Consider the following 114,698-nt stretch of genomic DNA (forward strand, 5'->3'; position numbering starts at 1 on the left):
GCTGTCGAAGGGGCCTTCGAAGAAGGGAGGGGTGTCGTCCACGTCACAGGTCCTTTCCCGAGATTCGGTGATCAAGTAGGTGCTGATCATCTTCTAGCCGCGGTCTGACATTTCTGGGCGAATCGCCTGGGGTAGGAGGACGCGCTTGCTGTCATGATTACGTCGCCGTGTGCTTCACCTCGCTCACCCTGAGGTTCTGAGCCTTTGCGAATGGCTCGGTCGTCAAAACCAGAAGATGGAGTTGACTTGTCGATTCAGATCGTCCCGCTGGCCGATCCTCACCCGGGCGCGTCCAGCCGCCGCCTGGTGTGGCTGGCCTCCGGCGGTGACGGAGCCCCGGTGGGGTCGGCGTTCCTGCGCCTGTTCGAGCGGGAGGGCCAGGACCACCTGGCCGAGCTGGAGCTGAACGTGCACCCGGCCGAGCGGCGCGCGGGCGTCGGCTCCGAGCTGCTGGCGCGGGCGGTGGCGGGTGCCGAGTCGGAAGGGCGGCGCTGCGTGCTGGCCCAGGCCGACGCCGGTACGCCGGGCGACCTGTTCCTGGCGGCCAGGGGGTTCAGGAAGGTGCTCACCCTGACGTACGCGAGGCTCGCGCTGGCCGATGTCGCCGTGGACACCGTGGACACCGTGGACACCGTGGACGCCGCCGTGGTCGGCCCGCCCGCCGGATACCGGCTGCGTTCCTGGGACGGGACGGTGCCGGACGAGCTGGCCGGCACCTTCACCGCCTCCCGCCGGGCGATGGACGACATGCCGATGGACGACACCGACTACGGGGTCGTGGTCTGGGACGTCGAACGGGTCAGGGCGGCCGCCAAGGCCATCGCGGACCGTGGCGAGTCGCTCCACACGGTCGTCGCCGTCGACGAGTCCGACGGCTCGATCGCCGGGTTCACCGAGCTGGTCGTCCCCGGTGACGGCAAGGGCGACGGCCAGCACTACGGCACGGGGGTCCTGCCGGAACACCGCGGCCACGGCCTGGCCAGGTGGATGAAGGCCGAGGCCATCCGGCAGGCCCGCGAACGCTACCCGGACCTGGGTGGCCTGCTCGCGGACACGGCCGACAGCAACACCCACATGCGGGCCGTCAACGACTCGCTCGGCTACCGGCCCACCCACAGGACGTTCCAGTACCAGCTGGACCTGTGAAAGCCCCGGGGGCGCCGGTGGCAGCGGCCGCCGAGCGTCTCACCGCCGCCACCGGCGACGGCTCCGTCCGAGGCGGCAGGACGCCGGCCGGCTGACCGGCCGGGCGTCCCGCCGCCCGGGGGCGGCTCATCGGACGACGCGGAACCGGATGCTCGTCGCGTGCGGCACGTGGGTCAGGGCGATGCGTTCCAGCCTGACGTTGGTCCCGCCCGGGTGGTCGAACAGCCGGACGCCGTCGCCGAGCATGACGGGCGCGATGAACACGAGGATCTCGTCGAGCACACCCGCCTCTAGGCACTGCCGGGCGACGTGGGCGCCGAGGATGTTGACGTACTTGTCACCCGCGGCGGCCTTGGCCGCGGCGACGCCGCTGTCGAGGTCGCCGACGAAGGTGATGCCCGGCATCGGCGTGTCCGGGATCTGGTGGATGAGCACGAACTGCGGCCCGGTCCACCCGCCGCCGAACGGCTTGCCCTCCTTGTCGGTGTCCCGGTGGGGGTCGTCGCCGCGGAAGGTTCGGTTGCCGACGAGAAGCGCGCCGATCTCGTCGACGAGCTCGTCCACCGCCGGATCGGGGCCGAGGAGCCCGGTCAGCCAGGACATGTCCCCGCCCGGACCCGCGATGAAGCCGTCCAGCGACATGGTGACCGAATACAGCATCTTGCCCATGAGGTGCCTCCGTCAGGATCAGTTCTGGTTGACCCGTTCTGAGACGGCGGATCGCGCGAAAACTCATCGGCCTTCAGGAGAGTCTTCAGGAGAACCTTCGGGGGACAACGTCATGGGCAGGGCGAACACCGGGAACAGGCTCAGATCGTGGAAGGCGGTCATCTCCGCGATCCGGTCGTCCTCGATCCGCAGCACGCCGATCCCGAAGGCGCGGTAGGCGGGCTCGCCGGGGCGCCGTACGTAGGTCGCCACGGCCGGCTGCCGGTTGGCGCGGGTGGGCAGCATCCGGAACCGCCCGACATGGTCGGGCGAGCCGGTGTCCCAGCTCTCCGCCAGCGCCGCCACGACCGCGTCGCGGCCCCGGAACCACATGGGCCACGGAGGCATCTCCGCCCGTACGTCCTCGGCCAGCAGGTCGGCGACCGCGGCGAGATCGGCGCGTTCCATCGCGTCCATGTAGCGCCGCAGCACCGCACGCTCCCGCTCGGTGGGCTCCGTCGGCGGCGCCCAGTCGAGGCGGTGTTCGGGCAGGTGCTCCCTCAGCGTCGTCCGGGCCCGCTGCAACGCGCTGTTCACCGACGCCACGCTGCCCTCCAGCAGCGCCGCGACCTGCTTGGCGGGCCAGCCGAGCACGTCGCGCAGGATCAGCGCCGCCCGCTGCCGGGCGGGCAGGTGCTGGAGCGCGGCCAGGAACGCCAGCTCGATCGTCTCCCTGGTGACGGCCACGGAGTCCGGCTCGGTCTCGCTCGGCGCGACCGGCTCCCACAGCCCGTCGGGGAACGGCTGCAGCCAGGCGATGTCACTGGGAGGTGGCAGCGCGGCACTCGGATCCCACGGTCCCGACAGGTGGCGGGGGAGCACCCGGCGCGCCCGGCCGTCGAGGACGTCGAGGCAGGCGTTCGTCGCGATCCGGTACAGCCAGGCCCGGAACGTCGAGCGCCCCTCGAAACCGCCGAGGTTCCGCCACGCGCGCAGGAACGTCTCCTGCGTCAGGTCCTCCGCCTCGTCGAACGAGCCCAGCATCCGGTAGCAGTGCACCCGCAGCTCACCGCGGTGACGCTCGACGAGCGCGGCGAACGCGGACTCGTCGCCCGCCCGCGCGGCGGCCACCGTCACGTCGCCGTCATCCGCGCCCACTCACAGCCCCCGCCCGTACCGCGGCCACCGGCCGCTCTTTGCCGGGAACCCTACGGCAGACAGGAAGGAGTCGCGGCCCGGCGGGTCGGCCGATCCGGCGTCCGGCCTTCGCGAGCACACGCGCGGGGCACGATCCGGTACGCGGGCGGTGGCCCCGACCCGTCCCCGGTGCTTCTCACGCGCCCTACGAACAGCGAAAGCCCTACGAACGGCGAAAGCCGTACGAACGGCGAGACGGGTGTGCCCCGGCGACCAGGGCACACCCGTCACTCGCGAGGAGGACTCACGAGGAGGCGAGGAAGGCTAGAACCAGCCGCGCTTCTGGGCCATCGACTGCAGGCCGCCGCGCAGCGACTGCTCCACCTGGCCCGGGTGGTCGTTGTAGTGGACGGTGAAGCGGCTGAAGGTGTCGTGGCTGGAGCCGAAGCTGCCACGCTTGTCGGCCTCCAGGATGATGTCCATGGACTGGGGGCCGGCGATGAAGGTGAGCTCCAGCTCGTTGAAGTGGCGACGGTAGTCGTGGCCCGCGTAGTACTCGATCTCCTGGAAGAACGGCATGCGCGAGCCGTGCAGGGTGCCCCGCTCCAGGTCGGCCTTCTTGAAGCGGAAGCCGAGGTTGTCCAGCGCGCCGAGGACGTGGTCCTGGGCGGGCAGCGGGTTGACGAACAGCGGGTCGAGGTCGCCCTTGTCGAGCGCGCCCGCCAGGGCGAGCTCGGTGGAGACGCCGAGCTGCATGCCGCGCAGCGGGTGGCCGCCGATGGCACTGATCGGGGTCTCCCAGGGGACCTGGATCTCGAAGGGGGCCGACTGCGGGGCGCCCGCGGCGAGGTGGAAGGAGCCGGTGATCTGCTGGCGCAGGAAGCTGTACGTCGACTTGTACTCGTTGTCGCCGCTCTCGACCTCGACGACGGCGGTGAAGTCGATGAAGATGCCCTCGACCTTGTAGTCGGAGCCGCCGCCGCGGAAGTTGACCTGCCCGCGCAGGACCTCGCCGGGCCGCACCTGCGAGTTCTGCAGCACGGTGTCGACCTCGACACCGGCGCCGAACGCGGCCATCAACTTACGGAACACCATCTAGGACTCCCAGGGGTTGGAGATTGTTCTCATCAGGGGTTCTGGTTCTGCGGCCTGACCTGGCCGTTGCCGCCGTCGCCGCCGCCGTCGTTCAGCCGGGGCAGGATCTGGGCCAGGAGCAGGGTGGACAGGGCGGAGGGGTCGCCGGAGGCGCCGGAGGTGCGGACGACGACGGGGCGCGGGGCGCTCTCGGCGAGCCTGGCGCCCACGTCGAGCCTGCGGCGGGCCAGCTCGTACTGGAGCACCGCGCGGTTGTCGCGGTAGGAGTCGGCCAGCCTGCGCAGCCCCTTCGCCTCGTTCTCGGCGGAGGTGAGCTCGGCCCGGCCCTTCGCCTCGATCTCCCAGCGCACCCGCTGCGCCTCGGTCTCGTGCTCCTCCAGCATGCGGGCGACGTCCTTACGGGCGGTGTTGGCGGCGGCTCTCACCTCGACGATACGCGCGTCCCGCGTCTTTTTGGAACGTTCGATCTCCATCAGCAGGGTGTCGATCCTGCGCTTGCGGGTGAGCTCCCACTCGCGCTCGAAGGCCGACAGCTCCTTGGCGACCTTCTCGCGGGTGGCCAGATGCTGCTGGTACTGGTCGGGCAGCTGCACGTCGGGGATGTTGGCGCCGGTGATGCGCACGCCGTACCGGCCGAGCTGGCGGGTGAGGAGCTCCTGCATGTCGCCGACGTCGGACCCGCGCAGGTCGTAGGCGCGCTCGGTGTTCACCAGGCGGCTGCGCTGGCGGATGGCGTCCTGTACGGCGCTGCTGAGCACCAGGTCGAAGTTACCGGCGCCGATCGTACGGACGAAGGCCACCGGGTCGACGATGCGGAACTTCAGGAAGAACTCGATGGACTTGAGCGGGACGTTCTCCGCCGTCGGGCAGGCCACGATCGGCGCGGAGTAGGGGATCTCGGTGGAGGTGTCGACCACCGCGTCGACCCGGTCCCAGGGCAGCCACAGGTAGTGGCGTCCGGGGGACAGCGTGCCGACGATGGCGCCCCACCGGCTGCGCACGCCCGTGGTGCCCTCCTCGATCTCGATGATCGCCCGGCGCCAGAGCCACACCAGCGCCGCGACCAGGGAGAACAGTGCTCCGACGGCGGCGAGGAAGGAGATCGCCCCGTCGGCGAACACCGCCGTGCCGGCCAGGTAGAGGGCGAGGAAGAGCAACGCCACCCAGGCGAAGCCGCGGCGGTCCTTGGGGATCACCACGGGGACGAGCTGGCCCGACTCGCCGCCGCGCAGCAGCTGGCGGATCTCCGACCAGGTGGCCAGGGATTCCTTGATCTTGGAGAACTCTCTGCCGCTCATCGGACCTCTTCCTGGGCGACCTGTCCCACGACGGGGGCGGGGGTGTCTGCGGGCGGGTTGAGCAGGGAGCCGATCTCCGCCCCGCGCTCCTCGACGCGGCCGCCGATCTCGTTCATCCGGGCCCTGATCGCGGCCATGTCCGCCTGGGAGAACAGCTGGGCCTCGGGGTTGCCGACCAGCTGCCTGGCCAGCGCGAGCAGGTCGATGTCGACGGCGTCGCCGACCTGCACCAGGCGCGGCAGGTGCGAGGCGACGGACTCCAGCTTGTCGAGCAGGTCCTGCTGGAAGCGGTAGTCGAGGATCTCCGGCGCCTCGGCGGCGCTCAGCGAGCGGATGTCGAGCGCCTGGGCCTCCAGCAGCGCCGCGTTGGCCTTGGCGACGGCCTCGGCCTCCACCAGCCGCTGGCCGCCCTGGGCCTTGGCCTGGTGGGAGGCGCGCTCCAGCGCGGTGTCGATCCTGGCCTGGTGCCCGGCGATCTCGGCGTGGATGGCCGACAGCTGCTCCTGCAGCCCGGCCAGCTCCTTGATCAGGTCGCCCTCGTTCTGCTCCTTGCGCAGCTGGAGCTCGTACTCGTAGGTGTACGCCTCCTTGGCGACCCTGATCATCTCGGGGGCGGCCAGGTCCATCCGGTACTCCTGGCTGGAGGGCTCGGCGTGCGTGATGTTGACGTCGGTGAGCCGCACGGCGGGCAGGAACTGCTGGTTGAGGTTGTCCAGCATGCCCATGGTGCTCTCGCCGACCAGGTCGTAGATCTCCTCGGCGCGCTGGGCGTAGATGAGGGAGCGGGTGACCTCGCTGATGGCGTTCTGCAGCTTGGCCTGGAAGCCGCCCACCGAGCCGAGCACGAAGATGAACTCGGCCGGGTCCTCGATCCGGAACTGCAGGAACAGGTCCACGCTGGCCTTGACGCCCTGCTGGGTGGGGGCCTCACGGATGGGGGCGTTGAAGGGGTACTCGCGGGTGGTGTTGACGATGTAGCTGACCCGCTTCCACGGGTTGAACAGCGTCACCCGGCCCGGCTCGGCGATCTGCACGAGCTTGCCGAACTTCGTGATCAGGGCCTTGCAGCCCTCGGGCACCATGACCACGCTCCTGCGCCACCACAGGAACGCCGCGGCCAGCACCAGCACGGCCCAGTAGTGCGGGCCGAACAGCACCCGGGCCCCCTCGGGCAGCCCGGTGGCGACGAGCCCGACCAGGCCGAGCCCGGCCAGCACGACCAGCGGGACGACCACCCTGGCGGTGGTGCCCTTGGGGATGACCACGGGGGAGATGACGTGGACCGGCTCGCCGTTCGGGCCCTTGCCGCTGAAGCTCCGGTTGACGATCTCCCCGGCCTCGTTGAGCGCGGCGCTGCGGGCCTCGATGACCGTGCCCAGGGACGAGCCCTGGTCGCGGGCGGCCACGAAGTCGGAGGGGTTGAGCGCGAAGCCCTTCTCACCGGCGGAGCCGCCGGTGTTCCCGGTGCTCCCCTGGCCCACGAACTGCTCGGCCACCTGGCCCGCGTACTGTCCCGCTGCCTGGCCGGCGTACTGGCCCACGGCCTGGCCGACCATCTGGCGCACGTCGCCGCCCTGTCCTATGGCCTGGGCTGCGGCCCTCGCGTACTGCGCGGCTTCTCTTGGCCGGGACATCACACCTCCGGGTCAGTGATAGATCGGAAGCCCGATATATCACGCTTTGTGATCATTGGCACGCGAGACAGTCAAGGGGATCCCGCTTGCGGATCGCTTGCCACGCGGTTGACGGCGGTCCGCCTGTACGCGGACCTGTGTGGTTGACGGCGGTCCGCCCGTACACGGACCGTGTGGTTGACGGCGGCCCGCGGGTGCGCGGACCTATGAAGAAGGATTGTCGGTCACGCCACCTACAGTGGGACAGGTGAGGCCGGTAACAGATTTGCAGCGCAAGGTGGCACCCTTCGAGGTCGTCACCGACATGACCCCATCGGGCGACCAGCCCGCCGCGATCGCCGAGCTCGAACGGCGCGTCAAGGCCGGTGACCGGGACAACGTCCTGCTGGGCGCCACGGGCACGGGCAAGACCGCCACGGTCGCCTGGCTGATCGAGCGACTCCAGCGGCCGACCCTGGTCATCCAGCCCAACAAGACGCTCGCCGCGCAGTTCGCCAACGAGCTGCGCGAGATGCTGCCCAACAACGCGGTCGAATACTTCGTCTCCTACTACGACTACTACCAGCCCGAGGCGTACGTCCCGCAGAGCGACACCTACATCGAGAAGGACTCCTCGATCAACGAGGAGGTCGAGCGGCTGCGCCACTCGGCGACCAACTCGCTGCTGACCCGCCGCGACACGATCGTGGTGGCCTCCGTGTCGTGCATCTACGGCCTGGGCACCCCGCAGGAGTACGTCGACCGCATGGTCAGGCTCAAGGTCGGCCAGGAGATCGACCGCGACACCCTGCTGCGCCGCCTGGTCGACATGCAGTACACCCGCAACGACATGGCCTTCACCCGGGGCACCTTCCGGGTGCGCGGCGACACCGTCGAGATCATCCCCAAGTACGAAGAGCTCGCGGTCCGGATCGAGATGTTCGGCGACGAGATCGAGAAGCTCGCGACCATGCACCCGCTCACCGGCGAGGTGATCACCGAGGACGAGGAGCTCTACATCTTCCCCGCCTCCCACTACGTCGCGGGCGCCGAGCGGATGGAGAGCGCCATCCGGGGCATCGAGGCCGAGCTGGCCGAGACCCTGGAGACCATGGAGCGCCAGGGCAAGCTCCTGGAGGCCCAGCGGCTGCGCATGCGCACCACCTACGACCTGGAGATGATGCGCCAGATCGGCACCTGCTCCGGCATCGAGAACTACTCGCGCCACATGGACGGCCGCACCCCGGGCAGCGCGCCCAACACCCTGCTCGACTACTTCCCCGAAGATTTCATGCTGGTCCTGGACGAGTCCCACCAGACCGTCCCGCAGATCGGCGCGATGTACGAGGGAGACGCCTCCCGCAAGCGCACACTCGTCGACCACGGCTTCCGCCTGCCGTCCGCGATGGACAACCGCCCGCTGAAGTGGGAGGAGTTCCTGGAGCGGATCGGCCAGACGGTTTACCTGTCGGCCACCCCCGGCTCCTACGAGCTGGGCCGCTCCAAGGGCGACGTGGTCGAGCAGGTCATCCGGCCGACCGGCCTGATCGACCCCGAGGTGATCGTCAAGCCGACCAAGTCGCAGATCGACGACCTGGTCCACGAGATCCGCACCCGCACCGAGAAGGACGAGCGGGTCCTGGTCACCACGCTGACCAAGAAGATGTCCGAGGACCTCACCGACTACCTGCTGGAGCTCGGCATCCGGGTCCGCTACCTGCACAGCGAGGTCGACACCCTGCGCCGCATCGAGCTGCTGCGCGAGCTGCGGATGGGCGAGTTCGACGTGCTGGTCGGCATCAACCTGCTCCGCGAGGGCCTCGACCTGCCCGAGGTGTCGCTGGTGGCCATCCTCGACGCCGACAAGGAGGGCTTCCTGCGTTCGGAGACCTCCCTGATCCAGACCATCGGCCGCGCGGCCAGAAACGTCTCCGGCCAGGTGCACATGTACGCCGACCGGGTCACCCCCTCCATGGAGCGGGCGATCGACGAGACCAACCGCCGCCGGGCCAAGCAGATCGCCTACAACGAGGCCAACGGCATCGACCCGCAGCCGCTCCGCAAGAAGATCGCCGACATCCTCGACTCGCTCAACCGCGAGGACGCCGACACCGCCCAGCTCCTCGGCGGCAGCGGCCGCCAGCAGTCGCGCGGCAAGGCACCGGTCCCCGGCTTCGCGATCAAGCAGGCGGGCCAGCACGCCAAGACGATCGCCGGAGAGATGCCCAGGGCCCAGCTGGAGGCGCTGATGGAGTCGCTCACCGAGCAGATGCACCAGGCCGCCGCCGACCTCCAGTTCGAGGTCGCCGCCCGGCTCCGCGACGAGATCAAGGAGCTCAAGCGGGAGGTGCGCGACATGCGCGAGGCCGGGGTCTCCTGACCCGGTCGCCCTCCGGGTGATCCGGCGCGCCGAGGAGACGGCCGGTCGCCGAAGACCACGGGAGGGCCGGGGCCATGCGGGGAGGTGAGGCATCGGGGAGGCGCGGCCGGGCTGGAGGAAAACGGCTCGTCCATCACGTGGGCGGCCGGATACGGTCGCCGTATGCGACGGTGTGCCGACTGCGGCTGCTGGGAGTACGGCGGGGCACCCGGCTGTGCCCGGTGCGCGGCACTGGTCGACCGGATCGTCGAGGACGGCTGGCGAAGGTTCCTGCGAGAGCGGTTCGGCACGGCCGGGCCGCCCGTCGAGCGTGGCGGGGCCGGGGTGTCCGCCGGGCTTGGCGAGGCCGGGCCGCCCGCCGGGTCCGGTGAGGTGAAGCCGTTCGCGGGGTCCGGTGCGGCTGGACCGGCCGCCGGGTCCGGCGAGGGCGGGCTGTCCGCCGAGGAGGAGTCGGCGATCGCCGAGATGGTCGCCGACGAGCCCGACCGGCACGACTGGCGGGTCGTCGACGGCGCCCTCGACCGGCTGGCCTGCCCCGGCTGCGGCGCCCGGCTGGGCAGGGGCTCTCGGGGCTGCCCGCCCTGCGACCTCGCCGACGGCTTCCGTTACTCGGCCGTCGAGACCGACCGCCCGGACGTCCCGCCCGGCAACGAGCACGCGATCAGGGTCGGCGTCTCGGTGATCCGCGCCGGGCACCGGCAGTCGCCACGGGCCCTGCTCGGCTGGCGCCTCGGCCTTCCCGCCCTGCTCGACGGCTTCCTGCCCACCACCGCCCAGGCCCAGGCCATGCGCGCCCGCATCAACGCCGGAGCCACCTACGACGACCTCGCGGGAATGTGGAACTCACCGGACGTCTCCGGGGCGGGAACCCGTGGGCTCGACCGCGCGGGAGATGTCAAGGACCGATGAACGTGCCGAGGTCGAGATCGATGTCGACCTCGAAGCCGACGTCCGCCTTCAACCGTCCCCGATGGATTCCCGTCGGGACGTACGCCTTGACGGCGGGTTCCAGCTCGAAGGTGTAGACGACGGGCCTGTCGTCCTCCTGCTCCACGCGCCAGAGGTGCCTGATTCCGGCGTCGGAGTATTTGATGGGCTTGGTGGTGCGGTCTCGCTCCAGTGACTCGGGGGAGACCACCTCGACCACCAGGTGCACGTCCTCGGGCTTGAACGAGGTCGTCTTCAGGCTCGTCAGCGCGGAGGCCGCCACCACCATGATGTCGGGCTCGGGCCGCTGTCTCATGCCCAGGGTCACGGTCATCTCCCGGACGACAGCAAGATTGTCGGGAGGTGTGAGCCTGCTTTCGAGAAGCCTGAGCATGAGCATGTGGAAAGCGGTCTGCGGAGACATCATGATGAGCGACCCGTCGATCAGTTCGACATGCCGGGGCGCGCCGGGGGGAAGATGATCGAGCATGTCGGCGGTCCACCCGCCGGTCGGCCCCGGGTAGAACCACTCGGGGAAAACGGCTGTCATCAGAGAACCTCCTTCGGCGACACCCGGAACATTACCTGACGGAGTCATCCTGACACTCACCGTGCACGGCTCGCGGGCCGTTCGGGATGCGGTGACCACAGCGGTGACCACAAAGGGCCGTCTGCGGGCTCCACCGGTAACCGGTCACGGCGGTGGCCGCCGTGAGCGGCCGGTCAGCGGGAGTCGTCGGGGTGGGTGCGGTTGATCATCGTGCGGTTGTAGAGCTCGTCGATCTGGTCCAGGGGGTCGGGGGCGCGGCGGCGGGCCTCGATCTCCAGGTCGGTGCGGCCCTGGATCTCGTCGATACTTCCCGCCGAGTGCGCCATCTGGTCGTTGCGCAGGTCGGCCCTGATCCTGGCGCAGGACGTGGTCAGCTTGGCGTGGTGCTCGCGCAGGCGGCCCAGCGCCGTGTGGTCGATGTAGGGCGAGACCCGGCGTTCCTGGGCGTAGTGGGCGAGCTGGGCGTCGAGCTGCTCGGCATGCACCGAGATCTCCGCCACGAGGTGGGGCAGGTCGCCCAGGCCCCAGCCGTCGCGCAGCGCGTGGTCGACGGCCTGGCGGGTCAGGGAGACCTCGCGCCGCAGGTCGAGGCGCATCCGCTCGGTCTCCGCGGCGTCGCCGGTGCCCATCGCCGCCACGTGGGTCGCGACCCTGGTGGAGACGGCCCTGGCCTTCTTCGTGGCCTTCTTGCCGACCTTGACCAGAAGGTAGATCCCGACTCCTCCCACGAGAAGGAAGAACAGCAGGATCACCAGCAGGACGATGAGGAAATCGCCGATCGGAGCCACCTCCCGGCAGGGGCTGGACAGGGTGTTTCGAGCATAGCCCGCGCCGCGCCCCCCGCGCGGGGGGCGAACCCCGCGGAGCCGGCCGGAGCGGGCGGGGGTGCCACCCGCCCGGCTGGGGGAGTGGCACCGGTCGTGGCGGGCGCCGCGGCGCGGACCACCGCACCGTGGCCCGGGAAACAGGGCGCGGCGTGCTTCGTGGCGCGGGTGCGCGGGGGCGGTCTCATCGCAGGCTCGGGACGGCCGGCCGGCGCCGTCGCCGTATCCTGCGGGTCGCCCACCAGGCGAACAGCGCCAGCCCCGCCACCACCACGACGACCAGGACCGGCATGAAGATCGCCACCAGGCTGATGCCCAGGGCCCCGGCGTCCTCGACCGTGCTGACCACGGGCGCTCCCACCCCGGCCGTGGTGGCGTTGACCACGGGCCTGGTGGTCGCCTTCATGGTGTGCACGGCCAGGGCGATCGCGATTCCCAGCACCCAGCTGAGCCAGGGGTTGTGGGTCATCCAGGTCGAGCCGTCCAGCCGGGCGGCGGCCTCGGTGGCGCTGAAGACCACGCCGCCGGAGGCCGGGCGGACGACGGTCTGGATCATGTCGTTGACGCTGTCGACCACCGGGACCTTGTCGAGCACGAACTCCGCCAGGAGCAGCACGCCGATGATCCCGAGCACCCAGCCGTTGGACAGCCAGGCGAACTCCTGCGGCAGCCGTACATGATCGGTGAAGTTGGCGAGCAGGCCGACCACCAGCAGCGGGATGTAGGCGTTGAGCCCGGCCGCGGTGGAGAGTCCAAGGCCCGTCAGTGCCGCGAGCATCGCACCTCCGTAGTGTCTCTCTCCTCCTTCAACGGTTCCCGGCCGTCGATCGATCCCGATCGGTGCCCTCTCGCGATATCACTCCGGTCTCGGTGCTCACGGCGTCCGCGGCCTCCCCGGTCCCCACGACCTCCATGTGGGGCGGCAGCCACCCCTGGCCCGGTACGTAGTGGCGCACCACCTTGGCGGGGATGCCCGCGATCACGCTGTGGTCGGGGAACTCCCCGCGTACCACCGCCCCGCCCGCCACCACGCACTGCCTGCCGATCCGGGTGCCCGGCAGGATGATCGCGCCGGTGCCCAGCCACGAGCCCGACCCGATGGACACCGGGTTGTTGCGCGGCCACTGGCGGCCGATCGGCGCCTCGGGGTCGTCGTAGACGTGGTTCTGGTCGGTGACGTAGACGTACGGGCCGGTGAAGACGTCGTCGCCGATGTCGATCGACTGGTGGCCCACGATGTGGCTGCCCCTGCCGATGGAGCAGCCCCTGCCGATCCGCACGATCGAGTCCGGGCCCAGGTCCACCCCGGGGCCCATGCCCGTGGAGATGGAGACCCGCTCGCCGATCAGGGTGTGGTCGCCGATCTCGATCCAGGCCTCGCCGAAGACGGCTCCGAGCGGGAACGACAGGCAGGCGCCCTCGCCGAGGCGCCGGAAGCGGTACCCGGCGGGGTTGGCGGGGGTGACGGCGCCGGCCTTGCGGACCGCTTCCCAGAGCCGGTGGACGAGGCTGCCCAGGGCACGCCGTACCACACCATGAAGTGACATAACGGATCAAATTACCGCTTGGTTGGGTTTGGGGAGAATGCGGGTGGGGGGTTGTTCGGGCACTTCGCCTGCACCGTTTGTTATTCTGAGAGCCCGTGGACCTGTAGGCCATTCATCAGGGTGCGCCGACGATCTGTAACGACCACGGGAGCCTTCTTGCGCAGCGCCGCACACACCAAGCATCTGTTCGTCACCGGCGGCGTCGCCTCCAGTCTTGGGAAGGGACTGACGGCCTCCAGCCTCGGGCGCCTTCTCAAGCTGCGCGGCCTGCGGGTCACCATGCAGAAACTCGACCCCTACCTCAACGTCGACCCCGGCACGATGAACCCGTTCCAGCACGGTGAGGTGTTCGTCACCGACGACGGCGCCGAGACCGACCTCGACGTCGGCCACTACGAGCGCTTCCTCGACACCGAGCTGCACGGCTCGGCGAACGTGACCACCGGCCAGGTCTACTCCAACGTCATCGCCAAGGAGCGCCGCGGCGAGTATCTCGGTGACACCGTGCAGGTCATCCCGCACATCACCAACGAGATCAAGGACCGCATCCGGTCGATGGCCGGCCCCGACGTGGACGTGGTCATCACCGAGGTCGGCGGCACCGTGGGCGACATCGAGTCGCTGCCCTTCCTGGAGGCCGTCCGCCAGGTCCGCCACGAGGTCGGCCGCGACAACGTGTTCTTCCTGCACGTCTCGCTGCTGCCGTACATCGGGCCGAGCGGCGAGCTGAAGACCAAGCCGACCCAGCACTCGGTCGCCGCGCTGCGCAGCATCGGCATCCAGCCCGACGCGATCGTGTGCCGCTCCGACCGGCCGATCACCAACTCGCTCAAGCGCAAGATCAGCCTGATGTGCGACGTGGACGAGGACGCGGTCGTCTCCGCCATCGACGCCGCCAGCATCTACGACATCCCCAAGGTCCTGCACTCCGAGGGCCTGGACGCCTACGTGGTGCGCCGCCTGGGCCTGCCGTTCAGGGACGTCGACTGGAAGGAGTGGGAGCAGCTCCTGCGCCGGGTGCACCGCCCGGCCAACGAGGTCACGATCGCGCTCGTCGGCAAGTACATCGACCTGCCCGACGCCTACCTGTCGGTCACCGAGGCGCTGCGCGCGGGCGGCTTCGCCAACGACGCCCGCGTCAACATCCGCTGGGTCAAGAGCGACGACTGCGAGACCCCCGAGGGCGCGGCCCGCGAGCTCGACGGCGTCGACGGGGTCCTGGTGCCCGGCGGCTTCGGCGTACGCGGCATCGAGGGCAAGGTCGGCGCGATCCGGCACGTCAGGGAGAACAAGATCCCGCTGCTCGGCATCTGCCTGGGCATGCAGTGCATGGTCATCGACGCCGCCCGCAACCTCGCCGACATCGAGGACGCCGGAAGCACCGAGTTCGACGCCGAGACCACCCACCCGGTCATCTCCACCATGGCCGACCAGGAGGACGTCGTCTCCGGCGAGCGCGACATGGGCGGCACCATGAGGCTGGGCCTCTACCCGGCCAGGCTCGGCGAGGGCACGCTCGCCCGCCAGCTGTACGGCATGGCGAAGGTGGACGAGCGCCACCGCCACCGCTACGAGGTCAACAACGCCTACCGCGAGCAGCTGGAGAAGGTCGGCATGGTCTTCTCCGGCCTCTCGCCCGACGGCCGCCTGGTGGAGTACGCCGAGCTGCCCGCCGACGTCCACCCCTTCTTCATCGGCACCCAGGCGCACCCGGAGTTCCGTTCTCGGCCGACCCGGGCGCACCCGCTGTTCAAGGGCCTGATCGGCGCCGCCCTGACGTACGCCGACATCCGCGGCACCGCCGCCAAGGCGGGGCGGGGAAAGTGAGCGGCGCGGGAGAAGGCCAGGACCCTGTGGAGGCCGTGGAGGTCACTGAGGTCACGGAGGTCGTGGACGTTCCGGAGGAGTGGAAGGTCGTCTCCTCCACCGAGCACTTCCGCGCCCGCGTCATCACCGGGGTCACCGACGCGGTCGTCATGCCGGACGCCGAGGTCGTCAACCGCGACTACGTGACCCATCCGGGCTCCGTGGCCGTCGTCGCCCTCGACGACAGCGAGCGGGTCCTGCTGATCCGCCAGTACCGCCACCCGGTACGGCGGCTGCTGTGGGAGCTGCCCGCCGGACTGCGCGACGTCGAGGGCGAGCCCCTGCAGGCCGGCGCGGCCCGCGAGCTCGCCGAGGAGGCGGGCTACCGGGCGGGCACCTGGCACACCCTGGTCGACGCCTTCACCTCGCCCGGGATGAGCGACGAGCGCACCCGCATCTTCCTCGCCAGGGACGTCAGTCCCATCCCCGAGGGGGAGCTGGACTTCGTCCACCGGCACGAGGAGGCCGACATGCCGGTGGTCTGGATTCCCCTGTCCGACGCGGTTCGGCGTGCCATGGCGGGAATGATCCACAATTCCCAAGCCGTGGCCGGTATTCTCGCCGCATACGCCGCTTCGGCGGACGGATTCGCCTCACTGCGGCCCGCCGACGCACCGGAGGCATGACAGGAGGACACCCTGAGCGAGACGGAGGCCGTCCTCTCCAGCTACCTCGCCCATCTGGCCGTGGAGCGGGGCCTGGCCGCCAACACCCTGGCCTCCTACCGCCGTGACCTCCTGCGGTACGTGGAGCATCTCAAGCAGCGCGGGCGCGTCACCTTCGGCGAGGTCGCCGAGGGTGACGTCACCGCCTTCGTGGCGGCGCTCAGGGAGGGCGGCGGGGGACACCAGGCCCTCGTCGCCGCCTCGGCGGCGCGGGCCGTCTCCGCGGTGCGCGGCCTGCACCGCTTCGCGCTGAGCCAGGGCGTCTGCCGTCACGACCCGGCCCACGAGGTACGCGCGCCGCGCCAGCTCAGGCGGCTTCCCAAGGCGATCAGCGTCCGCGACGTGGAGCGCCTGATCGCCGCCTCGGGCCCCGACGGGGCCCCGCTCACGCTGCGTAACCGGGCCCTGCTCGAACTGCTCTACGGCACCGGGGCGCGCATCTCCGAGGCGGTGGGGCTCACCGTCGACGACGTCGACCTGGGGGCCGACGCCCAGCGGGTGTGCCTGCGGGGCAAGGGCGGACGCACCCGGCTGGTGCCCCTGGGCGGCTTCGCGGGGGAGGCGCTGCGCGCCTACCTCACCTGCGCGCGCCCCCGCATCGCCTCGCACGGCCGGGGCACCTCGGGGCTCTTCCTCAACGCCAGGGGCGGGCGGCTCACCCGCCAGGGCGCCTGGGAGGTCCTTCAGGCCGCCGCCGAGCGCGGCGGGCTCGAAGGAGTGTCGCCACACATGTTGCGACATTCGTTCGCAACACACCTCCTTGACGGGGGTGTGGACGTTAGGGTGGTTCAGGAACTACTCGGCCACGCCTCGGTGACCACCACCCAGGTGTACACACAGGTCACGGTCGACAAGCTCCGCGAGGTCTATGCCGCCGCGCATCCGCGCACGCGGGATTGACCTTGCTTATGTCCGGGCGTGCCGCCTTGCCGCATACGTGTTGACGCCATAGTGTCCGTCCGGACGGTCCGGTTAGAGGCCGTCAGGGAGGTTCGACTGGTGACTGTGACCACCGACGGTTCTATCCGGGGAACGACCCCGGCAAACCCCGAGAATCCCTGGGGCGACACCAAGACCGCCGGGACCCCTCGCAGCGGGGGAGTCCTCGGCCCGACCGGGCGTCCCCGGCCGGTCTTCCCCGACCCGCCCCCCCGTACGGTGCACGGGCCGGCGAGGGTCGTCGCCATGGTCAACCAGAAGGGCGGCGTCGGCAAGACGACGACCACGATCAACCTGGGCGCCGCGCTCGCGGAGGCCGGGCTCAAGGTGCTGCTGGTCGACTTCGACCCGCAGGGCGCCCTCTCGGTCGGCCTCGGGATCAACCCCCTCCAGCTCGACCTGACGGTCTACAACCTCCTCATGGAGCGGCAGATCACCGCCAGGGACGTGCTGCTGGAGACCGGCGTCGAGGGCATGGACCTGCTGCCCAGCAACATCGACCTGTCGGCCGCGGAGGTCCAGCTCGTCACGGAGGTCGCCCGCGAGCAGGTGCTCGGCCGGGTCATCAAGCCCCTCCTGCCCGAGTACGACGTGTGCCTGATCGACTGCCAGCCCTCCCTGGGACTGCTCACGATCAACGCGCTGGCCTGCGCGCACGGCGTCATGGTGCCGCTGGAGTGCGAGTTCTTCGCGCTGCGCGGTGTCGCGCTGCTCATGGACACCATCATCAAGGTCCAGGAGCGCATCAACGACGAGCTGGTCATCGAGGGCCTGCTCGCCACCATGTACGACGCGCGCACCCTGCACGGCCGCGAGGTGCTGGCCCGGGTCGTCGAGGCGTTCGACGAGAAGGTCTACCACACGGTGATCAACCGGACGGTCCGCTTCCCCGACGCCACCGTGGCCGGTGAGCCCATCACCAGCTTCGACTCGTCGTCGCTCGGCGCCAGCGCGTACCGCGAGCTCGCCAGGGAAGTCCTGGCCAGGTGGGCCGCGCTGGAGCGGTGATCCCGCCCCCGGGTGCGGGACAATGGCGGGATGACCGAGCAGCCGAAGACCGACGATGACACCTTCAAGGTGCATCTGGAGGTCTTCGAGGGCCCTTTCGACCTCCTGCTCGGTCTGATCTCCAAGCACAAGCTGGACATCACCGAGGTCTCGCTCAGCCAGGTGACCGACGAGTTCATCTCCTACATCCGGGCCAGGGGCCCGGAGTGGGACCTGGACCAGACGAGCCACTTCCTGCTCGTCGCGGCGACCCTGCTCGACCTCAAGGCCGCCAGGCTGCTGCCCTCGGGCGAGGTCGACGACGAGGAGGACCTGGCCCTCCTGGAGGCCCGTGACCTGCTGTTCGCCCGCCTCCTGCAGTACCGGGCCTACAAGGAGGTCGTCAAGGTCTTCTCCGGCCGGATGGCCGAGGAGGCGCTGCGCTTCCCCCGTACGGTGCCGATGGAGGCCGAGTTCGCGAGCCTGCTGCCCGAGCTGATCCTCGGCATCGGCCCCGACCGCCTCGCGGAGATCGCCCAGCGGGCCTTCGCCCCCAAGACGCCCCCGTCGGTCTCGACGGCCCACATCTACCAACCGCTCGCCAATGTCCGCGAGCAGGCGGTTATCCTTGTCGAGCGGTTGCGGCGGATGCGCCGGGCGACTTTCCGGGCCCTCACCTCCGACTGCGCCGGCACCTTCGAGGTCGTGGCGCGTTTCCTGGCCGTCCTGGAGCTCTACCGGGAGGCGGCCGTGTCCTTCGAGCAGGTGGAGCCTCTCGGAGAGCTGCACGTGACCTGGACCGGCAGCGACGACGGCGACGTCGCCGTGGCCGACGACTACGACGAGACCCCGGACAGCCCGGAGAGAGAGCCCGCCGATGACTGACCTGGCACCCGAGCCCGGTCCGCGTACCGAGATCGGTCCGCGTACCTGGGCCGGACCGAGTGCCGAGCCGGACTCGCGTACCGCTCCCGGCCCGCATGCCGAGCCGGAGGCGCGTACCGAGCCCGGTCCGAGTGCCGAGCCTGGTCCGAGTGCCGAGCCGGAGGCGCCTGGCGAGACCGGAGCGCGTGCCGAGCCGGACCTGCGCGCCGGGCTGGAGGCCGTCCTGCTGGTGGTCGACGAGCCCGTCGCCGAGGTGACGCTCGCCCAGGTTCTGGACCGGCCCGTGCACGAGATCGGGCGGGCGATCCGCGAGCTTTCTGCGGAATACACCGCCGACGGACGGGGTTTTGACCTGAGAGAGGTCGCGGGCGGCTGGCGTTTCTACACGCGGGCCGAGTGCGCGCCACTCGTGGAGCGGTTCGTCCGCGACGGCCAGCAGACGCGCCTGACCCAGGCCGCGCTGGAAACCCTGGCCGTGGTCGCCTACCGGCAGCCGGTGAGCCGGGCCCGTGTGGCGGCCATCCGCGGTGTCAACAGCGACGGCGTCATGCGCACGCTGATGACGAGGGGGCTGGTCGAGGAGGCCGGCACCGAACCGGAGAGCCAAGCCGTGCTCTACCGGACGAGTTCGTATTTTCTCGAGCGGATGGGCCTGCGGGAGCTCGACGAGCTGCCCGAGCTGGCGCCCTTCCTGCCCGACGACATGGAATCCCTAGAGGAGCAGAAGTAGTGAACAACAGGCGCAGTACCCCGTCCGGTGATGGACGCGGTCAAGGCCGTGGCGGAGCCCCGCGCGGTGGCAATCCCCGTGGGGGCTCGCAGTCCGGCGGATTCCGCGGCGGCTCCTCCCGGGGCGGGTCCTCCTCCGGCGGGTCTCGCGGTGGCTCCCAGGGCGGCTACCGCTCCGACGGCCCGCGTCGCGACGACCGCGGTGGTTTCCGGGCGGAGCGGGACGGTTCGCGGAGTCAGTACGGGGGCGGCAGGCCTTCGGGCGGCTCGCAGGGCGGCTATCGTTCCGACGGTCCGCGTCGTGATGACCGTGACGGTTTCCGTTCCGACGGTCCGCGTCGCGACGATCGTGGCGGCTCGTCCTCCGGTGGTTCGCGGGGTGGTTTCCGTTCTGACGGTCCGCGTCGTGATGATCGCGGTGGTTTCCGGGCGGAGCGGGATGGTTCGCGGAGTCAGTACGGGGGCGGCAGGCCTTCGGGCGGCTCGCAGGGCGGTTTCCGTTCCGACGGTCCGCGTCGTGATGACCGTGACGGTTTCCGTTCCGACGGTCCGCGTCGCGACGATCGTGGCGGCTCGTCCTCCGGTGGTTCGCGGGGTGGTTTCCGTTCTGACGGTCCGCGTCGTGATGATCGCGGTGGTTTCCGGGCGGAGCGGGATGGTTCGCGGAGTCAGTACGGGGGCGGCAGGCCTTCGGGCGGCTCGCAGGGCGGTTTCCGTTCCGACGGTCCGCGTCGTGATGACCGTGACGGTTTCCGTTCCGACGGCCCGCGTCGCGATGACCGTGGCGGCTTCCGCTCTGACGGCCCGCGTCGCGACGATCGCGGCGGCTTCCGCGCCGACCGTGACGGCTCGCGTGGCAGGCCCGGCTCCGACCGTGGCAGGCCCGGCTCCGACCGCGGTCGCGGCGACGCGCCCGCCGGTGGTTCCCGTGGCCGCTTCGGCAGGACCGGGCGCCGGGACGACGTCCAGACCATCGGCGGCGGCCGCGCCGACGCGTACGGCGAGCGCCGGACCCCCGCTGACCGATCCGGCAACCGGGCCCCCGCGGCGAAGGCGCCGCTCAGGCCGGGCACGATCGCGAACGACCGGTTCAAGACCGCTCGCCAGCCCAAGCGCGACTCCGACTTCTACGACCGCGACTACGTCGACGAGCGCGACACCACCGAGGTTCCCGACGGCATCCGGCTGCAGAAGGTCCTCGCCCAGGCGGGCGTCGCCAGCCGCCGGGCCTGCGAGGACATGATCGGCGAGGGCCGGGTGACGGTCGACGGCCAGGTGGTCCGCCGCTTCGGCGCCCGGGTCGACCCCGCCAGGCAGGTCATCCACGTCGACGGCAAGCGCCTGCCGACCATGCCCGACCTGGTCTACCTCGCGATCAACAAGCCGATCGGCGTCGTCAGCACCATGTCCGACCCGGACGGCCGCCCCTCGCTGGCCGACTTCGTGGCCGACCGCACCGAGCGGCTGTTCCACGTGGGCCGCCTCGACACCGAGACCGAGGGCCTGATCCTGCTCACCAACGACGGCGAGCTGGCCAACAGGCTCACCCACCCGAGCTACGGCGTCCAGAAGAAGTACTGGGCGAAGGTTCCCGGCCGGATCGAGCGCGACCTCGGCCGCCGCCTGAAGAAGGGCGTCGAGCTGGAGGACGGTCTCGCCAAGGCCGACTCCTTCGCCCTGGTCCAGGAGCACGGCCAGCAGGCCCTGATCGAGATCGTGCTGCACGAGGGGCGCAAGCACATCGTGCGCCGCATGCTGGAGGAGGTCGGGCACCCGGTCATCGACCTGGCCCGCATCGAGTTCGGTCCGGTCAAGCTCGGCCGCCTCAAGCCGGGCACCGTACGCGCGCTGACCCTTACGGAAGTCGGGGAGCTCTACGCCGCCGTCGGGTTGTAGCCTTCCCTGAAACACGTGTTAGGACGCGCCGGATCGTCCTCGGACGATCCGGCGCGGAGGGACTGGAGGAACGACGATGGTGCGGGCGATCCGCGGTGCGACCCAGGTCGAGTCCAACGACCGGGACGCCATCCTGTCCGGGGTCACCGAACTGGTCACGGAGGTGATGGGGCGCAACAGGCTCACCACCGACGACGTGATCAGCGTGATCTTCACGGCCACGCCCGATCTCACCGCGGAGTTCCCCGCCCTGGCCGCCCGGAAGCTCGGCTTCCACGACGTTCCGCTGATCTGCGCCTCCGAGATCGACGTCCCCGGCGCGCTGCCCCGCGTGGTGCGGCTGATGGCCCACGTCGAGGTCGACCGGCCCCGCCAGGACATCCAGCACGTCTACCTGCGTGGCGCGGTCGCCCTTCGCGTGGACATCGCCCAGTGAGCCCCGAAGGCCCCACGGGCCCCGTGAGCCACTTATGCGGCACCACCTCGGAGGGGCGCGCGTGAGCGGCCTCGAGAGCGTCCTGGTCGTCGGCACGGGACTGATCGGCACCTCGATCGCGCTGGCCCTGCGCGAGCAGGGCGTGGCCGTCCACCTGGCCGACCGCGACGCGGGATCCCTGCGGCTGGCTCGGGAGCTGGGCGCCGGCGTCGAGTGGGCCGAGGGCGTGGTCGTGGACGTCGCGGTCATCGCGGTTCCGCCGCAGGTGGTCGCCGGGCGGCTCGCCGCCCTCCAGAAGGCCGGTGCGGCCCGTTTCTACACCGACGTGGCCAGTGTCAAGGCGCTCCCGCTCCGGGAGGCCGCGAGCCTCGGCTGCGACCTGACGACCTACGTCGCGGGGCACCCGCTCGCCGGACGCGAGCGCTCCGGGCCCGCCGCGGCGCGGGCCGACCTGTTCCTCGGGCGCCCGTGGGCGTTGTGCCCGACCCCGGAGACCTCACCGGACGCCCTGGAGGCCCTGTACGGGCTCGTCAAGCTCTGCGGCGGCGAGGCGGTCAGGATCGGTGCCGAGGAGCACGACAGGGCCGTGGCGGTCGTCTCGCACGCCCCCCACGTGACCGCCTCCGCGGTGGCCGCCCGCCTCGCGGAGGCCCCGGCCACCGCGCTGGGCCTGGCCGGGCCGGGGGTGCGCGACGTCACCCGCATCGCGGCGAGCGACCCGAGGCTCTGGACCGGGATCCTGTCGGGCAACGCGCTTCCGGTGGCCGAGGTGCTGGAGGCGGTGGCGGCCGACCTGGCCGCCGCGGCGGCCTCGCTTCGCACCTCGGCGGCCTCCGCCGATTCCGGCGAGGCCATGGACCGCGTCACCGAGCTGCTGCACCGGGGCGTCGCCGGTACGGGCAGGATCCCCGGCAAGCACGGTGGTCCCGCGCGCACCTACGCGGCCGTCCAGGTCATCGTCGGCGACCGGCCCGGCGAGCTGGCCCGGCTGTTCCAGGCGGCCAAGGAGGCGGGCGTCAACATCGAGGACGTCCGGCTGGAGCACGCCCCCGGCCTGCCACTGGGCGCCGCCGAGCTCTGGGTGCGCCCGGAGGCGGTGGCGGCGCTGTCCGAGGCCCTGCGGGAGAACGGCTGGCACCTGCCCTGACCCCTTCCGCCTGATCTCCGGTCGTCTCCTCGCGGGGCCCGGTGCCGCGACGCCGGGTTCGTGGGGCCGCCAGGCCTCGTACGCCCGGCGGGGTCGTGGCAGGGCGCCCGCCTTCTCGCTCGATGCGTGGTTCCTTCCCGGCTCCCGGTAGCCTCGTACGGACAACTGAAGCGGGCTGCAAGGGAGAGGCGTCGTGACCGGACTGGTCGTCGCCATGGACGGTCCTTCGGGATCGGGTAAGTCGAGCGCGTCACGAGGGGTGGCGCGAGCCTTGGGGCTGCGTTACCTCGATACCGGCGCGATGTACCGGGCGATCACCTGGTGGATGCTCCAGAAGGGCGTCGATCTCGCCGATCCCGAGGCGATCGCCGCCAGGGCGCTCGACCCGGTCCTCACGCTGGGCACCGACCCGGACCTCGCGGTGGTGGCGGTCGACGGCGTCGACGCCGTCGCGCCGATCCGCACCGCCGAGGTCACCGCGGCCGTCTCGGCGGTCAGCGCGGTGCCCGAGGTACGCCATCGCCTGGTGGCCGAGCAGCGAGAGATCATCGGTTCGGGCGGCATCGTCGTCGAGGGCCGTGACATCGGCACGGTGGTGGCGCCCGGCGCCGCGGTCAAGATCTACCTGACCGCGAGCGCGGACGCCAGGGCGCTGCGCCGCACGGCGGAGCTCACCGGCACCACGGTGGCGGCGCAGCGGGCCGCGATGGCCCGCCGCGACACCCTCGACTCGACCAGGAAGGCGGACCCGCTGGCCAAGGCGGCCGACGCCGTCGAGCTCGACACCACGGAGCTGAACCTCGAAGAGGTCATCGGCGAAATACTGCGTGTGATTAAGGAAAAGGCGTGACCGGGGTATACGAAGACGACAACGGCTGGATCGACGCGGAGCTCGCCGATTCAGGGACCGACGACAGCTCGCAGCGGGATGTGGGGCCCGACACCGCCCCGCAGCCGGTAGTGGCCGTGGTGGGCCGCCCCAACGTGGGCAAGTCCACCCTGGTCAACCGGATCATCGGCCGCCGGGAGGCGGTCGTGGAGGACGTGCCGGGGGTGACCCGCGACCGGGTCACCTACGACGCCACCTGGCGGGGGCGCCGGTTCACGGTGGTCGACACCGGAGGCTGGGACCCCGACGCGACCGGCATGGCGCTGAAGATCGCCGAGCAGGCCCAGGTCGCGGCCGAGCTGGCCGACGTGATCCTGTTCGTGGTCGACGCCGTCGTGGGCGTGACCGACGCGGACGAGATCGTCGGCCACGTGCTGCGCGGGTCCGGCAAGCCGGTCATCCTCGCCGCCAACAAGGTCGACAACCAGCAGATGGAGCTGGAGGCCGCCGGGCTGTGGGCCCTCGGCCTGGGCGAGCCGCAGCCGGTCTCGGCCCTGCACGGCCGCTCCAGCGGCGACCTGCTGGACGTGATCCTCGAGAAGCTGCCGGAGACGCCCGAGCAGCGCTTCGGCCCCGAGCGCGGCCCGCGCAGGGTCGCCCTGGTCGGCAAGCCCAACGTGGGCAAGTCCTCGCTGCTGAACAAGCTGGCCGGCTCCGAGCGCGTGCTGGTCGACCCGATGGCGGGCACCACCCGCGACCCGGTGGACGAGCTGGTCGAGCTCGGCGGCAAGACCTGGCGCTTCGTCGACACCGCGGGGATCAGGCGGCGTGACCGCGAGCTCAAGGGCGCCGACTTCTACGCGAGCATGCGCACCCGGGGGGCGCTGGAGCGCTCGGAGATCGCGGTGGTCCTCATCGACGCCAGCGACGTGCTGACCGAGCAGGACCTGCGGATCATCTCCCTGGTGATCGAGTCCGGCCGGTGCATGGTCGTGGCGTTCAACAAGTGGGACCTGCTCGACGAGGACCGCCGTTACTACCTGGAGAAGGAGATCGACCGCCAGCTCGTCCGCGTGCCGTGGGCGCTGCGGATCAACATCTCCGCGAAGAACGGCTGGCACGTCGACCGGATCGTCCCGGCGATCGAGAAGGCGCTCGACTCCTGGTCGACCCGGGTGCCCACCGCCCGGCTCAACGCCTTCCTGACCGACCTGGTCGCGGCCACCCCGCCGCCGGTCCGCAGCGGCAAGCAGCCCAAGATCCTCTTCGCCACGCAGGCGTCGACGGAGCCGCCGAAGTTCGTGCTGTTCACCTCGGGCTTCCTGGAGGAGACCTACCGCCGCTTCATCGAGCGCCGGATCCGCGAGGAGTTCGGTTTCGCCGGGTCGCCCATCGAGGTCACCATGAAGATCCGCGAGAAGCGCCAGGGACAGAAGAAGAAGTAGGAGCCCGCCCGGCGGAGGCCTCGTCCCGGGCGGGGGTTCCTTCCCGGACGGGAGTCGTGTTCGGGCGAGGGTTCCGAACGGCCCGGCCCGTGCCGGGCCGTTCGCGTGTCGCCGCGGGGACCGGCTCTGTCAGGGTTCGATCAGGCCCGCCCGGATGGCGTACCGGGTGAGGTCGAGCCGGTCGCGCATGCCGAGTTTCTGCAGGATGTTGGCGCGATGCCGGTCGACGGTCTTCGCGCTGATGAACAGGATCTCGGCGATCCGCTTGGCGGAGTTGCCCTCGGCGATCAGCTTGACGATCTCCTCCTCGCGCGGGGTCAGGATGCTCTCCGGCATGCTCTGTCCCAGCTTGTCGCGCTGCAGGTAGTGCCGGATCAGGGCGGTGACGGCACCCGGATACAGGAACGGCTCGCCGCGCATCGCCGCTCTGCACGCCTCCAGCAGGTCGCGGTCGGCCACGGACTTCAGCACGTAGCCGGAGGCTCCGGCCTTGAGCGCCTCGAAGAAGTACTGCTCGTTGTCGTACATCGACAGGATCAGCAGCCGGATGCCGGGTGCGCGCCGGGAGATCTCGCGGGCCGCCTGCAGGCCGGTCATGCGGGGCATCGCGATGTCCAGGATCGCCAGGTCGACCGCCTCGGGAGTGGCCGCCTCCACCGCCTCGGCACCGTTGGCGGCCTCGGCCACCACCGTGAGATCGGGTTCGGCGTCCAGGATCAGCCGTAACCCGCGACGGACCAGGGCGTGGTCGTCGGCCAGCAGGATCCTGGTGGGACTCACGGGGTTCACGGGGCTCACAGGGCTCACAGGGTTCACGGGGCCGTCGGGATTCACAGGGCTCTCCGCTCTGTGTCGGGCGGTACGGTGAGGCGGACGTCGGTGCCGCCGCCGGGCGGAGAGGTCACGGTCAGGCGGGCGCCGATCAGCAGGGCGCGCTCCCGCATCCCGCGGATCCCGGCACCCTCCTGGCGTACGCCACCGCGGCCGTCGTCGGTGATGCGCAACTCCAGGCCGCCGGGCCCGGAGGTCAGCGAGAGCTCGACGCGAGAGGCCCCGGCGTGCCTGGCCGCGTTGGTCAGGCCCTCCTGGGCGATGCGGTAGAGGACCAGCTCGACCTCCTCGCTCAGCGAGGGCAGGTCGGCCTCGACCCTGCGGGTCACGGGAACGCCGCTGCCCTGGGAGAAGTCACTGCTCAGCGCGCTGAGGGCGCTGTGCAGGCCTAGGTCCTCCAGCACGCCGGGCCGCAGGCGGCGGGCGACCTGCCCCACCTCGTCCAGGCTCGCGCGGACGCTCTCCTGCACCCCGTGCAGTTCCTCGCGCAGGTCGTGGGGCGCGCGGTCGGCGGCGTGCTTGAGGCTCAGCAGGACCACGGTGAGGCTCTGGCCGATCTCGTCGTGCAGCTCGCGGGCGATGCGGCGCCGCTCGCCCTCCTGGGCCGCGAGGGCGTGGGCGCTGCTGGCGCTGCGTTCGGCCTCCAGCCGGTCCAGCATCGCGTTGAAGGTGTCGATGAGATGGGCCAGGTCGCGGTTGCCGCCGCTGGGCAGCCGGTCGTGGGGGTGCAGCAGGTCCACGCGCTGCATCAGGGTGGTGAGCGCGTCGAGCGGGGCCAGGCTGGTGCGCAGGAGGATGGCGTTGGCCGCCAGCATCAGCGCCAGGCCGATCGTCAGCACCGGGATCTCGGCCAGCAGCACCGGCGAGGACACGGTGGCGGGGGAGAGGGCGAGCAGCAGCGTACCGACCGCGAAGACCAGCCCGTTGATCGCGAACAGCCGCCTGAACAGGATCCGCCCCGGACTGCGCGTTCCTGCTCCCCGATCGGTGCGTTCGCTCATCTGACCAGCTTCCCCGCTGCGGGAGGGGCCTGTCCATGCGGGGTGTCTCCCATTCCCGCGCGCCGCTCCTACATGTTCCACCCCTGCTCAGATGGGTGTCGGCCCCGATGGCGGCGGAGCGGCGACACCGGTGGGATGGAGGAGCGACGAACACCGGCGGAGGGGAGAGGGCGATGGGTACGAGCGATGTCGGCATTCTCTGGCTGGACGCCGTCACTCGTGACGGCGTCACGATCACGGTCAACGCGGCCGCCAGGGCCTTCGTCGTCGACCCCGTGGCCTGTGCCGCCTACGCCGCCTGTCCGGGCTCGCCGGGCGACGCCAAACTGGCCGCCACCGAGGCGGAGATCCGGCGCTACGTCGGGGAACGCGACCTGTCCCGGCTGGCCGAACGGGTCCACCTCCCCCGCCGGGCGGGCGGCGGGAACCGCCACTGGGGCGTCGAGGTGGCGCTGGTGGCGATCACTCGTGTCGAGGTGCGGCGCCGGGAGGACCTCATCCGCTGGGCGGAACGGCTCGCGTCGTGACGGCGACCCCCAGCGTCGTGACGGCGGCTCCGGGGTGTTGGCGGAGGTCAAGTGGCCGAGGCTGTGTTCTTCACGCCAGGGTCAGGCCCCGTCCACCCTCCCGGAACCGCGTGGCAGCAGCAGGGCGACCAGCGCGCCCACCCCGCACAGGACGGCGGTGATCAGGAAGATCTCGCTGTACTCGGTGTGCAGCGCCTCCTTCACCCGGTTCTGGTACTCGGCGAGCCGCCCGGCGTACACGACGGGGTCCACGCCGAAGGGCAGCGGCGTGTCCAGGTCGGCGGTGAGCGACTGGAAGCGGTGGAAGCCCCACGCCGACAGCCCGGCGACGCCGAGCAGCATGCCCATCATCCGGGCCACGACCACCGCCGCCGAGGCCACGCCGTGCTGGGCGGCGGGCACGGCCCGCAGCACCGCCGAGGAGACCGGGGCGATCACCAGGCCGAGCCCGAGGCCGGCGACGATCAGGTCGGCGTCCATGCGGTACCCGGCCGAGGCCAGGTCCAGGGGCCACTGGCCGATGCGGACGTATCCGGCCGCGGCCACCGCGAGCCCGATCACCGTCACCGCGCGCTCGCCGTAGCGGCGGGCCATGAGACCGCCCAGCAGCGCGGCCACGGAGAGCGCGACGAGGAAGCGCGACAGCACCAGGGCGCCGTCCAGGCTGTCGAGGCCCAGCAGCGTCTGCGCCGCCAGCTGCACGTCGACCAGGGTCACCAGCAGCGCGGCGCCGGCCAGGAAGCTCACCCCGAGCGTGGCGAGGAACGGGCCGCGCGACACCCCCCTCATGTCGATCAGCCGGGTCTCCGAGCGCCACTCCCACGCGACGAACGCGACACCGGACACGACACCGGCGACGATCATGGGCACGCCCCACGAGGGCAGGACCGACTCGCCGGGGTCGGGGTTGTAGAGACCGGCCACGAGCAGGCCGAGCGCGAGCGCCAGCAGCAGCCCGCCGACCACGTCGACGCGCCCGCCCGCCCCCGCCCCGAGGGCCCGGTCGCGGCCGGGCGGCGGCACCGACCGCTGCACGGCGATCGCCGCCAGGGCCACCAGCGGGACGTTCAGCCAGAAGATCGACCGCCAGCCGCCGAGCTGCACGCCGCCGATCTGCAGGGTGGCCGGGACCAGGGCGGCGAGGGCCGCGCCGTACAGGGGGCCGAGCACGCTGCCGAGCTCCTGGGCCGACCCCACCGCGCCGAGCGCCACCGGGCGCTCGTCCTCGTCCCACAGGTCCCCGATCAGGGCCATGGTGATGGGCAGCAGCGCGCCGCCCGCCACCCCCTGCAGGGCCCGCCCCGCGACCAGCCAGGGCACCGTCTCGCCCAGCGCGGTGACGACCGAGCCCACGGCGAAGCCCGCCAGGCACAGGTGGATGAGCGGGCGCCTGCCGTACCGGTCGGAGAGCTGGCCGAGCAGCGGCATGGCCGCGATGTAGCCGAGCAGGAAACCGGTGACGATCGGGGTGGCCCGCTCCAGGTGGTTGAGGGGAACGGAGACGTCCCTGGCGATGTCGACGAGGACGGTGACCACGACGTACGCGTCCAGGGCCGCCAGCAGCACCGCGGTGCCGCCGACGCCGAGGGCGGTCCTTCGCCGGGCCGCGCGGGTGCCCTCCGGGGCGGTGCGGTTCGTCGTCACCTCGTCACTCCGCCGGAGCGGTGACCTGGACCGGCACGTCGTAGTCGCTGAAGGCCACGATCACCTTGCCGCCGGTCAGGGGCAGGTCCGCCTTGAGCAGCCGGTCGGTGGCCTTGTCGATCCAGAGCACGGCGTCGACGCTCTGCGTGAGACCGGGCACCATCGTGGCGAGCACCTGCTGGGAGAGCGTCGCCGAGACCCGGTAGGTGTCGACGCCGTCGAGCTTCTCCGCTGCCTGGGTCTTGGCGTCCAGCGCGTTGGCCAGCAGCTGTACGACGCCCTTGTCCGGGTCGAGGATGGCGGACGGGTCGTAGATCGCCGCCAGCTGGCTGCGCGACATCCGCTGGAAGCCGCCGGTCACGCCCTTGAAGTGGACGGTCTCTCCGATCAGCACGAAATTGATCTCCTGGAGGCTGCCCATCACGTCGATCTGGAGGGTGCCGTCCGCGTCGCCGGTCCCGCTGAGACGGCCGGAGGCCTTCTTGACCGGTACGGGCGGGGTGCCCTCGGTTTCCATCGAGAAGGCGGCCGACTTCACGGCGCGCATCGCCTCCGCGGACTTCTTGACCAGGTCGGCTCCGTTGGGGAGGGCCGGGGTGCCGTCGGGGGCACCACCGCCGCTGCACGCGGTGACCAGGGAGAACGCGGCGATCACCGCGATGATGAGGATCCGGCGAGCAGACATGGGCGGATCGTAACGACACTCCGGTCTACTAAGGAGTAACGACCGGTATCGGTTTCGCGTCGGCGGGGCCCCGCGGGTTCGACCGGCCGGTCTCGGGCCGGCGGACGCCTCCGCGGATTCGGCCGGCCGGTCTCGCGTCGGCGGGCACCTCCGCGGGCCTCGCCGGCGACCCGCGTGCCGGCGGACGTCCCCGTGAGCCGCCTCCGCGAGCCGCCCCCGGCCGGTCTCGCGTCAGCGGATGCCTTTGAGGTGGTCCACCACCGGCGCGTACGCCGCCTCCAGCTCGATCAGCTGGTCGTCGGTGAGCAGGTCGATGAAATGTCGGCGCACCCCGGCCACGTGGTGGGGCGCGACCTTCTGGATGGTCGCCCAGCCGTGTTCGGTGAGGACGGCGAAGGTGCCGCGCCGGTCGTCGGAGCAGGTCTCCCTGGCGACCAGGCCGGCGGCCTCCATGCGGGAGATCTGGTGGGACAGGCGGCTGCGGGACTGGATCGTGGCGTCCGCCAGATCGCTCATCCGCATGCGGTGACCGGGGGTCTCCGACAGGTTCACCAGGATCTCGTAGTCGTTGACCGAGAGCCCGAAGGGTTGGAGCTCGCGGTCGAGACGGTGGTCGAGGAGCTTGTGCACGGCAAGGTGGGCGCGCCACGCTCGTTGCTCGATCGAGGACAGCCAGCGAGGCTCCTGGTCGTTCACCGGTCGCTCACCACTCTCGTTCACCGCGTGTGTGGCCGCGATCCCGGCGGATCCGTCCCCCGGCCGACCGCTTCGCTCGCCGGGTGGGGCTTGCTTCAGGGTCATAGATCAGAACTTACATCAGAAGGTGCCGATTGCTCGTGGCGGGCGATGTGACGAATTGACAGAGCCAGGATCACGATCCGTCTCGATGATCATGCGGGGCGGGACGCGCTACCGGTGGGAAGCAAGGGATGGAACGCCCGTAAAGTAACTCCATGCCGGATAACGAGACGGATGTCGACAAGGCCGGATCGGAGAGCCTCGCCACGGTGGTCGTGGCGGGTCTGGCCAACCTCGCGATCGCCGTGGCCAAGCTGGTCGCCGGACTGATCAGCGGCTCGTCGGCGATGCTGTCCGAGGCCGCCCACTCCGCCGCGGACACCGTCACCGAGGCCCTGCTGTTCGTCGCGGTGCGCAGGGGCGGGCACCCCGCCGACGCGCGGCACCCGTTCGGCTACGGCAAGGCGGGGTTCTTCTGGGCGCTGCTCGCGGCCTTCGCCACCCTCGTCGGCGGCGCCGGGTTCTCCGTCACCCACGGCGTGCACGAGATCCTCACCGGTGAGAGGCTCACCGACCTGACGATCTCGTACGTGGTCCTCGCGGTCTCGTTCGTGATCGAGGGGATCTCGTTCCTCAAGGCGCTCTCGCAGGTGCGGGGGGAGGCCCGCCGCTTCGAGGTGAGCCCGCGGCGCTACGTCGCGAAGACCTCCGACACGGCGCTGAAGGCCGTATTGTTCGAGGACGCGGCCGCCCTGGCCGGGCTGCTGATCGCCGCGGCCGGGCTGCTGGCCTCCCAGCTGACCGGCTCGTCCCTGTGGGACGGGGCCGCCTCCGTGGTGATCGGCCTGCTGCTCCTGTGGGTCGCGATCCACCTCATCCGCGCCAACGCCTCCCTGCTGATCGGCCAGGCCGCGCCCGAGGGGCTGACGGAGCGCATCCGCGAGGAGATCGCCGCCCTGCCCGAGGTCGAGAGCGTGGTGGAGCTCCTGACCATGGTGCTGGGCCCCGGCGAGACGCTGGTCGCCGCCCGCGTCGACTTCGTGGACGACACCACGGGGGCGGGGCTGGAACAGGCCTCCGACCGGGTGGAACGCGTGCTCAAGGAACGCTTCCCCTCGGTGACGCAGGTCTTCCTCGACCCCACCCCCGGACGCTCGTCCCGCCAGGCCTGAGCCGCGGGCGCGCACGCCCCGCGGTCAGGCACGCCGGCCGGTGACCCGGCCGAGCCCGAGCCGTCCCGTGGTCAGGACCGACGGCCGGTCACCCCGCCAGGTCTGAACCCTCCATGCCCTCCATCCACCTCTCCACCTCGTCGGGCCGGCGGGGCAGCCCGGCCGACATGAGGCGGGCGCCGTCGGCGGTGACGACGAGGTCGTCCTCGATGCGCACGCCGATGCCGCGCAGCTCCGGCGGCAGCGTCAGGTCGTCCGGCTGCAGGTAGAGGCCGGGCTCGACGGTCAGCACCTGTCCTTCCTCCAGCACGCCGTCCAGGTAGGCCTCCGAGCGGGCCCTGGCGCAGTCGTGCACGTCCATGCCGAGCATGTGGCCGCTGCTGCACAGCGTGTAGCGGCGGTACAGGCCGCTGCCGGGCTCCATCGCCTCGTCGGCGCCGATCTTCAGCACGCCCCAGTCGTGCAGTCCCTCCGCGATGACGCGCATGGCCGCGCGGTGGAAGTCGCGGAAGCGCGCGCCGGGGCGCAGGGTGGCGATCGCCGCCTCCTGGGCCTCGTACACCAGCTCGTAGACCTGGCGCTGGACCGGGCTGAAGCGCCCGGACACCGGCAGGGTCCTGGTGATGTCGGCGGTGTAGAGATGGTCGGTCTCCACGCCCGCGTCCAGGAGCAGCAGCTCGTCGCCGTTCAGCCGCCCGTCGTTGCGGATCCAGTGCAGCACGCACGCGTTCGCGCCGGAGGCCACGATGCTGTCGTAGCCGACCGCGTTGCCCTCCAGGCGGGCGCGGAGGCCGAAGACCCCCTCCAGGTAGCGCTCGCCGCGCCGGTGCCCCAGGGCGGCGGGCAGGGCCCGCGCCACGTCCTCGAACCCGCGCGTGGTCGCGTCGACCGAGAACTGCAGCTCGGCGACCTCCCACTCGTCCTTGATCAGCCGCATCTCGGAGAGGAACGTCTCCAGCTCCTCGTCACCGTCGCCGGGCGAGACCCGCCCGTCCACGGACGCGTCCACCCCGCGCAGCACCCGGGCGGGCCCGGTGAGCGCGTCGCCCAGCCTGTCGATCGGCGCGCAGGCGATCTGGTGGATCGCCTCCGCCTCGGCCAGGTCGGGGCGGCGGCCCACCCAGAACTCGCCGTAGCGGCGGTCGCGGTAGAACTCCTGCCCGGCCTGGCCCGGTGCCGACCTCGGCGAGCGGGGGCGCAGGAACAGCGTGGCCTCCCCCGAGGGCTCGACGACCAGCACGTCGCCGGGCTCCTGGTCGCCGGTGAGGTAGGCGAACGCGGTGTGCGCCCGGAACCGGTAGTCGCTGTCGTTGCTGCGCGCCTTGAGCGTGCCGGACGGGATCACCAGCCGCTCGCCGGGGAAGCGGGCGGCGAGCGCGGCGCGGCGCTTGGCGGTGTAGGCGGCCTGCGGCAGCGGCGCGAGGTCGTCGCGGTGCGTGTCGGCCCAGCCGGTGGTCATGAACGCGACGAGGGCGTCGGAGACCGGCAGGTCGTGGCTGCCGGTGTTGAGCTTTTGGGTCATTTTGTCCCCGGGCGCGAAGGTTTCTGGTCACCCCCACGCTAGTCCGGAGCGGTGCGGCCCGCACCCCCGGCAGGTACGGAGCCGCACCGCGCACACGGGTCAGCCCACCGGGACCTGGTACTCCTTGGCCAGGTCGGACGTGGCGGCCTCCTTGAAGACGACGGCGCCGCCCAGGGCGGCCTTGTCGGGCTTGGCCACGTACGACAGCAGCGAGGCGGGCTTGTCGAAGGTGGTGAAGTCCATGACCGTGCCGAACTCCGCGCCCCAGGACGACTGGCCGCGGTGCGCGGCGACCACGGCGCCCCGGGTCAGGTCCTTGCCCTCGCAGGCCTTCTTGAGCGCGTCGACGACGATCGCCGCCGCCGAGTAGCCCGAGGGGACGCCGCTGTCGATGGCGGTGTCCGGGTACTTCGCCGCGTAGTCGGCGGCGAGCTTCTTCATGGCGGGCATGTCGGCGCTGATCGGCGTGCCCGCGGTCATGTAGTAGAAGTCCTTCAGCAGCGCGGGCCCGGCCGGGGTGGGCAGCAGCTGCGGGGAGTAGGCGGAGTTGCTGCCGACGAACGGCACGTCCATGCCCTTGGCGAGCGAGACGCCGACGAGCGAGGCGGTCTGCCTGGGGCCGACGGAGACCAGGATGGCCTTGACGCCCTCCGCCTTGAACGCGGCGACCTGGGCGCTCATGTCCTGGTCGGTGGCCTTGATCTTCTGCTCCACGAGCGTGAGGCCGAGCTTCTCGGACGCGTACTTGGAGCCGTTCAGCGCGCTCTCGCCGTAGTCGCCCTCGAAGTACAGGTGACCGATCTTGTCCCCGGACTTGATGCCCTTCTCCTTGGCCAGGAAGTCCACCCCGTTGATCATGTCGATGTCGTAGGTCGTCCCGGTGACCTGGATGGACTTGCTGCCGAGCAGCCCGGTCGCCCAGGCCTGCGGGATGGTGAGCATCTGGTCGGTCTCGATGCGCTGCTTGAGCGCGTTGACCATGGGCGAGCCGACGAAGTGGGCGATCGCCACCGTCTTCGGGGCGATCTCGGTATAGGCCGCGATCGCCTTCTGCGCGTCGTAGCCGTGGTCGCGCACCAGCGCCTCCAGCTGCCGCCCGCACACGCCCCCGGCCGCGTTGGTCTGCTCGAAGTACAGCTGCTGCGCCTGGGTCAGGCTCTTGCCGAACGAGGCGTACGGGCCGGTGAGGTCGGTCATCAGACCGATCGTGATCTTGTCGGCGGTGACGCCGGGGCCCGTCTTCACGCCGTCCCCCCCGACGGCGGAGGGGGCGGCCGCGCCGCTGCCCCCGGTGGCCTTCTCGCTGGCGCACGCGGTGACGGCCAGGGCGAGGGCGGCGAGTACCGCGATGCGTCGGACCGGGGTTCTTGGGATTCCCATGTCATCAGTTCCTTGTGTCGGGGGAGGGGGACAGCGGGGTCTTTGTCACTGCGGAAGCCGCGGAGGCCTGGCGAGCGGAGGCGGGGGTGAGGCGGCGGTCGACGGCCAGGCGCAGGCGCCCGGCGAGGCCGAGCAGCCCGCCGGGCAGGAAGAGGACGACCACGACGACGGCGGCGCCGTACAGGATGCGGGCCGCCTCGGCGGGCGACACCCCGCCCGAGCCCGGCTCGGCCACCAGCGGCAGGGCGTCGCTGTAGCGGCTGAGCAGCTGGGGGAGCATCGAGATGAAGATCGCGCCGATCACCGCGCCCGCGACGGAGCCGAGCCCGCCGATGATGATCATCGCGAGGTAGTCGAGGGAGAGCAGCAGGCCGAAGTAGTCGGGCACGGTGCGCTGGAAGACCAGCGCGATCAGGACCCCGGCCAGGCCGCCGTACATCGACGACAGCACGAACACCCCGGCGCGGTAGCGGGCCACCGGCACCCCGAGCACCCCGGCCGCGATCTCGTGGTCGCGGATGGTGTTCATGGCCCGCCCGGGACGGCCGCGCAGCACCCCGCGGGCGAACAGCGCCGCGCCGGTCAGCAGGATCAGCCCGAGGAACCAGAGCCGTTCCAGCGCCCCGAACGGCACCTGCGCCACCACCAGCTCGGGGGTGTCGGCGAAGGTGAACCCGAACAGCTCCATCGGCGGCACCACGCGCCCGTTGTAGCCGCCCGTCACGGGTTCGGCGTTGAACAGCACGTGCTGGCCGACGAAGATCAGCGCGAGGGTGGCGATGCCGAGGTAGGCGCCCTTCAGGCGTCCCGCGATGGGGCTGAACAACCCGCCCGCGACGCCCGCCGTGAGCACCGCGAGCAGCGCCGCGACGGGCGTGGGCAGGCCCAGGCCGCCGAGGGCGTGCGCGCCGCCCTCCGGCTCGGAGCCGAAGTAGACGTAGGCGTACGCGCCGACCGCGAGGAAGAACGCGTGGCCCATGGACAGCTGGCCGGTGGCGCCGGTCAGCAGGTTGATGCCGATCGCGCCGATCGCCGCCGACATCGCGAAGAGCCCGGCCTGCAGCCAGAAGCCCTCCAGGTAGAACGGCACGGCGATCGCCGCCGCGACCAGCGCGACGCAGGAGAGGATGACCTTCTTAGACACGTGCCAGCTCCCTCGTCCCGAACAGCCCCGCGGGGCGGATGAGCAGGACAATGATCATCACGAGGAACGGCGCGACGTCGCCGATGCCCCGGCCGAGGAAGGCCAGGTCGTTCTGGTAGCCGCTCATCATGGCCTCGGTGATGCCGATGATCAGCCCCCCGGCCAGCGCCCCCGTGGTGGAGTCGAGGCCGCCGAGGATCGCCGCGGGGAACGCCTTCATCGCCGCGAACGTGGTGCTGCGGTCCAGCCCCGGGGTGGGGAAGACGCACAGGAAGAGCGCGGCGACGGCGGCGAGCGCCCCGGCGACCGCCCAGGCCCCCATCGACACCCGCCCGCGCCGCACGCCCATCAGCGCCGCGGTCTCCGCGTCCTCCGCGGTGGCGCGCATGGCGATGCCCCAGTTCGTGTACTTGAACGCCAGCAGGAACGCGGTGATCAGGGCCGCCGCGACGGCGAACGCGACCACCCGGGTCTGGGCGACGCTGACGGCTCCCAGGTGCAGCACCCGGTCGTGCCACGGATCGCCCAGGGCGAGCACGTCGGTGCCGATCTGCCTGGTCAGCTCGGTCGTCAGCACGATGTCGACGCCGATCGTCACGATCGCCAGCACGCTGTGCGAGGCGACGTTCGCCCTGCGGATGATCAGGAACTCGATGAGGGCGCCCACCACGGCCGCCCCGGCGACGCCCATCAGCAGGGCGGTCCAGAAGCCGACCGAGGGATGCATCTTGGCCACGATGAAGCCGCCGACCAGCAGCAGCGAGGCGTGCGCGAAGTTCACCACCTCGGTCGCCTTGAAGATGATGACGAACCCCAGGGCGATCAGCGCGTACACGGCCCCGACGGAGATCCCGTTCACCAGGAGTTCGAGAAAAGTGATCACGAAGCGACCTCCTCGTCCTTGCCCACGGCCTTCCCGGCCTTCCCGGCCTTCCCGGCGTTTCCGTCTTTCGCGCTGTCGGCGAGCGCGTCCTCGACCAGGGTGTCCGTGGCCGGGGTGCTCTCCGCCGCCGCGCCCAGGTAGGCGCGGACCACCTCGGGGTCGTTCTGCACCTCGCCGGGGGGCCCGTCCGCGATGCGCCTGCCGAAGTCGAGGACCGTCACCGCGTCGGCGAGCCGCATGACGATCCCCATGTCGTGCTCGACCAGCAGGATCGAGATGCCGAGGCTCTCCCGCACCGCGACGATCAGCTCGGCCATGTCGCGGCGCTCGCCGCCGTTCATGCCGGCGACCGGCTCGTCCAGCAGCAGCAGCCGGGGCTCCATGCACAGGGCCCGCGCCAGCTCCACGCGCTTCTGCACGCCGTACGGCAGCAGCCCGACGGGCGTGGCCAGCCGTTCGGAGAGCCCGACGAACGCCGCGATCTCGGTCACCCGCTCGTCGTGCGCGGCCGCCTCGCGCCGGGCCGACGGCAGCCGCAGCCCGGCCGAGACGAACCCGGCGCGGGTCAGCCGGTGGCGGCCGAGCATCAGGTTGTCCCGCACCGACAGGCGCGGCGACAGGGCGATGTTCTGGAAGGTGCGCGCCACGCCCAGGGCGGCGATGCGGTGCGGGGCCAGGGAGGTCAGCTCCGCGTCGCCGAACCGCACGCTGCCCGAGGTGGCCCGGTAGACGCCCGACAGGACGTTGAAGCAGGTCGACTTGCCCGCCCCGTTGGGCCCGATCACCGCGTGGACGCTGCCGGGCTCGACGCTGAAGCCGACGGCGTCCAGCGCGGTGAGCCCGGCGAAGCGCACGGTGACGTCACGCACATCGAGCCGGGGAACGGAAGTACTCGTACCGTCCGGTTGGTATGTATCACTCACGCGGACCACCTCGCCAGCGCCGGACGGGCGGTCCCCGCGCTCTCCGAAGAGCCCGGGACGGCCGGGACCGGGTCCTCGATGCCCAGGTAGCGGCGGCGCACCTCGTCGCTCGCGGCGAGCTCGGCGGCCGGTCCCGACAGCACCACCTCGCCGACCTCCAGCACGTAGGCGTGCGAGGCCAGGGACAGGGCCATGGCGGCGTTCTGCTCCACCAGGAGCACCGTGGTCCCCCCGGCGTTGATCTCGCGGATGGTGTCGGCGATTTTCGCGGCCATCATCGGCGCGAGACCCAGGGTGGGCTCGTCCAGCAGCAGCATCCTCGGCCTGGCCATCAGCGCGCGGCCGATGGCGAGCATCTGCTGCTCGCCCCCGGACAGCAGGCCCGCGCGCTGCCCGGCGCGTTCGGCGAGCACGGGGAAGAGCGCGAGCACGCCCTCCCTCGCCTCGGCCGCCGTCCGGCGGTCGGGCGCGCCGAGGGCTCCGGCCCTCAGGTTCTCCTCCACCGTCATCCGCGCGAAGACCCTGCGCCCCTCGGGCACCTGGACGACGCCCCTGGCCACCACGGCCGAGGTGGCGACGCCGGACAGCCGCGTACCGCCGAAACCGACCTCGCCGGCGGTGATCCCGCCCCGGTGGAACCTGAGGGTGCCCGACACGGCGCGCAGCAGGGTCGACTTTCCCGCGCCGTTGCCGCCGAGCACCGCGACGACCGAACCGCGCGGGACGTCCAGCGAGACACCCCGCAGGGCCAGGACCGGGCCGTAACTCACCGCCAGATCCCTGACGACCAGCCCGGAATCTCCGGGCGGGCGAGGGTCGTGCACGTCCATGTGTGCCTCCTGACAGCCGATGAACGCACCCAACCGAGGCGCTTCACCGGCGTCCAGAGGGCCGGGTGAAGTCGGGGCGGGCGCCCATGCGGGACGGGTGCCGGTTGTGCGCGCGCACAACCCCGGATCACGAAACAGAACAGAACCTTGTTCGGCTAGGTTCCTTGCTGTCACGATCCCCAGATGGGGACCCGGCCGGTTACGGACGACGAAGTACGCAGGATCATGCGCCTGGCCGCCCGCAGGCTGCTGCGGAGGCTTCCGGAGCTCACCGACGAGCTCGTCGCGAAGATCCGTGACACCGACGAGGCGTACCGGCGAATGGTCCCCACCGACGACCACTGGCAGAGCGTCTACGAGGCGATGCGGGACGGTATCGGCGCCATCCTGCTGCCCCGCTCCGAACGGTGTGACCTGCCGCAGGCGGAGAAGACCGCCCGGCGCAGGGCCGAGCAGGGGCTGCCCATGGACTCCCTGCTGCGCAGCTACCGGCTCTCCGCCCAGGTGATGTGGGACGGTCTCATCGACGTGGTCGCGGAAGAGGAATCAGACAGCCTGCCGGTCCTGCTCCGCAGTGCCACGAAGGTGTGGCACGCCATCGACAGGCAGGCGATCGCCGCCGCCGAGGCCTACCGAAGACGGGAGGCCGAGATGTTCGGCCGCACAGCCGAGAGGGTCCAGGCCCTGCTCGACGCGCTCCTGGAGGACCGGGTCGACGCCGCCCTCGTCCGCAGCGCCGCCGCCGGGCTCGACCTGCCCGAACTGGGCCGGTACGCCGTCGTCATCACCCGGCTGCCCGGCCGCCACGACCACGGCGACGACGCCCCCCGGCCGACCGCCCTGGGCGTGATGCGCCTGCTGTGGCGGATGCGCCCCGACTACGAGGTGTCGGTCGTGCTGCTGCACGACGCGAACATGGACGACCTGGCCGAGGAGCTCCGCCCGCACGTCACCGGATGCGCGGGGATCAGCCCGGTCGTCGAGGGACTGGCGGAACTGGGCCGTGCCAGGCGGCTCGCCGAGCTGGCCCTGCGGACCTGCGTGGGCGAGGGCCCGGAGATCGCCAGGCTGGAGGACAGGCTGCCCGCCGCGCTGGTGGTCAGCCAGCCCGAGCTCGCCGGTCACCTCAGCGGCGCTGTGCTGCGGCCCATCCTCGCCCTCGACCAGGCCGACCGGGAGGTGCTCCTGGGCACCCTGGAGGCGTGGCTGCGGTGCGAGGGCTCGGCCATGCGCGCCGCGGGGCAGCTGTACTGCCACCGCAACACGGTCTTCAACCGCATCCGCCGCATCGAGCAGCTCACCGGCCGCTCGCTCGCGCGCCCGCTCGACATCGTGGAACTGACCCTGGCCCTTGACGCGGTACGGCTGCTGCCCGTTACCTGACAGTCACACCCTTTGCCTTTTCCGGTGCTTAGCGTGTGGCACAAAGGGGCAGAGGAGTGGGATACCCGCGCCAGGCTGAACCGAGGTGGTGTCAATGCTGATCGGTACGATTCTGCAAGGCAAGGGAGCGGAGGTGGCGACCGTCCGCCCGGACGCGACGGTCACCGAGCTTCTGGCCGTTCTGGCCGAGAAGAACATCGGTGCCGTGGTGGTGTCCGAGGACGGCACGTCCATCTCGGGCATCGTCTCCGAGCGTGACGTCGTGCGGCGGCTGCACGACCGCGGGGCCGGCGTGCTGGACGCCCCGGTGTCGTCGATCATGACGACCGAGGTCCGCACCTGCCCGCCGGACGCCGACGTCGACGACCTCCGCCAGACCATGACCACGCACCGCATCCGGCACGTGCCGGTCGTGAGCTCCGGCCGGCTGGTCGGGATCGTGAGCATCGGCGACGTGGTCAAGAGTTCCATCGAGGCGCTGGAGACCGAGAAGGCCCACCTGGTCGACTATCTCCACCGCTGAGCCCGGACGGGTTCGAGATCGTGAGCCCGGACGGGGCCGAGGTCACGCACAGGGCCCGAGGTCGTGAGCACGGATGGGCCCGGCGCGGCGCGCCGGGCCCATCGCGTCGTCACTACTGCACGGTTATCCGGTCCACCTCGATCGTCAGGCCCTTGACCTGCGGTGTCGACGTGCCCGTGGTCACCGTGCCGACCCCGGGGCTGACGCCCTTGATCTTCATCGTGTAGCTCAGGCTGCCTCCCGGGGCGCCGGGCGTGCTGGACACGCGCAGGTCCTCGGTCGGCGGGCCGGTGATCTGACCGCCCGCGGTGCCGTCGGCGTTCTCGGCGCCCACGGTGAGGCCGTAGCCCGCCGGGGGATCGCCGGGCAGGTTGTCAGGGTCGTAGGTGTAGGTGATGTCCTCGGTCCCGTTCAGGCCGATCCACTGCTGGAAGACCTTCGTGGAGTTCGTGCCGTAGACGTTGACCCGCCACTCGACGACGAGCCAGTCACTCACGCCGTCGGTCAGCGTGCCGACGTAGACGCCCGGCGCGCCGGTGCCGTCCAGGTCGGTCCAGTAGGGGGCGAGCACGTTGTTCGGGGTCGCGGGGTCGGGCAGGGTCTGCGGCTGGTAGGAGACGTCGGCCGAGCCCGAGCTTCCCCCGGCGATCGTGTAGCCGTTGGAGACGATGCCGATCCTGTTGTAGGTGTTTCCCGCGTACTGGAACGGGGGCACGGTGAAGTTGAGCGCCTGCTCGTCGCCGATCGGCGTCGGCGCGATGCCGAAGGCGTCGAGCGGCAGGTACGGCGCGGGGCCGGTGCCCGGGGCGATGCCCGGCCTGTCCGGCTGCCTGGCCGCGAGCGTGGTCTTCGTCGTCGCGATCTGGGAGCCGACCTTGGTGGCGCCGGTCACCGAGTTCAGGCGCAGCCTGCCGTCGAGCGTGCTGACCGCCGTGACCTCGGCGTTCTCCAGGGTGTCGTTCTGCACGGTGACCGTGCAGGTGGACTCGCCGGTGTTGCGCGGGATGGTGGCCGGTGCGCAGGTCTGGTCCACCGGGATGGCGCCCTCCTTGCGGACGAACGCGACCGGCAGGTGCAGGTTGCGCGAGCCGCCCACCTGCTTGAGGTTCACCTGGCCGAAGTACTGGCCCTCGGGCAGGTCGGGCGCGGTGATGACCACGCTGAGCTTGACGCTCTTGCCCGCCTTCACGCTGAACAGCGGCGGCAGCACCGTGATGTTCGCGCCGCTCACGGTCGTGCCCGTGGCGGTGAAGGTGAGCGTCTTGTTCGTGACGTTGGTGAACGTCCGCTTGGCGGTGATGAGTCCCGGCATGATCGGGGCGTTCACCGACGGCAGGTTCAGGTCGATGCGGTTGAGCGGGTCGTCGGCCGAGGCGGTGAAGTTCTCGCCGGTCTCGTCCAGGGTCAGGCCGGGGTCGCCGGCCTTGGTCAGGTCGACGCGCCCGCCGCCGGTGTCGAACGGGTCGGCCGGGGTGACGCGGTCCTGCTTGGTGACCGAGGTCTTGGCCGTCGTCTCCAGCGCGGACTTCACCTGGCCCGGGGTCCAGGTCGGGTTCAGCGCGAACAGCAGGGCCGCGGAGCCCGCGACGTGCGGCGACGACATCGAGGTGCCCGAGATGACCTGGTACAGGTTGCCCTGGGGACCACCGGCCGGACCCTCCAGCAACGGCGTCTGACCGGCCAGGATGTGCAGGCCGGGGGCGGTGACGTCCGGCTTGAGGAAGTCGCCGCCGGGGCCGCGCGAGGAGAACGTGGTGATCGCGTCGCCCTGCCAGGTGGCCTTGGTGCCCTGGGTGAACGAGGCCGTCGCGCCCGGGTTGGCCGTCAGGAACGCCAGCAGGGCGTCCCCTTCGGGCTTGTCGATGTGGACGGAGGGGAGCCAGTGGTTGTCCGTCATCACGTCGAGCGGGGTGGCGTTGTACAGGATCATCCCGGCCGCGCCGCCCTGCCGGACGTTGAAGCCCTTCAGGACCCGGTCGGGACCGCGCTGACAGACGACGATCTTCCCGGTGAACAGGCCGGCGGGAGCCGGCGTGGTGCAGAGCGGGTTGGAGTACGGCGGCGCCGAGGCCTGCACCACCGGCAGCGCGGAGGCGACGCCCGGGGTGATGGAGGCGCCCTTCAGCGTGGCCGTCGCGCCGCCGGAACCGGACAGCGTGATCGTCGACTGGAAGGTCCTGGTCTGCGTGGAGGCCGCCACCGTGGTCACCCACGGGCTGACGTGGTTGACGGTCGCCGCGCCGGGGCCGGCGTTGCCCGCCGAGGCCGAGACGAGCACGCCCGCCGAGTACGCGTCGAGGAAGGCCAGCTCAACCGGGTCGCTGTAGGGGGAGGTGCCGCCGGAGATCGAGAAGTTGATCACCCGGACGCCGTCGAGGATGGCCCGGCCCACCGCCTGGGCGGAGTCGGAGGGGTAGCAGCCGGCCTGGCCGCAGACCTTGTAGACCGACACGTGCGCCGCCGGGGCGATGCCGTGGATCGGTCCCCGGCTGATGCCGAGCGGGTTCGTGTCGGCCACCGGGCCGCCCGCCGAGGTCGTGGCTGTGTGGGTGCCGTGGCCGTTGGAGTCGCGGGCGCTGTCGGGGAAGGTCTCGCCGCCGACGTTCGCGTTGTAGGTGTCCAGGAACGGGGCGCCGCCGATGATCTTCCGGTTGCAGACGAACGGGTCGGCGGCCGGGGTCAGCGGGTTGTCGCCGAAGTCGCAGACGCGCGGCGTGCCGTCCTTGGTCGCGGGCGCGGCGGGCAGCGTGCCGGGGTCGGCGAACTGGGGGTGCTCGGGCCAGGCGCCGGAGTCCAGGATGCCGACGATGACGCCCTTGCCCGACGAGGAGCTGCCGCCCAGCTTGTTGTAGATCGCAGGCGCCCCGATGAACGCGGGGCTGGAGTCGGTCAGCAGCTGCTCGGGCTTGTCCTCCTGGACGGCGGCCACACCGGGGAGCTTCAGCAGCGCGGCGGCCTTGTTGGCGGGAACGCGCAGCGCGATGCCGCCGTAGACGGTCCGCAGCTTCTGTCCCGCCCTGGCGCCTGGCACGTTCCTGGCCAGCTCGGCGAGGAAGGTGTTCTCGACGTCCTCGATGTGCTGCTGGTACTTCTTCGCGTCGCCGCTCTTGAGGTCGAGGGCCTTTCCTGTCTTCGCCGGGCTCGTCGCGGGAAGCCCGTCGAGGCCGCCCTGGTAGGCGGCGAAGGAGTCGTAGTCGAGCTTGACCATCACGTTGACCGTGGCGCCCGAGGTCGACTTCAACAGCCCCTCGTCACTCCGGGCGAGCTTGCCGGTGGGGGACTTCGCGCCCTGGACCGGCTCACCCCCGGTCAGGGGAGTCGCCGTCCACTTGGTGGACGGCGTGGGGGTGGGGGTGGGATCCGCGCTCGCCGGCGGCGCCATCGCCGCGACGAGCCCGACGCCGGCGGCGAGTACCGCCACGCGCCTGATCCTCGGTAAGTAGGGCTTCCTGGCCAACGAGACCTCCTGTAGGCACACATGAACCGCTACGCCGCGGGGAGGGAGGTCGCTCGCGCGCCCGGGGCAGGGCATGCCGCGAGGCCGTGACCCTCCCCGGTGGGTGACGCGCGATCGGCCACCCGGTAAAGGCGGCCGATCATGACAGGGAGCCTAACTAGAGACCATTTGTTTGCATAGATCATTAAATTGACACAATCATCGTCGGAATTAGTCATATTTGATGGCAGACTCGGCCGACCTTCCGGTCTCCCCGAGGTCGGCGGCTCCGGGCCTTCTCCGTACCGGAGTGATGTGAGATCGCGGCGGCTGTGACCGTGGGACGTGATCGCTGAGGCCTGCCTCGAAGGCCGGGGCGGCAGGGAGAAGGTGAGGCGGCCCAGAAGGTGAGGCGGCCCAGAAGGTGAGGCCGCCCGTCCCGCGTAAACTGTCCTCACCTGACACGCGGGAGGCCCGGTTGAAGCTCAAGCTGGATCTGCACCCCCTCTACAACAAGGGCGGGGAGATCGACAAGGCGCTGCGGGGCATCATCGACGAGGCGATCAGGAAGAAGGCCACCGAGGTCGAGATCATTCCCGGCAAGGGCTCGGGCCAGCTGAAGAAGAAGGTCCTGCGCTTCCTGGAGCAGAAGGAGATCAAGGCCCTCTACCACCGCATCGACAAGGACGCCAAGAACCACGGCCGCCTCTTCGTCTACTTCCGATACAAGTAGGAAAGAGGACTCCCCGACCCGCGGAGACCTGCCCTGAACCGCCTGTGAACCCGGCTTTCTCGTCTCAGCCGGTCTCGTTGAACCGCGGGCGATCCCGAGGCGCTTGGCCGGATGGCACGAGAGTGTCCCCGCTGCTGAGCGACGACCAGGCCACAGCCCCCGGCCCCGCACCTCGGCCGTGATATGGGAAATCCAGGCGAGGAGGTCATGTCGCGGTACTCGATCAGGTGCGCGAGGTTAAGCTGTTTCTCAAGCACCTTGCTGGCGCGTGTCTATCCCCGAGAAGCCCGCGGAGCTCGTCGCCGCGGTGAGGAGTGAACATGATCTCCCCTGACCTGTCCGCGGCCGAGTTCCGCAAGTCCAGCTTCAGCGGTGGCGGCAACAGCAGCTGCGTCGAGGTCGCCACCAACCTCCCCGGCCTCGTCGCCGTTCGCGACAGCAAGGACCGTTCAGGCCCGGTGCTGTCCTTCACCCCGGCCGCCTGGAGAAGCTTCCTCGACGACATCCAGGCCGGAAACATCTGACCGGTTCCTGTCGCCGGAGCCGCACGACCGGTGACCCCTGAAGGAGCCAGACCGGCGACGGCACACGCTTCGCGTCCAGGCTTCCGCACGGACTCGGGCCGCGCTATTGGTCGATTCATTTGGAGCAATCAGGGCGGCCGTTAATCGATGGTAAGTGCGTTGAGGCTATTTTGTCGGCAGTCTCAAAACTGTGACAATCCCCTCCTCCTCGCCGTCTCGCCGCCACGCTCCTCCGCATGGTCGTTTCCGCGGTCGCCGAGGAGTGGTGACGGCGGTGGCCGTCTCGACCACGTTGCTGGTCGTCGGACTGGTCGGGTTCTTCGCCGACCTGCCGTGGGTGTCCACCGACGTGCTGGACGTGCTGGACAAACGGGCCAGCGTGATCAGCATGTTCGTCGGCATCGCCGGCTTCCTCGTCGCCGGAGCGGCCCTCCTGGCCCAGCTACGTGCTCCAACTCTCCCCTCGCCGCCTCCGTCGCCGATCCCCCCGGAAGAGACGGCCGGGGCACAACCCGCCGCTACCCGGACGACCGGCCTGGTACAGGTGCCGGTGGTCACGGTGCCCTCAGCCCGGCAGGCCATTCCGCCGGTGGCCGAGGTGCCCGCCGACGGGGTGGTCGGGTTGCCGCGTCGGCCGTCGACGGTGTTCGTCGGTCGCGAGGACATGCTGGAGACGCTGGGCCAGGCGTTGAAAGACGGTCCCGGGGTGATCACTCAGGTGGTGATGGGACTGGGCGGTGTCGGCAAGAGCGAGCTGGCCCTGCAGTACGCCACTCGCCACCGCGATGCCTACCGGCTGGTGTGGTGGGTCGACGCCGAAGGGCCTGACAACATTCAGGCGGGTCTGGCAGGGTTGTGCAGGGCACTGTGCGCGGCGACTTCGGCGACCGCCGCTGCTCAAGTTCCCACCGAGGAGGCCGTCGCCTGGGTGCTGGCCTGGCTGGGCGCGCACTCCGAGTGGCTGGTGGTGTTCGATAACGTCGAGGACATCGAGGACGTGCAGCCCTATCTGGGGCGGCTGCACACCGGACACGTAGTGATCACGAGTCGGCGCGACATCGGCTGGCAGGAGATGGCGACCGTGCTACATCTGGGTGTTCTACCGCGCCCCGAGGCGGTGCGGCTGCTGGCACAGACCATCGGCGACGCGACCGTATGGGATGAGAGGCTCGCTGCGGAACTGGCCGAGGAGGTGGGGGATCTGCCGCTGGCGCTCAAGCAGGCCGGCTCCTACATCGCCGCCACCCCCGGCATGGACTTGCCTCGCTACCTGCACCTGCTGCGCACCACCCCGCAGCGCGTCCTGGCAGCTACCCCTCACCGGCGGCGAGACGCCCAGCAGATCGTCGCCCACACCTGGGCGGTGACCAGCGCCCGCATCGAGCAGACCAACCCGCTGGCCATCCGGTTGCTACGGCTGCTGGCCTGCTACGCGCCCGACCGCCTGCCGTGCCAGGTGCTGTACGGGCTGGACGACACCGACGAGGTGGCGGTCGCCGAGGCACTGGGGCTGCTGACCTCCTACAGCATGGTCAGCCGCTCGGTGGACGGCCAGGAGGTGAGCGTCCACCGCCTGGTCCAGGCTGTCACCTGGGCCGAACTGTCCGACGACGAGCGTTCCGGCACCCGTGCCGTCGCGGCCGACCTGCTGGAGGCCGCGCTACCGGCCGATCCGAAGGCCATCTCCTCCCGGACGCTCTACGCCTGCCTACTGCCCCACGCCCGTGCCGTCCTGGCCCCCGAGTCGCCCGGCATGGCGGCCGTCCTCGCCTATCTGGACAGTAGCGGCGACTGGCAGACCGCCCGCGCCGTGCAGCAACAGCGGGTGACCGCCATGCAGGACACGCTGGGCTCCGAACACCCGGACACCCTGACCGCCCGAGTCAGACTTGCTTTCTTCACGGCGTGGGCCGGCGAAGTAGTTGCGGCGCGAGACCAGTTCGCGGTACTGGTGCCGGTGATGGAGCAGGTGCTGGGCCCCGAGCAGCCGGACACGTTGAGGGCCCGCAGCAACCTTGCTCGCTGGACCGGGTTCGCGGGGGACGCGGCTGCGGCGCGAGACCAGCTGTCGGCGCTGGTGCCGGTGATGGAGCAGGTGCTGGGCCCGCAGCACCCGGACACGTTGAGGGCCCGCGATGACCTCAATCGCTGGACCGGATTCGTGGGGGACGCGGCTGCGGCGCGAGACCAGCTGTCGGCGCTGGTGCCGGTGATGGAGCAGGTGCTGGGCCCCGAGCACCCGGACACATTGCTCTATCAAGGTTTCCTTGCTCAATTCACAGGGGAGGCGGGAGACGCGGCTGCGGCACGAGACCAGTTCGCGGCGCTGGTATCGGTGCACGAGCGACTCTCAGGCCCGGAGCACGCCGCCACCTTGACCACCCGGAGCGAACTCGCCCTTTGGACGGGGCTGGCGGGAGACACGATCGCGGCGCGAGACCAGCTCGCGACACTGCTTCCCGTGCTGGAGGACACGCTGGGTCCCGAACATTCGGACACCGAGAAGGCTCGCGCCAGGCTCGCCTCCTGGGCCGGCGATCCCGAGGAGCGTTCCTGATCTCCCGTACTCGGTCGCAACGGCTCCGGGGACTCGTCCGGGACCGTTTGCCGCCGAGGAGCGGGCCGGTGACCGCGACGGCGCCCTCGCGCTCCGGGCGAGTGGCGGGCGGCGGGCGGCGGGCGGCGGCGAGAGCCTGCCGCCGGCCGGTTCGTTCACCCCTTCAGGCCCGAGCGGGAGATGCCCTCGATGACCCAGCGCTGGGCGACGAGGTAGAGCACGATCACCGGCAGGCTGGCGATCACCGCACCGGCCATCAGCAGGTCGTAGCGGATGCTGTTGGCGCTCTGGAAGTTGCCGAGGCCCGACGGGAGGGTGAGGGACTCGGGGCTGAGCAGTACGAAGATCGGCCACAGGAAGTCGTTCCAGTTGGTCAGGAAGGACAGCAGGAACAGCGTGACCAGCGCCGGGCGGGCCAGCGGGAGTGCGATGGTGGTGAAGATCTGCCACCGGTTGCAGCCGTCCAGCTCGGCGGCCTCCTCCAGCTCGCCGGGCAGGGTGACGAAGAACTGCCGCAGGAAGAACACGCCGAACGCTCCGGCCGCCGCAGGGACGATCACCGCCGGCAGGCTGTCCACCCAGGCGAGCTCGTTGACGATGAGGAAGTTGGGGATCAGCAGTACCACCGGCGGCACGAACAGCGTCGCCACGACCGTCGCGAAGATCGTGTTCCGGCCGCGGAAGCGGAGCCGGGCGAGCGCGTACGCGGCAGGCGCGGCGGTGACCAGGACCAGGGCCGCGTGGCCGGTGGCGGCGGCGAGGCTGTTGACGAACCAGGTCATGATCGGGCTGTCGGCGCTGCCGAGCAGTTCCCGGTAGGCGTCCAGGGAGGGCGGGTCCGGGATCCACTGCGGCTCGGTGGCCCCCGCCGCCTCGCGGGTCTTGAACGAGGTGGAGAACATGTAGACCAGCGGGCTCAGGTAGAGCGCCGCGATCACCGCCAGGACGAGGTGCAGCAGGGAGCGCCGCAGCCGCCGGGTGTCGAGGGTCATCGCCCGCTCCTGTCTCTGAAGGCGCCGAAGACCAGGGCGCTGGCCGCCATCAGGAACGCGGCGAGGATGAAGCTCATCGCGGACGCGGTGCCCATGTCGAACTGGCGCAGGCCGGTCTCGGCGATGAGGTAGATCGCGGTCTTCGTCTGGTCGGCGGGGGCGCCGCGGGTGATCAGGTAGGACTGGCCGAACATGTTGGCCGAGGCCAGGATCGTGGCGTTGACCACGAACACCGTGACGGGCCGCAGCCCCGGCAGGGTCACCGCCCGGAACCGCTGCCAGGCGGAGGCGCCGTCGACCATCGCGGCCTCGTGCAGCTCGCGCGGGATGTCCTGGAGCCCGGCGAGGAAGATGACCGAGTTCAGGCCGAGTGTCCACCAGACCGTCACGCCCACGAGGGCGACCCAGGCGGGCGGCACGTCGGTGGTCCACTGCACGTCCAGGCCGAGGTAGTGGTTGACCAGGCCGATGTTGCCGTCCAGCAGGAACTGCCAGACGAACCCGACGACCGCCACGCCCAGCACGTACGGCGCGAAGTAGACGGCGCGGTAGACGTTGCGCCCCGCGAAGCGGCCGTTCATCAGCAGTGCGACCAGCAGGGGAAGCACGATGAGCAGCGGCACCGACGCGACGGTGAAGACGCCGGTGGCCCGCATGGCCGTCCAGAACCGCGAGCCGTCCACGCTGGCCGGGTCGAACAGCTCGGCGTAGTTCTCCAGCCCGACGAACGGCTTGTCCGGGAGGTTGATGTCCCACTCGTGCAGGCTGGTCCAGAACCCGAAGCCGATCGGCAGCAGCATGAAGACGGCGAACAGCGCGAGGTAGGGGGCGAGGAAGGCGTACGGCGTCCAGGGCCGCATCCTGGGCGTGACCCCGTTGGCTGGAGGCCGGTCCCCGGCGGCGGGGGACCGGCCCTTCCGCTCGGCGAGCAGGCTCACTTCTCGTACTTCCGCTTGTTGGCGGCGAGCAGCTTGTCGGCGGACGCCACGCCCTCCTTCAGCGCGTCGGCCGGGGACGCCTGCTTCAGCACGGCCTTGGCGACGGCGAGCTCCAACGCCTTGGACTGCACGTCGCCGACGCCGGGCAGCGGCGGCAGGAAGCGGAAGATGTTGACGTCGGAGGCCATCTTGATCTGCGGCAGGTCGGCGATCGCGGGGTCCTGGCGGGCGGAGTTGCGCGCGGGGATCATCCCGGCCTTGGCCCACTCGGTGGACTGGCGGCTGATGTGGTCGATGAAGAACTTGGCCGCCTGGACCTTGTTCGGGTCCTTGCCCGCCTGGGAGGTCATCACGAAGTTGTGCGAGGAGGCCCAGGCCGCGGCCGTGCCGCCGATGTTCGGGATCGGGGACATGCCCCACTTCAGCGACCTGGCGTTGGTCTTCAGGTCGTTGATCTGCCAGATGCCGTCCCAGGTGAAGCTGACCTTGTCGTTCTTGAAGGCGGCGTACTGGCTGTCCTGGGCGACCTTGGCCGGGCTGAGGCCCTTGTCGATCTGCTCGACCATCCAGCCCAGGGCCTTGGCGCCCGCCTCGGAGCCCCAGAGCGCGTTCGCGCCGTCCTCGCTGTAGAGCTCGCCGCCGAACTGCCAGAGCAGGCTCATGAACATCAGGTGGGCCGGCCACTTGCTGGGCATCCAGAACGGGTTCTCGATCCCGGCCTGCTTGAGCCTGCCCAGGGCGTCCTCGTAGGAGGCCCTGTCGGCGGGGGCGTCGTCGAGGTCGATCCTCTCCAGGTGGGAGGCGTTCCAGTAGTCGGCCAGGCTGTGCACGTCCAGCGGGACGCTGTAGCGCTTGCCGTCGTAGATCCCGGCGTTCCACACGGCGGGGATGAAGTCGGACTCGCTGAGCTTCAGCGCGCCGACCACGTCGTCCAGCGGGATCAGCGTCTTGCGGGTGGCGAAGGTGCCGATCCAGTCGTTGTGGATGACCGCCACGTCCGGGCCCTTGCCCGCGGTGATGGCCGTAGGCATGGCCGGGTAGAGGTCCTCCCAGCGCCGGGTGACGTTGCGGACCTCGATGCGGCCGGCGTACTCCTTGTTGAACGCCTCCAGCATGGTCCGCATGTGCGGGCCGTCGCCGCCGGTGAAACCGTTCCAGTAGTCCAGGGTCACCTTGGGGCCGGAGTACTCCCCGCCGGAGAAGGTCGGCGCGGCCGAGGCCGGGGAGGAGGCGCCGGATCCGAGCTTGGTGCCGCCGCCGCAGGCGGCCAGCGCGGCGGTGAGACCGGCGGCGCCGGTCAGGCCCATGAACGAGCGGCGGGACAGGGGACTGGTCATGTTCCTACTCCTGGGGGGAATCCTGCGGGGAAAGGGGAGCGAAGCGGACGATGTTCCATGAGACGGGTGAGAGGTTCAGGAAGGCGCGGCGGCCCTCCAGGCGCGGGCCGGCGCCCGGCCGGGGGACGACACGGTCGGGCGCGTCGGCGGAGTTGACCGCCGACAGGTCGTCGTCGGTGAGCTCCAGGTGCTCCACCGGCCGCAGCCCCTCCGGCAGCGTGAGCTCCAGCGCGCACGGGCCGTGCCGGTCGCGGTTGACCACGAACAGCGTCAGCTCGCCGGTCGCCTCGTCGTGCGTGGCGGTCGCCCAGATCGCGGGCGCCTCCCCGTATTTGGCGGTCGGGATCACCTCGCACTCCGGCTCCACCCGCAGCACCTGGCCGCGGGCGTGCCGCGCGGTCAGCGCGAACGGGTGGAAGATGCTCTGCCGCCACGCCGGGCCGCCCGGCTCGGTCCTGATCGGGGCGATCACGTTGGCCAGCTGAGCCTGGCAGGCGACGCCGACCCGGTCGGTGTTGCGCAGCAGCGTGATGAGCAGGCTGCCGACCACCACCGCGTCGGTCACGTCGTAGGTGTCCTCGATCAGCCGCGGGCGCTCCTCCCAGTCCAGCGACGACTCGCCGGGAAAGCGGCTCTGGTACCAGACGTTCCACTCGTCGAAGGAGAGCCTGATCCGCTTCCCGCTGCGTAGCTTCGCGCCCACGTGGTCGGCGGTGGCCGTGATCGAGCGGATCATGTGCTCCATGTCGGCGCCGCTGGCGAGGAAGGAGTCGGCGTCGCCGTCGGAGGGGTCGTAGTAGGCGTGCAGCGAGATGTAGTCGACCATCTCGTACGTCGCCTCCAGCACCTCGGCCTCCCAGGCGCCGAACGTCGGCATGCCGCTGTTGGAGCTGCCGCAGGCCACCAGCGACAGGCCGCCGTCGAAGCGCTTGAGGGCCCGCGCGGTCTCGGCGGCGAGCCGGCCGTACTCGGCGGCGGTCTTGTGTCCCATCTGCCACGGGCCGTCCAGCTCGTTGCCCAGGCACCACAGCCGCACGTCGTGCGGCTTGTCGACGCCGTGCGAGCGGCGCAGGTCCGACAGGCGCGTGCCGCCGGGGTAGTTGGTGTACTCGACCAGCTCCAGCGCCTCGGCCACCCCCCTGGTGCCGAGGTTGAGCGCCATCATCGGCTCGACCCCGGCCTTGGCGGCCCAGGCCATGAACTCGTTGAGTCCGAAGCCGTTGCCCTCCAGGCTCCGCCAGGCGAGGTCCAGCCGGGCCGGCCGTTCCTCGACGGGGCCGACGCCGTCCTCCCAGCGGTAGTTGGAGACGAAGTTGCCCCCCGGGTAGCGCACCAGCGTCACCCCGAGCTCGCGGGTCAGCTCCAGCACGTCGGCGCGCAGGCCGTCGGCGTCGGCCAGCGGGTGGCCTGGCTCGAAGACGCCGGTGTAGACGCAGCGGCCCATGTGCTCGACGAAGGAACCGAAGAGCCGGGGCTCCACCGGGCCGATCCGGAAGGCGGGGTCCAGGGTGAGACGGGCGGTGGTCGCCAAGACACGACCTCTCTGTTAATGCGACATTTCGTGGTACGGGGTTTCTACAACGTTGTTTCAACGTTGTAAACAGTCGCTTCGGAAGTCGATACCGGGGCGTTACGATCGTCGGAATCGGATCTCGTACGGTCTGTGGAGCGTCGGCCGGGCTGGGTCGGCCGGCGGAGAGCGCGGCGCCGGACGGCGTCGTGCGGCGGAGAGCGCGGCGGGAATGGGGGAGCGGGTGGGAGCGAGCCTGCGTGACATCGCGCGCCTGGCGGGGGTGTCGGTGAAGACCGTCTCCAACGTCGTCAACGGGTACGCCCACGTGTCGCCCGTGACACGGGCCAAGGTCGAGGAGGCGCTCTCCCAGCTGGAGTACCGGCCCAACCTGTCGGCCAGGAGCCTGCGCCAGGGGCGCACCGGCGTGATCGCCCTGGCGCTGCCCGAGCTCGACGCCCCCTACTTCGCCGAGCTGTCCAGGTTCGTCATCGACGCCGCGGCCGAGCTGAGGTGGCTGGTGGTCATCGAGCAGACCGACGGCAGCCTGGAGCGGGAGCGGCGCATCCTCGACGGGGTCCGCGACCACCGGGTGGACGGGGTGATCCTCAGCCCCATCGCCATCGGCGCCGACGAGCTGGCGGCGCGCACCGACGCCACCGCGCTCGTGCTGCTGGGCGAGCGGATCCACGACGGCCCCGCCGACCACGTGGCGATCGACAACGTACGGGCGGCGCGCGACGTCACCGAGCACCTGATCGGGCTCGGCCGCACCCGCGTCGCCGCGCTGGGCGCCGAGGACAACGCGGCCAGCGGCACCGCCCCGCTCCGCCTCGCCGGGTACCGCGAGGCCATGGCCGCCCACGGGCTGCCCGAGACGGTCGCCACGGTCGAGCGCTACCGCAGGGACCAGGGGGCGGCGGCGATGGCCGCGCTGCTGGCGCGCGCCGAACCGCCCGACGCGGTCTTCTGCTTCAACGACCTGCTGGCGCTGGGCGCCATGCGGACCATTCTCTCCGCCGGCCTGCGGGTGCCCGAGGACGTCGCGCTGGCCGGCCTCGACGACATCGAGGACGGCCGTTTCAGCACCCCGACCCTGACCACGGTCGCCCCCGACAAGGCCCAGCTGGCCCGGACCGCGGTGGGCCTGCTCAAGGAGCGGATCGACGGCCCCGCCGACCGTGCCCCGAAGGAGGTGGGCGCGGGATACCGGCTCATGGTCAGGGAGAGCACCGTCGGGCGGTGACCGGCGTTCGGTCGTCCTCGTGGCGACGGCCCGGTTGTGAATCTACGTTGTAAAGGACCCGGGCCGGGTTCCGAGGACGGTGTGGACGTAGCGCAGGGTTCCCAGATCCGCGAGCCCAGGAGGAGACGGCCCGTCCTCCTCCTGGGCGCGACGGGCCCGTGTCACCGGGCCTGCCCGTCGAGGGCTTCGGTGTAGCGGCGGGCGAGGGTGCGGATGTGGGCGACCAGTTCGGGTGGGCCGTCGACGCGGAAGTCCATCATCAGCATGCTGAGGTAGACGGCGACGGTCTCCAGGGCGTCGGCGCCGGTGACGAGGACGCTGGTGTGGGAGTCGACGGCCTCAACGACGCCGACGGCGGGGTTGATGCGGGCGATCACGGTCTCGGCGGGGGCGAGGACGGTGACGCGGGCGTGCACCTTCCAGCCGGTCCGCGCGACCTCGCGCAGGACGAAGGCGACCAGGTCGTCGTCGGGCAGGGAGCGGGGCGCGAAGCGGCGGGACGCGGCCCGGACGCCGGTCAGGTCGGCGACGGGCAGCGCCCGCCAGGCGTGCGCGCCGAGGTCGTAGGCGACCAGGAACCAGCGGCGGCGCCAGCTGATCAGGCGGTAGGGCTCCACCTCCACCTCCACCTCGATGCCGGTCTCTGTGCCGGTCTCTGTGCCGGTCTCTGCGTCGGTCTCGGTGCCGGCGCGGGTCGCGAGCAGGGTCGCGCCGTCGCGGATCGCGCCCGCGACGACGGTGAGGGTCTCGGCGGGCACCGGGGCGTCCGGCTCGCGGGAGCCGGTCGTGGCGGGCCCGACCGCGGTGGCCGACCGAAGGGCGGTCACCTTGCGCTGCAGGCGTTTGGGGAGGATCCGCTGGAGCTTGGCGAGCGCCCGGCTGAGGCTGGCGTCGATGTCGGCGATCCCGGTGGAGCCGTCCTCGGCCAGGCCGACGGCGAGCGCCACGGCCACCGCCTCGTCGTCGTCGAGCAGCAGCGGGGGCATCTTCGCGCCCTGCCCGAGCCGGTATCCGCCCACCGCGCCGCGCGCGGCGTGCACTGGATAGCCGAGTTCGCGGAGGCGCTGGACGTCCTGCCGCAGGGTGCGCCCGGTGACGCCGAGGCGTTCGGCGAGCTCGCGGCCGGTGTGGGACCGGTCCTGCAGCAGGGACAGCAGGCGCAGCACCCGAGTCGTCGTCGGAGCCATCGATTTCTTCTCATCCCGAGTGATTATTAGGAACGAAAGCAGCCTAATAGACTCATAGATTGGTCTCACAGGCAAGGAAGAGATCGAAAGGCGAAATCATGAACACCACCACCCCCGCCACCGTCACCTCCCTGCGGCCGGTCTGGCGCGAGGTGCTTGCCGTCTCCTACCTGGCGCTGGAGAACAGCGTCGCGGGTGTGCGGGACGACCAGTGGGACAACGCCACCCCGTGCGCGGAGTGGACGGTCACCCAGGTGGTTCAGCACGCCGCGGGCGACCAGCTCGCCTACGCGAAGATGCTCGGCATCGGGACCGGCCCGGCCTACGACCCCTTCTCGCCTTCCGGAGCCGTCGACGGCACCGCGGCGGAGCTGGTGAAGGACGCCGTCGAGCGGACCGCCGCGGCGTGGGCGACGGTCGCCGACGACACCGAGACCGTCCCGACGCCGCTGCCGCACGGTGACCTGCCCACTCCGGTCGCCGCGGTGATGTGCGCGCTCGACGCCGCCGTGCACGCGTGGGACATCGCGATCGCCACGGGCCGGCCGTCCCCGCTCGACGACGAGCTCGCCGGCCACCTTCTCGCCGCGGCGCGGGGGATCGTCGAACCGCTGCGCCAGTGGGGTGCCTACGCGCCGGTGGTCGAGACCGCCGGCGCTCCCTCCTCCACCCCGGTCGTCGACGACCTGCTCCGCTATCTCGGCCGCACCCCGCGCTGACGATCCGGCGACCGGTCCCCGGACGAGTCACGGTCCTGCCTCTTCCTCCCCGCTTCCAGGCCGCCGGGCCCGCGCCGAACCGCTGTCGTCTCATGTCGCGGGCCCGGGCCGGTTCTCCTCAGGTTGTCTCCTCGCGACGAGAATCGGTGGTGAAAGGCCCGGATATGTTGACCGGGAGGATTTGAAGGCGCGGAACACCGGGGACAATAGCGGTCGTTTCCGGTCGTGATCCACCTGAAATGTATATGCGGCCATAATGGGGCGTCCGCGCCGTCCACCTGCGCTTTCCTCGTCCGGTGAGACCGCTGCTTTACGGGGGTGCCGAAGATGATTCACAATTCCTGCGGGGGGTCACACGCCGACGCGGTTCGATAGGGGCATCATGCAACTCGGCAGGCGATCCCTGATGGCTGTTCTTCTCACCTTGGGGCTTCTCACCCTGGCATTACTCGTCGCCGTACCGGTGATCGGCCCGGCCGGAGAGACGGCCCTGGCCGCCGTCCCGGCCAGGGGTGCCCCGTACGCGGTCGCCCCGGTGGGGAACGCCCCGTACGCGGCCGTTCCGGCGGGGGCGGCCGACGACACCACCCCGCCGACACGTCCCGCCGGACCGCGGTCCTGCCCGGTGCCGGCCGCCTCCACCCCGACCGGTTACGCCTCCATCTGCTGGAGTCCCTCGACGGACGACACGGGGGTCGTCGGCTATGACCTGTACCGCCTGGACGTCGGCGGTTTCGTCCTCGCCTCCACCACGACCGGCACGATCGGCGGCTTCTCGGGCGAGCTGAACCGCTCGTACACGATGTACGTCGTGGCCAGGGACGCTGCGGGGAACGTCAGCCCGCCCTCCACCCTGATCACGGTGTCCGCGACGGTCGGCATGACCCCGACCGCCTCGCCGACCCCCCTGCCGGGCGACCGCGTGCCCCCGTCCAGGCCGACCGGCCTGAGCGAGCCCTGCCTGTGGGACTACCGGGGCGTCTCGTTCTGCTGGCAGCCGTCGAGCGACAACGTGGCGGTGACGGCGTACGACGTCTACCGGGAGACCGCGACGACCTACGCCAAGGTCGGCACGGTCTCTCCCGGCTTCCTGCACTTCACCGAGACCGGCCTGGTCACCGGGCAGCGCTACACCTACGTGGTGGTGGCCAGGGACGCGGCCGGCAACCTCAGCGCGCCGTCCGACCCGCTGTCCGCCCTGGCCAGGGAAGGTCTCCCGACACCGACCCCGACCCCGACGCCGACGCCCGGCCCGTCGTGCTCGGTGTCGTACCGCGCGACGACGGGGGGTCCGGTGCTGACCGCTGAGATCACCGTGCGCAACACCGGCACGACCGCGATCGACGGCTGGACGCTGACGGTCGACTACCCGGCGTCGGCCGTGCGCCTCGTCTCGGGCTGGTCGGCTGACTGGACCCAGGCCGGTTCACGTCTCACCGCCGTGAGCAAGCACTGGAACAAGGTCATCCCCTCCGGCTCGACGGTGCAGGTCGGGTTCGTCGCCTCCCGCGGCGGGCCCCCGCCCGTCCCGGTGGGCTTCGGCCTCAACGGAAGGGCCTGCGCCACCGGCTGACCGTGTCCGGGCGGTGCCACGCGGCACCGCCCGGACCAAAGGCATCGGCGTGATGACGCTCGTCGACCGCCTGGTCAGCGAGGTGGGATCGGCATAGGTTCGCATCACCTCGCGCGCGGGCCCGGGCAGGGCCTCCAGGGCCGTGCGCCGCCGCCGCCCTCAGACACTCGTGGCGTGCGGCGGAAGGACGGCCTCCGCCCGCGCCTCGTCCCGGCAGGCCGTCGCGCCACCGCGCGATCTCCTGTGCGAGCCGGTGCCCCGCGCTTCGCACGGCCGATGGGACCGGAGACGATGCCATGTCGAGTTGCGTGTCATATCGAGTTGTGTGCTTCGGCAGGCGCGCCTCCGCGCGGTTGGATACAAACAGCCGATGATCTCGATGCCGACCTTCGTGAATCTCCGGCACGCGCCGGCCCTGTTGTGCGCCGTCGCCTTCGCCGTCGCCGGCTGCTCCGCGAGCGCGGCGACCGACATACCCACACCTCGTACGGCCTCGGACCTCACTCTCCCCCTGGACGCCTACGAACTCGGCCCGACGGATCGCGCCCAGGTCCTGCGCGCCCGGTTCGCGCTGGTGAAGGAATGCATGCGGCGGTTCGGGCTCGATTTCCAGGCACCCTCCACCGAACCGATCTTCTACCCGAAGAACGGCAACTACCTGAAACCGCTCTCGCCGGCGACGCGTCGGGCCTCGCCTGGAAGGACAGGAGATACGAGGCGTCCGAGCGGGCCTGGAGCGACTGCATGAAGGGGGAGGGCTTCGACTACCGGACCACCTTTGACGCGGTGGGCGACCCGCGGTGGGGGTCGACCGCGAAGGACGACCACATCGAGAAGCCGCGCCGCACGCGGGCGGAGATCGACACGGCGGTCGCGGACGCCGGGTGCCGCCTGGACACGAACTACTACGGTGTCCGGCAGGCGACCCTCACGGAATACCAGAACGACACCATCGCTCGCCATCGTGACCGGTTGAACACCGTCAAACTGCTCAACCAGGCGCGCCTCGCCAATTCCGCGAAGGTCCTCGGCGGCGATATCGAGGTCTCCTGGTAGGCATTCGACCCGCGGCCTTCCGGGACAGGCGCCGCCCGTCGCTCCTTTTTCTGGAACTTTATGGCCGCTTTATCCGTCATTCGAGAAAGCTGGGGCACTGCTACGGGGGAAGGCGGGGGTGGCGATAGGCGTGACACGATCGCTCGCGGGGGGCGGGTGTGAGATGCGTGTGGAAGACAAATGTCTCGTCGTCGACGTGCCGGGGCGCCATCCGATCCTGTTGCCGCTCACCGGCGAGGAACGCGCGGACCGCCTGGTCATGTACCGCCTTCCCCGCGTGAACGGGGTCGTCTACGGGGTCGCGGTCCTGAACGCCAGGGGAAGGGGCATGCTCGACTCCCCGGGTGCCAGGCCCCGCCATCTGGTGGAGGCGTTCGCCGTGCAAGCCGGGCTGCTCTTCGAGTACCGGCACCGTGCCGGGGAGCAGGGGTACGCCGGCATCGAGCCCCGGGCACGGGGGTGGCGCAACACGGCGGACGTGGGGCTGCCGGCGCGTGGCGCCCACTCTCCCCGCGAGGTGGCGCTCCGGCTCCGGCCGTACGACGAGGTGTCCGGCGAGCTCCGGCCGTGCGAGGGGGCGCTGGAGGGCACGCGCCGCCCGGCGACCGCGCTCAGCTGGGACGGCCGGACGCTGGTCGCGACGGATCCGGAGGCGGGGCGTTCGCTGCGGCTCATGCCCGCCTCCCTGTACCACTACCGGTACGAACGCACGGTGCTCGTCTCCGACAAGGAGGAGTCGCGCTCCCTCACCGGCCTCGCCCTGCTCGACGCCGACGGGCTGGTGCTCGCCGATCTTCCCGGCGAGTGGCCGGTACACGAGGTGGCCGCCTTCGCGGCCGGGCGGAGCCTTCCCGTGCACGACGCCCTGGTGGAGCCGTCGAGGGTGGTGCGCACCGTGCTGAGCAGGCGGGCTCCCGGCTGGGCGCGCCTCACCGGGCTGAAGGTCCACCGGATGTCCAGGGCCAAGAAGGTCGTCGCGGTCTGTGCCGGGGCGGTGGGGCTGGTCGCGATGGCCTACGTCGTCGCGACGGGAGGCTGGTTCGTCTGGCGGGGGCTGTCCGCGCTGGGCGGGGTGCTGCTGGACCTGCTGGACGCCAAGTGGCTGGCGGTCCTCTTCGCCCCCCTGCTCGTCGTCCTGAAGCCCGCGCGCGAGGCGTGGCACACCTGGCGCGTCCGGCGCGGCGCCGCGCTCGGGCCGCCAGGGGGGCCGTACCTCTCCGTCCCCCGGGGGAAGACGGTGCGCGTCCCGTACGGGAGGACGCTGCGCGTCCGGCTCGGCTCGCGGATGGTTCCCGACGACCTGCGGATCGGGCCTGATCTGGGCTGCGCGGCCGGCCTGATGGCCTACCGCCACGAGAGGCTGTCCGGGCTCTTCGTCGTGGACGGCGAGGGCAGGCCCGTCCGCCACCTGCCCGGCCCCTGGCCGCTGGAGGACGCGCACCGCTTCGCCACGCGGCACGGGCTCGGCTTCGAGGCCCGCACGCTGGGACGCGAGGAGTATCTCGACCTCACCGCCCGCGCCCACGACGCCGTACCCTGACCCGCACGACGGCGGCACGGAGGGACGTCTCGATGCCCGATGCCTCTGAGCGGTGATGATTCCACCAGACGGATCGACGCAGGGTGGGCTCGTACGGCACCATTATGTGACGCATGACGGCAATGTCCTGTCCGGCGATCGGCGAAGCCTCCGGCAGCTCGCGGATCGCGGCGGGGTTCTGCCCGGGTGGAGGCCCGATCCTCTCGTTAACGATCTTCAACAGAACGCGCCGCTTCCACCCGCATACCTCTCACCTCCCCTGAAAGGCTCCCCTATGAGCGACCTCAACGCCCTCCTCGCCCAGCGCGCCGAGCTGGACCGCCTGATCGAGGAACTCCAGTCCGGAGACCTGAAGGAGCGCGAGAACACGCTCAGCGACATCCTCGCGGCCGTCGCCGAGTGGGCCACCGTACGCGGCCACGAGGCACTCAGGAGGGAACTCAAGAACTGGGAGTACGTCACCTTCGCCGGTATCGAGGTCGGCGTGGGGCACGACGGCGGTGAGCGCTGGGGACTGCCGCAGAGCTCGGTCAGCGTGATGGACTCCGTCAGCGGGACCGACGTGGAGTTCGGCACCACGCCGCCCCCGGTCCAGGCCGTCCTCGGCCTGCTGGAGGGCCTGCTGGCCACGCGCTAGCCCCGCCCACACCACGCGCGGGCGCCGGGACGGTCCGCACACCACCGGCCCGGCCACACGCGCACGCCGGTCGATCCGTGGTCGCGACCGGAGCGGGGGCGCGGAAGGTCCGGCCACGCGCACCGGTCGATTCGTGGTCGCGATCGGGGCGGGGACGCGGAAGTCCGGTCACGCGCACGCCGTCGGCCCCCGCTCTCCCCGGAGGGCGGGGGCGCGTGTCAGAGCTTGCGGAAGGTCCTCGCCTCCTCGGCCGCCGCGAGTACGGCCCGCAGTGAAGCGCCGGTGCCCGCCGTCACGACGGCCGAGATCGTCCCCTCCACGAACGGCACGTCGGCGATCACCACGCGCTCGTCCTCGAAGAGCCGGGCGGTGAGCACCGAGCTTCCCAGGTCGGGGACGAGGATCACGCCGTCTCCCCGGTCCACCTCCTCGATCGCCGCCGCCACCAGGTCGGGACTGGTCCCGAGACCGCCGTCGTCGGTGCCGCCCGCGGCGGCCAGCGGGACGTTCGTGCCGCCGATCTGCGATGCCAGCAGCGCCACCTCGGCCGCCAGCGGGCCGCTGTGCGAGATGAGGACGATGCCTACCATGGGCTCACCGTACCGTCACCGTTCCGTCATCGTGCTGTCACCGTGCGCAGCGCGGAGAGGATGAGCGCGGTGGAGGCGGCACCGGGGTCCTCGTGGCCCACGCTGCGGGGACCGAGATAGCTGGCCCGCCCCTTGCGGGCCTGCATCGGGATCGTCGCCTCGGCTCCGGTGCGAGCCGCCTCCGCCGCGGCGCCGACCGCCTGTGCCGCGTCCTTCCCCTCCCGTACGGCCTGCTCCAGCGCTCGTACGGCCGGGGCGAGGGCGTCCACCATGGTCTTGTCGCCCTCGGCCGCGGACCCCAGCTTCCGCACCCCGGCGAGCCCGGCCTCCAGGGCGGCGTGAAGCTGCGCGACGGACACCTCGGGGGTGTCGCCCAGCGCCTTGCCCGCCTCGCGGAACGCCGTGCCGTACAGGGGGCCGGAGGCTCCGCCGACCTTGCGGATCAGGGTGTTGCCCACCAGCACCAGCAGCGAGCCCGGGGTGCCGGGCTCCTTGGCGGCCAGGGCCGCGGTGACCGCGGTGAGGCCCCGGTCGAGGTTGGCGCCGTGGTCGGCGTCGCCGATCGCGGCGTCCAGGCCGGTCAGGCGGTCCCTCTCCGCGGTGACGGTCCTGGCAGTCTCCTCGATCCAGGCGGCGAAAAGGGCGGTGTCCATCGCGGTGTTCATCTCGGTGTCGGTGTCGGTGTCGATGTTCGGGCCGGTGTCCGTACCGGTGTCAGTACCCGTATTCGTGTCGGTGTCAGCGTCCGTGCCGGCGTTCGTGCCGGTGTCCGTATCGGGGGTCATCAGCGACCCCAGCGCAGGGCCGGGGTCTCGACCGGGGCGTCCCACAGCCGGGTGAGCTCCTCGTTCAACCGGCAGACCGTGATCGAGAATCCCTGCATGTCGAGGCTCGTCACGTAGTTGCCGACGAGGTTGCGCGCCGCCCGCGCGCCTTTCTCGGCCAGGTGGTCCACGACGGTCGCGTAGGCGACGTACAGCTCGATCAGCGGCGTGCCGCCCATGCCGTTCAGCATGACGAGGGTGTCGCCGGAGAGCGGCAGATCCTCGTGGATCGCGTCCATCGCCAGGTGGACCAGCTCGCGGGCCGGGCGCATGGCCGAGCGCGTCCGGCCGGGCTCGCCGTGGATGCCGATGCCCAGCTCGATCTCGGTGTCGGCGAGGTCGAAGGTGGGCATGCCCGCCGCGGGCGTGGTGCACGGGCTCAGCGCGACCCCGAAGGAGCGGCTGCGGGCGTTGACCTCCCTGGCCACCCGCGCGACCTCGGCCAGCGGCGCGCCGGTCTCGGCCATCGCTCCGGCGATCTTCTCGACGAACAGCGTGGCGCCGGTGCCCCTGCGTCCGGCCGTGTAGAGGGAGTCGCGCACGGCCACGTCGTCGTCGACCAGCACGCTCTCCACCCGGACCCCCTCCTCGCCGCTCAGCTCGGCGGCCATCTGGAAGTTCAGCACGTCGCCCGTGTAGTTCTTCACGATGTGCAGGACGCCCGCCCCGCCGTCCACCGCCGAGGTGGCCTCGATCATCTGGTCGGGGACCGGGGAGGTGAAGATCTCACCGGCGCAGGCCGCGTCGAGCATGCCGTACCCCACGAATCCGGCGTGCAGCGGCTCGTGCCCCGAACCGCCGCCGGACACCAGGCCCACCTTGCCGGGGCGCGGCCCCGAGGCCCGGAACACGATCTGGTTGTCCACGTCCACCCGCAGCCCCGGATGGGCCGCCGCGACGCCGCGCAGCGCATCGGGAACGACGGACTCGACATCGTTGATGAGCTTTTTCACAGTTCCCAAACTCGCCCCGATCGCGGGCGATGGCAAGCATCGGCCGCGCGGGCCCGCCGAGGGCCCGCCTCCTCCGCGTCGGTTTCACTCCGAACAGCGGGCGGGGCGGGGTGATCCGCCGGGTACGCGGAGGTGGCGGGCGAAGGCGGCGCTGTAGGAGGATCTGCCCAGGTCTTTTCCCCGTTGGAGGCGTCATGTCGGTGTTGCGGAACCTGGTGGAGAGCATCCGGAACGGCGGGATCGAGGTGATCGACCTGACGGCGCCGCTGTCGTCGGAGACGCCGATCCTGCGGCTGCCGGAGCCGTTCGGCAACACCGTCCCGTTCGAGCTCAAGGAGATCAGCCGCTACGACGACCGCGGCCCCGCCTGGTACTGGAACGACATCGTGACCGGCGAGCACACCGGCACCCACTTCGACGCGCCCGTCCACTGGGTCACCGGCAAGGACGGCGACGACGTCTCGCAGGTGCCGGTCGAGCGGCTGATCGCCCCGGCCGTGGTCCTCGACTTCGCCGCCGAGGCGGCCGCGAACGCCGACTTCCTGCTGGAGATCGCGCACGTCAAGGCATGGGAGGAGGCCAACGGGCCGCTGCCGGAGGGCGGGTGGCTGCTCTACCGCACCGGCTGGGACGCCCGCTCCCACGACCAGGAGCGCTTCCTGAACGCGAACGAGACGGGCCCGCACACCCCCGGCGTCTCGGTCGAGTGCGCCCGCTGGCTGGCCGAGGAGACCTCGATCGCCGGGCTGGGCGTGGAGACCGTCGGCACCGACGCGGGCGCCGCGCACGGCTTCGACCCCGCCTTCCCGTGCCACTCGTTCCTGCTGGGCGCGGGGAAGTACGGCCTGACCCAGCTGCGCAACCTCGACCGGCTCCCGGCGACCGGCGCCGTGGTCGTCGCCCCGCCGCTGCCCATTGTCGGAGGCTCGGGCAGCCCGCTGCGCGTGCTGGCCCTGGTCGAGAGGTGAACGTCGCCGAGGTCGTGGGGCGGACCCTCGCCTCGCTCGGCGTGAGCACCGCCTTCGGGGTGGTGGGCAGCGGCAACTTCCACGTCACCAACGCCCTCGTCGCGTACGGCGCGCGCTACGTCGCCGCGCGTCACGAGGGCGGCGCGGCGACCATGGCCGACGCCTACGCCCGCCTCAGCGGCGAGGTCGCCGTGCTCAGCGTCCACCAGGGCCCCGGGCTCACCAACGCGATGACCGGCATCGCCGAGGCCGCCAAGAGCCGTACCCCGCTCGTCGTGCTGGCCGGGGAGGTGACCGAGCCCCGCTCGAACTTCTTCGTCGACCAGGCCGCGCTGGCGGAGGCGGTGGGTGCCGTCCCGCTGCGGATCGGGTCGGCGGAGACCGCCGCCGCCGACACGGCCGAGGCGTTCCGCACCGCCCGCGACGGACGTCGTACGGTCCTGCTCAACCTTCCGCTGGAGGTGCAGGGGCTGACCGTCCCGGACGCGGGCCGGGACGCTCCGGCGACCGTCGCGGGCGGGGGCGGGGCGGTGGCGGTCGCGTCGGGAGCCGGGCAGGCCGCCGGGTCGTCGGCGTTCGGGTCATCGGGGTTCGGGGCCGAGCGGGTCACCCGGCCGCCGGAGCCCGGGGCCGGGCAGGTCGCCCGGCTGGCGGAGATCCTCGCGGCGGCCCGCCGTCCCGTCTTCGTGGCCGGACGGGGCGCGCGCGGGGCCCGGCGCGAGATCGAGGAACTCGCCGGACGGACCGGGGCGCTGCTGGCGACCTCCGCCGTGGCCAGGGGACTCTTCCGGGGCAGTCCGTGGGACCTGGACGTCAGCGGCGGCTTCGCCTCGCCGCTCACGGCCGAGCTCGTCCGCGACGCCGACGTGCTCGTGGGCTGGGGCTGCGCCCTCAACATGTGGACCATGCGCCACGGCACGCTGATCGGCCGCGACACCACCGTCGTCCAGGTCGACCTGGACGAGGCCGCGCTCGGTGCCCACCGGCCGGTCCACCTCGGCGTGGTCGGCGACGTCGCCCGTACCGCACGGGCCGTCACCCGCCTGCTGGGCGACGGCGACGGCGAGGGTGGCGACGGCGGCTTCGAGGGTGGAGGCGTCAGCGGGGGTGACGGCGTACCGCGTGGCGAGGTGGGAGTCCCGGGCGGTGCGAGCGACGGCGGTGAAGGCGGCGACGGCGGCGACGGCGGCGACGGCGGCGACGGGGCCGGGTACCGCTCGGCGAAGCTGGCCGCGCGGATCGCCGGGGAGAACCGCTGGCGGGACGTTCCCTACACCGACGAGAGCGGCGAGGGCAGGATCGACCCCCGGACGCTGACGATCGCGCTGGACGACCTGCTCCCCGCGGAACGCGTGGTCTCCATCGACTCCGGAAATTTCATGGGATATCCGTCGATGTTCCTCGATGTCCCCGACGAGCAGGGCTTCTGCTTCACCCAGGCGTTCCAGTCGATCGGCCTCGGCCTGGCCACCGCGATCGGGGCGGCCCTGGCCCGGCCGGACCGGCTCCCGGTGGCCGCGCTGGGCGACGGCGGCGCGCTGATGGGCGTCGCCGAGCTGGAGACGGTCGTACGGCTCGGCCTCCCGATGGTGGTCGTCGTGTACGACGACGACGGTTACGGCGCCGAGGTGCACCACTTCGGCCCGGACGGGCACCCCCTGGACGCCGTGACCTTCCCGCCCGCCGACATCGCCGCGATCGCCCGCGGCTTCGGCTGCGAGGCGGTCACCGTACAGGACCGGGAGGATCTCACCGGGGTGGCCCGGTGGCTTGAGGGAGCGCGCGAGCGGCCCCTGCTGGTGCACGCCAGGGTCTGCCGGGCACGCGGATCGTGGTGGCTGGAGGAGGCGTTCCGGGGGCACTGAGGTCCGTTCGCGCGAGGGCCTCCGCGAGCGGGTCGAGGGAGGATCGGGGGAGGTCGGGCCGAGGGGAGAGCTGAGGTACGGTTCAGCCATGGCTGAGATCGTGTACCCCCCGGTCATCGGGGCGGCGTTGACCTTGTTCCGCGCGCTGGACCTCAAGATCCGCATCGAGGGCGCCGACCGCATCCCGCGGACCGGCGGGGCCGTGCTGGTCAGCAATCACATCAGTTACCTCGACTTCATCTTCGCCGGTCTGGCCGCGCGTCCCTCCAAGCGCCTGGTGCGTTTCATGGCGAAGAAGGATGTGTTCGACCACCGGATCTCCGGGCCGCTGATGCGCGGCATGCACCACATCCCGGTCGACCGCGCGGCCGGTGCCGCCGCGTTCGGCGCGGCGCTGAAGTCGCTCAAGGGCGGTGAGGTCGTCGGAGTGTTCGCCGAGGCCACGATCAGCCGGTCCTTCACGATCAAGGAGATCAAGAACGGCGCGGTCCGGATGGCCGTCAGCGCCAAGGTGCCGATGATCCCGGTCTCCCTGTGGGGCACCCAGCGGCTGTGGACCAAGGGCCACCCCAAGAAGCTGTTCCAGCGGCACGTGCCGATCACGATCGAGGTCGGCGAGCCCATGTATCCCCAGCGCGGCGACGACTACGACGCCGTCACCGTCGACCTGCGCGAGCGCATGGCCGAGATGCTCGACAAGGCGCAGCGGAGCTACCCGGAGATCCCGCCGGGCGTCTGGTGGCAGCCCCGCCACCTCGGCGGCACCGCGCCCACTCCCGAGGAGGCCGCCAAGCTGGACGCCGCCGAGGCGGAGTCCAGGACGATCCGGGACAAGTCATAAACAGGTAGTTCGCAAGTCGCGTGTCTCATCGTTGCCTCATGAGCAGCGCATTCGAGAACGTGATGGACGCCTTCCAGCCGGCGCCGGCCCCCGGCCCGGGACGCACCCCGGGGAAGGTCGGCATGGCCGTCCTGCTGATCCTCTGGGCGGGGCTGGGCGTGCTGCCCTTCGTGGTCGCGGTGCCCAGCCTCAAGCTCGCGACGGGCTCCGTCGGCACCCCGGGGACGCTCACGGTCGTCTCGTGCGAGGATCTGGGCCGGGGCCGCTACGACTGCAAGGGCAGCTTCGCGCCCGACAGTGGTGGCGACGCGATCCCGGTCGACGCCTCACCCGACTCCAGCGCCGGTGACGTCAAACCGGCCCGGCTCACCCCCGAGGGCGACCGTGCCGTGCCGACCGGCACCTCCGGTGTGCTGGCCGCGCTGACCATGCCGTTCCTCGGCGTCGGCGTGCTGGGCTTCCTGCCGTACGTCCTCCTCCACGTCTCCGGGGCACGGCGGGGCCGCCGGTTCGCCGTGGCCCTCGGTTGCCTTCTCACGGTCGTCTCGCTCGCCGGTGTGGTCGTCGGGATGGTCGCCTCGTACGCCTGAGCACGCCTGAGCACGCCTGGGCGCGCGGGGGCGCGCGGGGACGTCCGGCGGCGCGTCCCGAGCGCGTTCGGGAGACGGGCCGACGACAATCGTCGGATGGAGAAGATGACCGACGCCGAATGGCGTGAGTTCGTGATGACGGGGACGCGCACCGGCAAGCTCGGGGTGGTCAGGGCCGACGGCAGGCCGCACGTGACGCCGATCTGGTTCGTGCTCGACGGGGACGACGTGGTGTTCACCACCCACGAGAACGGCGTCAAGGGCAAGAGCCTGCGACGCGACCCCAGGGTGGTGCTGTGCGTGGACGACGAGAACCCGCCGTTCTCCTACGTCATGATCGAGGGCATCGTCACCCTCTCCGCGGACCAGGACGAGCTGCTGAGGTGGGCCACCGAGATCGGCGGCCGGTACATGGGCCGCGACCGCGCCGACGAGTTCGGCCGCCGCAACGGCGTACCGGGGGAGTGGCTGGTCAGGCTCCGCGTCGGCAAGGTCGTCGCCGACCGCGGCGTGACGGACTGAGGACCCCGCAGGACATCCCGTACGGGACGCGGGCGACGATCGACGGCTCGCGGATGTCGGCAGGGAGTCGGCAGGGAGGCAGTCGGCGGTGGCGGGGCGGCGCGTTCGCGGGCACCCGAGGCACCCCTCTCCGTCCGGAACCTCCCCGGCCGGAACCTCTCTGTCCAGGATTTCTCCGTCCGGAACCGGGATGACGGGCCCGGCAGGGACGAATCTGGTCGAAGTTCAATTTTTTAAACACGGTGATGAGCTGGTGAAAGGCCCGATTTAGGGCCCTGTGTACTTATTTTTCTTGCATGGGTCCGCTGGAAGCGGGCAGTCTTCCCCGCGCCCTCGATGGAGGACCACGACCGGGCAGTGGTCCTCGGTCTCGGCGGCGGGCGTAGGCACCCCCTCGACGCCCCCGCTGGTTTCGGATCAAACCAGATGGAGGACAAGGTGACGCGAACAACCCCCGGCAGGTCCAACGAGGTGTCGTCGAGCGGATCGGGCGGAGCACTCAGGCGCGTTCCACGCCCGATGGTCCTCGCCACCGCCTTCGTGCTGGCGGCCTCGGGCGGCGTCGGGGTGTCCTCGGCGTCGGCGGCCTCGCCGCCGCCCGCTCCCACACCGCCGGAGACGCCGACTCCCAGCGTGACGGTGACGGTGAGCGAGACACCCACCCCGGATCCCACGCTGACCCCGCCCCCGACCTTGACGCCGACCCCGCCGCCACCGCCGCGCGTACCCCGGGTGGCGTTCCCCGGCGTGCTGCACGGCGAGTTCGTCCTACCGGCGAAGGACGGCTGCGGCTTCACGGTGTTCGCCCAGACCGGCGAGGCGATCGCCGTGGCGGAGGACTCGATCACGGTGCGAAGCCAGGACGGCTTCGAGAAGGTGTACGCGATCACCGATTCCACCAAGTCCCTCTCGGGACGGCGGGGCAACACGGTCAGGCAGGGCGACTGGGTCTCGGTGACCGCCACGACCACGACCACGGGCGGGCCGGCGACGGGCGAGACGCCCACGAGCACGCCGACCGTCACCGAGACGCCCACCGAGACGCCCACCGAGACGCCCACTGAGACGCCTACCGAGACGCCGCCCGTGAGCGAGACGCCCACGAGTACGCCGACCGTCACCGAGACGCCCACCGAGACGCCCACGGACACGCCGCCCGTGAGCGAGACGCCCACGCCCACGACCCCGCCGGCCACGGGCGAGACGGCGACGGCCGCCTACGTCTTCGACCTGACGCGGCCCAACAGGAAGTTCTGGCGCGGCGGCGACTGGTGGTCGGTCAACCACCAGTGGCGCTCCGGCAAGTGGCGCGCGCCCAGCATCTGCCCCACGCCGCCCGTCGTGACCCCCACCCCGCCTCCCTCGGAGACCCCGGCGCCCCCTTCGGAGACGCCGACCGTTCCCACCCCCGAACCGACCCCCACCGTGACGGAAACCCCCGTCCCGACTCCCACTCCGACCCCGACCCCGACTCCCTGAGCGTCCGGGGACCGGACGCGGCCGTCACGCGGCCCTGACCCGCATACCGCGCCGTGGATCCGGGCCGTGGATCCGGGCCGTGGATCCGAGGCCGTCCGGCACGAGACGACGGTCCGGTTCCGGCCCCGCGCGGTGTGGCACGGTGATGGCCGGGTCTCCGATCGGAGACCCGGCCATCACCGTGCCCCGCGCACCGGACGGCGGGACACGGGACGGCGAACCGTCGGGTGGCCCGCCGTCCGGTGGCCGTCCGGTGGCCGTCCGCCCACGGTCGTGAACAGGGCAACGGGCCGGAACGCCGCACAAGGGCGTACGGGACCGCGCCCGGCCGTGTTTGACCGATCCTCGCGCGGGTAGCGATGGTCGGCCGGGGGCCGGTCGCCCCCTCTACGCGAAGAACGAACAAAACAGCGCGATGGGGTGGTGGTCGGTTGGGCAGGCAGGGCCTCCGATAATTCCGGTCACCGACGGCGTGTTCTCCCCGTCGTCGTCGGCCGTGTCCAGGACCCGGTCGCTTACGCGTTTGTTCACCGACACCATTCTCGTGGCCGGACATTCTTTGATTCGGCTGCATCCGGCAGGCCCGGGAATTCCCGCACCGTATGAGGGTACGGTAATCAGGGAACGACGATTTCCCTGAAGGGGCGGTGCTCGCTCCCGGGATTTGAAACGTTTCATGGCACGGTCCTTCGTCGTCGGTCCGCGATTTGGCGACCGGGTGTGGTGAACGGCACACATGGGGCCCGACGACGCCGACCGAAATCCGGGTTCGTCGCGCCCGGTCACGCCGGGCCGTCGGCGCCCGGTGCCGGAACCGGCCGGCCGCCGAGCGGAAAACAGGGAATCCTCCCTGGTGAAGCGCCTTTTCCGCCCTTCCGGCCCCCGCTCGCGGGTCTCCTTCTCCAGGGCTTTCCCGGAACGACGCGTACGGAATGGGCCGACGCGGTGTGACGCGTTATGTCACGGTAGAAATCAGCATTACGTCGGGAGACTTATGATTCTCGACCGCTTATTGGTGGTGGCCATGCCATTCATCGCTGGCTTGCCACATACGCGGTGATTTGCTATACGTAAAGAGAGGGAGGGTCTTGTTAAATCAAGATCACGCGTGTTCTCGTGTCGAATAGTGATCACCCGGAATTGGCGGTATGGGTGCGTCGCATTCGCCCCGCGTCGCCGCTCCGCCGGCGAAACGGCGATCCATCGTGAAAGGAAAGGCAAGGTGACGAACGACCGTGACGGTCCTCTTCCGTGGTCAACAGGGTTGTCGCGGAGGGCGCCGTGAATACCCGACCGGGAATGGGGATTGATGATGGGACGAGGCGAGATGATCCGATTAGATTGCCGTTAACGGGAGTGTCGAGGCGCACATGCTGTTTCGTATACTGGGTCCACTTGAAGTGCTGATCGGTGACACACCGGTCGTCGTCGGCAAGAACCGGCAGCGCATCGTTCTCACGATGCTCCTGGCCGACGCCGGCCGCATCGTGACGGTCGGGGAGATCGTGGAGGCCCTCTGGGCGGGCAGGCCGCCGCGGACCGCCGCCGAGCAGGTGCAGACGTGCATATGGCAGTTGCGCCGCTCCTTCGCGCTCGCCGGAGCCGTCGCCGATCTCATCGAGACGACGTCACCGGGCTATGCCCTGCGCGTCGACCCGCAGACCGTCGACGCGCACCGGTTCAACGAGCAGGTCGCCGACGCCCGCTCGCTGGCCGCGCAGGGTGACCGGACGCTGGCGGCGTCCCGTTTCCGCTGCGCGCTGTCGCTGTTCCGAGGCCCGGTGCTCGCCGAGGTCGACAGCCCCGCCGTGCAGGCCATCGCCGCCAAGTGGGAGGAGCGGCGGCTGTCGGTCATCGAGGAGTGCATCGACCTGGAGCTCCAGTGCGGTCGAGGCCGGGAGCTGATCGACGAGCTGATGGCCCTGGTGGAGCGGTACCCCCTGCGGGAGGGCCTGCGAGCTCAGCTGATGTACGCGCTGTACTGCGCCGACCGGCGGGCGGAGGCGCTGGAGGCCTACGCCGCGGGGCGGGTGCTCCTCGTCGACGAGCTCGGCCTCGAACCCGGCCCGACCCTGCGGGAGATGCACCAGCGCGTCCTGGCGGGCGAACCGGTTCACACCCTTGAGGACACGCCCGTCAACGTGCCCGCCCAGCTCGTCGCGGACCTGCCCGACTACGTCGGCCGGCCGGAGCACGAGCGCCGCATCCGCGCCGCGCTGACGGCAGACAGCCAGGGCGCCCGCATCTGCGGCGTCTACGGCAAGTGGAGCTCCGGCAAGTCGGCCATGGCCCTGCACGTGGCCCACCAGCTGCGCGACGAGTTTCCCGACGGGCAGCTCTACGCCGATCTGCGCGGCTCCCGGCCCGACCCGGTCGACGTCGGCGACGTGCTGTCCTGCTTCCTGCGCTCCTTCGGCGTCGCCGACACCGCGATCCCGAAGGAGCTCGCCGAGCGGGCCGCGATCTACCGCAGCCTGCTCGCCCGCAGGCGCGTGCTCATCATGCTCGACGACGTGCTCGGGGCCGGTCACGTCTGGCCGCTGATCCCGGCCACGCCCGAGGCCGCGCTGCTGATGACCAGCCGCTCCAACCTGTCCGACGTCCCGGGCAACTTCCCCGTCGAGGTTGGCATGCTCACCGTCGACCAGTCGGTCGAGCTTCTCCGCAAGGTCGTGGGCGTCCACCGCATAGCGGCGGAGCCCGAGGCGGTGGACCAGGTGGTCGGCGCGACCGGCAGGCTGGCGCTCTCGGTGCGTGCCGCCGCGGCGCGCCTGGCCTCCCGCACCCACCTCAAGATCGGCCGTCTCGCGCAGCGGCTGAGCGACCCGGACCGCCGGCTGGACGAGCTATCCCATGGCGCGTTCGACATGCGCTCCTACCTGGCCCCCAGCGTCGAGGCCCTCGACCCGGACACGCGGCGGGTCTGGTACGCGGCGGGCATGCTGCAGGTGCCCGACTTCGGCGCCTGGGTGATCGCCGCCGCCGTCGACACCCCGATCGCGGAGGTGGAGCCGATCCTGGAACACCTCGTCGACCGGGGGCTGCTGGACGTGGCGGGCACCGACCACATGGGGGTGTTGCGCTGCCGGATGCACCAGCTGATGGGGCTGTATGCCAGGGAACGCTCCCTCAGCGAGCTGACCGCCGCGCAGCGGACCGGCATGCTCGATCGCGCCACCGACTGCTGGCTCGGGCTCGCCCAGGGCGCCGAGCGACTGCTCAAGGGCGAGGCGGGGGCGTCCGGCCTGATCGAGTGCCCGACGTCGGTGTGCGAGCAGATGATCGAGATGGTGACGTCCGATCCGGGTGCCTGGCTCGAACTGGAGACCGAGGGGCTGCGCTTCGCCGCCCGCCATCGCGACCGGATGTCCCGCGTGCCGTCACCGGCCCGCCCCCGGATCGGCCGCCCGGAACTCGGCATCGTCGGCGCGGACGCGGACGACCAGGACGGTGTCGCGGCCGTGCCGTCAGCGAGCTGACGGCCGCGTGCGAAGGCGCGGGAGGTGGACGGGACCGGGCCGGGCGGCATCCGTACGCGCGGAACGCGTGCGTGCGGGACGCGTGCGTGCGGGACGCGTGCGTGCGGGACGCGTGAGCGCGAGACCCGGGCGGGCTTACCGGCCGCCCGGGGCCGCCTCCGGGTGTCCGTCGTCCGGAAACACGTCGTTCGTACGCGCGCCGTCCGGACGCGGGCCGGGCACCGGGGCGTACGCCTCGGCGCACGAGCCGGTCGTGGCGGTCCACCCGTTCGTGCCGATGACGTGTTCCAGCGCCGTCGTGACGCGGTCCAGCTCCCGGTCGGGGAGGGCGTCCGCGAAGATCTCCGACACCGCCGCGTCGAACACCGGCTTGGCGGCCTCGAGAGCCTTCTCGCCGGCCGCTGTGAGCTCGGCCCAGGTGGCGCGGCGGTCGCGGGGCGACATCGTCCTCCGGACCCAGTCGCCGGGCTCCTCCAGTTTGGCGACCAGCCGGGTCACCCCGCTCTTGGAGAGCATCAGGTCGCGGGCGAGCTCGCCCATCCGGGCGCGGCCGCCGTGCCGTTGCAGGACGGCGAGCAGCTCGTGCTCCGCCAGCGTCATCCCCGCCCGCGCGCGCAGGACCGAGTCGAGATGCGCGTTCGTCATCCCGTTGAACCGGAAGATCGCGGCCCAGGCCGTGATCTGTCGCTCCAACCGACGTTCGTCCATTTTACTACCGTATCGCAACAGTTGACTCGTGCACTATTCCGCTTATACCGTTGAATTGAGAACGGTTGTCAAATGAACAGTTGAGAGGTGTGCTAATGAACACCCGAATCGCAGTGATCTACTACTCGGCGACGGGCAACGTGCACGCGCTCGCCGAGGCCCTGGCCCGTGGCGCCGCCTCGGCGGGGGCGGAGGTCCGGCTGCGCCGGGTCACCGAGCTGGCTCCCCGTTCGGCGATCGACTCCAACCCGGCCTGGCGGGAGCACGTTGACGCCACCGCCCACGTCGAGGAGGCCACCGTCGACGATCTCGTCTGGGCCGACGGGTTCGCCTTCGGCACGCCCACCCGCTTCGGCAACGTCAGCTCCCAGCTCAAGCAGTTCCTCGACATGACCGGCAAGATCTGGCAGGAGGGCGAGCTGGCGGGCAAGGCGGCGACCGGGTTCACCAGCAGCTACGAGGTCCACGGGGGACAGGAGACCACCCTGGTCGCCCTCTACAACGTGATGCACCACTGGGGCTCGGTCATCGTCCCCACCGGGTACGTCGACTACGACCTCATCCACGCCGCGGGCGGCAACCCGTACGGCATCAGCATCCGCGACGGCGACGAGGATCTGGCCAAGCACGTGTACGCCGCCGCCGAATACCACGGTGCCCGTTTCACCCGGATCGCCGAGGCGCTCAAGCCGCTGCGAGCCGCGGGCGCTTGATACTCGGCACGGTACGAAAGGCGTCGCCCGAGGCCGCCGGAGCATCGCTCCGGCGGCCTCCTCGTCTTACGGCCCGCCCAGGTCGCGGCCGGTGAGAGAGGGGGAAGAGAGCATCGAGAGCCGGCGCCCATAGCGTGAACTCACGTGATTGCAGGCGGTTCCCGGACATCGTCGCGTACGGGTCCGGACCGGGCTCCCGGCCAGCAGAGGCGGTATCACATGCGCGAAGTACCGAACACGAGTCAGAGCGGCCAGGATGACTTCCGCGCCCTGATGGCGGGTTTTCCCACCGGGGTGGCGGTCGTGACGGTCGTCTCCGCCGACGGCAGTCCCAAAGGCATAACCTGCTCGTCGGTCTGCAGCGTCACCCTTGCCCCGCCGACCCTGCTGGTGTGCGTGCGCAACGCCAGCCCGACCCTGGCGGCGGTGCTCGCCGCCCGGCGGTTCACCCTCAATCTTCTCGACCACAACGCCCGGCCGACCGCCGAGCTGTTCGCCTCCGGCGATCCGCGCCGCTTCGAGCGCGCCGAGTGGGCGGTCGACGGCGGGGCGTGCGGCCCGCACCTGGTGCGGGACGCCCACTCCATAGCCGACTGCCTGGTGTCGCGCGCCGACCGGGTCGGCGATCACACCGTCGTGATGGGCGCGGTCCAGCGCGTGCTGCGCCGGGAGTCGCGCCGCCCGCTGCTGTACGGGCTGCGCCGCTACTCGGTGTGGCCGGAACCGCACGAGCCCGTCCCCACCGACATCACCGACATCGCGGAGCCCGCCTCCGCGGGGCACCGCCACCGGCCCGCGCTGACCGTGGAAACCGCGAGCCACCGAATGTCATGAAGGAGCACAGATGACCAGCTCGACAAGGAGCACCTTCGCCCCGGTCTCCGACCCGTACCAGCACACCGAGAACTTCCGCCGCGCCTTCAACTCCGGTGAGGCGGCCGCCGTCGAGGCCGGTCTGGAGGACGGCGCGGTGTTCGTCCGCGGACCCGGCGACCCCGTCACCGGCGGCGAGGCGGGCAGGGCCATCGCCGACTTCCTCGCGCTCGGGCTGCCCATGGACATCCGCGACCGCCACGTCTACGTCGCGGACGACATCGCGCTGATCATCGCCGACTGGGTCGTGGAGGGTACCGGCCCCGGCGGCGACCACATGCGGATGGAGGGAACGAGCACCGACGTCATCCGGCGCGGTGCCGACGGCCTCTGGCGCTCGGTCATCGACAACCCGCACGGCACCACGCGCCCCGCGGCCTGACCACCCCCTCGACGCCCCGGCCCTTCAAGGCCCAGGACCAGGGCTCAAGACGAAGGCCCAGGACCAGGGCTCAAGACGAAGACCCAGGACCGGGGCCCCGGGACGCCCCGACCACCAAGACCCCAAGGAGAGAACGTGACCATCACCACGCCCGCCCCCTCGGGGGCCATACCCCGGCCCGACTGGTCGGCGAGGCCGGACACGCCGAAGGGCTGGGTCGACCGCGCCCGGGAGGTGGCCGACGTGCTGAGCGTCGGCGCGGCCGAGCGCGACCGCGCCAACCAGACGCCGCACGAGGAGATCCGGATCCTCAAGGAGTCGGGCCTGGTGCCGATCTTCGGTCCCGTGGAGCACGGCGGCGCCGGGCAGGAGTGGCCGACGGCCTACCGGGTCGTGCGGGCGGTCGCCTCGGCCGACGGGTCGATCGGCCAGCTGCTGGGCGACCACTACACCTGGTGCTGGCTGCCCCGGTGGCTGGGCACCGAGGAGCAGATCCGGCGGCTGGAGATCGAGGCCACCCGGGGCAATTGGTTCTTCGGGTGCGCCCTCAACCCGCGCGACGCCGACGTGGTCGCCACGGACGAGGGCGACCACCTGGTCTTCAACGGCAGCAAGCACTTCTGCACCGGGGTGAAGGTCTCCGACCACACGGTGCTGGAGGGCGTGCTGAACGGCAAGGACCACGTGCTGGCCGTCGTGCCCACCGACCAGCCGGGCATCATCCACCACAACAACTGGGACAACATGGGCCAGCGCCTGACGGAGAGCGGCGGGATCACCATCCGCGACGTCCGGGTGCCCTGGGAGGACGCGCTGGGCTACCGGGACAAGGAATTCAACCCCCGCACCTACGCGACCACGAACGTGCCGACCGGCCAGCTCCTGTTCTGCAACATCTGGCTGGGCGTGGCCGGGGGCGCGCTGCGCGCCGCGATCGAGTACACCCAGAACGGCCGTGGCTGGGGCGGCTACGAGCGCACCGTCGACGAGCCCCGCGTCCAGGACACCATCGGCGACCTGACCGCCAAGCTCTGGGCCGCCGAGGCGCTGGCCGACCAGGTCGCGGAGGAGGGCATGGAGCTCCACCGCGACCCCGACTCGGTCACCCCCCGGATCCGGGGCGAGTACAAGGTGCGGACCGCGGCGGTCAAGGCGCGGGCCGACGAGGTGGCGCTCGAAGTCACCTCGCGGATCTTCGAGGTCACCGGCGCCCGCTCCACCGCGAACCGGTTCGGCTTCGACCGCTTCTGGCGCAACGTCCGTACCCACACGCTGCACCACCCGGTGGCCTACCAGCGCCGCGAGGTCGGCCTGTACCGGCTGCTGGACGAGGTGCCCGAGCCCGGCCGCTACTCCTGACGACGGCCCCCGAACAGGAAGGACGAACCTGCCGTGACCACGATCCCGCACGTGCGCCTCAACGATGGCGTGTCCATCCCGCAGCTCGGGTACGGGGTGTTCCTCATCCCCGCCGACCAGGTGGTGGAGCCGATGACGACGGCGATCGAAGAGGGCTACCGCCTGATCGACACCGCCGCCGCGTACCAGAACGAGGCCGGAGTCGGAAAGGCGATCGCCAACAGCGAGGTTTCGCGCGAGGAGTTCTTCGTCACCACCAAGCTGTGGAACGACGCCCACGGCTACGACGAGACCATGAGGGCCTTCGACGAGAGCATGGCCAGGCTCGGCCTCGACCACCTCGACCTGTACCTGATCCACTTCCCGCGCCCCGCGCTGAACCGCTACGTCGACAGCTGGCGGGCGTTCGAGAGGCTGCGGGCCGACGGCCGTATCCGGTCGATCGGCGTGTCGAACTTCGGCGTCGCCGAGCTCGACCGGCTGGCCGAGGAGTGCTCGGTGGTCCCCTCGGTCAACCAGATCGAGCTGCACCCCCTGTACCCGCAGCGCGAGCTGCGCGCGGCGCACGCCGAGCGCGGCATCGTGACGCAGGCCTGGAGCCCCATCGGCCGTGACCAGGGGCTGCTCCAGCACCCCACGGCGGTGGAGATCGCCGGGGAGTGCGACAGGACTCCCGCGCAGGTCGTGCTGCGCTGGCACCTGCAACACGGCATCGTCGTCATCCCGAAGTCGGCCAGGCCCGAGCGCATCCGTGCCAACATCCAGGTGTTCGACTTCACCCTCGACGAGTCCCAGATGGCACGGCTGGACGACCTGGGCGACGAGCAGAGATGCCACCCCGTCCCCGGCACGCTGTTCGACGTGTCGTGACGGCCCCACGCGCGAGAACACGGGAGGAGAGCGCGGTGTCCCTTCACAACCACCAGGGTCCGCGGAAGGTGCGGACACGTGAGGATCTCGTCGGCCCGCTGTTCGGGGCGGCGGCGTTCCAGATGCTCAACGCGGGCTGCGAGCTGGGCTTGTTCGCCCTGCTGAGCGACAAGGGGGAGCTGGCCGCGGAGGAGGTCGCCGACGCGCTCGGGCTGGACCCGCGGCCGGCGGAGATCCTGCTGCTCGGCGTCACCGCCCTCGGGCTCACCGAGGTGAGCGGCGGGCGCCACCGCAACTGCGCGGTGATCCAGGAGATGTTCGAGGACGGTTCCTGGGAGGTGCTGGCCGACATCGTCGCCTTCCAGGCCAAGCTCGTCTACCTTCCGCTGGCCGACCTCGTCGAGTCGCTGCGGGAGAACACCAACGCCGGGCTGGCCCGGTTCGCGGGGACGGGCGACGACCTGTACCACCGGCTGCCCGAGACGCCGGAGCTGGAGCGGCTGTTCTACCGCTGCATGCGGTCCTGGTCGCTGCTGTCCAACCCGGTCCTGGTCGCCAAGGCGGACCTCACCGGGGTGCGCCGGGTGCTCGACGTGGGCGGCGGCGACGGGGTCAACGCGATCGAGCTGGCCCGCGCCAACCCCGGGGTCGAGTTCACCGTGCTCGACCTGCCGGGCGCGGTGGACATCGCCCGGCGCAAGATCGCCGACAACGGCCTGAGCGACCGCATCGACGTGCGGGTGGGCGACATCTTCAACGACCCCTACCCCCGGGGCCACGACGCGGTGCTGTTCGCCAACCAGCTGGTCATCTGGTCCCCGGAGCAGAACCTCGACCTGCTGCGCAAGGCTCACGCGGCGCTGCCCGACGGCGGCAGGGTCATGGTGTTCAACGTGATGTCCGGCGACACCGGCGACGGCCCGCTCTACTCGGCGCTGGACAACGCCTACTTCGCCACGCTCACCGCGCCGCGCAGCATGATCTACAGCTGGAGCCACTACGAGCGGTGGATGCGTGAGACGGGGTTCGACGAGGTGCGCAGGCTGCCCGGGGAGACCTGGACCCCGCACGGGGTGATCAGCGGGATCAAGCGGACCTCCGCCGCGAGCTGAGCCGGGGTCCCGGACGGGGCACCCACCGGGGCCCCGTCCGGACCCGCGAGCCCCAAGCCCCGCGAGCCCCAAGCCCCGCGTCCCGAGCCCAAGCCCCGAGCCCAAGCCCCGAGCCCAAGCCCCGAGTCCGGGGCCCGGGTCCTGAGCCCCGGGGCCTGCCCGGACCCGCGAGCCCCGAGCCCCGGATCCTGTCCAGTCCCGCGAGTCCTGAGCCCCGAGTCCTGAGCCCCGCGTCCCGAGCTCCGAGTTTCGAGCCGGACCTGCCGTACAGGAGTCATCCAGATGAGTGCCGCACGGCGTATCGAGGGAATCCTCGACGAGATCCGCGCCATCGCCCCCGCGTGGCGCCGCGCGCTGGACCACGCCACCCTGCGCAGGCTGTGGGAGCTGGCCGCCGAGCTGACCGCGACGTACCCGGCGGGCGGCGCGCGCTACCGGCACGTCCTCGCGGCGGCCGGGCGGGAGGTCGGCGTGCCGCACCGGCGGGTACGCGACCTGGTCGGCGACCGCACCGTGCTGGTCATCGGGGCCGAGGGCCGTATCGGCGGCATGCTGGTCGCCGGGCTGGCGGGCATGGGGCCGGGCAGGCTGCTGACGGCCGGCCTCTCGCCGGAGGCCTCCGCGGAAGGCGCCGAGCACCGTGTCCTCGACATCCGCGACCGGGAGCGGGTCTCCCGGCTGATCACCGCCGTCCGCCCCGACGTCGTCTTCCACCTGGCCACGCGTCCCGTCACGGGAACGGCCGAGAGCGACACCCACGACTCGGTGTGCACCGACGTGCTGGGCACGCGCCACGTCGTGGACGCCTGCGCCGAGGCGCGCGTCGGCGTCCTGGTCGTCGCCTCCGCCGAGGAGTCACTGCTCCTGTACGCCCACGACGTCCGGTCGGCCAGCAAGCGGGCCATCGAGCTGATCGTCGCCGACGCCGCGGCCCGGGGACGGGTGAACGCCGTCATCGCGCGCCTCGCCCACGTCGCCGACGACTCGCCGCTGCTGGGCCGCTTCCGCCGCTCGTGCCGCGAGGGGACGGTGCTGTGGCTGCCGGCACCGGCCCGGAGATTCCACCTGCAGTCCGCGAAGGAGGCCGCGCAACTGCTGCTGGTGGCGGCGACCGGCGCCCGCGCCGGCGCGGCGGCCGTGCACGCCGTCCGGGACCTTGCCCTGCCGGCGACCCCCCTGGACCTGGCGGTCGGGGTGATGAGAGAGGAAGGGGTGACGGCGATGCGCATCGCCGACGACGTGACGGGCAGACCGCCCCAGCACTGCCCGGACCTGACGGGCCAGGCGGGCCTCACCGGGGTCAGCCCGCTGTTCAACGCCTTCGAGGCCTCCGGCGCCGAGCGGTCGGTCTCACCGGACGTCGACGTGGTGGCCTGCCGGTTCCGGCTGCCCGCGGCGGCCGTACGGCAACTCGACCGTCTCGGTGACCTCTGCCTGGGCACCAGGGAGCACGACATGGCCGACGCGTTCGACCGGTTCGCGCGCACCCTGCTGGAGGCCAACCTGGCGCAGACGCCGCGGTCCGTCGTACGCCGCGTCGCGCACCTGAGCGAACCCCACCGCCGGCACATGACCGCCACGGACCGCATGGTCAACGACCGCGTCAGGTGGTGGGCGGCGCGATGAACACCCACGGACGGACCCGTCTTCCTGGAACGGTCCTGCTGCTGTGCCTGAGCCAGATCGTCGGATCGCTCGGGCTGGCCGCGGGCGCCACCGCGGGCCCCCTGCTCGCCGAGCTGATCACCGGATCCGCGGCCTACGGTCCGACGGCGATGGGCGCGCTGGTCACCGGGTCGGCGCTGGCCGGTCCCGCCGCGGGCGCGATCATGCGGCGGCTCGGGCGCGTGTGGGGCCCGGCCGCCTGCAACCTCTGCGCGACCGCGGGCGCGGCCGTCGTCGTGTTCTCGGTGAACTGGGGACTGGCGAGCCTGCTGCTCGGCACCGTGCTGCTGGGCGCGGGAACCACCGGCGTGATGCTCGGCCGCTACCTGGCCACCGACCTCGTCGACGAGCGCCGCGCCCCGCAGGCGATGGGGATGGCGGTGGCGGCCGTCACCGTCGGCGCGGTCCTCGGCCCCGTGCTGCTCGGGCCGACCGGCGCGGTGGCGGAGGCGGCGGGCCTGCCCCCGCAGACGGGTCTGCACCTGCTGGCGGTGGTGGTGTTCCCGCTGGCCTCGCTGATCCTGCTCAGGCTGCGCGGCGGCGGCGGGCCGGAGGCGTCCGCGACGGACACCCCGGCCGCCGGGCGCGGGACGGGGCGGCTGCTGCCGCTGCTGGTCCTGGGCACCGGCAACCTGTCCATGGTGGCGATCATGGGCTCCGCGCCGAACCACCTGCAGCACAGCGGGTGGGACCTGCAGGCGGTCGGGATGTTCGCCGCCCTGCACATCGGCGCGATGTTCGCCTTCGCGCCGGTCTCGGCGGCGCTGTGCAGGCGGTTCGGCCCCCGCCCCGTGGCGCTGGTCGCCGCGCTGTGCATGACCGGCTCGCTGGCCTTCGGCGTGCTCGGCGGCGGCGTGGGCTCCGACCTGGCGCTGCTGGCGCTGGTCGGGGTGTCCTGGAACCTGCACCTGGTCAGCGGCAGCATGTGGCTGGTGGAGGTGACGCCGGAACCGCTGCGCAACCGCGCCGAAGGGCTCGGCGAGCTCGCCATGGGCGCCGCCGCGGCGGCCGGAAGCCTCGGCCTCGCCGGGCCGCTGCTCTCCCTGGGCGGGCTTCCGCTGCTCTGCCTGGCGATGGCCGCGGTCAACGTCGCGACCGCCGTGGCGCTCTCCGCCAGGGCGCGGTCGCGCCCCGCCCCGGCGGCCCCGGCCCCGGTCTCCGCGGACTCCTCGAAGCCGTGAAGCCTCGAAGCCGTGAAGCACCGAAGCCGTAATGCCCCGGCGCGTACGGGGAAGGTCACCGTCGGAGAGACCGACCACGATTCCATGGAGCCGAATTGAGCGCAGAGTCCGAAGCAGAGTTCAAAGCAGGGTCCAAAGCGGAGTCCGAAGCGGAGTCCGGGGCCGTGATGTCTCCCAGCCACTTCGACGCCCGGATCACCGCGGATCCGGGCTCGGCCTGGCCCGTGGAAGCGGGCCGCTACCGGCTGGTCGCGAGCCGCGCGTGCCCGTTCGCCAGCAGGGCCGTGGTGAGCCGCAGGCTGCTCGGCCTGGAGGACGCGATCTCGCTGGCCCTCGTCGACCCCATCCAGGACGACCGGGGCTGGAACTTCGGCCTCGGCCCCGAGGGCAGGGACCCCGTCCTCGGCTACCGCTACCTCAGCGAGGCGTACCTGGCCGCCGACGCGGACTACGACGGCGGGTTCAGCGTCCCCGCGATGGTCGACGTGGCCACCCGGCGTCTGGTGACCAACGACTTCGGCGTGATGACCCTGGACCTGGCGACCCAGTGGACGGCCCTCGCCCGCCCCGGCGCCCCGGACCTCTACCCCGAGCCGCTGCGCGCGGAGATCGACGAGCTGAACGAGCTGGTGTTCCGCGATGTCAACGCCGGGGTGTACGAGGCGGGCATGGCCACTACCCAGGAGGCGTACTCGCGGGCCTACGACGCGCTGTTCGCCCGCCTGGACGCGCTGGAGGAGCGGCTGCGGACCCGCCGCTACCTGGTCGGCGACACGATCACCGAGGCCGACATCCGGCTGTTCACCTCGCTGGTGCGCTTCGACGCGGTCTACCACGGGCACTTCCGGTGTAACCGGTCGAAGCTGACGGAGATGCCGGCGCTGTGGGCGTACGCGCGTGACCTGTTCCAGACTCCCGGCTTCGGCGACACGGTCGACTTCGACCACATCAAGCGCCACTACCACCTCGTCCTGGACGAGGGCAATCCCCGTCACATCGTGCCCGGCGGCCCGGACCTGTCCGGATGGCTCACCCCGCACGGCCGCGAGGGGCTCGGCGGCAGGCCGTTCGGGGACGGCACCCCGCCGGGGCCGCCGCCCGGCACGGAGGCCGTGCCGCCCCGGGGACGCGCGGTCTGACGCGACCCCGGTGTCCCCTGCGTCGTCCTGCTTTCCGCGATACCTCGTGGCCTGAGATCCCGGCCCGGCATTCCCTGATCCGTCCTGGCTCCGGAGGGGCCGGAGCCAGGACGGATCAGGGTCATGCCGCGCAGTGCCGCCGCAGCAGCCGCGCCACCGCGAAGGCCAGCTCGATGGACTGGCCGGCGTTCAGCCGCGGATCGCACGCGGTCTCGTACCGGTGCCCGAGGTCGACGTCGAGCACCTCCTCCACCCCGCCGAGGCACTCGGTGACGTCGTCGCCGCTCAGTTCGAGGTGGATGCCGCCGGGGAAGGTGCCCGCGGCCCGGTGCACGGCGAAGAACCCCGCGACCTCGCGGGTGATGTCCGACAGCCGCCTGGTCTTGTAGCCGCTCCGCGAGCGGAAGGTGTTGGCGTGCATGGGGTCGCAGGCCCACACCACCGGCCGCCCGGTGGCGTGGATCTCGTCGACCAGCGGCGGGAGCAGGTCGAGCACCCGGTCGGCGCCCAGCCTGCTGATCAGCACCAGCCTGCCGGGCGTGTGGCCGGGGTCCAGCCGCTCGCACAGCAGCCGCAGCTCGGCGGGCGTGACGTCCGGCCCGATCTTCACCCCGATGGGGTTCGCGATCCCGGACAGGTACTCGATGTGCGCGGCGTCGCGCCCCCGGGTCCTGTCGCCCACCCACAGCATGTGGGCGCTGGTGGCGTACCAGGCCCCGCTCTCCTCGTCCTGCCGGGTCAGCGCCTCCTCCCAGCCGGGCAGCAGCGCCTCGTGCGAGGTGTAGAGGTACTCCTGCGGAGCGCTCCGGTCCGTCCGCTCCGCGCCGCACGCGGCCATGAAGCGCAGCGCCCACGCGATGTCGGCCGCGACGTCCTCGTGCTGCCGGGCCGCCGGGTTGCGCCGGACGAACTCCTGGTTCCAGGCGTGCACCTGCTCCAGGTCGGCGAAGCCCTCCTGCAGGAGCGCGCGCAGCACGTTCAGGGTGGCCGACGCGTGGTTGTAGGCGCCGCGCAGCCGCTCGACGTCGGGGGTGCGGGCGGCCGGGGTGGGCGCCGTGTCGTTGACGATGTCGCCCCGGTACACCGGCAGCTCGACGCCGTCGACGACCTCGGTCGGGCTGCTGCGCGGCTTGCCGAACTGCCCGGCGATCCGGCCGACCTTGATCACCGGCAGGCCGGAGCCGTAGGACAGCAGGATCGCCAGCTGCAGGATCAGCCGGAGCTTGCCGCGCACCCCGTTCTCGATGCAGGAGCCGAACCGCTCCGCGCAGTCGCCCGCCTGAAGGAAGAAGGCGCGGCCGCCCGCGACGCGGGCCAGTTCCGCGCGCAGGTCCTCGATCTCGCCGGGCAGCACCAGCGGCGGTAACTGGGAGATCTCGTCGAGGACGCGGCCCAGCCCGCCGAGGTCGGCCCAGTCGGGTTGCTGGGAAATGGGCAGCCCGCGCCAGGAGTCCGGACGCCAGCCGTCCGGCGGCAGGTGCGCGCCGGTACGGGACGACGGCAGGACGGTGGCACCACCGGTCTGAACATCAATCATCTGCATGCCGCTGACAACTCCTTCACCAGATCTGCGCGATCGCGCCCGCTCCGGGGTGACGCGTCGCGGTCACCGTTCTCGGCCGCGGGAGGCACGAAGGCCATGGGAGGCACGAAGGCCGTGGGAGGCACGAAGGCCGTGGGAGGTACGAAAGCCGGGGGAACCGTCGAGGCCCGGGAGGCCGGGGCGCTCCCGCCGCGTGCCCGTCCCCACGGCGGGCCGGTCATCCGCTCTTCAGGAAGTTCGCCATGAGCCGCTTTCCCATGGGGGTGAGCACGGACTCCGGATGGAACTGGACGCCGAAGGTCGGGTGCGACCGGTGGCGCAGCCCCATCAGCACGCCGTCGTCGGTCCACGCGGTGGGTACGAGCTCGTCGGGCAGGCTCGCGTGGTCCACCGCCAGCGAGTGGTACCGCGTGGCGGTGAACGGGTTGGGCAGCCCGGCCATGATGCCCGTGCCGTCGTGCCTGATCGTCGAGGCCTTGCCGTGCATCGGCGCCGTCCGCACCACCTCGGCGCCGTACGCCGCGGCGATGCCCTGGTGGCCCAGGCACACGCCCAGCACCGGCATCTGGCCGGTGAGCGCCCGCGCGGCCGGTGCCGACAGGCCGGCCTCGGCAGGGGTGCGGGGGCCGGGGGAGATCACCAGCATGTCGTGGCGGGCCAGCCCGCCGATCGTCGTCTCGTCGTTGCGGAACACCGACACCGCGGCGCCGAGCTCGGCGAGGTAGTGGACCAGGTTGTAGGTGAAGGAGTCGTAGTTGTCGATCACCGCCACCTTGGGGGTCGCGCTCATGTCGTGGCCTCCGCCTCGCGTACCGCGCTGAACAGCGCGTTGGCCTTGTGCAGGGTCTCCAGGTACTCCGAGGTCGGGTCCGACTCGGCCACGATCCCGGCGCCCGCCTGGACGTACACCGTGTCGTCGGCGATCACCATGGTCCGCAGGCCGATGGCGAGGTCGGCCTTGTCGCCGACGCCGACGAAACCGATCGCGCCGCCGTACACGCCGCGGCGCTCCGCCTCCAGCTCGGCGATGATCTCCATGGCGCGGATCTTCGGCGCGCCGCTCAGCGTGCCGGCGGGGAAGGCCCAGCGCAGCGCGTCCAGGCAGGTCGCCTCCGGCAGCAGCTCTCCGGCCACCGTCGAGGACAGGTGCATCACGTGCGAGAAGCGCTCGACCTCCATCAGGCGCTCCACGCGCACGGTGCCGGGGGCGCACACCCGGCCGAGGTCGTGCCTGCCCAGATCCACCAGCATGACGTGCTCGGCGCACTCCTTGGCGTCGTCGCGCAGGTCCCGCTCCATCGCCAGGTCGTCGTGCGGGGTCGCGCCGCGGGGCCGGGAGCCGGCCAGCGGCTTGGTGCGGGCGATACGGCCGTCGGTGCGCACCAGCAGCTCGGGGGAGGCGCCCACGATGTGACGTCCCCCGCCGAGGCTCAGGTGGTACATGTACGGCGACGGGTTCACCGCGCGCAGGTGCCGGTACAGGTTCAGCGGGGTGACGCGCAGCGGCCGGGAGAAGCGCTGCGAGAGCACGATCTGGAACGCGTCGCCCGCGGCGATGTACTCGCGCGCCCGCAGGACACGCCGTTCGAACTCCTCGCGGGTGACGTTGGAGTGCCACCCCTCGCCGGCCGGCGAGATGCGCGGGCGCGACCGCGCTGCCCGGCCGACGAGCTCGGGGGCCGAGGGCGCGGACCGCAGGCACAGGCCCATGCGGTCCAGCCTCTCCACGGCGTCCCCGTAGGACTCGCGGTCGGGCCGGAAGAGCGTCAGCACCAGCAGCTTGCGGGTGGCGTGGTCGAACACCACCAGGTCCTCCGCGGTCATGAACGCCGACTCCGGGACCCCCGGCGCCGGCCCGTCGGGAACCGGCAGGCGCTCGAAGCGGCTCGCGGCCTCGTAGCCGAGGTAGCCGACGACGCCGCCGTGGAACGGCGGCACCCCGGGCACCGGGGCGGCATATGTCGTGGCGATCTCGTGCAGCGCGGCGAGCGGGTCGCCCACCGGCGGGTCCAGCAGCCGGGGCCGGTGCCCGATGTAGGAGTACCTGCCGATGTCACCGCTGACGGGCACGCTCTCCAGCAGGAATCCGGTGTCGTCGGGACCGCAGAGCCGGTCGAACACGGTGATCGGGGTCAGCGCGTCGGCCAGGAACTCCCGGTACACCGGGATGACGGCGTGGTCGCGCGCCAGGGCCGAGGCCTCGGCGCAGCCGGGTACGGTGTCCAGGTCGAACGCGGCGCGCACGGGTGAAAGGGTCATCAGGGCCTACTCCTCGACAACGCATCGGGTCCGCTCGGGCGCCATGAAGATCCCTTGCTGCCGGGCGGGAGGGATCGGCCCGGTCGCGCGCATGCGGACCGAGGACAGCACCATCGCCAGGATCATGCGCATCTCCGCGCGGGCGTACCCGCGCCCCACGCAGGTGCGGGAACCCCCGCCGAATGCGCCCCACACGTAGGGGTCGACGGAGGCGTCCACGAACCGCTCGGGCCGGAACAGCGACGGGTCGGGGTAGTGGTCCGGATCGCGCTGCAGCAGGTATGCGCAGTGGACCAGGAACGTCCCCGGCGGCAGCTCGTAGTCGTCGATCCGCATCGGCGAGACGACCATGCGCACCCCGTTGAGCGCCGAGACCGGGTGCAGCCGCAGCGCCTCCATGAGCGTGGCGTCGAGGTAGTCGAGCCCGCGGAAGTCCTGGGCGTGTACCGGGCGGGAGCGGAAGCGGTCGCCGAGCTCGCGGCCCAGCTCCTCGCGGACCCGGTCGTCGTCGAGCACGTGCAGGAACGTCCAGGACAGGGTGTTGGCCGTGGTGGAGAAACCGGTGTACAGCAGGCTGAACACCTCGTCCCGTACCACCTCGTCGGTCAGGGAGCCGTCGCCCTCGGCGGCGTGGCGCAGCAGGGCGGCGAAGACGTCGTCCACGCCCGCCTGCGCGCAGCGGTCCAGGTGGCCGGGCAGGCGCTCGTCGACGAAGGCGCGGACGGCCCGGTCGGCCTCCAGGATCTCCTCGCGCCCGCACTCGGCGTTCTCCATGGGGAGCAGCATCGCCGCGAGGGCGGCCTTGTCCCCGGCGTCCATCCCCCCGCAGACCACCTCGACGATGATGTCGCTCGTCAGTGCCTGCAACGCGGTGAACAGGTCGAACGGCACCCCTCGCGGCCAGCGCGCCACGTGCGCGTCGACCGCGTTCGCGGTGATCGCGGCGTAGTCGCGGCTGCCGCTGAAGGCGGGGTGCAGCTGGGCGCGGCGCCTGCGGTGCATGGTGCCGTCGATGTAGCCGACGGACTCCTCCTCGGTGCCGAAGAACACCTTGTTGGCCAGGGCGCCGCTGGTGCGGTCGTCCGAGCCGTACATCACCTTGAGCTGGTCAGGCCGGGTCAGGAACACCCAGTCGTCGCTGTGCTCGACCGCGGTGAGGTCCTCGTTGCCCAGCGCGCCCAGGCGCAGGGTGAACATGTCGCCGTAACGCCGGGCCGCCCGCTCGACGCACCCGAAGGGATCCCGTTCGAACGCGGCGAGCTGCTCGACGACCGGCCCGTCGGGGCCTGGGGGAAGCTGTCGTACGGGGGTGGTGGTCAACATCGTCCTCTTACTCCTCTCCGAGCCTGCGCAGGGCCCAGCGGACGTCCTCGACGAACTGGTCGATGACCCCCGCGTCGGTCTGGTGGTGCATGATGCACGCGCGGATCACATGTCCTTCGTGCGGCAGCTCCGAGGTGGCCACGTAGATGTTGCCCCGGGAGCAGATCAGCTCGCAGGCCCGCTCGGTGAGCCGGGCGGCCTCTGCTGCGTCGTCGGCGTCGTCGGCACGCACCCTGAACGCCACGGTGGGCAGGTGCGGCTCTCCCCGCGAGACGATGTCGATCCCGTCCACCCCGGCCAGCCGCGTGGCCAGGTCCTCGGCGAGGTCGAGCTTGTCGTCGAGGCAGCGCTCGAAGGCGTTGATGCCGTGCATCTTGATCGGCAGCCACGCGGTCAGGCCGCGGAACTCGCGGGTCAGCTCGGGGCCGTAGTCCATGAAGTCGGGGCGGTCGTCGTCCTGCGACAGCTCCGGGATGTAGGCCGCGTCGGGGATGGCGAACGCCTGCTTGAGCGTGCTCTTGTCCCTCACCAGCAACGCGGAGCTGCCGTGCGGCAGGAACAGCGACTTGTGGGCGTCGACCGCGATCGAGTCGGCGTCCTCGATGCCGTCCAGCAGCACCCGCCCGCGCCGGGTCAGGCGGAAGAAACCGCCGAAGCAGGCGTCGACGTGGAACCAGACGCCGTACTCGCGGCACAGCGCGGCGACGGCGCGCAGGTCGTCCACGGCGCCGGTGTTCGTGGTGCCCGCGGTGGCCACGACGCAGGCGGGCGGCGTGCCGTAGCGCAGGTCCCGCTCGATCATCTCGCGCAGCGCGGCGAGGTCCATGCGGTACGCGCCGTCGGTGGGCACGGACCGGTGTCCCCCGGCGCCGATGCCCGCCAGCCGTTCCGCCTTGGCCACCGAGAAGTGTCCCTGCTCGGAGACGTACACGGCCGCCCGGTGGTGCTGGTGCTCGGGGAGGCGTTCCAGCGCGCACCGCAGCGCCATGAAGTTCGCGATCGACCCGCCCGTGGTCAGGTAGCCGAACGAGCCCTCGCCGTACCCCATCAGCGAGCAGAACCAGTCGATGACGTTGGCCTCCAGCCGGGCGAAACCCGGCGCGGCCGCCCAGGCGCCCGCGAACCGGTTGAGGCTGCGGGCCACGAACTCGCCGACGGCCCCCTGGAACAGCCCGCCCGAGGGCACGTGGGCCATGAACCCGGGGTGGGGGTGCATCATCCCGTCGGGGAGCGCGGAGTCGAAGATCTCGTCGAGCAGGGTGGCGACGGCCGTGCCGGTGCGCGGGGCCCGCTGCTCGGCCCGCGGCGGCTCAGCGGCGGCGACCCGGTACCAGGCGGGGTGGTTGCCCTTGCTCAGGTCCTCGTGGAAGTCCATGAGACGGGACGTCACGACGTCGAGCAGTTCCTTCTGCTGCGCCGGGTCCAGGTGCAGATCCGTCCCCGCCGCGCCGTGTCCCGCCGCGGGTCGCTGTTCCGCCGCGGGTCGCTGTCTCGCTGCGGGTCGCTGTTCCGCTGCGGGTCGCCGCTCCGTTCGCGGAGCGGGGACGAGGTGGCCGATCTCCACCGGCCGCCGCCCGTTCGACCGGCCGGAGACGGGGATGGAGCCGGGGATGGAGCCGGGGTCCGGGGCGGGGCCGGCCTCGGCGTGGTCGAGCGCCTCCGCGTACGCCGCGATGATCAGTTCCACCTCGTCGGCGGGATCGTGGCGCGAGCACAGCTCGTCGAGCACCGCCCGGTGCCGCTCGTGGCGGGCCACCGCGTCCTGGTAGGGAGTGTCGGTGAACGCCACGGCGTGGTAGAGCGGCACGTACAGCCCGGGATGCCGCAGGTGCAGCTCCTTCTCCAGTTTCTTGCGGGTCTGGAACGCGACGTCCCCGCTGCGGTCCTTGAGCTCCGAGGCCATCGCGAGCGACAGGTCGGCGATGGTGTCGCCCGCGGGCCTGCGCCACTCGGTGTAGGCGGGCAGCGTGGCGGCGAGCGCGGCCGCGGCGTCGTGCCCGTTCCCGGTCCCGTTCCCGTTCCCGGTCCCGTTCTCGGTACCGGTCTCGGCGAGGTTGCGGTCGAAGAGGGCGAAGAAGGTCCGTACGTCCTCGAAGCTGCAGTTGATGCCCTGGCCGAAGAACGGCACCAGGGTGTGCGCCGAGTCGCCGATGAGCACGGTCCGGCCATGGTGGTAGGGGTCGCAGCGTACGGTCTTCAGCGGCGCGGGCGACCACTGCAGCACGTCCTCGGCGTAGGAGGAGGCCAGGTCCACCACGTCGGGGAAGTGCTCCTCGAACAACGCGCGCACGTCCCGCGGCGTGCGCACCCGGTCCCACCCGAGCCGCTCGCCGCCCTCGCCGTCGTCCCCGCCGACCATCGGCATCCACAGGCCCGCGGTGTACGAGCCGTCCACGTTCGGCTGGGCCAGCAACATGAACTCGCCGCGGGGCCAGATGTGCAGCCCGTGCCGGGGGTTGCGCGGGCTCTCGGGGTCACGCGCCGCGTCCAGCAGCGCGTGGCCGCCGTCGGCGAGAGCGGGTATGCGGATCTCCACGAAGCCGTCGGCGACGTAGTCCTGGGAGATCCGCATCTGCGCCCCGCGCCGGAACATCTCGTGGCGGACGATGCTGTTCGCGCCGTCACAGCCGACCAGCAGGTCCGCGCTCGTCCGCACGATCCCCGCCCCGCCGTCCACGAACGTCGCCGACCCCGACGCGGGCTCGACGCCGATGCACTCGAACCCGAAGTTCAGCCGCGCCCCGGCCTTCTCGGCCTCGTCGAGCAGCATCTCGTGCAGCAGGCCCCGCGGGATCGACAACAGGTGGTGCAGGTCGGGGTCGGTGCCGTAGGGCTGGCGGGACGTCGTCCCGTCCACATGGTGGATGACCCGCTGCGGCAGCACGACCCCGTTGCGATAGAGCATGTCCACGATGTGGCCGTCCAAAGAGGTCAGCCCACGTCTGGTCAGGGTCAGGTTGAAGGAGTGCCCTCGGGCTCCGGTGGCCAGGCGCACGTCCGAACCGCGCTCGTAGAGACTCACCTCGAATGATCGTTTCCGCAGTTCGATCGCCACCAGACAAGCGACCGGTCCGGCGCCGACGATCGTCACCCGCACATCCCGGGCTGCCAGCATCGCGTCTCCTCCCTGTTCGATGGAGTCCTGTCAAAGCCTGAGACCGACGCTATGAGCGGCATCTCTCGCCGCCCTCTCGCCTTACTCTCCGTACCGGCGCGGAGCGGAACGAGAGACGGGCGAGAGCACGACGGGGTAAGCCGGTCCCACGACGAGGCTCGGGGCCCGTCGCGAAGCCCCGGATGTCCGTCCCGCGGCGCGAGCCCTCCGAAACGGCTCGACTCCCGGGGCCGTCCGTACGGAGAGCGGTGGCGGGTGAGGCGGCGGTGTTCACCGGGCGGGGACCGGCGGGCGTGCGCCGGGACGCCGTCGTGGACGAGGGCTCGACGACGGCTCGACGGGGGATCGCGAAAATATGGGGGCATCGCCCCCATGTCGCGGATCGTGGTGATCGCCATACTTGACGGCTGTGAACCCCGCGAGCCCGTCCGCCGTCGTGCCGCCCCGAGCTCGGGCGGCGGCGCGCCCCTCTGACCGGGCCGCCGCTCACGACGCGGCTCGTCCCGCCGTCCCCGCCGCTCCCGCCGCTCCCGCCGCTCCCGGTGCTCCCGGTGCTCCCGGTGCTCCCGAGGTGGGGCGTCCCGTCGCCGGGACCGGGGCGCCGGGGGCCGTCGTGGACGTCACGGGCGCTCCGGCGGGGCGGGACGCGACGCTGTCGGATGTGACGCTGTCGGACGCGGTGCGTCCGCTCGTACGGCAGGCGGTGGAGCGGCTGGTCGCCGGCGCGCCACGACCGGAGGGCGGGCTCGTGTCCGCCTCGGTCCGGGAGCGGTTCGCGGCGGACCTGACGGCCCGGCTCACGCGGATCGCCTCCCGGGTCCTGGTGTTCGAGCTGAACGCGCGGCGGGTGCGAGGGGAGCTGTCCGGGACCACGCCGGCCGAGCGGTTCGCCGGCTTCGTAGGCAGGGTGGGCGGTGACGAGGGGCTCGCCGGGCTGCTGGGGGACTACCCCGTCCTCGACCGCCTGCTGCGCCAGGCCGCCGACCAGGCGGTGGAGGCGGGGCTGGAACTCCTGACGCGCTTCGCGGCGGACCGCGAGCACCTGCGGGAGCTGCTGGGGGACGAGCCCGGGGACCTGGTGGAGTTCTCCGCGGCCGGTGACAGCCATCTCGGGGGGCGTGCCGTCACCGTGGTGACCCTGGCCGGCGGCGCGAAGGTCGTCTACCGGCCGCGGCCGGTCCAGGCGTACCCGCACTTCGCCGAGGTGCTCGGCTGGCTCAACGGACGGCTCCCCGGTCTCGGCCTGCGCGTCCCGCGCGCGGTGCCGATGGAGGGCTACGGCTGGACCGAGTTCGTGCCCGCCGGGCCGTGCGCGGACGCGGCCGAGGTGGAGCGGTTCTACACGCGCGCCGGTGCGCTGCTCGCCCTGCTGTACGCGCTGAACGCCATCGACGTGCACTACGAGAACCTCGTCGCCCGCGGGGGGCAGCCGGTGCTGGTCGACGTCGAGACGCTGTTCCACGCGGCGCTGCCCGCGGAGGCGTCCGCCGACCCGGCGCTGCGCGCACTGCGGGACTCCGTCCAGCGCACCGCGCTGCTGCCGAGGATGCTGGTCGGCGAGCAGGGCGCGCTGGACGTCTCCGGCCTGGGCGGGGACAAGGACGGGGCGTACCCGTTCCTGTCCGCCCGGTGGGAGGGGGCCGGGACGGACACCATGCGGCTGGTGCGCGGTGTCACCCGTTTCGCCGGGGCGGCCAACCGCCCCACGCTGGACGGGGTGGACGCCGACCCGGCCGACCACGTTCCGAGCCTGCTGGCCGGTTTCCGGCGCGCCTACGACGCCATCGCGGCGGGGCGCGACGAGCTGCTGCGCGGGCCGCTGGCGCGGTTCGGCGGGGCCGAGGTCCGCGTGCTGCTGCGGCCCACCCGCTTCTACGGCGAGCTGCTGGCCGAGTCGACGCATCCGGACGTGATGCGCTCCGCCGCCGACCGGGACGAGGTGTTCGACCTGCTGGACGCCGTGTCGGCGGGCGACCCCGCGCGGTCGGCCGCGGTGCCGTCCGAGCGGGCCGACCTGTGGGCGGGGGACATCCCGTACTTCGGCGCGTCCCCCGGCGAGCGGGAGATCCGCGACAGCGGGGGCAGGGCGCTGCCGTGGCGCCCGCAGGAGAGCGGGCTGGACCTCGTGGCCGCGAAGCTGGCCCGGCTGGGCACCGCCGACCGGGAGAACCAGGAGTGGATCATCCAGGCGTCGATGGCCGCCCGGGTGACGGGCGGGCGGCACGCGCCCGGCGAGCCGTCCGAGGCGCCGCTGCCGGCCACGGTGCCCCATCCGGCGGCGCTCGTGGCCGCCGCGCGGGGCATCGCGGACCGCCTGTGCGCGACCGCGCACCGCGACGGCCGTACCGTCAACTGGCTGGGCCTGGAGCCGTTGGAGGACGGCCGGTGGACGATCATGCCGCTGGGCGCCGGGTTGGCCGGCGGGTACCTCGGTGTCGCGCTGTTCCTGGCGCAGGCGAGCCGCGCCACCGGCATCTCCCGCTACATGGACTTCGCCCGGATGGCGGTACGGCCCCTGCCGGGGCTGCTGGAGCGGATCGCCGCGCACGAGGCCCTGCTGCGGGCCGTGGGCTGCGGGGGATTCGGCGGCCTCGGCGGCATCGCGTACGGCCTGTCGCGGCTCGGTGTCCTGCTCGGCGACGCCGAGGTGGCGAGCTGGGTGGAGCCCGCGGTGGAGGCGGCCGGCGCGGCGGTCACCGACGAGGCGCCGCTGGACGTCCACGACGGCCTGGCCGGGTGCCTGGCCGCGATGCTCGCCGTCCGGCACGACACGGGGTCGGCCGCGGCGGGCCGCGTGGCGGCGGCGTGCGCGGAACGCCTGGCGGACGCGGCCCCCCCGGCGGATCTGCCGCCCGGTTTCGCCTTCGGCGCCGCGGGCATGGGGTGGGCGCTGCTCCGGCGGGGGCCGAGCGTGGAGGGCGCCCGCCTGCTCACCCGCGCCGCCGCGCGGGTGGCGGGGGAGGACACCTGGTGCCACGGCCGGGCGGGAGTGCGCCTGGCCCTGGCCGACGCTGCCTTTCCGAGTGCTGCCTTTCCGGATGCCGCCTTCCCAGACGCTGCCTTCCCGAGTGCTGCCTTTCCAGGTGCTGCCTTTCCGGGGGATGACACCGTCCTCCCGGGTGACCCGGCGGCGTCCCCGGTCTCCGACGTCCCGCTGGGGGGACACGGCCTGTGCCACGGCGAGGCGGGGCGTCTGGAGACGCTGAGCGCCCTCGCCCGGCGAGGCGACCCCGCGGCACGGCGGTCACTGCACCGCCACACCGGCAGGCTGCTGGCCTCGCTGGACACCTACGGGGCGCGGTGCGGTACTCCCCGCCACGCGTCGACCCCGGGCCTGCTGGACGGCCTGGCCGGTATCGGCCACGGCCTGCTCAGGCTGGCCCTTCCCGAGATGACACCGTCGGTACTGCTGTTGCGGCCGACTGATGAAGGAGAGATCCGTGGACTCTGAGAACCGTTCGACCGCCGGGGAGCAGGGCGCGCCGTGGCAGGACCGGCTGGGGAACCCGGCCGGATCGATCATGGTCAGGCTGGCCGGGGTGTCCCCGGTGACCCGCGCGCTGGTACTGGCCGGCCTGACGGCGGGGACGACGATCGCCTTCGGCTCGCCGGACACCGCGGCGCACGCGGTGCTGGCCGTGGGCGGGGACGACCCCGTCAACCCCATCTCCATGAGCAATCCCTAAATAGCATTTTTCGTGACATGGCGGCAGTTAACCTGTCGTCATGTCATTTATCTCCCCCATTCTGGTCGGACGTGAAAGGGAAATCGAGCAGCTCGAACGGCGCCTGACCGCCGCGCGAGACGGCCGGGGTGGCGCGGTCTTCCTGCTCGGCGATCCCGGAATAGGCAAATCCCGCCTTTCCACGGAATGCGCGTACCAGGCGTTCGACACGGGGATGACCGCGTTACGGGGACGGGGCGGAGGTGTCAGCGCGGACATTCCCTTCAAACCGTTGTGCGAGGCGCTGCTCTCCTACACCAGGACCAAGGAACCGCCGGACGATCCGGCTCTGATGCCCTACCTGCCGGCGCTCACCAAGCTGGTCCCGGAGTGGCGCGGGGCGGGGGTCACCGACCATCTGGAGTCGGTGATGGTGCTGGCCGAGGCGGTCCTGCGGCTGCTGGCCGTCATCGGGCGCGACGGTGGCTGCCTGCTCCTCCTGGAGGACCTGCACGAGGCGGACGCCGACACGCTCGCGGTCGTCGAGTACCTGGCCGACAACCTCGCCGGGGTGCCCGCCCTCCTGCTCGCCAACATGCGCAGCCACGCCGGGCCGGCCCGGTCCGTCGCCGAGGCCTGCGCCCAGCGGCGGACCGCGGCCCTCGTCGAGCTCGCGCCCCTGCCGCCGGAGCAGCTCGCCCGGCTGACCGCCGCCTGCCTGGAGGTCCCGCCCGACGACCTGCCCCGGCAGCTTCTCACCCGCCTGGAACGTGACACGGCGGGCGTCCCGTTCGTCGTCGAGGAACTGCTCGCCGCGATGGCCGACGTCGGCGCCCTGGAACGCGACGGGCGGCGGTGGCGGCTGAACGGCGACCCCGCGATCGACGTGCCGACCACGCTGGTGCGCAGCATCACGCTGCGCGCCGCCCAGCTGAGTCCCTCCGCCCAGGAGTTGCTGCACGCGGCGGCGGTCTTCGGCTCCCGCTTCCCGATCCCGGTGATCCAGGAGGCCACCGGCCTGGCCGAGCGCGAGGTCATGGAGTTCCTGCGCGCCGGGGCGGGGGCGCGGCTCATCACGCCGGACGACTCCGCCGGCGACTGGTACGCCTTCCGGCACGCGCTGATGGCCGAGGCCCTGCGCTCCTCGCTGATCCCCGCCGAGCGGGCGTCGATCGCGCGCCGCGCCGCCGACGCGCTGGAGCGCCTGCACCCCGGGCTGCCCGGCGAGTGGTGCCAGATCGCGGCCACCCTGCGCCTGACCGCCGGGGACACCCTCGGCGCGGCCGGCCTGCTCGCCGACGCGGGCCGCCGCCTGCTGGACGACGGCGCCGCCGACCTGGCCGTCACGCTGCTCGAACGCGCCTACGCCATGCTCGGCCCCGCCCCCGCCGACCTGCGGACGCGCGTCCTGCAGGGGTTGTTGCACGCGCTGACCGAGAGCGGGCAGGCCGACCGCGCCTTCGCCCTCGCCAAGGACCTCCCGATCGGCGGCGACCCGGCGATGACCATCGCGCACGAGATGGACCTGCGCACCAAGCTGGCCTGGGTCGCCGCCGAGATCGGCGAGACCGCCGACGGCCTGGCGCACGTCGCGGCGCTCCGCAGGCTCCTCCAGGTCGACCCGGACGAGGCCCGTACGGCGGCCATCGACGTGATCGAGGCCCAGCTCATCGTCCCCGACCACGGGGTGCTCCAGCAGAGCCCCCAGCGGATGGCCGCCGCCGAGGCCCTCGTGCGGCGGGCCGTGGAGGTGGCCGAACGCGTCCCGCTCCCCGAGGTGGCCTGCCAGGCGTGGGAGCGGATGGCGATGTTCTCCCGGACACGCGGGTTCGACGAGCCCGACCGGTGCCTGACGCGGGTGGCGTCCATCGCCGACGCCCACGGCCTGAGGCTGTGGAAGCTGCGGGCGACGCTGCGCCTGGCCGCCAACCACGCCCTGCGCACCGGCGAGCGGGAGCCGCTGGAGGAGGCCGACAGGGCGGCGGCACGGGCGGGCGCGATCAGCCTGGTCCACACCGCCCGGGCGTCCCTGGTGATGACGGGAGTGCTGCGCGGCGAGTACGGCGACGCCCACGAGCTCGCCGTCCCGTGCGTGGAGTCCACCATCCGGCTCGGCCACACCGCCTACACCCAGTACCTCCTGCTCGCCCAGGCCACGCTCGCGGCCCACCAGGCCAGGCGCGCCGACATGGAGGGCGCGCTGGAGCGGTTTCGCGCGTGGGGCGGCGAGAGCAGCCTGCACATGCCGGTGGTCTACGGCCTGTGCCAGGCGATGTGCGCGCTGCTGGAGGAGGACCGCGACCTCTGCGGCGAGATGCTGACCAGGGCACGGGAGTGGGAGGACGACAACCCCACCATCTACTACCTCACCGGCAGGTACGGCCTCGGCGTGCTCATGGAGGCGCTCGCCGGCCGGGCGGGCGCCGCCGAGTGCGACGCCGCGGAGAACACCTCGGCCGCCGAACTGGCCTGGAACCGCACCTTCCTCCACCTGGCCAGGGCCGTGCTGCTGGGCCGCCAGGGTGACCCCGAGGGCGCGCTCGCCGCGTTCGGCAGGGCCGCCGAGGCCGTCCGGCCCTTCCCCCTCGCCCACCACCTGGGGTTGCGGCTGGTCGCCGAGGCCGCCCTGGCGGACGGCTGGGGCGAGCCGCTGGTCTGGCTGCGCACCGCCGAGGAGTACTTCCACCGGGCGGGCGTCCCCGCGGTCACCGGGGCCTGCCGGGCGATGCTGCGCGGGGCCGGCGCGGCCGTGGCGCAGCGCCGTACCGGACGGGAACAGGTGCCGAGCGGGCTGCGCGCCCAGGGCGTCAGCGTCCGGGAGTACCAGGTGCTCGCGCTGCTCGCCGAGCGGCGCGGCAACGTCGACATCGGCAAGCGGCTGTTCATCTCACCCCGCACCGTGGAGAAACACGTCGCGAGCCTGCTGCAGAAAACGGGCCTGCCCGACCGGGCCGCCATGTACGAGCACGCGGCCGAGCTGATGCGCCCCACCTGAGACGGCCCTCCATGACGCCTTGACGTGCGAGCACGCGGCCGAATCGACGGGCCACGGCCCCGCCTGAGGTGGCCGGCGCCCCCATGACCTCCGGTGGGTCCGCGCGAATATGGGGGCGGCGCCCGCATGTGGCCGGCGCCGCGCGTCGGCAGAGTGCCAGCCATGAGCGGAGACGAAATCACCCCGGGGGCGGCGCCCGAGCTCGGCGCGGCGTGGTGGGCGGGCGGGCTGACGCTGGCCGAGCGGCTGGACCGGACCGGCGGAGGCATCCCCGCCGGCCGGTCACCCGAGTCGGCGGGCGAGACCGCGCGCTGGCGGCTGCGGGAGTGGCGGAACGCTCACGGGCTGCTGGAGAGCGGGCAGTTCGACCGCCGGCTGGCCGCGGCCGGGCTGACCCTCGACGAGCTGGCCGCGCTGCTGGACGAGGAGCCCGCCGCCCTGGCCGCCCGTACCGCCCGGCCGGACTGGGCCGTCCAGGCGGCCGAATCGATCGCCGCGGCGCGCGCGGCGTCCGCAGTGTCTGTGGCGTCCACAGCTTCCACAGCTTCCACAGCTTCCGCCGAGGCCGCCGAGGCCGCCGAGGCCGCCGAGACCGTCGCCCGCGCGGACGGGATGCCCGCGGGGGAGGGGTTCGCGGCGATCGTGGCGCCGTTCGCCGAGGGCGCGCTGCGGCGCCTGGGCGACGCGCTGGACGCGTGCGGCCCGGCCGTCCGGGCGGACGTCCTGCTCACCGCCTGGGGCCCCGAGCTCCGGCAGCGGCTCGCGGCGCCGGCGTCGCGGACGCTGGTGCTGGAGCTCAACGTCATGCGCGTCTCGGGGCGGCTCGAAGGGACGACGCCCGAGGAGCGGTTCGCGGACTTCGTCCGATGGTTCGGGCGCCCCGAGGCGCTCGTCGCGCTGTGCGAGGAGTACCCGGTGCTGGCCCGGATGCTGGCCCAGACGGCCGACCGGTTCGCGGCCGGCCGGAGCGAGATGCTCGCCCGCTACGCCGAGGACCGTCCCGGCATCGTGCGGACGCTGCTGGGCGGCGTCGATCCCGGCCCGCTGACGGAGGTCGAGGGCGGCGGCGACACCCACCAGGGCGGCCGTGCGGTGAGTGTCCTGACCTTCGAAAGCGGCGCGCGGGTGGTCTACAAGCCGCGCCCGCAGGCCGTTCACCGGCACTTCAACGACGCCCTGGCCTGGCTCGACGAGCGCGTCGAGGACCTGGACCTCACCCGCCTGGCCGTGCTGGACCGCGGTCCGTACGGCTGGGTGGAGTTCGCGCCCCACCTGCCGTGCCGGGACCGGGAGGAGGTCGCCCGCTACTACCACAGGCTCGGCGCGCTGCTCGCGCTGCTGCACGCCCTCGACGGCGCCGACTTCCACTGCGAGAACCTGATCGCCTGTGGCGACCAGCCAGTGCTGGTCGACCTGGAGGCCCTGCTGCACCCGCTGGTGCCCGGGGCGGGGATCGAACGCCTCATGGACGACCCGGCGGCGCTGGCCCTGGAGTCGTCGGTGAGCCGCAGCGGCCTGCTGCCCGAGCTGATGGTGGGCGAGAGCGGCGTGATCGACCTGTCCGGCATGGGCGGCGACAAGGACGCCGTGATGCCGATGAAGACGCCGACCTGGGCCGGGCAGGGCACCGACGAGATGCGGCTGGTCCGCGAGAACCTGGTCTTTCCCGGGGTGCGCAACCGCCCGCGCCTGGGTGAGGACGCGGCCGACCCCGCCGACCCCGCCGACCACCTCGACGACCTGCTGGCCGGGTTCGGCCGCGGCTACGAGGCCATCGTGGCCGACGCCCCCGCCCTGGTCCGGCTGCTGACCGTGTTCTCCGGCGACGAGGTCCGCGTCGTGCCGCGGGCGACCCGCACGTACGGCAAGCTGATGATGGAGTCCACCCATCCGGACGTGCTCCGCCACGGCCTCGACCGCGACCGCGTGCTGGACTACCTCTGGGCGATCACCCGCGGCGATCGCACCCGTGAGCGGCTGATCGCCCACGAGGCGGAGGACCTCTGGGCGGGCGACATCCCGATCTTCACCACCCGGCCCGGCAGCCGCGACCTGTGGACCTCCGGCGGCGTCCGGATCCCGGACGTCCTGCCCGAGCCCAGCCTGAGCCGCGCCGTCCGCAAGGTCCTCCACATGGGCCGGGACGACCGCGCCCGCCAGGAATGGATCATCCGGGCGTCCATGGTCACCCGGGACCGCTCCGGGCTCGCCGCCCTGGCCGCCGGCACGACGCCCCCCACCCCCGCTCCCGCCCTCGCACCCACCCCTGCTCCCGCCCCCACCCCCGCACCCGCCCCCACCTCCGCTTCCCCGGCCGTCCCGCCGGACGAGGCCCGGCTGATCGCCGCCGCCCGTGACGTCGCCGACCTCGTCGACCGCCTCGCCTGCCTCTCCGGACCCGGGGGGCGCGTCAACTGGCTCGGGCTGGAGCTGGTCGAGGACAGGTACTGGAGGTCGCAGCCGCTGAGCTGGGACCTGTACGGCGGCTACCCCGGCGTGGCGCTGTTCCTGGCGCAGTGCGCCGCCGTCACCGGCGAGGAGCGGTACGCCGACCTGGCCCGGCGCGCGGTCGTCCCGCTCGCGAGGCTGGCCGACGACCCGCCGGAGGAGGGCGTCATGGGCGCCTTCACCGGCCTCGGCGGGGTCGCGTACACCCTGACCCACCTGGCCGTCCTGCTGGACGACCCGGTGCTGGCGCGGCCGGTCGAGGACCTGGTCGAGGCGTGCGCGAAGGCGGCCGGCCAGGACGAGGCGCTGGACGTCGTCGTCGGCGGCGCCGGGACCCTCGCCACGATGCTCGCGATCCACCGGGCCACCGGGTCACCCGCGGCCTGGCGCACCGCGGAGGCGTGCGCGGAACGCCTGCTGGCCACCGCGGTCCCCACCGGTGCCGGAGTGGCCTGGCACACGCCCATGAGCGACGACCGGCCGCTGACCGGCTTCTCCCACGGCGCCGGCGGCATCGGCTGGGCGCTGCGCCGCCACGCCGAGGCGGGCGGCGACCCGCGCGCCCGTGACACCGCCCTGGCCGCCTTCGCCTACGAGAGCGAGCACTACCGGCCGGACCTGCGGGGCTGGCCCGACTACCGGCGGGGACAGGGCGGCGACGACATGCTCCACGCCTGGTGCCACGGAGCACCCGGCATCGGCCTGTCGCGCGTCGGCGGCCCGGCGTCCGAGCACCTCGACCAGCACCTCGACCAGGACCTCGGCCGCGCGCTCGACCGGCACCTCGACCGAGACCTAGACCGGGACCTAGGCCGCGCGCTCGCCGCCGAGCGGGCGCGCGGGCCGATGGCCAACCACAGCCTCTGCCACGGCGAGCTGGGCAACCTCGAACTGCTCGTCCAGCTGCGCCACCGGCCGGAGGCGGCGGAACTGCTGGCGGCCCGCACCGACCACCTCCTCGACGACCTGGCCCGCCGCGGCCCCCGCTGCGGCGTGCCCGGCGCCGCCCCCACCCCCGGCCTGATGAACGGGCTGGCCGGCATCGGGTACGGCCTGCTCCGGCTCGCCAGGCCCGAATCCGTCCCGTCCGTGCTGCTGCTCGACGCGCCCGTCGGGGGTGAGCGCTGATGGGCAGGGTCCCGCTGCGACACCAGCTCACCTCCACCGAATGCGCCGCGGCCTGCCTGGCCATGATCGCCAGCTTCCACGGCAGGGACACCCGGGTCGCCGAATGCCGGGAGATGCTCGGCATCGGACGCGACGGCGTGTCCGCCGCCCACCTGATCGCCGCCGCCCCCCGCATGGGCCTGCACGCGCGCAGCGAGCGGACGGAGCGCCTCGGGCCCGTCGACCGGCCGGTCATCGCCTACCTGTCCGACCACCACTTCGTCGTCGTGGAGAAGGTCACCGCGCGGCGCGTCCGCCTGGCGGACCCGGCCGGCGGACGCCAGTGGCAGAGCCTGAGGGACTTCGACCGGCGCTTCGGCGGCGTGCTGATCCACGTCTCGCCCGGCCCCGAGTTCGTCCGGCGGCGCACTCCCATGAGGGAGTGGCTGATGCTGCGCTACCTGCGCGACTTCGTGGCGATGCCCGGCAGCCGGGGCCTGCTCGCCGCCGTGCTGGCCTGCGCGACCGTGCTGAAACTGCTCGCCCTGGTACTGCCGTTCGCCACCCAGCAGGTCGTCGACACCTTCGCCCCCGACCGGCGGACGGACATCCTGCCGCTCTTCGCCGCGGTGGTGCTCGGCACCACCGTCCTGGCCGGGGTGACGACCCTGCTGAGGGAGATGGCGGTGCTCGCCCTGCGCGTCCGCGCCGAGGCGACGCTGGGACGCCGGCTCATCCGCCACATGCTGCGGCTGCCGCTGTCGTTCTTCATCCAGCGCCGCAGGGGAGACCTGCTCGCCAGGCTCGGCAGCGTCTCCACCACGCGCGAGACCGTCACGCAACGGCTGCTGATCCTCGTGCTGGACGCCGCGCTCCTGGTGGGCTACCTGATCGGCCTGGCCGTTCTCGCCCCCGGCTACGTGCCCGTCGTCCTCGCCCTGGGCGCCGCCCACGTGCTGCTGGTGGTACGCGTCTCCTCCCGGGTCGCGGCCGTCTACCAGCGGGAGCTGTCGGCCAAGGCCGAGGAGCAGAGCTACCTCACCGAGACCCTGGAGGCCGTGGTCCCGGTCAAGGCCAACGGCGTCGAGGGGCGGGCCGAGCAGCACTGGGCGGGGCTGTTCGACACCTATCGCGGAGCCCTGGTCGCCCGCGGCCGGATCACCGCCGGCCTGGAGTCCTTCCACCAGGCCCTCACCGTCGCCGCCCCGCTGCTCCTGCTGCTGACCGGGCTCGGGCTCGTCCTGAACGGCGGCATGACGATCGGCACCGCGCTCGCCGCCAGCACCGTCGCCCTCGCCGTGCTCGCCCCCCTCCAGGGGCTGGCCAGCGCGGGCCAGAGCTACCCGATGCTGCGCAGCCAGATCGAGCGGGTCTACGACATCGTCGACGCGGACGAGGAACCCACCGGTCCCGTACGCCTGCCCGCGCACACCGCCAGCGGCATCGAGGTCGAGGAGCTGGTCTTCCACTACCAGGCCGACGCCCCGCCGGTGCTCAGGGACCTCACCTTCACCGTCCCGCCCGGCACCAAGCTCGGCATCGTCGGCCGTACCGGCTCCGGCAAGAGCACCATCGCCCTGCTGCTCCTCGGCCTGCTGCGCCCCACCACCGGCACGGTACGCCACGACGGGCACGAGCTGGACGACCTCGACGTCCACGACCTGCGCTCCCGCTGCGGGGCCGTCCTGCAGGACCTCAACCTGTTCAACGGCACGATCATGGACAACCTCACCCTCGGCCGCGAGAACGCCACCGAGGAGGAGGTGGTGCGCGCCGCCCGCGTCGCCGGACTGCACGACGACGTGAAGGCCATGCCCATGGGGTACGGCACCCTCGTCGGCGAGGCCGGAGCCGCGCTCTCGGCCGGGCAGCGCCAGCGGGTCGCCCTGGCCCGCGCCCTCGTCCACAAGCCTCGCCTGCTCATCCTGGACGAGGCCACCAGCCACCTCGACCCCGAGACCGAACGCCGCGTCGACGCGGCGCTGTCCGGGCTGGAGGTCACGCGGATCGTCATCTCACACCGGCTGAGCGCGATCCGCGACGCCCACCGGATCCTCGTGCTCGACCGCGGCCGCATCGTCGAGCGGGGCACGCACGAGGACCTCGTCGCACGAGAGGGGACCTACCGAGAGCTGTTCGCGCACGACGCGGCCCCCCGGCAGCGCGCCGGGGCACTGAACGCGTGAGGCGCGCCCGGTCCCGTGGACCGATTCCGACGCACGAAATCCCGACACAGAAGGAGGGCACGTCATGCCCGACAACGAGCTGATCCGTCAGTGGAAGAACCCGCAGGCCCGCGCGGCCGACCTGGCCCACCCGGCCGGGGACATCGCCCTGGACGACGCCCGCGTGGCCGGCGGCCGCGAGCCGCGGACCGAGTACGCCATCTCCTACGGCTGCTGCCCCACCGGCTTCTGGTGCGGCGGCGGCTTCTGATCCGCTCCACCGAGGGCCCCAGGCCCACCTCCGCGCCGGTCCGGCCGGAGCCTTCCGAAGTACCGAATCCCACAAAGGAGTCATGAGATGTCCGACAACGAGCTCGTCCGTCAGTGGAAGAACCCGCAGGCCCGCACCGCCGACCTGGCCCACCCGGCCGGGGACATCACCCTGGACGACGCCCGCGTGTCCGGCGGACGCCCGCCGGTGACCGAGTTCTTCTTCTCCCTGGGCTGCTGCCCGACCGGCCTCTTCTGCTGATCCCGGCGGCCCACACCAAGGAGTCATGAGATGTCCGACAACGAGCTGATCCGTCAGTGGAAGGACCCGCAGTCCCGTACCGCCGACCTGGCCCACCCGGCCGGCGAGATCAGCCTGGACGAGCTGATCGGCGGCCGCGAGCCCGCCACCGAGGGGATCGCCTCCTGGGGCTGCTGCCCCACCGGCCGCTACTGCTGACCCGCGGCCGCGTGACCGGAGAGGCGTGAGATGTCCGACGATGAGCTGATCCGTCAGTGGAAGAACCCCCGGGTGCGCACCGAGGGGATCATGCACCCCGCCGGCGAGATCGACCTCGGCGAGCACCTCGCGCGCGTCATCGGTGGCATGCGACAGGAGACCTGGCCCCCGGTGATCTCGCACAAGTGCTGCACCGTGGACCTCTGCTAGGTGGACCTCTCCAGGAGGACCTCTGCCAGGAGGCCCGGAGCATCCGGCCCCGGGCCGTGACCGAGGTTCGCGACGGACCGCCGGACACGGCCACCAGGGGTCGTCAAGGGCGGCCGGTCCGGTCCCCGTGCCGGACCGGCCGCCGCGTCCCACGCACCACGAAATTCCGACCAAGGAGACATGTGATGTCCGACAACGAGCTGATCCGTCAGTGGAAGAACCCGCAGTCCCGTACCGCCGACCTGGCCCACCCGGCCGGTGAGATCAGCCTGGACGAGCTGGTCGGCGGCCGCGAGCCGCGGACGGAGCACTTCATCAGCATCGGCTGCTGCGCCACCAGCACGCTCGCCTGCCCGGTCTAGTCCCGCCCGGCGGCCGGACCGGGCGGTAGCGGCCGGACGCGAGCGAGACAGACCTCCCGGCCACGGCCGGAAACGACTGACAGTGACGAGCGACGCCCGGGTCTCGAATGCGAGACCCGGGCGTCGCTGTTCATCCGCGGGATATGCGCCGCTGCCGTGCGGATGCCGAGCTTTCGAGATGGGGCGCTGCCAATCGGTCTGGGGAATTTATCCCTGTATGGTCCGGCGATAATCGGGGGTGGCGGCATCCGCCGGACAAAGGCCGCGGGCGTGCGTTTATGTAGCGATGCCGTGCATCTGGCTCCGGTGGTGGAGTTTCCGGCCACACCGGGTTACACTTATTTCAGATATCGCTTGAGGTGGAGGTGACCATGCCCCGCACCGGTGTTCTGGCCAGTGCGACACGTGTCGAGGCAGATAGCGGTGACCGTAAGCTGCTTGCTCACCTGGAGGCGACTGCGGCCGCCACGAAGGCGTCGCTGGTGCTGCGAGGACCCGACGGTACTGACATCGAGCTGCCCCAGTCGCTGGTGAGCCTCCTGGTGGCGGCGGCGCACGACCTCGCGAAGGGCAACGCGGTCCTCGCCATGCCGGTAGAGACTCGGCTGACTCCGAACGAGGTCGCCGAACTTCTGGGGCTGTCCCGTCCCTTCGTCGCACGTCTGCTCGACGAGGGTGAGATCCCCTCTCAGTATCTGCCGGACAGCCGTCATCGTCTGGTGCGCCTCGCGGATGTTCTGGAGTTCCAGGCTCGTCGCGAACAGCGCGCGGAAGGTCGTCGCAGGATCATGGATGTCGTCGAAGAAGCGGATTTGCCCTACTGACCTCCCGGGAGTATGCCGATGGTGCGGGTCTTCGTTGACACCAATGTGCTGTTCCCGTTCTCGCTGATGGACCTGATGCTCGCTCTGACCGAGGACGCGGTGCACACCGTGATCTGGAGCGATCACCTGCTGGAGGAATGGGAGCGCGTCATCGTGCGCGAGCAGCATCGCTCCGCGTCGGCGGCGGCCCGCATCAGCGCGGCAATCCGGGAGTTCTTCGACGACACCCGTGTGCCCGAGGACGACTACAAGCACCTGCTGGACCGGTTGGTCGGTCCTGACCCCGACGATTGTCACCACATGGCGGCCGCTATCGCCGGCCGCGCCCAGACCCTGGTCACCTGGAATCTCACCGACTTCCCCGCCGCGACCTTGAGTTCCTACGGGCTGACCGTCACCGATCCTGACACCTATCTGTGCTCGCTGCTGGCGCAGAGCCCTCACGAGGTGGTCGCGGCCCTGGTCAGGATGGCGGCGGGCAAGCGGCGCCCGCCCATGACCGAAGTGGACATCACCCATGCGCTGGAGCGCGCAGGGGTGCCCGTGTTCGCCCGGAGGGCGCGCAACCACCTGCCCGCCGTACCCGAAGAGCTTTGATTCGAGACGTTCAGGCGGTGGCGATCCGACGGGTCACCGAGAGCGCTGCGCATGGAACGACGCCGACGCCCGGGTCTCCGATCCGAGACCCGGGCATCGTTTTCGCCGTGAGGCGGTCACCCCTCCGGGGATGTCACCCCATGTGCGGGTAGCGGTGGTCGACCGGAGGCACGAAGGTCTCCTTGATGGTCCTGGCGCTCACCCAGCGGGTCAGGTTGAGGATCGACCCGGCCTTGTCGTTGGTCCCCGACGCGCGGCCCCCGCCGAAGGGCTGCTGGCCGACGACCGCGCCGGTCGGCTTGTCGTTGACGTAGAAGTTGCCCGCCGCGAAGCGCAGCCGCTCCGACGCCGAGGCGATCGCGTAGCGGTCCTGGGCGATGATCGAGCCGGTCAGCGCGTACGGCGAGACGCTCTCCATCTGGTCCAGCACCGTGTCGAAGTCCGCGTCGTCGTAGACGTGCACGCCGAGGATCGGCCCGAAGTACTCCTTGACGAAGATCTCGTCGGTGGGGTCGGCCGACTCCAGGATGGTCGGCCGCACGAAGTAGCCGGTCGAGTCGTCGTACGAGCCGGTCAGCACGTTGATCGAGTCGAGCGAGCGGGCCCGGTCGATCGCGGCCCTGTTCTTGGCGAACGCCCGCTCGTCGATGACCGCGCCCATGAAGGTCGACAGGTCCGCGGCCACGTCCCCGACGGTGAGCGACTCGGCGGTGCCCACGAGCTCGTCGCGGATCACCGACCAGACCGAGCGCGGCACGTACGCGCGGGAGGCGGCCGAGCACTTCTGCCCCTGGTACTCGAACGCGCCGCGGACCAGCGCGGTGGTGAGCACGGCCGGGTCGGCCGAGGGGTGGGCCAGCACGAAGTCCTTGCCGCCGGTCTCGCCGACCAGGCGCGGGTAGGACCGGTAGGAGGCGATGTTGGCCCCGACCGTGGACCACAGGTGCTGGAAGGTCGGCGTGGAGCCGGTGAAGTGGATGGCCGCCAGCTCCGGGTGCGTCGTCGCGACCTCGGAGACGCCCGCGCCGTTGCCGGTCACCATGTTGATGACGCCCGGCGGCAGCCCCGCCTCCTCCAGCAGGCGCATGGTGAAGTGCGCGGAGAACTGCTGGGTGGGGGAGGGCTTCCAGACGACGACGTTGCCCATCAGGGCCGGCGCCGACGGCAGGTTCGCGGCGATGGCGGTGAAGTTGAACGGCGTGATCGCCAGGACGAAGCCCTCCAGCGGCCGGTACTCCATCCGGTTCCACACGCCGGGCGAGGAGACCGGCTGGTCGCTGAGCAGCCGGCGCGCGAAGTCGACGTTGAAGCGCAGGAAGTCGATCAGCTCACAGGCGGCGTCGATCTCCGCCTGCTGCGCGGACTTGGACTGGCCCAGGATCGTCGCGCCGTTCAGCGTCTGCCGGTACGGGCCGGACAGCAGGTCGGCGGCCCGCAGGAAGATCGCGGCCCGCTCGTCGAACGACAGGGCGCGCCACGCGGGCGCCGCCGCCAGCGCGGCGTCGATCGCCGAGCGCACGTCGTCGGCGGTCGCGTCCGCCGTGCGGCCCAGCACCGAGGCGTGGTTGTGCGGCTGGACCACCTCGATCGAGGCGCCGCCGCCCATCCGCTGCTCGCCGCCGATCGTCATCGTCAGGTCCAGCTGGGCCCCGGCCAGCTCCTTGACGCGGTTCTCCAGCGCCGTACGCTCGGCGCTGCCGGGCGCGTACCCGAGCGCCGGCTCGTTGAACGGGGCGGGAACGGTGGAGATGGCATCCATCACTTGCCTCCAAGGGCACGAAGAAAGAAGGCGACGTTCGCCGGGCGCTCGGCCAGCCGGCGCATGAAGTAGCCGTACCAGTCGTCCCCGTACGGGATGTAGACGCGCACGGTGTGACCCGCCCCCGCCAGGGCCTGCTGCTTGTCGGCCCTGATCCCGTAGAGCATCTGGTACTCGTACTCGCCCCGGGACCTGGCGAACCGGTCGGCGAGCGTCTCGGTGATCGCGATCAGCCGGTCGTCGTGCGTCGCCACCATCGGGTAGCCCGCGCCCGACATGAGGATGCGCAGGCAGCGCACGTAGGCCTTGTCGACGTCGTTCTTGTTCTGGTGCGCCACCGAGGCGGGCTCGGCGTAGGCGCCCTTGACCAGGCGCACCCGAGACCCCTCGTACGCCAGGTCGCGGCAGTCGGCCTCGGTGCGGAAGAGGTAGGACTGCACGGCGACCCCGGTGGAGGGGAAGTCCGCGCGCAGCGCCCGCAGGATCGCGAGCGTGGAGTCGACCGTGGTGTGGTCCTCCATGTCGAGGGTCACGTTCGCCCCGGCGGCGCGGGCCGCCTCGCTGATCTGCCGCGCGTTCTCCAGGGCGATCTTGTCGCCGTCGGCGCCGAGCGCCTGGCCGACCGCGGAGAGCTTCACCGACACCTCGGCCCGGTCGCCGAGCCCCAGCCCGCTCAGCGCGCCCAGCAGTGTGGCGTACGCCTTGGCCGTCTGGGCGGCGGCGGCGGAGTCTCTCGTCTCCTCGCCCAGATGGTCGACGGTGACGGCGAGCCCGGAGGCGGCGAGCCCGCGGATCGCCTCGACCGCCTCCTGGGGCGTCTCGCCCGCGACGAAGCGATCGACGACCTTGCGTGTCAGCGGCACGCCGGAGACCGCGCGCCGCACCAGCGGCAACCGGGATGCGCCGAGAAGGAGAGAACCGACCATGTGTCCACCCTAAATCCCCTGCTCGACCGGCATCATGTGCATCTGCCACGATCAACGGGCGAGGGCTTCATACATATGTACGACAATGGTGAGGTGCTGCAGGAGACGGTAGACGAGATCGCCGCCAGGCTGGGCGCCTCGGCCACCCTGGAGGACCGGGCCTTCCAGCTCCTGGCCTACGCCGCGCAGAGCGGCGACATCGACGTGGTGCGCCAGGAGTCGATCCTGCGGCGCCGCGCGACGGACCAGGTGCGCGCCTACTTCGAGGGGTACGGCATCGCCGGGGCCCGCGGCCCGGTCCGCATCCCCGCCGACGCCGACCTGGGCGTGCTCGCGCGGGTGTGCGTGCCGCTGCGGCACCACGAGGTGACCTACGGCTACCTGTGGCTCCTCGACGACGGCACGCTCGGCGACGACGCCCTCGCCTCGGTCGGCGACCTGGTGTCCCGGGCCGCCACCGCCCTGGCCCAGGAGGCCCGCAGCCGCCAGGACCTGGGCGCGAACCTGCGGGAGCTGTTCTCCTCCGACGCCGAGGAACGCTCCCGGGCGCTGTCGCGGCTGGACGACGTGAGCGGCCCGGTGACGGCGATCGCCGCCCGCACCTCCTCCGACCGGGTCGCCGCACTCTGGACGCTCCCGCGCGCCGCGCTCGCCGACCCCGCCTTCCCGGTGCGCGGCGAGCCGCTGGTCGCCCTCCTGGTCCCGGCGGGCCAGGCGGGGGAGCTGGCCGACCGGATCCAGGGCATGTACGGGACGGTGGTGGGCGTCGGCGCCCCCAGGGAGGAGCCCGCGCAGGCCTGGCGCAGCTGGCGGGAGGCCGTGCACGCGCTCGGCGTCGCGGGCAGGGTGCCCGCGCTGGCCCCCGTCGCCACCTGGCCGGGGCTGGGCGTCTACCGGCTGCTCGCCCGGATGTCCCCTGCGGGGCTGCGGGAGCTGGCGGAGGAGGTCGCCGGGCTGGCCGAGGACCCGGAGCTGGCCAGGACCGTGGAGAGTTACCTCGACCGTGCCGGTCACGTCCAGGAGACCGCCGGCGCGCTCGGCGTGCACCGCCAGACGCTCTACTACCGGCTGGCCAAGGCGGAACGGCTCACCGGCAGGGACCTGGCCGACGGCGAGGAGCGCCTGCTGGTCCACCTCGCCCTCAAGGCCGCCCACCTGCTCTGAGTCGCGCTCAGACGGGAGCCCGGTAGACCTTCACCCAGTCGACGTACATGCTCACCGTCGGGGGAGTGGAGCGGTTGCGGCACGGCGACCACTCGTTGCACGTCACGTCGTTCTGCAGCGTCAGGTGCATGGAACGGCTCCGCGGCACGTTGGGCCCCCGGTAGTCCCACACCTTCCTGCCGTCCAGCCAGAACGTGAGTCGCCCGGGCAGCCAGTCGACCGCGACCGTGTGCCACCGGGTGAAGTCGGCCCTCATCTGCCGCTGGGCCTGGGGCCGGTCGCCGCGGTGCACGAAGATCCCGCCCGACCTGCGGCCCGGGTCGATGATCTCGGCGAAGTCGACCTCGGCGTACTCGCCGCCGCCCTGGTCGGACGGCCAGAGCAGCGCGACCGGGGTGTAGCCCGCGCCGCGCTCGGCCCGCAGCCGCACCTCCCAGCGCCCGTACCGCTGCGCGCTCCGGGTCGCGACGCCCCCCGAAAGGTCCCTGCCCCCGTAGAAGCCACCCTTGAGCCGCAGCACGCCGCCGCCCACGCTCGTGGCCCGCCCGGTGCGCGGGTTGGTCTCGGCGCCGGGGGAGTGGTAGACGACCCATCTGCGGCCGTCGACGCGGGTGCCGTCGAAGTTCTCCACCAGCACCGGGGCGCCCCAGCCGGGCGCGGCGGACGGGCTCGCCTGCGCGGACGCGGACGCGGCCGGCGAGGAGAGGGCGAGGGAGGCGGCCAGGACACCCAGGAACGTGCCACGAATCGACATGGGGACATCAAAGCAACGATCGCGCTCCAGTAACAGAGGTATCCCGTTTTCGCATACGTCCCAGGAGTGCGGGGGGTGCCGTGCCGGCCCGGCTGTGTCACGATTCCGCACATGAACGACGTTGACGCCGTACGACGGGCGCTGGCCCGGCTGGTGGAGTCCGGTGAGCTCCGCGCCGAGCAGGTGGAGCCGGTCGCCCTCGCCGTCGGCGAGGCGCTGCGCGAGCCGCGATCCGCAGAGCGGGTCAGGTGGAGCGAGATCCTCGCCTACGTCGGCGGGGGGCTCGTCCTGGCCGGTGCCGCGGCCTTCGTCGCCCTGGGCTGGGACCGGATGACCCAGCCTGCGAGGATCACGGTCCTCGCCGCGGTCACGCTCGTCCTGCTGGCGGTGGCCGCCGGGCTCGGCCGGGCGGCGCGGTCGGCACAGCCGGCGACCGGCAGGACGGCCGCCGTGCAGGGCAGGGTCGCCGCCACGCTCGCCGCGCTGGGCTCGGCCACGGCGGCCCTGTGCGCCGGGGTGGCGGTCGACCGCCAGGAGGTGCTCGTCGCCGGCGTGGCCGGGCTGGTGGTCGCGGCGGCGGCCTACGCGCCGCTGCCCACCGCGATCGGCCTGCTGGCCTGCGGCGGGTTCGCCCTGGTCGCGCTGACCGGCCTGATGGACGCCTCGGCGGGGGAGGGCCCCGGCTGGGGCCTGGCCTACGTCGCGCTGGGCGTGCTCATCCTGCTGGCCGCCCTGGCCGGGCTGCTCGTCCCGCGCGACCTGGGACTGGGCATGGGCGCCGCCATCGCGATCTTCGGCGGCCAGTGGCCCGTCCTGTGGGACGGAGGCGCCTGGGGATACTGGCTGACCGCGCTGATCGCGCTGGCCTGCCTGGCGCTGTACGGACACCGGCGCACCTGGGTGCTGATCGTCAGCGGCGTGGCGGGGCTGACGCTCGCCGTCCCCGAGGCCGTCTGGGACTGGACGGACGGGGCCGTGGGAGGCGCGGTGATCCTGGTCCTGGCCGGCGCCGTCCTGCTGGCCGCCAGCGGCCTGGGCGTCGTCCTGCACCGCCGCGCGACCCGGCCGTAGGCGGTCGCCGGAAACCTCGGGTGAGAAAACCCGCACACGAAGGTCTCGGACGCCGAAGCCCAGGTGCGGAGAAGCCCCGCACACGAAAGACCGGGGGCCCTTGGGGGACCCCCGGTCTCGGAGTGTGTTCCGCGCGGCCCGCCGTGCCAGGCCGGCGCGGCGAGCGCGATCAGCGGGCGGATCCGGACAGCGCGGTCTCGTAGACGTGGACGAGCTCCTGGCTGATCCGCTCCCACGAGTAGCGGGACCGGGCGCGGTCGGCACCGGCGAAGCCGAGCGCGGTGCGGCGGGTCGGGTCGGCGAGCAGCTCGCGGGTCAGGCGAGAGGTCTGCGCCGGGCGGTCGGCGGGCACCAGCAGGCCGGTGACCCCGTCCACCACGGAGTCGAGGTGGGCTCCCACCGCGGAGGCGATGACGGGAACGCCGCAGGCCATGGCCTCCAGCGCCACGACGCCGGCCGGGGCCTCCCTGGGCAGCGAGACGACCACGTCGGCGCTGCGCATCAGCTTGGCGATCGAGGCGTGCGGGACGTGCCCGAGAACGGTGATCCGGTCGTCGACGCCGATCTCCTTGGCCAGCAGCATCATGCGGTGCGCGTCGGCGTCGTGCTCCAGGTCCACGGACTCGGGACCACCGGCGATGATCAGTTCGGCCTCGGGAATGCCCTCCAGCGCGCGGATCGCGGTGTGCACGCCCTTGTCGGCGGTGAGCGGGCCGACGTGCAGCAGGCGGGGCCGGGTGCCGCGGGCGGCGGCCGGACCCTGGCGGCGGAACCGCTCGACGTCGACGCCGCACGGGATGACCGAGATGTTGCGGCGCGGCACGCCCAGCCGGATCAGCGAGCTCTCCTCGTCGCCGCACCCGGCGATCACTGCGCTGGCCCGGCGCCCGATGGCCCGCTGCACCCGGACCTTCTTGGCGTCGCGGGAGTTCTCGCTGCTGAACGTCTGGGTGAACGGCACGTTGAGGCCGTTCGCCCCGGCGATGGCGGCCAGCCCGCCGGTCCAGGAGTGGGCGTGGATGACGTCCGGGCGGTCCTGCCCCCAGCGGTCCATCAGCTGGTCGCCGAGGTCGGACAGGTAGGGCAGGACGCTGTCCTCGGGAAGGTTCTGCGCGGGTCCGGCGGTCAGGGTCTCCAGCGTGACGCCCTGCGACACGCGGACCCTGGCCTTCTCCGAGTCGGAGTTCCTGCGGGTGTAGATCGTGACCTTGTGCTCGCGGCCGAGCTCACGGGCGACTGCCATCAGGTGAGCGCGCTGGGCGGCGAGGTCGGACTCGTCCTGGGTGGAGGAGAGAGCCTCGGAGGAGACGAATGCAATGTTCACGGCACACCTCTGGGAGGAGATTAGGCATGGAAAGCCTGTGATTCCTTCAGGGGTGCCTGCGTCTTAGGCACACGTCTGTATGGGCTAACCATACCCTGATCCCCGCCAAAGCCAAACCCTTGACGCGGAGCCGAACTTCTCAATAGGACCGGCTCTGCCGGGACTCCTCGGCCCTGGCGCTCGGGACGTGCAGCTGGATCACGCATCCGCCCTGGTCGTTGTGGATGTCGAGGCGGTCGCACAGCTGCCGGGCGATCCACAGGCCGTCACCGGGAGCGGCCACGGAGCCCGGCGGGAGGAACCCGGCGACCGGATCGGCGACGCGCCCGCCCCGCCGGTCGACGTGACAGGTGATCGCGCCCAGCCGCTCCCACAGCCGTACCGTCACGGGCGGCTCCAGCAGGGCGGCCACCTCGTAGGCGGCGACCGAGAGCAGTTTCGCCCGGTCGTGGCTCAGCCCCATGAAGGACGCGTGGCCGGTGACGAACACCCGCAGGGCGTGGAGCGTCTCCACGCGCGCGGCCGCCGAGTCACCCGGCGGTTCGAGGGGCGGGAAGGAGTCGCACTCACCGATGAAGTCGGCGGGGGCGGCGTACTCGGGGCAGGGCGTCATCGAGAGGCCGTCCTCGGAGACGGTGGGATGGGTGCGCCGGGCGCCCGCCACCACCCCCGGATCCGCCGTCCGCTCGTCGTACGGGCAGATCATCCACACGTTGGTGTCGCGCAGCAGCAGGTTCAGGCCCGACTCCATGCGCTGCCAGGTCCGTACGTCGGCGGGCGCGCGTCCGGCCCACACCGGCTCGGCGAGGATCCGCACGTGCCCGCCGCGAGGGGCCTCGGGCCCGCGCCGCTGCCAGTAGCGGTGGAAGGCGGTGGCACGTTCCACCGTCCGGCGGCCCAGGAACGCGGTCTCCGCGTAGTCGACCAGGCGGCCGTCCCTGCCCAGGGCGCCCCCGAGAAGCTCCAGGTTGGCCGAGGTGGTCGCGACCATCACCGGGTCGCCCTTGGCCAGCCCTTCCCGGACGAACGGCAGCGCCACCGCCAGGAAGCGTCCGTCGGAGCCGTACACCGCGGCCTGGTGGATCGAGGTCATACGAGGCCGCCCCCACTCCGTCGGACACGGGTGCCGCCGGGTGCGGCCCCTCATCGCTCGGTGAGACCGAGAGGTCACCCCGAGTTAGCCAAGTTATACGACACGGAGGGCGAGTATCACGATCTCATCCCAAACTCTCCCGCCGGAGAACGCGTGCCGATCCTCCTCCACGGTCTTGACGACCTCGGCCGGAGACTGCGCCACGCAGCGTGCCAGCACGTCGGCCAGCCTGATCTCGCCGTAGGACTCGCCCAGCTCGTTCTGCGAGGCCACCAGGCCGTCGGAGTAGAAGACCAGGGTCTGGCCGGAGGTCAGCGCGACCTCCTCGGTGAACATCTCCGCCTCGGGGGCGATGCCCAGCGGGACGCCGCCCCCCGCGGTGAAGCGCACCCCGCCGTCAGAGCTCAGCAGCGCCGCGGGGTGGTGCCCCGCGCTGGCCAGCCTGATCCTGCGCGCCTTGATGAACCCGGTCACCGCCATCACGAACATGCCGTTGTGCTGGGCGGTCAGGGCCTGGTTCAGCTTGCGCATCACCTCGCCGGGGTCGGTCTCCCAGACGCTGAGCACGCGCAGGCCGTTGCGCACCATGGCGCTGACCGACGCGGCCTCCTCACCCTTGCCCGCGGCGCCCCCGAGGGCGAACCCCCACCCCTCGCCGGCGCGGAAGACGTCGTAGAACTCCGCGCCGACCGGGCTGGAACCCGCGTTGTAGATGGCCGCCGCCTCGAACCCCGGGATGTCCGGCAGGCTCCGGGGCACCACGCTGGTACGCAGCGCGTCGGCCGCCCGCGAGCGGGTCTGGAAGCTGCGCCGGGCGCGCAGGGCGAGCCCCAGATGGGCGCCGATCTCCTCCATCAGCCCCAGATCGGCCAGCGAGAACGGCTCACGGTCGCGCAGCCGCACCAGGGTCAGCGAGCCCAGCACGCCGTTCTCGCCGCCGATCGGCACGATCAGCGCCGAGGCGGCCCCCATCACCCGCAGCAGCGGCGGG

100 protein-coding genes (2 of these 100 only partly in view) are annotated in these 114,698 nt (G+C 71.9%); 58 read left to right on the plus strand and 42 right to left on the minus strand.

Going from position 1 to position 114,698, the window contains the following annotated elements; translation table 11 throughout:
- Positions 1-42, minus strand: the 5' end (the start) of a protein-coding gene (locus AC5L38_RS07275) for a DUF4259 domain-containing protein (RefSeq protein WP_495241963.1). Its footprint begins 780 nt before the window's first position; 42 of the gene's 822 nt are visible here — the first part of the coding sequence; it begins with the start codon at positions 40-42; its stop codon lies beyond the left edge, outside the window.
- Between the two features lie 204 nt (positions 43-246).
- On the opposite strand from AC5L38_RS07275, the gene AC5L38_RS07280 reads away from it, so the two are divergent.
- A complete protein-coding gene (locus tag AC5L38_RS07280; RefSeq protein WP_495241964.1) occupies positions 247-1,146 on the plus strand; it encodes a GNAT family N-acetyltransferase in 900 nt (299 codons plus the stop codon).
- Between the two features lie 126 nt (positions 1,147-1,272).
- Here AC5L38_RS07280 and AC5L38_RS07285 read toward each other — a convergent pair whose 3' ends face one another.
- The 5 genes from AC5L38_RS07285 to AC5L38_RS07305 form a co-directional block, all read right to left on the minus strand.
- On the minus strand, positions 1,273-1,815 hold the full coding sequence (locus AC5L38_RS07285; protein ID WP_495241965.1) for a dihydrofolate reductase family protein: 543 nt from the start codon (positions 1,813-1,815) through the stop codon (positions 1,273-1,275).
- A 63-nt stretch (positions 1,816-1,878) separates the two neighbouring features.
- Positions 1,879-2,952, minus strand: a complete 1,074-nt coding sequence (locus tag AC5L38_RS07290) for a sigma-70 family RNA polymerase sigma factor (protein ID WP_495241966.1) — start codon at positions 2,950-2,952, stop codon at positions 1,879-1,881.
- A gap of 303 nt (positions 2,953-3,255) precedes the next feature.
- Complete coding sequence (locus tag AC5L38_RS07295; RefSeq protein WP_495241967.1) at positions 3,256-4,026, minus strand: sporulation protein; 771 nt, start codon at positions 4,024-4,026, stop codon at positions 3,256-3,258.
- A gap of 32 nt (positions 4,027-4,058) precedes the next feature.
- Entirely contained in the window at positions 4,059-5,324 is a 1,266-nt protein-coding gene (locus AC5L38_RS07300) for an SPFH domain-containing protein (protein ID WP_495241968.1), read from the minus strand.
- Positions 5,321-6,958 (minus strand): SPFH domain-containing protein, encoded by a 1,638-nt coding sequence (locus AC5L38_RS07305; protein WP_495241969.1) that lies wholly within the window; start codon positions 6,956-6,958, stop codon positions 5,321-5,323. The genes AC5L38_RS07300 and AC5L38_RS07305 overlap by 4 nt, the downstream gene beginning before the upstream one ends.
- A gap of 247 nt (positions 6,959-7,205) precedes the next feature.
- On the opposite strand from AC5L38_RS07305, the gene uvrB reads away from it, so the two are divergent.
- Both uvrB and AC5L38_RS07315 read left to right on the plus strand, forming a co-directional pair.
- A complete protein-coding gene (gene uvrB / locus AC5L38_RS07310; protein WP_495241970.1) occupies positions 7,206-9,317 on the plus strand; it encodes an excinuclease ABC subunit UvrB in 2,112 nt (703 codons plus the stop codon).
- 162 nt (positions 9,318-9,479) lie between these two features.
- Positions 9,480-10,226, plus strand: coding sequence for a hypothetical protein (locus AC5L38_RS07315; RefSeq protein WP_495241971.1), 747 nt, complete (start codon positions 9,480-9,482; stop codon positions 10,224-10,226).
- On the opposite strand, the gene AC5L38_RS07320 is transcribed toward AC5L38_RS07315, so the two are convergent.
- From AC5L38_RS07320 to AC5L38_RS07335, 4 genes are all read right to left on the minus strand, one after another.
- On the minus strand, positions 10,213-10,794 hold the full coding sequence (locus AC5L38_RS07320) for a Uma2 family endonuclease (protein WP_495241972.1): 582 nt from the start codon (positions 10,792-10,794) through the stop codon (positions 10,213-10,215). The two genes, AC5L38_RS07315 and AC5L38_RS07320, sit on opposite strands and share 14 nt — an antisense overlap.
- 173 nt (positions 10,795-10,967) lie before the next feature.
- The gene (locus AC5L38_RS07325; protein WP_495241973.1) at positions 10,968-11,582 is read right to left on the minus strand and encodes a hypothetical protein; all 615 of its coding nucleotides are present in this window, start codon (positions 11,580-11,582) and stop codon (positions 10,968-10,970) included.
- A gap of 220 nt (positions 11,583-11,802) precedes the next feature.
- Entirely contained in the window at positions 11,803-12,396 is a 594-nt protein-coding gene (locus AC5L38_RS07330) for a DUF4126 domain-containing protein (RefSeq protein ID WP_495241974.1), read from the minus strand.
- A 28-nt stretch (positions 12,397-12,424) separates the two neighbouring features.
- Positions 12,425-13,165: an acyltransferase gene (locus tag AC5L38_RS07335; RefSeq protein ID WP_495241975.1), complete on the minus strand. Its 741-nt coding sequence runs from the start codon at positions 13,163-13,165 to the stop codon at positions 12,425-12,427.
- Between the two features lie 156 nt (positions 13,166-13,321).
- Here AC5L38_RS07335 and pyrG point away from each other — a divergent pair, with 156 nt between their 5' ends.
- The 11 genes from pyrG to der all read left to right on the plus strand — a co-directional run bounded on the left by pyrG (position 13,322) and on the right by der (position 24,989).
- Positions 13,322-14,992, plus strand: coding sequence for a CTP synthase (gene pyrG / locus AC5L38_RS07340; protein WP_350967271.1), 1,671 nt, complete (start codon positions 13,322-13,324; stop codon positions 14,990-14,992).
- 26 nt (positions 14,993-15,018) lie between these two features.
- Positions 15,019-15,657 carry an NUDIX domain-containing protein gene (locus AC5L38_RS07345; protein WP_495241976.1) on the plus strand — a complete coding sequence of 213 codons (639 nt, stop codon included), beginning with the start codon at positions 15,019-15,021 and terminating at the stop codon, positions 15,655-15,657.
- Between the two features lie 12 nt (positions 15,658-15,669).
- A complete protein-coding gene (locus AC5L38_RS07350; protein WP_495242083.1) occupies positions 15,670-16,596 on the plus strand; it encodes a tyrosine recombinase in 927 nt (308 codons plus the stop codon).
- Between the two features lie 99 nt (positions 16,597-16,695).
- Positions 16,696-17,643: a ParA family protein gene (locus AC5L38_RS07355; protein ID WP_329093373.1), complete on the plus strand. Its 948-nt coding sequence runs from the start codon at positions 16,696-16,698 to the stop codon at positions 17,641-17,643.
- Positions 17,644-17,673: 30 nt separating this feature from the next.
- Positions 17,674-18,507: a segregation and condensation protein A gene (locus tag AC5L38_RS07360; RefSeq protein WP_495241977.1), complete on the plus strand. Its 834-nt coding sequence runs from the start codon at positions 17,674-17,676 to the stop codon at positions 18,505-18,507.
- A complete protein-coding gene (scpB, locus tag AC5L38_RS07365) occupies positions 18,500-19,237 on the plus strand; it encodes an SMC-Scp complex subunit ScpB (RefSeq protein ID WP_495241978.1) in 738 nt (245 codons plus the stop codon). The genes AC5L38_RS07360 and scpB overlap by 8 nt, the downstream gene beginning before the upstream one ends.
- On the plus strand, positions 19,237-21,132 hold the full coding sequence (locus AC5L38_RS07370) for a pseudouridine synthase (RefSeq protein ID WP_495241979.1): 1,896 nt from the start codon (positions 19,237-19,239) through the stop codon (positions 21,130-21,132). The genes scpB and AC5L38_RS07370 overlap by 1 nt, the downstream gene beginning before the upstream one ends.
- A 76-nt stretch (positions 21,133-21,208) precedes the next feature.
- Positions 21,209-21,568, plus strand: coding sequence for a chorismate mutase (gene aroH / locus AC5L38_RS07375; RefSeq protein ID WP_386153941.1), 360 nt, complete (start codon positions 21,209-21,211; stop codon positions 21,566-21,568).
- A gap of 34 nt (positions 21,569-21,602) precedes the next feature.
- Complete coding sequence (locus AC5L38_RS07380) at positions 21,603-22,715, plus strand: prephenate dehydrogenase (protein WP_495241980.1); 1,113 nt, start codon at positions 21,603-21,605, stop codon at positions 22,713-22,715.
- Between the two features lie 193 nt (positions 22,716-22,908).
- Entirely contained in the window at positions 22,909-23,565 is a 657-nt protein-coding gene (gene cmk, locus AC5L38_RS07385; protein WP_495241981.1) for a (d)CMP kinase, read from the plus strand.
- Entirely contained in the window at positions 23,562-24,989 is a 1,428-nt protein-coding gene (der, locus tag AC5L38_RS07390; RefSeq protein ID WP_495241982.1) for a ribosome biogenesis GTPase Der, read from the plus strand. Before cmk ends, der begins: the two co-directional genes overlap by 4 nt.
- A gap of 129 nt (positions 24,990-25,118) precedes the next feature.
- Here der and AC5L38_RS07395 read toward each other — a convergent pair whose 3' ends face one another.
- Both AC5L38_RS07395 and AC5L38_RS07400 read right to left on the minus strand, forming a co-directional pair.
- The gene (locus tag AC5L38_RS07395) at positions 25,119-25,769 is read right to left on the minus strand and encodes a response regulator (protein WP_495241983.1); all 651 of its coding nucleotides are present in this window, start codon (positions 25,767-25,769) and stop codon (positions 25,119-25,121) included.
- A 50-nt stretch (positions 25,770-25,819) separates the two neighbouring features.
- Positions 25,820-26,821 carry a HAMP domain-containing sensor histidine kinase gene (locus AC5L38_RS07400; RefSeq protein ID WP_495241984.1) on the minus strand — a complete coding sequence of 334 codons (1,002 nt, stop codon included), beginning with the start codon at positions 26,819-26,821 and terminating at the stop codon, positions 25,820-25,822.
- A 173-nt stretch (positions 26,822-26,994) separates the two neighbouring features.
- On the opposite strand from AC5L38_RS07400, the gene AC5L38_RS07405 reads away from it, so the two are divergent.
- The gene (locus AC5L38_RS07405) at positions 26,995-27,348 is read left to right on the plus strand and encodes a hypothetical protein (protein WP_495241985.1); all 354 of its coding nucleotides are present in this window, start codon (positions 26,995-26,997) and stop codon (positions 27,346-27,348) included.
- 81 nt (positions 27,349-27,429) lie between these two features.
- Here AC5L38_RS07405 and AC5L38_RS07410 read toward each other — a convergent pair whose 3' ends face one another.
- From AC5L38_RS07410 to AC5L38_RS07420, 3 genes are all read right to left on the minus strand, one after another.
- Positions 27,430-28,992 (minus strand): MFS transporter, encoded by a 1,563-nt coding sequence (locus AC5L38_RS07410; RefSeq protein ID WP_495241986.1) that lies wholly within the window; start codon positions 28,990-28,992, stop codon positions 27,430-27,432.
- A gap of 4 nt (positions 28,993-28,996) precedes the next feature.
- Complete coding sequence (locus tag AC5L38_RS07415) at positions 28,997-29,677, minus strand: LppX_LprAFG lipoprotein (protein WP_495241987.1); 681 nt, start codon at positions 29,675-29,677, stop codon at positions 28,997-28,999.
- A 231-nt stretch (positions 29,678-29,908) separates the two neighbouring features.
- Entirely contained in the window at positions 29,909-30,373 is a 465-nt protein-coding gene (locus AC5L38_RS07420) for a MarR family winged helix-turn-helix transcriptional regulator (protein WP_495241988.1), read from the minus strand.
- A gap of 257 nt (positions 30,374-30,630) precedes the next feature.
- Here AC5L38_RS07420 and AC5L38_RS07425 point away from each other — a divergent pair, with 257 nt between their 5' ends.
- Positions 30,631-31,587, plus strand: a complete 957-nt coding sequence (locus AC5L38_RS07425) for a cation diffusion facilitator family transporter (protein ID WP_495241989.1) — start codon at positions 30,631-30,633, stop codon at positions 31,585-31,587.
- An 88-nt stretch (positions 31,588-31,675) separates the two neighbouring features.
- Here AC5L38_RS07425 and AC5L38_RS07430 read toward each other — a convergent pair whose 3' ends face one another.
- The 6 genes from AC5L38_RS07430 to AC5L38_RS07455 all read right to left on the minus strand — a co-directional run bounded on the left by AC5L38_RS07430 (position 31,676) and on the right by AC5L38_RS07455 (position 38,269).
- On the minus strand, positions 31,676-33,109 hold the full coding sequence (locus tag AC5L38_RS07430) for an aminopeptidase P family protein (RefSeq protein WP_495241990.1): 1,434 nt from the start codon (positions 33,107-33,109) through the stop codon (positions 31,676-31,678).
- A 99-nt stretch (positions 33,110-33,208) separates the two neighbouring features.
- Complete coding sequence (locus tag AC5L38_RS07435; protein WP_495241991.1) at positions 33,209-34,489, minus strand: ABC transporter substrate-binding protein; 1,281 nt, start codon at positions 34,487-34,489, stop codon at positions 33,209-33,211.
- A gap of 4 nt (positions 34,490-34,493) precedes the next feature.
- Positions 34,494-35,633, minus strand: coding sequence for a branched-chain amino acid ABC transporter permease (locus tag AC5L38_RS07440; RefSeq protein ID WP_495241992.1), 1,140 nt, complete (start codon positions 35,631-35,633; stop codon positions 34,494-34,496).
- Positions 35,626-36,516 carry a branched-chain amino acid ABC transporter permease gene (locus AC5L38_RS07445; RefSeq protein WP_495241993.1) on the minus strand — a complete coding sequence of 297 codons (891 nt, stop codon included), beginning with the start codon at positions 36,514-36,516 and terminating at the stop codon, positions 35,626-35,628. Before AC5L38_RS07445 ends, AC5L38_RS07440 begins: the two co-directional genes overlap by 8 nt.
- Positions 36,513-37,439, minus strand: coding sequence for an ABC transporter ATP-binding protein (locus AC5L38_RS07450; RefSeq protein WP_495241994.1), 927 nt, complete (start codon positions 37,437-37,439; stop codon positions 36,513-36,515). Before AC5L38_RS07450 ends, AC5L38_RS07445 begins: the two co-directional genes overlap by 4 nt.
- Positions 37,436-38,269: an ABC transporter ATP-binding protein gene (locus AC5L38_RS07455; RefSeq protein WP_495241995.1), complete on the minus strand. Its 834-nt coding sequence runs from the start codon at positions 38,267-38,269 to the stop codon at positions 37,436-37,438. The genes AC5L38_RS07450 and AC5L38_RS07455 overlap by 4 nt, the downstream gene beginning before the upstream one ends.
- 183 nt (positions 38,270-38,452) lie before the next feature.
- Here AC5L38_RS07455 and AC5L38_RS07460 point away from each other — a divergent pair, with 183 nt between their 5' ends.
- The gene (locus AC5L38_RS07460; protein ID WP_389907232.1) at positions 38,453-39,652 is read left to right on the plus strand and encodes a PucR family transcriptional regulator; all 1,200 of its coding nucleotides are present in this window, start codon (positions 38,453-38,455) and stop codon (positions 39,650-39,652) included.
- Between the two features lie 94 nt (positions 39,653-39,746).
- Positions 39,747-40,175 carry a CBS domain-containing protein gene (locus AC5L38_RS07465; protein ID WP_495241996.1) on the plus strand — a complete coding sequence of 143 codons (429 nt, stop codon included), beginning with the start codon at positions 39,747-39,749 and terminating at the stop codon, positions 40,173-40,175.
- 112 nt (positions 40,176-40,287) lie between these two features.
- Here AC5L38_RS07465 and AC5L38_RS07470 read toward each other — a convergent pair whose 3' ends face one another.
- Positions 40,288-43,596: a S8 family serine peptidase gene (locus tag AC5L38_RS07470; RefSeq protein WP_495241997.1), complete on the minus strand. Its 3,309-nt coding sequence runs from the start codon at positions 43,594-43,596 to the stop codon at positions 40,288-40,290.
- Between the two features lie 493 nt (positions 43,597-44,089).
- Between AC5L38_RS07470 and AC5L38_RS07475 the strand changes: the two genes are divergently transcribed.
- The 3 genes from AC5L38_RS07475 to AC5L38_RS07485 all read left to right on the plus strand — a co-directional run bounded on the left by AC5L38_RS07475 (position 44,090) and on the right by AC5L38_RS07485 (position 47,425).
- Positions 44,090-44,344, plus strand: a complete 255-nt coding sequence (locus AC5L38_RS07475; RefSeq protein ID WP_329093428.1) for a Smr/MutS family protein — start codon at positions 44,090-44,092, stop codon at positions 44,342-44,344.
- A gap of 320 nt (positions 44,345-44,664) precedes the next feature.
- Positions 44,665-44,868 carry a DUF397 domain-containing protein gene (locus AC5L38_RS07480; RefSeq protein WP_495241998.1) on the plus strand — a complete coding sequence of 68 codons (204 nt, stop codon included), beginning with the start codon at positions 44,665-44,667 and terminating at the stop codon, positions 44,866-44,868.
- 190 nt (positions 44,869-45,058) lie between these two features.
- Positions 45,059-47,425: a tetratricopeptide repeat protein gene (locus AC5L38_RS07485; protein WP_495241999.1), complete on the plus strand. Its 2,367-nt coding sequence runs from the start codon at positions 45,059-45,061 to the stop codon at positions 47,423-47,425.
- A gap of 155 nt (positions 47,426-47,580) precedes the next feature.
- Here AC5L38_RS07485 and AC5L38_RS07490 read toward each other — a convergent pair whose 3' ends face one another.
- From AC5L38_RS07490 to arfA, 4 genes are read right to left on the minus strand one after another with little or no spacing between them, the layout of a single operon-like run.
- Positions 47,581-48,417 (minus strand): carbohydrate ABC transporter permease, encoded by an 837-nt coding sequence (locus AC5L38_RS07490; protein ID WP_495242000.1) that lies wholly within the window; start codon positions 48,415-48,417, stop codon positions 47,581-47,583.
- The gene (locus AC5L38_RS07495; RefSeq protein ID WP_495242001.1) at positions 48,414-49,355 is read right to left on the minus strand and encodes a carbohydrate ABC transporter permease; all 942 of its coding nucleotides are present in this window, start codon (positions 49,353-49,355) and stop codon (positions 48,414-48,416) included. Before AC5L38_RS07495 ends, AC5L38_RS07490 begins: the two co-directional genes overlap by 4 nt.
- Entirely contained in the window at positions 49,352-50,692 is a 1,341-nt protein-coding gene (locus AC5L38_RS07500; RefSeq protein ID WP_495242002.1) for an extracellular solute-binding protein, read from the minus strand. Before AC5L38_RS07500 ends, AC5L38_RS07495 begins: the two co-directional genes overlap by 4 nt.
- Before the next feature lie 4 nt (positions 50,693-50,696).
- Positions 50,697-52,223, minus strand: coding sequence for an arabinosylfuranosidase ArfA (arfA, locus tag AC5L38_RS07505; RefSeq protein ID WP_495242003.1), 1,527 nt, complete (start codon positions 52,221-52,223; stop codon positions 50,697-50,699).
- Between the two features lie 223 nt (positions 52,224-52,446).
- Between arfA and AC5L38_RS07510 the strand changes: the two genes are divergently transcribed.
- On the plus strand, positions 52,447-53,448 hold the full coding sequence (locus tag AC5L38_RS07510; RefSeq protein WP_495242004.1) for a LacI family DNA-binding transcriptional regulator: 1,002 nt from the start codon (positions 52,447-52,449) through the stop codon (positions 53,446-53,448).
- A 161-nt stretch (positions 53,449-53,609) separates the two neighbouring features.
- On the opposite strand, the gene AC5L38_RS07515 is transcribed toward AC5L38_RS07510, so the two are convergent.
- Entirely contained in the window at positions 53,610-54,635 is a 1,026-nt protein-coding gene (locus tag AC5L38_RS07515; protein ID WP_495242005.1) for a helix-turn-helix transcriptional regulator, read from the minus strand.
- 98 nt (positions 54,636-54,733) lie between these two features.
- Between AC5L38_RS07515 and AC5L38_RS07520 the strand changes: the two genes are divergently transcribed.
- From AC5L38_RS07520 to AC5L38_RS07545, 6 genes are all read left to right on the plus strand, one after another.
- Positions 54,734-55,354, plus strand: a complete 621-nt coding sequence (locus tag AC5L38_RS07520; protein WP_495242006.1) for a TIGR03086 family metal-binding protein — start codon at positions 54,734-54,736, stop codon at positions 55,352-55,354.
- A 406-nt stretch (positions 55,355-55,760) separates the two neighbouring features.
- Complete coding sequence (locus AC5L38_RS07525; protein ID WP_495242007.1) at positions 55,761-56,927, plus strand: cellulose binding domain-containing protein; 1,167 nt, start codon at positions 55,761-55,763, stop codon at positions 56,925-56,927.
- 370 nt (positions 56,928-57,297) lie between these two features.
- Positions 57,298-57,675, plus strand: a complete 378-nt coding sequence (locus tag AC5L38_RS07530) for a hypothetical protein (RefSeq protein ID WP_495242008.1) — start codon at positions 57,298-57,300, stop codon at positions 57,673-57,675.
- Positions 57,672-57,983 (plus strand): hypothetical protein, encoded by a 312-nt coding sequence (locus AC5L38_RS07535; RefSeq protein ID WP_495242009.1) that lies wholly within the window; start codon positions 57,672-57,674, stop codon positions 57,981-57,983. Before AC5L38_RS07530 ends, AC5L38_RS07535 begins: the two co-directional genes overlap by 4 nt.
- A gap of 163 nt (positions 57,984-58,146) precedes the next feature.
- Positions 58,147-59,523, plus strand: coding sequence for a hypothetical protein (locus tag AC5L38_RS07540; RefSeq protein WP_495242010.1), 1,377 nt, complete (start codon positions 58,147-58,149; stop codon positions 59,521-59,523).
- A gap of 274 nt (positions 59,524-59,797) precedes the next feature.
- Complete coding sequence (locus AC5L38_RS07545) at positions 59,798-60,160, plus strand: hypothetical protein (RefSeq protein WP_350967304.1); 363 nt, start codon at positions 59,798-59,800, stop codon at positions 60,158-60,160.
- A 218-nt stretch (positions 60,161-60,378) separates the two neighbouring features.
- On the opposite strand, the gene dhaM is transcribed toward AC5L38_RS07545, so the two are convergent.
- The 3 genes from dhaM to dhaK are packed head-to-tail and all read right to left on the minus strand — an operon-like array spanning position 60,379 to position 62,527.
- On the minus strand, positions 60,379-60,750 hold the full coding sequence (dhaM, locus tag AC5L38_RS07550; RefSeq protein WP_495242011.1) for a dihydroxyacetone kinase phosphoryl donor subunit DhaM: 372 nt from the start codon (positions 60,748-60,750) through the stop codon (positions 60,379-60,381).
- A gap of 26 nt (positions 60,751-60,776) precedes the next feature.
- Entirely contained in the window at positions 60,777-61,535 is a 759-nt protein-coding gene (gene dhaL, locus AC5L38_RS07555; RefSeq protein WP_495242012.1) for a dihydroxyacetone kinase subunit DhaL, read from the minus strand.
- Complete coding sequence (dhaK, locus tag AC5L38_RS07560; protein WP_495242013.1) at positions 61,535-62,527, minus strand: dihydroxyacetone kinase subunit DhaK; 993 nt, start codon at positions 62,525-62,527, stop codon at positions 61,535-61,537. The genes dhaL and dhaK overlap by 1 nt, the downstream gene beginning before the upstream one ends.
- A 194-nt stretch (positions 62,528-62,721) precedes the next feature.
- On the opposite strand from dhaK, the gene AC5L38_RS07565 reads away from it, so the two are divergent.
- The 7 genes from AC5L38_RS07565 (at position 62,722) to AC5L38_RS07595 (ending at position 72,271) form a co-directional block, all read left to right on the plus strand.
- The gene (locus AC5L38_RS07565) at positions 62,722-63,495 is read left to right on the plus strand and encodes a cyclase family protein (protein WP_495242014.1); all 774 of its coding nucleotides are present in this window, start codon (positions 62,722-62,724) and stop codon (positions 63,493-63,495) included.
- On the plus strand, positions 63,492-65,360 hold the full coding sequence (locus tag AC5L38_RS07570) for a thiamine pyrophosphate-binding protein (protein WP_495242015.1): 1,869 nt from the start codon (positions 63,492-63,494) through the stop codon (positions 65,358-65,360). Before AC5L38_RS07565 ends, AC5L38_RS07570 begins: the two co-directional genes overlap by 4 nt.
- An 88-nt stretch (positions 65,361-65,448) precedes the next feature.
- On the plus strand, positions 65,449-66,201 hold the full coding sequence (locus AC5L38_RS07575) for a lysophospholipid acyltransferase family protein (RefSeq protein WP_495242016.1): 753 nt from the start codon (positions 65,449-65,451) through the stop codon (positions 66,199-66,201).
- A gap of 38 nt (positions 66,202-66,239) precedes the next feature.
- Positions 66,240-66,791 (plus strand): hypothetical protein, encoded by a 552-nt coding sequence (locus tag AC5L38_RS07580; protein ID WP_495242017.1) that lies wholly within the window; start codon positions 66,240-66,242, stop codon positions 66,789-66,791.
- A 96-nt stretch (positions 66,792-66,887) separates the two neighbouring features.
- A complete protein-coding gene (locus AC5L38_RS07585) occupies positions 66,888-67,313 on the plus strand; it encodes a PPOX class F420-dependent oxidoreductase (protein ID WP_495242018.1) in 426 nt (141 codons plus the stop codon).
- Positions 67,314-67,751: 438 nt separating this feature from the next.
- Positions 67,752-68,792 (plus strand): hypothetical protein, encoded by a 1,041-nt coding sequence (locus AC5L38_RS07590; RefSeq protein WP_495242019.1) that lies wholly within the window; start codon positions 67,752-67,754, stop codon positions 68,790-68,792.
- Between the two features lie 1,400 nt (positions 68,793-70,192).
- Entirely contained in the window at positions 70,193-72,271 is a 2,079-nt protein-coding gene (locus AC5L38_RS07595; protein ID WP_495242020.1) for an AfsR/SARP family transcriptional regulator, read from the plus strand.
- Positions 72,272-72,406: 135 nt separating this feature from the next.
- Here AC5L38_RS07595 and AC5L38_RS07600 read toward each other — a convergent pair whose 3' ends face one another.
- On the minus strand, positions 72,407-72,979 hold the full coding sequence (locus AC5L38_RS07600) for a MarR family winged helix-turn-helix transcriptional regulator (RefSeq protein WP_495242021.1): 573 nt from the start codon (positions 72,977-72,979) through the stop codon (positions 72,407-72,409).
- A 95-nt stretch (positions 72,980-73,074) separates the two neighbouring features.
- On the opposite strand from AC5L38_RS07600, the gene wrbA reads away from it, so the two are divergent.
- From wrbA to AC5L38_RS07645, 9 genes are all read left to right on the plus strand, one after another.
- On the plus strand, positions 73,075-73,692 hold the full coding sequence (wrbA, locus tag AC5L38_RS07605) for an NAD(P)H:quinone oxidoreductase (protein WP_495242022.1): 618 nt from the start codon (positions 73,075-73,077) through the stop codon (positions 73,690-73,692).
- Between the two features lie 219 nt (positions 73,693-73,911).
- Positions 73,912-74,526 carry a flavin reductase family protein gene (locus AC5L38_RS07610; protein ID WP_495242023.1) on the plus strand — a complete coding sequence of 205 codons (615 nt, stop codon included), beginning with the start codon at positions 73,912-73,914 and terminating at the stop codon, positions 74,524-74,526.
- 10 nt (positions 74,527-74,536) lie between these two features.
- Positions 74,537-74,947 carry a YybH family protein gene (locus tag AC5L38_RS07615; RefSeq protein WP_495242024.1) on the plus strand — a complete coding sequence of 137 codons (411 nt, stop codon included), beginning with the start codon at positions 74,537-74,539 and terminating at the stop codon, positions 74,945-74,947.
- 135 nt (positions 74,948-75,082) lie between these two features.
- Complete coding sequence (locus AC5L38_RS07620; RefSeq protein ID WP_495242025.1) at positions 75,083-76,306, plus strand: acyl-CoA dehydrogenase family protein; 1,224 nt, start codon at positions 75,083-75,085, stop codon at positions 76,304-76,306.
- A 51-nt stretch (positions 76,307-76,357) separates the two neighbouring features.
- The gene (locus tag AC5L38_RS07625) at positions 76,358-77,176 is read left to right on the plus strand and encodes an aldo/keto reductase (protein ID WP_495242026.1); all 819 of its coding nucleotides are present in this window, start codon (positions 76,358-76,360) and stop codon (positions 77,174-77,176) included.
- Positions 77,177-77,211: 35 nt separating this feature from the next.
- Positions 77,212-78,288 (plus strand): methyltransferase, encoded by a 1,077-nt coding sequence (locus AC5L38_RS07630; protein ID WP_495242027.1) that lies wholly within the window; start codon positions 77,212-77,214, stop codon positions 78,286-78,288.
- Between the two features lie 282 nt (positions 78,289-78,570).
- Positions 78,571-79,914, plus strand: a complete 1,344-nt coding sequence (locus tag AC5L38_RS07635) for an NAD-dependent epimerase/dehydratase family protein (RefSeq protein ID WP_495242028.1) — start codon at positions 78,571-78,573, stop codon at positions 79,912-79,914.
- Positions 79,911-81,134, plus strand: coding sequence for an MFS transporter (locus AC5L38_RS07640; RefSeq protein ID WP_495242029.1), 1,224 nt, complete (start codon positions 79,911-79,913; stop codon positions 81,132-81,134). Before AC5L38_RS07635 ends, AC5L38_RS07640 begins: the two co-directional genes overlap by 4 nt.
- 167 nt (positions 81,135-81,301) lie before the next feature.
- The gene (locus AC5L38_RS07645) at positions 81,302-82,273 is read left to right on the plus strand and encodes a glutathione S-transferase family protein (RefSeq protein ID WP_495242084.1); all 972 of its coding nucleotides are present in this window, start codon (positions 81,302-81,304) and stop codon (positions 82,271-82,273) included.
- Between the two features lie 121 nt (positions 82,274-82,394).
- On the opposite strand, the gene AC5L38_RS07650 is transcribed toward AC5L38_RS07645, so the two are convergent.
- The 5 genes from AC5L38_RS07650 to AC5L38_RS07670 all read right to left on the minus strand — a co-directional run bounded on the left by AC5L38_RS07650 (position 82,395) and on the right by AC5L38_RS07670 (position 90,513).
- Positions 82,395-83,816: a class II 3-deoxy-7-phosphoheptulonate synthase gene (locus tag AC5L38_RS07650; protein WP_495242030.1), complete on the minus strand. Its 1,422-nt coding sequence runs from the start codon at positions 83,814-83,816 to the stop codon at positions 82,395-82,397.
- A gap of 217 nt (positions 83,817-84,033) precedes the next feature.
- Positions 84,034-84,606 (minus strand): anthranilate synthase component II, encoded by a 573-nt coding sequence (locus AC5L38_RS07655; protein ID WP_495242031.1) that lies wholly within the window; start codon positions 84,604-84,606, stop codon positions 84,034-84,036.
- The gene (locus AC5L38_RS07660; protein WP_495242032.1) at positions 84,603-86,075 is read right to left on the minus strand and encodes an anthranilate synthase component I family protein; all 1,473 of its coding nucleotides are present in this window, start codon (positions 86,073-86,075) and stop codon (positions 84,603-84,605) included. Before AC5L38_RS07660 ends, AC5L38_RS07655 begins: the two co-directional genes overlap by 4 nt.
- A 6-nt stretch (positions 86,076-86,081) precedes the next feature.
- Positions 86,082-87,398, minus strand: a complete 1,317-nt coding sequence (locus AC5L38_RS07665; protein WP_495242033.1) for a cytochrome P450 — start codon at positions 87,396-87,398, stop codon at positions 86,082-86,084.
- Between the two features lie 7 nt (positions 87,399-87,405).
- Positions 87,406-90,513 (minus strand): aminotransferase class V-fold PLP-dependent enzyme, encoded by a 3,108-nt coding sequence (locus AC5L38_RS07670; RefSeq protein WP_495242034.1) that lies wholly within the window; start codon positions 90,511-90,513, stop codon positions 87,406-87,408.
- 571 nt (positions 90,514-91,084) lie between these two features.
- Here AC5L38_RS07670 and AC5L38_RS07675 point away from each other — a divergent pair.
- The 12 genes from AC5L38_RS07675 to AC5L38_RS07730 all read left to right on the plus strand — a co-directional run bounded on the left by AC5L38_RS07675 (position 91,085) and on the right by AC5L38_RS07730 (position 105,616).
- A complete protein-coding gene (locus tag AC5L38_RS07675; protein WP_495242035.1) occupies positions 91,085-93,964 on the plus strand; it encodes a type 2 lanthipeptide synthetase LanM family protein in 2,880 nt (959 codons plus the stop codon).
- Positions 93,954-94,199, plus strand: a complete 246-nt coding sequence (locus tag AC5L38_RS07680; RefSeq protein WP_495242036.1) for a hypothetical protein — start codon at positions 93,954-93,956, stop codon at positions 94,197-94,199. The genes AC5L38_RS07675 and AC5L38_RS07680 overlap by 11 nt, the downstream gene beginning before the upstream one ends.
- A 40-nt stretch (positions 94,200-94,239) precedes the next feature.
- The gene (locus AC5L38_RS07685; protein ID WP_495242037.1) at positions 94,240-97,173 is read left to right on the plus strand and encodes a helix-turn-helix transcriptional regulator; all 2,934 of its coding nucleotides are present in this window, start codon (positions 94,240-94,242) and stop codon (positions 97,171-97,173) included.
- Between the two features lie 162 nt (positions 97,174-97,335).
- The gene (locus AC5L38_RS07690; protein WP_495242038.1) at positions 97,336-100,749 is read left to right on the plus strand and encodes a type 2 lanthipeptide synthetase LanM family protein; all 3,414 of its coding nucleotides are present in this window, start codon (positions 97,336-97,338) and stop codon (positions 100,747-100,749) included.
- Positions 100,749-102,914: a peptidase domain-containing ABC transporter gene (locus AC5L38_RS07695; protein ID WP_495242039.1), complete on the plus strand. Its 2,166-nt coding sequence runs from the start codon at positions 100,749-100,751 to the stop codon at positions 102,912-102,914. Before AC5L38_RS07690 ends, AC5L38_RS07695 begins: the two co-directional genes overlap by 1 nt.
- A 64-nt stretch (positions 102,915-102,978) precedes the next feature.
- Positions 102,979-103,164, plus strand: a complete 186-nt coding sequence (locus AC5L38_RS07700) for a hypothetical protein (RefSeq protein WP_495242040.1) — start codon at positions 102,979-102,981, stop codon at positions 103,162-103,164.
- Positions 103,165-103,251: 87 nt separating this feature from the next.
- Positions 103,252-103,425 (plus strand): hypothetical protein, encoded by a 174-nt coding sequence (locus AC5L38_RS07705; protein WP_495242041.1) that lies wholly within the window; start codon positions 103,252-103,254, stop codon positions 103,423-103,425.
- Between the two features lie 30 nt (positions 103,426-103,455).
- The gene (locus AC5L38_RS07710; protein ID WP_495242042.1) at positions 103,456-103,623 is read left to right on the plus strand and encodes a hypothetical protein; all 168 of its coding nucleotides are present in this window, start codon (positions 103,456-103,458) and stop codon (positions 103,621-103,623) included.
- A 30-nt stretch (positions 103,624-103,653) separates the two neighbouring features.
- Entirely contained in the window at positions 103,654-103,833 is a 180-nt protein-coding gene (locus AC5L38_RS07715; RefSeq protein ID WP_495242043.1) for a hypothetical protein, read from the plus strand.
- A gap of 185 nt (positions 103,834-104,018) precedes the next feature.
- Entirely contained in the window at positions 104,019-104,195 is a 177-nt protein-coding gene (locus AC5L38_RS07720; protein ID WP_495242044.1) for a hypothetical protein, read from the plus strand.
- A 371-nt stretch (positions 104,196-104,566) separates the two neighbouring features.
- Positions 104,567-105,019, plus strand: coding sequence for a helix-turn-helix domain-containing protein (locus AC5L38_RS07725; RefSeq protein ID WP_495242045.1), 453 nt, complete (start codon positions 104,567-104,569; stop codon positions 105,017-105,019).
- Positions 105,020-105,037: 18 nt separating this feature from the next.
- Positions 105,038-105,616 carry a PIN domain-containing protein gene (locus AC5L38_RS07730; RefSeq protein WP_495242046.1) on the plus strand — a complete coding sequence of 193 codons (579 nt, stop codon included), beginning with the start codon at positions 105,038-105,040 and terminating at the stop codon, positions 105,614-105,616.
- 133 nt (positions 105,617-105,749) lie between these two features.
- On the opposite strand, the gene pruA is transcribed toward AC5L38_RS07730, so the two are convergent.
- Together pruA and AC5L38_RS07740 are read right to left on the minus strand one after the other, a co-directional pair.
- Complete coding sequence (gene pruA / locus AC5L38_RS07735) at positions 105,750-107,375, minus strand: L-glutamate gamma-semialdehyde dehydrogenase (RefSeq protein WP_495242047.1); 1,626 nt, start codon at positions 107,373-107,375, stop codon at positions 105,750-105,752.
- Positions 107,375-108,301, minus strand: coding sequence for a proline dehydrogenase family protein (locus AC5L38_RS07740; protein WP_495242048.1), 927 nt, complete (start codon positions 108,299-108,301; stop codon positions 107,375-107,377). The genes pruA and AC5L38_RS07740 overlap by 1 nt, the downstream gene beginning before the upstream one ends.
- A gap of 93 nt (positions 108,302-108,394) precedes the next feature.
- On the opposite strand from AC5L38_RS07740, the gene AC5L38_RS07745 reads away from it, so the two are divergent.
- On the plus strand, positions 108,395-109,465 hold the full coding sequence (locus AC5L38_RS07745; protein WP_495242049.1) for a PucR family transcriptional regulator: 1,071 nt from the start codon (positions 108,395-108,397) through the stop codon (positions 109,463-109,465).
- Between the two features lie 7 nt (positions 109,466-109,472).
- On the opposite strand, the gene AC5L38_RS07750 is transcribed toward AC5L38_RS07745, so the two are convergent.
- Positions 109,473-110,219 (minus strand): glycoside hydrolase family 16 protein, encoded by a 747-nt coding sequence (locus AC5L38_RS07750; protein WP_495242050.1) that lies wholly within the window; start codon positions 110,217-110,219, stop codon positions 109,473-109,475.
- A gap of 111 nt (positions 110,220-110,330) precedes the next feature.
- Between AC5L38_RS07750 and AC5L38_RS07755 the strand changes: the two genes are divergently transcribed.
- Positions 110,331-111,290: a hypothetical protein gene (locus AC5L38_RS07755; RefSeq protein ID WP_495242051.1), complete on the plus strand. Its 960-nt coding sequence runs from the start codon at positions 110,331-110,333 to the stop codon at positions 111,288-111,290.
- 169 nt (positions 111,291-111,459) lie between these two features.
- Here AC5L38_RS07755 and AC5L38_RS07760 read toward each other — a convergent pair whose 3' ends face one another.
- The 3 genes from AC5L38_RS07760 to AC5L38_RS07770 all read right to left on the minus strand — a co-directional run.
- Positions 111,460-112,614 (minus strand): glycosyltransferase, encoded by a 1,155-nt coding sequence (locus AC5L38_RS07760; RefSeq protein WP_495242052.1) that lies wholly within the window; start codon positions 112,612-112,614, stop codon positions 111,460-111,462.
- 139 nt (positions 112,615-112,753) lie between these two features.
- Positions 112,754-113,707 (minus strand): anti-sigma factor RsbA family regulatory protein, encoded by a 954-nt coding sequence (locus AC5L38_RS07765; protein WP_495242053.1) that lies wholly within the window; start codon positions 113,705-113,707, stop codon positions 112,754-112,756.
- A 93-nt stretch (positions 113,708-113,800) separates the two neighbouring features.
- Positions 113,801-114,698: the 3' portion of a PP2C family protein-serine/threonine phosphatase gene (locus AC5L38_RS07770; RefSeq protein WP_495242054.1), read on the minus strand. 962 nt of this gene lie beyond the right edge of the window; the window shows 898 of its 1,860 coding nt (coding positions 963-1,860); its start codon lies beyond the right edge, outside the window; the stop codon is at positions 113,801-113,803.

The sequence above is a fragment of the Streptosporangium nanhuense genome (assembly GCF_059358815.1).

What these genes read in the sequence shown, in the direction of transcription:
- AC5L38_RS07710 (WP_495242042.1), top strand. Translation starts at nt 103,456, where the DNA reads ATGTCCGACAACGAGCTGATCCGTCAGTGGAAGGACCCGCAGTCCCGT.
- AC5L38_RS07730 (WP_495242046.1), top strand. Translation starts at nt 105,038, where the DNA reads ATGGTGCGGGTCTTCGTTGACACCAATGTGCTGTTCCCGTTCTCGCTG.
- AC5L38_RS07715 (WP_495242043.1), top strand. Translation starts at nt 103,654, where the DNA reads ATGTCCGACGATGAGCTGATCCGTCAGTGGAAGAACCCCCGGGTGCGC.
- AC5L38_RS07600 (WP_495242021.1), bottom strand. Translation starts at nt 72,979, where the DNA reads ATGGACGAACGTCGGTTGGAGCGACAGATCACGGCCTGGGCCGCGATC.
- AC5L38_RS07285 (WP_495241965.1), bottom strand. Translation starts at nt 1,815, where the DNA reads ATGGGCAAGATGCTGTATTCGGTCACCATGTCGCTGGACGGCTTCATC.
- pruA (WP_495242047.1), bottom strand. Translation starts at nt 107,375, where the DNA reads ATGGATGCCATCTCCACCGTTCCCGCCCCGTTCAACGAGCCGGCGCTC.
- AC5L38_RS07705 (WP_495242041.1), top strand. Translation starts at nt 103,252, where the DNA reads ATGTCCGACAACGAGCTCGTCCGTCAGTGGAAGAACCCGCAGGCCCGC.
- AC5L38_RS07700 (WP_495242040.1), top strand. Translation starts at nt 102,979, where the DNA reads ATGCCCGACAACGAGCTGATCCGTCAGTGGAAGAACCCGCAGGCCCGC.
- AC5L38_RS07360 (WP_495241977.1), top strand. Translation starts at nt 17,674, where the DNA reads ATGACCGAGCAGCCGAAGACCGACGATGACACCTTCAAGGTGCATCTG.
- AC5L38_RS07615 (WP_495242024.1), top strand. Translation starts at nt 74,537, where the DNA reads ATGACCAGCTCGACAAGGAGCACCTTCGCCCCGGTCTCCGACCCGTAC.
- AC5L38_RS07665 (WP_495242033.1), bottom strand. Translation starts at nt 87,398, where the DNA reads ATGTTGACCACCACCCCCGTACGACAGCTTCCCCCAGGCCCCGACGGG.
- AC5L38_RS07295 (WP_495241967.1), bottom strand. Translation starts at nt 4,026, where the DNA reads ATGGTGTTCCGTAAGTTGATGGCCGCGTTCGGCGCCGGTGTCGAGGTC.
- AC5L38_RS07565 (WP_495242014.1), top strand. Translation starts at nt 62,722, where the DNA reads ATGTCGGTGTTGCGGAACCTGGTGGAGAGCATCCGGAACGGCGGGATC.
- AC5L38_RS07585 (WP_495242018.1), top strand. Translation starts at nt 66,888, where the DNA reads ATGGAGAAGATGACCGACGCCGAATGGCGTGAGTTCGTGATGACGGGG.
- AC5L38_RS07330 (WP_495241974.1), bottom strand. Translation starts at nt 12,396, where the DNA reads ATGCTCGCGGCACTGACGGGCCTTGGACTCTCCACCGCGGCCGGGCTC.
- AC5L38_RS07655 (WP_495242031.1), bottom strand. Translation starts at nt 84,606, where the DNA reads ATGAGCGCGACCCCCAAGGTGGCGGTGATCGACAACTACGACTCCTTC.
- AC5L38_RS07750 (WP_495242050.1), bottom strand. Translation starts at nt 110,219, where the DNA reads ATGTCGATTCGTGGCACGTTCCTGGGTGTCCTGGCCGCCTCCCTCGCC.
- AC5L38_RS07635 (WP_495242028.1), top strand. Translation starts at nt 78,571, where the DNA reads ATGAGTGCCGCACGGCGTATCGAGGGAATCCTCGACGAGATCCGCGCC.
- AC5L38_RS07540 (WP_495242010.1), top strand. Translation starts at nt 58,147, where the DNA reads ATGCGTGTGGAAGACAAATGTCTCGTCGTCGACGTGCCGGGGCGCCAT.
- AC5L38_RS07480 (WP_495241998.1), top strand. Translation starts at nt 44,665, where the DNA reads ATGATCTCCCCTGACCTGTCCGCGGCCGAGTTCCGCAAGTCCAGCTTC.
- scpB (WP_495241978.1), top strand. Translation starts at nt 18,500, where the DNA reads ATGACTGACCTGGCACCCGAGCCCGGTCCGCGTACCGAGATCGGTCCG.
- AC5L38_RS07650 (WP_495242030.1), bottom strand. Translation starts at nt 83,816, where the DNA reads ATGCAGATGATTGATGTTCAGACCGGTGGTGCCACCGTCCTGCCGTCG.
- AC5L38_RS07405 (WP_495241985.1), top strand. Translation starts at nt 26,995, where the DNA reads ATGGGTACGAGCGATGTCGGCATTCTCTGGCTGGACGCCGTCACTCGT.
- AC5L38_RS07315 (WP_495241971.1), top strand. Translation starts at nt 9,480, where the DNA reads ATGCGACGGTGTGCCGACTGCGGCTGCTGGGAGTACGGCGGGGCACCC.
- AC5L38_RS07515 (WP_495242005.1), bottom strand. Translation starts at nt 54,635, where the DNA reads ATGGCTCCGACGACGACTCGGGTGCTGCGCCTGCTGTCCCTGCTGCAG.
- AC5L38_RS07460 (WP_389907232.1), top strand. Translation starts at nt 38,453, where the DNA reads ATGGGGACCCGGCCGGTTACGGACGACGAAGTACGCAGGATCATGCGC.
- dhaM (WP_495242011.1), bottom strand. Translation starts at nt 60,750, where the DNA reads ATGGTAGGCATCGTCCTCATCTCGCACAGCGGCCCGCTGGCGGCCGAG.
- AC5L38_RS07640 (WP_495242029.1), top strand. Translation starts at nt 79,911, where the DNA reads ATGAACACCCACGGACGGACCCGTCTTCCTGGAACGGTCCTGCTGCTG.
- AC5L38_RS07305 (WP_495241969.1), bottom strand. Translation starts at nt 6,958, where the DNA reads ATGTCCCGGCCAAGAGAAGCCGCGCAGTACGCGAGGGCCGCAGCCCAG.
- AC5L38_RS07525 (WP_495242007.1), top strand. Translation starts at nt 55,761, where the DNA reads ATGGCTGTTCTTCTCACCTTGGGGCTTCTCACCCTGGCATTACTCGTC.
- AC5L38_RS07580 (WP_495242017.1), top strand. Translation starts at nt 66,240, where the DNA reads ATGAGCAGCGCATTCGAGAACGTGATGGACGCCTTCCAGCCGGCGCCG.
- AC5L38_RS07500 (WP_495242002.1), bottom strand. Translation starts at nt 50,692, where the DNA reads ATGACCAGTCCCCTGTCCCGCCGCTCGTTCATGGGCCTGACCGGCGCC.
- AC5L38_RS07400 (WP_495241984.1), bottom strand. Translation starts at nt 26,821, where the DNA reads ATGAGCGAACGCACCGATCGGGGAGCAGGAACGCGCAGTCCGGGGCGG.
- AC5L38_RS07645 (WP_495242084.1), top strand. Translation starts at nt 81,302, where the DNA reads ATGTCTCCCAGCCACTTCGACGCCCGGATCACCGCGGATCCGGGCTCG.
- AC5L38_RS07545 (WP_350967304.1), top strand. Translation starts at nt 59,798, where the DNA reads ATGAGCGACCTCAACGCCCTCCTCGCCCAGCGCGCCGAGCTGGACCGC.
- AC5L38_RS07695 (WP_495242039.1), top strand. Translation starts at nt 100,749, where the DNA reads ATGGGCAGGGTCCCGCTGCGACACCAGCTCACCTCCACCGAATGCGCC.
- AC5L38_RS07380 (WP_495241980.1), top strand. Translation starts at nt 21,603, where the DNA reads ATGCGGCACCACCTCGGAGGGGCGCGCGTGAGCGGCCTCGAGAGCGTC.
- AC5L38_RS07535 (WP_495242009.1), top strand. Translation starts at nt 57,672, where the DNA reads ATGAAGGGGGAGGGCTTCGACTACCGGACCACCTTTGACGCGGTGGGC.
- AC5L38_RS07690 (WP_495242038.1), top strand. Translation starts at nt 97,336, where the DNA reads ATGAGCGGAGACGAAATCACCCCGGGGGCGGCGCCCGAGCTCGGCGCG.
- wrbA (WP_495242022.1), top strand. Translation starts at nt 73,075, where the DNA reads ATGAACACCCGAATCGCAGTGATCTACTACTCGGCGACGGGCAACGTG.
- AC5L38_RS07740 (WP_495242048.1), bottom strand. Translation starts at nt 108,301, where the DNA reads ATGGTCGGTTCTCTCCTTCTCGGCGCATCCCGGTTGCCGCTGGTGCGG.
- AC5L38_RS07490 (WP_495242000.1), bottom strand. Translation starts at nt 48,417, where the DNA reads ATGACCCTCGACACCCGGCGGCTGCGGCGCTCCCTGCTGCACCTCGTC.
- AC5L38_RS07660 (WP_495242032.1), bottom strand. Translation starts at nt 86,075, where the DNA reads ATGACCCTTTCACCCGTGCGCGCCGCGTTCGACCTGGACACCGTACCC.
- AC5L38_RS07720 (WP_495242044.1), top strand. Translation starts at nt 104,019, where the DNA reads ATGTCCGACAACGAGCTGATCCGTCAGTGGAAGAACCCGCAGTCCCGT.
- AC5L38_RS07335 (WP_495241975.1), bottom strand. Translation starts at nt 13,165, where the DNA reads ATGTCACTTCATGGTGTGGTACGGCGTGCCCTGGGCAGCCTCGTCCAC.
- AC5L38_RS07415 (WP_495241987.1), bottom strand. Translation starts at nt 29,677, where the DNA reads ATGTCTGCTCGCCGGATCCTCATCATCGCGGTGATCGCCGCGTTCTCC.
- AC5L38_RS07725 (WP_495242045.1), top strand. Translation starts at nt 104,567, where the DNA reads ATGCCCCGCACCGGTGTTCTGGCCAGTGCGACACGTGTCGAGGCAGAT.
- AC5L38_RS07465 (WP_495241996.1), top strand. Translation starts at nt 39,747, where the DNA reads ATGCTGATCGGTACGATTCTGCAAGGCAAGGGAGCGGAGGTGGCGACC.
- AC5L38_RS07435 (WP_495241991.1), bottom strand. Translation starts at nt 34,489, where the DNA reads ATGGGAATCCCAAGAACCCCGGTCCGACGCATCGCGGTACTCGCCGCC.
- AC5L38_RS07530 (WP_495242008.1), top strand. Translation starts at nt 57,298, where the DNA reads ATGATCTCGATGCCGACCTTCGTGAATCTCCGGCACGCGCCGGCCCTG.
- AC5L38_RS07575 (WP_495242016.1), top strand. Translation starts at nt 65,449, where the DNA reads ATGGCTGAGATCGTGTACCCCCCGGTCATCGGGGCGGCGTTGACCTTG.
- AC5L38_RS07425 (WP_495241989.1), top strand. Translation starts at nt 30,631, where the DNA reads ATGCCGGATAACGAGACGGATGTCGACAAGGCCGGATCGGAGAGCCTC.
- aroH (WP_386153941.1), top strand. Translation starts at nt 21,209, where the DNA reads ATGGTGCGGGCGATCCGCGGTGCGACCCAGGTCGAGTCCAACGACCGG.
- AC5L38_RS07520 (WP_495242006.1), top strand. Translation starts at nt 54,734, where the DNA reads ATGAACACCACCACCCCCGCCACCGTCACCTCCCTGCGGCCGGTCTGG.
- AC5L38_RS07320 (WP_495241972.1), bottom strand. Translation starts at nt 10,794, where the DNA reads ATGACAGCCGTTTTCCCCGAGTGGTTCTACCCGGGGCCGACCGGCGGG.
- AC5L38_RS07430 (WP_495241990.1), bottom strand. Translation starts at nt 33,109, where the DNA reads ATGACCCAAAAGCTCAACACCGGCAGCCACGACCTGCCGGTCTCCGAC.
- dhaL (WP_495242012.1), bottom strand. Translation starts at nt 61,535, where the DNA reads ATGACCCCCGATACGGACACCGGCACGAACGCCGGCACGGACGCTGAC.
- AC5L38_RS07455 (WP_495241995.1), bottom strand. Translation starts at nt 38,269, where the DNA reads ATGGACGTGCACGACCCTCGCCCGCCCGGAGATTCCGGGCTGGTCGTC.
- AC5L38_RS07685 (WP_495242037.1), top strand. Translation starts at nt 94,240, where the DNA reads ATGTCATTTATCTCCCCCATTCTGGTCGGACGTGAAAGGGAAATCGAG.
- AC5L38_RS07765 (WP_495242053.1), bottom strand. Translation starts at nt 113,707, where the DNA reads ATGACCTCGATCCACCAGGCCGCGGTGTACGGCTCCGACGGACGCTTC.
- AC5L38_RS07610 (WP_495242023.1), top strand. Translation starts at nt 73,912, where the DNA reads ATGCGCGAAGTACCGAACACGAGTCAGAGCGGCCAGGATGACTTCCGC.
- AC5L38_RS07755 (WP_495242051.1), top strand. Translation starts at nt 110,331, where the DNA reads ATGAACGACGTTGACGCCGTACGACGGGCGCTGGCCCGGCTGGTGGAG.
- AC5L38_RS07300 (WP_495241968.1), bottom strand. Translation starts at nt 5,324, where the DNA reads ATGAGCGGCAGAGAGTTCTCCAAGATCAAGGAATCCCTGGCCACCTGG.
- AC5L38_RS07670 (WP_495242034.1), bottom strand. Translation starts at nt 90,513, where the DNA reads ATGCTGGCAGCCCGGGATGTGCGGGTGACGATCGTCGGCGCCGGACCG.